The 99,130-nt window shown below is 46.4% G+C and carries 96 protein-coding genes and 1 tRNA gene (1 of these 97 only partly in view); 71 read left to right on the forward strand and 26 right to left on the reverse strand.

Annotated features, from left to right (window positions below):
* Window positions 1-218: the 3' portion of an acyl-CoA reductase gene (locus tag AAC052_RS10735; protein ID WP_339813157.1), read on the forward strand. 793 nt of this gene lie to the left of the window's left edge; 218 of the gene's 1,011 nt are visible here — the last part of the coding sequence; its start codon lies off the left edge, out of view; the stop codon is at window positions 216-218.
* 153 nt (window positions 219-371) lie between these two features.
* Complete coding sequence (acnA, locus tag AAC052_RS10740) at window positions 372-3,110, forward strand: aconitate hydratase AcnA (RefSeq protein WP_339813158.1); 2,739 nt, start codon at window positions 372-374, stop codon at window positions 3,108-3,110.
* Between the two features lie 41 nt (window positions 3,111-3,151).
* On the opposite strand, the gene AAC052_RS10745 is transcribed toward acnA, so the two are convergent.
* A complete protein-coding gene (locus AAC052_RS10745; RefSeq protein WP_317492292.1) occupies window positions 3,152-3,790 on the reverse strand; it encodes an FMN-binding negative transcriptional regulator in 639 nt (212 codons plus the stop codon).
* 35 nt (window positions 3,791-3,825) lie between these two features.
* Here AAC052_RS10745 and AAC052_RS10750 point away from each other — a divergent pair, with 35 nt between their 5' ends.
* Window positions 3,826-4,218, forward strand: coding sequence for a DUF2784 domain-containing protein (locus AAC052_RS10750; protein WP_317492293.1), 393 nt, complete (start codon window positions 3,826-3,828; stop codon window positions 4,216-4,218).
* Between the two features lie 81 nt (window positions 4,219-4,299).
* Here AAC052_RS10750 and AAC052_RS10755 read toward each other — a convergent pair whose 3' ends face one another.
* The 3 genes from AAC052_RS10755 to AAC052_RS10765 all read right to left on the reverse strand — a co-directional run bounded on the left by AAC052_RS10755 (window position 4,300) and on the right by AAC052_RS10765 (window position 7,367).
* Window positions 4,300-5,262 (reverse strand): DUF3078 domain-containing protein, encoded by a 963-nt coding sequence (locus AAC052_RS10755; protein ID WP_317492294.1) that lies wholly within the window; start codon window positions 5,260-5,262, stop codon window positions 4,300-4,302.
* 78 nt (window positions 5,263-5,340) lie between these two features.
* Window positions 5,341-7,029 (reverse strand): AMP-binding protein, encoded by a 1,689-nt coding sequence (locus AAC052_RS10760; protein WP_317492295.1) that lies wholly within the window; start codon window positions 7,027-7,029, stop codon window positions 5,341-5,343.
* 213 nt (window positions 7,030-7,242) lie between these two features.
* A tRNA-OTHER gene (locus AAC052_RS10765) sits at window positions 7,243-7,367 on the reverse strand.
* Window positions 7,368-7,521: 154 nt separating this feature from the next.
* Here AAC052_RS10765 and AAC052_RS10770 point away from each other — a divergent pair.
* The 8 genes from AAC052_RS10770 (at window position 7,522) to AAC052_RS10805 (ending at window position 14,319) form a co-directional block, all read left to right on the forward strand.
* The gene (locus AAC052_RS10770) at window positions 7,522-7,983 is read left to right on the forward strand and encodes an Lrp/AsnC ligand binding domain-containing protein (RefSeq protein ID WP_151997390.1); all 462 of its coding nucleotides are present in this window, start codon (window positions 7,522-7,524) and stop codon (window positions 7,981-7,983) included.
* Between the two features lie 179 nt (window positions 7,984-8,162).
* Window positions 8,163-9,608 carry a Fe-S cluster assembly protein SufB gene (sufB, locus tag AAC052_RS10775; protein WP_151997391.1) on the forward strand — a complete coding sequence of 482 codons (1,446 nt, stop codon included), beginning with the start codon at window positions 8,163-8,165 and terminating at the stop codon, window positions 9,606-9,608.
* 83 nt (window positions 9,609-9,691) lie between these two features.
* On the forward strand, window positions 9,692-10,453 hold the full coding sequence (gene sufC / locus AAC052_RS10780; protein ID WP_317492296.1) for a Fe-S cluster assembly ATPase SufC: 762 nt from the start codon (window positions 9,692-9,694) through the stop codon (window positions 10,451-10,453).
* 27 nt (window positions 10,454-10,480) lie between these two features.
* Complete coding sequence (gene sufD / locus AAC052_RS10785; RefSeq protein WP_339813159.1) at window positions 10,481-11,791, forward strand: Fe-S cluster assembly protein SufD; 1,311 nt, start codon at window positions 10,481-10,483, stop codon at window positions 11,789-11,791.
* 2 nt (window positions 11,792-11,793) lie between these two features.
* Window positions 11,794-13,041: a cysteine desulfurase gene (locus AAC052_RS10790; RefSeq protein ID WP_339813160.1), complete on the forward strand. Its 1,248-nt coding sequence runs from the start codon at window positions 11,794-11,796 to the stop codon at window positions 13,039-13,041.
* Between the two features lies 1 nt (window position 13,042).
* On the forward strand, window positions 13,043-13,486 hold the full coding sequence (locus AAC052_RS10795; RefSeq protein WP_317492299.1) for a SufE family protein: 444 nt from the start codon (window positions 13,043-13,045) through the stop codon (window positions 13,484-13,486).
* 18 nt (window positions 13,487-13,504) lie between these two features.
* Entirely contained in the window at window positions 13,505-13,831 is a 327-nt protein-coding gene (locus tag AAC052_RS10800) for an SUF system Fe-S cluster assembly protein (RefSeq protein WP_151997396.1), read from the forward strand.
* A gap of 71 nt (window positions 13,832-13,902) precedes the next feature.
* Window positions 13,903-14,319, forward strand: a complete 417-nt coding sequence (locus AAC052_RS10805) for a BrxA/BrxB family bacilliredoxin (RefSeq protein WP_151997397.1) — start codon at window positions 13,903-13,905, stop codon at window positions 14,317-14,319.
* Between the two features lie 56 nt (window positions 14,320-14,375).
* On the opposite strand, the gene AAC052_RS10810 is transcribed toward AAC052_RS10805, so the two are convergent.
* The 4 genes from AAC052_RS10810 to AAC052_RS10825 all read right to left on the reverse strand — a co-directional run bounded on the left by AAC052_RS10810 (window position 14,376) and on the right by AAC052_RS10825 (window position 19,452).
* Window positions 14,376-15,788: a PKD domain-containing protein gene (locus AAC052_RS10810; protein ID WP_317492300.1), complete on the reverse strand. Its 1,413-nt coding sequence runs from the start codon at window positions 15,786-15,788 to the stop codon at window positions 14,376-14,378.
* A 529-nt stretch (window positions 15,789-16,317) separates the two neighbouring features.
* Window positions 16,318-17,241 carry an SDR family oxidoreductase gene (locus AAC052_RS10815; RefSeq protein ID WP_317492301.1) on the reverse strand — a complete coding sequence of 308 codons (924 nt, stop codon included), beginning with the start codon at window positions 17,239-17,241 and terminating at the stop codon, window positions 16,318-16,320.
* Entirely contained in the window at window positions 17,242-17,898 is a 657-nt protein-coding gene (locus tag AAC052_RS10820) for a phosphoadenylyl-sulfate reductase (protein WP_317492302.1), read from the reverse strand.
* A 102-nt stretch (window positions 17,899-18,000) separates the two neighbouring features.
* The gene (locus AAC052_RS10825; RefSeq protein ID WP_339813163.1) at window positions 18,001-19,452 is read right to left on the reverse strand and encodes an NAD(P)/FAD-dependent oxidoreductase; all 1,452 of its coding nucleotides are present in this window, start codon (window positions 19,450-19,452) and stop codon (window positions 18,001-18,003) included.
* A gap of 143 nt (window positions 19,453-19,595) precedes the next feature.
* On the opposite strand from AAC052_RS10825, the gene AAC052_RS10830 reads away from it, so the two are divergent.
* The 7 genes from AAC052_RS10830 to AAC052_RS10860 all read left to right on the forward strand — a co-directional run bounded on the left by AAC052_RS10830 (window position 19,596) and on the right by AAC052_RS10860 (window position 25,252).
* Window positions 19,596-20,003 (forward strand): 6-carboxytetrahydropterin synthase, encoded by a 408-nt coding sequence (locus AAC052_RS10830; protein WP_339813165.1) that lies wholly within the window; start codon window positions 19,596-19,598, stop codon window positions 20,001-20,003.
* Window positions 19,966-20,676, forward strand: coding sequence for a GTP cyclohydrolase I FolE (folE, locus tag AAC052_RS10835; RefSeq protein WP_317492305.1), 711 nt, complete (start codon window positions 19,966-19,968; stop codon window positions 20,674-20,676). The genes AAC052_RS10830 and folE overlap by 38 nt, the downstream gene beginning before the upstream one ends.
* A gap of 42 nt (window positions 20,677-20,718) precedes the next feature.
* A complete protein-coding gene (locus AAC052_RS10840; RefSeq protein WP_339813167.1) occupies window positions 20,719-21,432 on the forward strand; it encodes an SDR family oxidoreductase in 714 nt (237 codons plus the stop codon).
* 68 nt (window positions 21,433-21,500) lie between these two features.
* Window positions 21,501-21,764 carry a hypothetical protein gene (locus AAC052_RS10845; RefSeq protein WP_317492307.1) on the forward strand — a complete coding sequence of 88 codons (264 nt, stop codon included), beginning with the start codon at window positions 21,501-21,503 and terminating at the stop codon, window positions 21,762-21,764.
* Window positions 21,765-21,774: 10 nt separating this feature from the next.
* Complete coding sequence (locus tag AAC052_RS10850) at window positions 21,775-22,230, forward strand: hypothetical protein (RefSeq protein WP_317492308.1); 456 nt, start codon at window positions 21,775-21,777, stop codon at window positions 22,228-22,230.
* A 422-nt stretch (window positions 22,231-22,652) separates the two neighbouring features.
* Window positions 22,653-22,835, forward strand: coding sequence for a hypothetical protein (locus tag AAC052_RS10855; protein WP_317492309.1), 183 nt, complete (start codon window positions 22,653-22,655; stop codon window positions 22,833-22,835).
* Window positions 22,836-23,056: 221 nt separating this feature from the next.
* A complete protein-coding gene (locus AAC052_RS10860; protein WP_317492310.1) occupies window positions 23,057-25,252 on the forward strand; it encodes a sodium-translocating pyrophosphatase in 2,196 nt (731 codons plus the stop codon).
* A gap of 75 nt (window positions 25,253-25,327) precedes the next feature.
* Here the strand turns inward: AAC052_RS10860 and AAC052_RS10865 are convergent, their stop codons facing one another.
* On the reverse strand, window positions 25,328-27,571 hold the full coding sequence (locus AAC052_RS10865; protein WP_339813170.1) for an ATP-binding protein: 2,244 nt from the start codon (window positions 27,569-27,571) through the stop codon (window positions 25,328-25,330).
* A 240-nt stretch (window positions 27,572-27,811) separates the two neighbouring features.
* Here AAC052_RS10865 and AAC052_RS10870 point away from each other — a divergent pair, with 240 nt between their 5' ends.
* From AAC052_RS10870 to AAC052_RS10950, 17 genes are all read left to right on the forward strand, one after another.
* The gene (locus AAC052_RS10870) at window positions 27,812-28,639 is read left to right on the forward strand and encodes an alpha/beta hydrolase-fold protein (protein WP_339813171.1); all 828 of its coding nucleotides are present in this window, start codon (window positions 27,812-27,814) and stop codon (window positions 28,637-28,639) included.
* Window positions 28,640-28,773: 134 nt separating this feature from the next.
* Window positions 28,774-29,850, forward strand: a complete 1,077-nt coding sequence (locus AAC052_RS10875; protein WP_339813173.1) for a CDP-glycerol glycerophosphotransferase family protein — start codon at window positions 28,774-28,776, stop codon at window positions 29,848-29,850.
* A 148-nt stretch (window positions 29,851-29,998) separates the two neighbouring features.
* Window positions 29,999-32,467 (forward strand): ligase-associated DNA damage response DEXH box helicase, encoded by a 2,469-nt coding sequence (locus AAC052_RS10880; RefSeq protein ID WP_339813175.1) that lies wholly within the window; start codon window positions 29,999-30,001, stop codon window positions 32,465-32,467.
* A gap of 56 nt (window positions 32,468-32,523) precedes the next feature.
* The gene (locus AAC052_RS10885; RefSeq protein ID WP_339813177.1) at window positions 32,524-32,943 is read left to right on the forward strand and encodes a DUF2147 domain-containing protein; all 420 of its coding nucleotides are present in this window, start codon (window positions 32,524-32,526) and stop codon (window positions 32,941-32,943) included.
* Between the two features lie 7 nt (window positions 32,944-32,950).
* Window positions 32,951-33,595 (forward strand): ligase-associated DNA damage response endonuclease PdeM, encoded by a 645-nt coding sequence (pdeM, locus tag AAC052_RS10890; protein ID WP_317492316.1) that lies wholly within the window; start codon window positions 32,951-32,953, stop codon window positions 33,593-33,595.
* A gap of 96 nt (window positions 33,596-33,691) precedes the next feature.
* Complete coding sequence (locus tag AAC052_RS10895) at window positions 33,692-34,231, forward strand: sigma-70 family RNA polymerase sigma factor (protein WP_317492317.1); 540 nt, start codon at window positions 33,692-33,694, stop codon at window positions 34,229-34,231.
* Between the two features lie 2 nt (window positions 34,232-34,233).
* On the forward strand, window positions 34,234-35,157 hold the full coding sequence (locus AAC052_RS10900) for a hypothetical protein (RefSeq protein ID WP_339813180.1): 924 nt from the start codon (window positions 34,234-34,236) through the stop codon (window positions 35,155-35,157).
* Between the two features lie 77 nt (window positions 35,158-35,234).
* The gene (locus AAC052_RS10905) at window positions 35,235-36,131 is read left to right on the forward strand and encodes a permease-like cell division protein FtsX (protein WP_339813182.1); all 897 of its coding nucleotides are present in this window, start codon (window positions 35,235-35,237) and stop codon (window positions 36,129-36,131) included.
* Between the two features lie 4 nt (window positions 36,132-36,135).
* Window positions 36,136-36,351: a DUF3098 domain-containing protein gene (locus tag AAC052_RS10910; RefSeq protein WP_317492320.1), complete on the forward strand. Its 216-nt coding sequence runs from the start codon at window positions 36,136-36,138 to the stop codon at window positions 36,349-36,351.
* Window positions 36,348-37,139 (forward strand): undecaprenyl-diphosphate phosphatase, encoded by a 792-nt coding sequence (locus AAC052_RS10915; RefSeq protein WP_317492321.1) that lies wholly within the window; start codon window positions 36,348-36,350, stop codon window positions 37,137-37,139. The genes AAC052_RS10910 and AAC052_RS10915 overlap by 4 nt, the downstream gene beginning before the upstream one ends.
* Window positions 37,136-37,837: a tRNA pseudouridine(55) synthase TruB gene (gene truB, locus AAC052_RS10920; RefSeq protein ID WP_339813184.1), complete on the forward strand. Its 702-nt coding sequence runs from the start codon at window positions 37,136-37,138 to the stop codon at window positions 37,835-37,837. The genes AAC052_RS10915 and truB overlap by 4 nt, the downstream gene beginning before the upstream one ends.
* The gene (locus tag AAC052_RS10925; RefSeq protein ID WP_339813185.1) at window positions 37,824-38,756 is read left to right on the forward strand and encodes a bifunctional riboflavin kinase/FAD synthetase; all 933 of its coding nucleotides are present in this window, start codon (window positions 37,824-37,826) and stop codon (window positions 38,754-38,756) included. Before truB ends, AAC052_RS10925 begins: the two co-directional genes overlap by 14 nt.
* 7 nt (window positions 38,757-38,763) lie before the next feature.
* Window positions 38,764-39,462 carry a CoA transferase subunit A gene (locus AAC052_RS10930; RefSeq protein WP_339813186.1) on the forward strand — a complete coding sequence of 233 codons (699 nt, stop codon included), beginning with the start codon at window positions 38,764-38,766 and terminating at the stop codon, window positions 39,460-39,462.
* 25 nt (window positions 39,463-39,487) lie between these two features.
* On the forward strand, window positions 39,488-40,150 hold the full coding sequence (locus AAC052_RS10935; protein WP_339813187.1) for a 3-oxoacid CoA-transferase subunit B: 663 nt from the start codon (window positions 39,488-39,490) through the stop codon (window positions 40,148-40,150).
* Window positions 40,151-40,161: 11 nt separating this feature from the next.
* Window positions 40,162-40,983 carry a M48 family metalloprotease gene (locus AAC052_RS10940; RefSeq protein WP_317492326.1) on the forward strand — a complete coding sequence of 274 codons (822 nt, stop codon included), beginning with the start codon at window positions 40,162-40,164 and terminating at the stop codon, window positions 40,981-40,983.
* Window positions 40,984-40,993: 10 nt separating this feature from the next.
* Window positions 40,994-41,329 carry a gliding motility protein GldC gene (gene gldC / locus AAC052_RS10945; RefSeq protein WP_317492327.1) on the forward strand — a complete coding sequence of 112 codons (336 nt, stop codon included), beginning with the start codon at window positions 40,994-40,996 and terminating at the stop codon, window positions 41,327-41,329.
* A 452-nt stretch (window positions 41,330-41,781) separates the two neighbouring features.
* On the forward strand, window positions 41,782-44,523 hold the full coding sequence (locus tag AAC052_RS10950; RefSeq protein ID WP_339813190.1) for an outer membrane beta-barrel protein: 2,742 nt from the start codon (window positions 41,782-41,784) through the stop codon (window positions 44,521-44,523).
* A gap of 26 nt (window positions 44,524-44,549) precedes the next feature.
* Here AAC052_RS10950 and AAC052_RS10955 read toward each other — a convergent pair whose 3' ends face one another.
* Together AAC052_RS10955 and AAC052_RS10960 are read right to left on the reverse strand one after the other, a co-directional pair.
* Window positions 44,550-45,263 carry a LytTR family DNA-binding domain-containing protein gene (locus AAC052_RS10955; RefSeq protein WP_317492329.1) on the reverse strand — a complete coding sequence of 238 codons (714 nt, stop codon included), beginning with the start codon at window positions 45,261-45,263 and terminating at the stop codon, window positions 44,550-44,552.
* On the reverse strand, window positions 45,241-46,341 hold the full coding sequence (locus AAC052_RS10960) for a histidine kinase (RefSeq protein ID WP_339813192.1): 1,101 nt from the start codon (window positions 46,339-46,341) through the stop codon (window positions 45,241-45,243). The genes AAC052_RS10955 and AAC052_RS10960 overlap by 23 nt, the downstream gene beginning before the upstream one ends.
* 209 nt (window positions 46,342-46,550) lie before the next feature.
* Between AAC052_RS10960 and AAC052_RS10965 the strand changes: the two genes are divergently transcribed.
* From AAC052_RS10965 to AAC052_RS10995, 7 genes are all read left to right on the forward strand, one after another.
* Entirely contained in the window at window positions 46,551-46,919 is a 369-nt protein-coding gene (locus tag AAC052_RS10965; protein ID WP_317492331.1) for a MotA/TolQ/ExbB proton channel family protein, read from the forward strand.
* Window positions 46,920-47,288: 369 nt separating this feature from the next.
* Entirely contained in the window at window positions 47,289-48,512 is a 1,224-nt protein-coding gene (locus AAC052_RS10970) for a carboxylate--amine ligase (protein ID WP_317492332.1), read from the forward strand.
* A gap of 19 nt (window positions 48,513-48,531) precedes the next feature.
* Window positions 48,532-50,520, forward strand: a complete 1,989-nt coding sequence (locus AAC052_RS10975; RefSeq protein WP_339813196.1) for a hypothetical protein — start codon at window positions 48,532-48,534, stop codon at window positions 50,518-50,520.
* A complete protein-coding gene (gene alr, locus AAC052_RS10980; protein ID WP_317492334.1) occupies window positions 50,514-51,671 on the forward strand; it encodes an alanine racemase in 1,158 nt (385 codons plus the stop codon). Before AAC052_RS10975 ends, alr begins: the two co-directional genes overlap by 7 nt.
* 80 nt (window positions 51,672-51,751) lie before the next feature.
* Window positions 51,752-52,633, forward strand: a complete 882-nt coding sequence (locus tag AAC052_RS10985) for a mechanosensitive ion channel domain-containing protein (RefSeq protein ID WP_339813199.1) — start codon at window positions 51,752-51,754, stop codon at window positions 52,631-52,633.
* Window positions 52,634-52,747: 114 nt separating this feature from the next.
* Window positions 52,748-53,071, forward strand: coding sequence for a hypothetical protein (locus AAC052_RS10990; protein ID WP_317492336.1), 324 nt, complete (start codon window positions 52,748-52,750; stop codon window positions 53,069-53,071).
* A 171-nt stretch (window positions 53,072-53,242) separates the two neighbouring features.
* Entirely contained in the window at window positions 53,243-53,869 is a 627-nt protein-coding gene (locus AAC052_RS10995; protein WP_317492337.1) for a carbonic anhydrase family protein, read from the forward strand.
* An 86-nt stretch (window positions 53,870-53,955) separates the two neighbouring features.
* On the opposite strand, the gene AAC052_RS11000 is transcribed toward AAC052_RS10995, so the two are convergent.
* Window positions 53,956-54,768 carry a polysaccharide deacetylase family protein gene (locus tag AAC052_RS11000; protein WP_339813202.1) on the reverse strand — a complete coding sequence of 271 codons (813 nt, stop codon included), beginning with the start codon at window positions 54,766-54,768 and terminating at the stop codon, window positions 53,956-53,958.
* 399 nt (window positions 54,769-55,167) lie between these two features.
* On the opposite strand from AAC052_RS11000, the gene AAC052_RS11005 reads away from it, so the two are divergent.
* Both AAC052_RS11005 and AAC052_RS11010 read left to right on the forward strand, forming a co-directional pair.
* Window positions 55,168-55,728 carry an AraC family transcriptional regulator gene (locus AAC052_RS11005; RefSeq protein WP_339813205.1) on the forward strand — a complete coding sequence of 187 codons (561 nt, stop codon included), beginning with the start codon at window positions 55,168-55,170 and terminating at the stop codon, window positions 55,726-55,728.
* Between the two features lie 180 nt (window positions 55,729-55,908).
* Complete coding sequence (locus AAC052_RS11010) at window positions 55,909-56,487, forward strand: TonB family protein (RefSeq protein WP_339813207.1); 579 nt, start codon at window positions 55,909-55,911, stop codon at window positions 56,485-56,487.
* Between the two features lie 1,006 nt (window positions 56,488-57,493).
* Here AAC052_RS11010 and AAC052_RS11015 read toward each other — a convergent pair.
* A complete protein-coding gene (locus tag AAC052_RS11015) occupies window positions 57,494-58,267 on the reverse strand; it encodes an SOS response-associated peptidase family protein (protein WP_339813210.1) in 774 nt (257 codons plus the stop codon).
* 106 nt (window positions 58,268-58,373) lie between these two features.
* Here AAC052_RS11015 and AAC052_RS11020 point away from each other — a divergent pair, with 106 nt between their 5' ends.
* The 10 genes from AAC052_RS11020 to AAC052_RS11065 all read left to right on the forward strand — a co-directional run bounded on the left by AAC052_RS11020 (window position 58,374) and on the right by AAC052_RS11065 (window position 67,011).
* Window positions 58,374-58,514 (forward strand): hypothetical protein, encoded by a 141-nt coding sequence (locus tag AAC052_RS11020; protein WP_339813212.1) that lies wholly within the window; start codon window positions 58,374-58,376, stop codon window positions 58,512-58,514.
* Window positions 58,515-59,435: 921 nt separating this feature from the next.
* A complete protein-coding gene (locus tag AAC052_RS11025; protein WP_339813215.1) occupies window positions 59,436-61,136 on the forward strand; it encodes an ice-binding family protein in 1,701 nt (566 codons plus the stop codon).
* 320 nt (window positions 61,137-61,456) lie between these two features.
* Window positions 61,457-62,530, forward strand: a complete 1,074-nt coding sequence (locus AAC052_RS11030; protein WP_339813218.1) for an ice-binding family protein — start codon at window positions 61,457-61,459, stop codon at window positions 62,528-62,530.
* A gap of 301 nt (window positions 62,531-62,831) precedes the next feature.
* Complete coding sequence (locus tag AAC052_RS11035; RefSeq protein ID WP_339813221.1) at window positions 62,832-64,193, forward strand: ice-binding family protein; 1,362 nt, start codon at window positions 62,832-62,834, stop codon at window positions 64,191-64,193.
* A 341-nt stretch (window positions 64,194-64,534) separates the two neighbouring features.
* Window positions 64,535-64,849 (forward strand): hypothetical protein, encoded by a 315-nt coding sequence (locus tag AAC052_RS11040; protein ID WP_339813224.1) that lies wholly within the window; start codon window positions 64,535-64,537, stop codon window positions 64,847-64,849.
* A gap of 37 nt (window positions 64,850-64,886) precedes the next feature.
* Window positions 64,887-65,099 (forward strand): hypothetical protein, encoded by a 213-nt coding sequence (locus AAC052_RS11045; protein ID WP_339813226.1) that lies wholly within the window; start codon window positions 64,887-64,889, stop codon window positions 65,097-65,099.
* A gap of 430 nt (window positions 65,100-65,529) precedes the next feature.
* Window positions 65,530-65,715 carry a CsbD family protein gene (locus AAC052_RS11050; protein WP_339813228.1) on the forward strand — a complete coding sequence of 62 codons (186 nt, stop codon included), beginning with the start codon at window positions 65,530-65,532 and terminating at the stop codon, window positions 65,713-65,715.
* 53 nt (window positions 65,716-65,768) lie between these two features.
* Window positions 65,769-66,218 carry a hypothetical protein gene (locus tag AAC052_RS11055; RefSeq protein WP_339813230.1) on the forward strand — a complete coding sequence of 150 codons (450 nt, stop codon included), beginning with the start codon at window positions 65,769-65,771 and terminating at the stop codon, window positions 66,216-66,218.
* 63 nt (window positions 66,219-66,281) lie between these two features.
* A complete protein-coding gene (locus tag AAC052_RS11060; protein ID WP_339813233.1) occupies window positions 66,282-66,839 on the forward strand; it encodes a hypothetical protein in 558 nt (185 codons plus the stop codon).
* Window positions 66,840-66,858: 19 nt separating this feature from the next.
* The gene (locus AAC052_RS11065; RefSeq protein ID WP_339813235.1) at window positions 66,859-67,011 is read left to right on the forward strand and encodes a lmo0937 family membrane protein; all 153 of its coding nucleotides are present in this window, start codon (window positions 66,859-66,861) and stop codon (window positions 67,009-67,011) included.
* A gap of 323 nt (window positions 67,012-67,334) precedes the next feature.
* Here AAC052_RS11065 and AAC052_RS11070 read toward each other — a convergent pair whose 3' ends face one another.
* From AAC052_RS11070 to AAC052_RS11080, 3 genes are read right to left on the reverse strand one after another with little or no spacing between them, the layout of a single operon-like run.
* Window positions 67,335-68,321: an MlaD family protein gene (locus AAC052_RS11070; protein ID WP_339813237.1), complete on the reverse strand. Its 987-nt coding sequence runs from the start codon at window positions 68,319-68,321 to the stop codon at window positions 67,335-67,337.
* 3 nt (window positions 68,322-68,324) lie between these two features.
* Entirely contained in the window at window positions 68,325-69,101 is a 777-nt protein-coding gene (locus AAC052_RS11075) for an ATP-binding cassette domain-containing protein (protein WP_339813289.1), read from the reverse strand.
* 4 nt (window positions 69,102-69,105) lie between these two features.
* Window positions 69,106-69,900, reverse strand: coding sequence for an ABC transporter permease (locus AAC052_RS11080; protein ID WP_339813240.1), 795 nt, complete (start codon window positions 69,898-69,900; stop codon window positions 69,106-69,108).
* A 291-nt stretch (window positions 69,901-70,191) separates the two neighbouring features.
* On the opposite strand from AAC052_RS11080, the gene AAC052_RS11085 reads away from it, so the two are divergent.
* The 6 genes from AAC052_RS11085 to AAC052_RS11110 all read left to right on the forward strand — a co-directional run bounded on the left by AAC052_RS11085 (window position 70,192) and on the right by AAC052_RS11110 (window position 74,566).
* The gene (locus AAC052_RS11085; RefSeq protein WP_339813242.1) at window positions 70,192-70,614 is read left to right on the forward strand and encodes a PRC-barrel domain-containing protein; all 423 of its coding nucleotides are present in this window, start codon (window positions 70,192-70,194) and stop codon (window positions 70,612-70,614) included.
* A 90-nt stretch (window positions 70,615-70,704) separates the two neighbouring features.
* The gene (locus AAC052_RS11090) at window positions 70,705-72,171 is read left to right on the forward strand and encodes a catalase (RefSeq protein WP_339813246.1); all 1,467 of its coding nucleotides are present in this window, start codon (window positions 70,705-70,707) and stop codon (window positions 72,169-72,171) included.
* A 154-nt stretch (window positions 72,172-72,325) separates the two neighbouring features.
* Entirely contained in the window at window positions 72,326-72,610 is a 285-nt protein-coding gene (locus AAC052_RS11095; RefSeq protein WP_339813248.1) for a YtxH domain-containing protein, read from the forward strand.
* Between the two features lie 95 nt (window positions 72,611-72,705).
* A complete protein-coding gene (locus tag AAC052_RS11100) occupies window positions 72,706-73,047 on the forward strand; it encodes a hypothetical protein (protein ID WP_339813250.1) in 342 nt (113 codons plus the stop codon).
* Complete coding sequence (locus AAC052_RS11105; protein ID WP_339813252.1) at window positions 73,044-73,460, forward strand: hypothetical protein; 417 nt, start codon at window positions 73,044-73,046, stop codon at window positions 73,458-73,460. Before AAC052_RS11100 ends, AAC052_RS11105 begins: the two co-directional genes overlap by 4 nt.
* 23 nt (window positions 73,461-73,483) lie before the next feature.
* Entirely contained in the window at window positions 73,484-74,566 is a 1,083-nt protein-coding gene (locus AAC052_RS11110; protein ID WP_339813253.1) for an AI-2E family transporter, read from the forward strand.
* Between the two features lie 21 nt (window positions 74,567-74,587).
* On the opposite strand, the gene AAC052_RS11115 is transcribed toward AAC052_RS11110, so the two are convergent.
* The 6 genes from AAC052_RS11115 to AAC052_RS11140 all read right to left on the reverse strand — a co-directional run bounded on the left by AAC052_RS11115 (window position 74,588) and on the right by AAC052_RS11140 (window position 82,222).
* The gene (locus tag AAC052_RS11115; protein WP_339813256.1) at window positions 74,588-75,622 is read right to left on the reverse strand and encodes an ion channel; all 1,035 of its coding nucleotides are present in this window, start codon (window positions 75,620-75,622) and stop codon (window positions 74,588-74,590) included.
* A gap of 136 nt (window positions 75,623-75,758) precedes the next feature.
* Window positions 75,759-77,279, reverse strand: a complete 1,521-nt coding sequence (locus AAC052_RS11120) for an OmpA family protein (protein WP_339813259.1) — start codon at window positions 77,277-77,279, stop codon at window positions 75,759-75,761.
* Between the two features lie 24 nt (window positions 77,280-77,303).
* Window positions 77,304-77,780, reverse strand: a complete 477-nt coding sequence (locus AAC052_RS11125) for a hypothetical protein (protein ID WP_339813260.1) — start codon at window positions 77,778-77,780, stop codon at window positions 77,304-77,306.
* Window positions 77,781-78,121: 341 nt separating this feature from the next.
* Window positions 78,122-78,556: a response regulator gene (locus AAC052_RS11130; RefSeq protein WP_339813263.1), complete on the reverse strand. Its 435-nt coding sequence runs from the start codon at window positions 78,554-78,556 to the stop codon at window positions 78,122-78,124.
* Window positions 78,546-81,617 (reverse strand): ATP-binding protein, encoded by a 3,072-nt coding sequence (locus tag AAC052_RS11135; RefSeq protein WP_339813266.1) that lies wholly within the window; start codon window positions 81,615-81,617, stop codon window positions 78,546-78,548. Before AAC052_RS11135 ends, AAC052_RS11130 begins: the two co-directional genes overlap by 11 nt.
* Complete coding sequence (locus AAC052_RS11140) at window positions 81,614-82,222, reverse strand: helix-turn-helix domain-containing protein (RefSeq protein WP_339813268.1); 609 nt, start codon at window positions 82,220-82,222, stop codon at window positions 81,614-81,616. The genes AAC052_RS11135 and AAC052_RS11140 overlap by 4 nt, the downstream gene beginning before the upstream one ends.
* Window positions 82,223-82,563: 341 nt before the next feature.
* Here AAC052_RS11140 and AAC052_RS11145 point away from each other — a divergent pair, with 341 nt between their 5' ends.
* From AAC052_RS11145 to AAC052_RS11185, 9 genes are all read left to right on the forward strand, one after another.
* A complete protein-coding gene (locus tag AAC052_RS11145; RefSeq protein ID WP_317487010.1) occupies window positions 82,564-82,758 on the forward strand; it encodes a hypothetical protein in 195 nt (64 codons plus the stop codon).
* 688 nt (window positions 82,759-83,446) lie between these two features.
* Window positions 83,447-85,801, forward strand: a complete 2,355-nt coding sequence (locus AAC052_RS11150; RefSeq protein ID WP_339813271.1) for an Ig-like domain-containing protein — start codon at window positions 83,447-83,449, stop codon at window positions 85,799-85,801.
* A 4-nt stretch (window positions 85,802-85,805) separates the two neighbouring features.
* Window positions 85,806-88,316, forward strand: coding sequence for an ice-binding family protein (locus AAC052_RS11155; RefSeq protein WP_339813272.1), 2,511 nt, complete (start codon window positions 85,806-85,808; stop codon window positions 88,314-88,316).
* A 206-nt stretch (window positions 88,317-88,522) separates the two neighbouring features.
* Window positions 88,523-88,753, forward strand: coding sequence for a general stress protein CsbD (locus AAC052_RS11160; protein ID WP_317487013.1), 231 nt, complete (start codon window positions 88,523-88,525; stop codon window positions 88,751-88,753).
* A 128-nt stretch (window positions 88,754-88,881) separates the two neighbouring features.
* Complete coding sequence (locus AAC052_RS11165) at window positions 88,882-89,232, forward strand: cupin domain-containing protein (RefSeq protein ID WP_317487014.1); 351 nt, start codon at window positions 88,882-88,884, stop codon at window positions 89,230-89,232.
* Between the two features lie 34 nt (window positions 89,233-89,266).
* Window positions 89,267-89,497 carry a hypothetical protein gene (locus tag AAC052_RS11170; protein WP_339813274.1) on the forward strand — a complete coding sequence of 77 codons (231 nt, stop codon included), beginning with the start codon at window positions 89,267-89,269 and terminating at the stop codon, window positions 89,495-89,497.
* A gap of 44 nt (window positions 89,498-89,541) precedes the next feature.
* The gene (locus AAC052_RS11175; RefSeq protein WP_339813276.1) at window positions 89,542-89,727 is read left to right on the forward strand and encodes a hypothetical protein; all 186 of its coding nucleotides are present in this window, start codon (window positions 89,542-89,544) and stop codon (window positions 89,725-89,727) included.
* Window positions 89,728-89,801: 74 nt separating this feature from the next.
* Entirely contained in the window at window positions 89,802-92,039 is a 2,238-nt protein-coding gene (locus AAC052_RS11180) for a glycosyltransferase family 4 protein (protein ID WP_339813278.1), read from the forward strand.
* Window positions 92,036-93,052, forward strand: a complete 1,017-nt coding sequence (locus AAC052_RS11185) for a glycosyltransferase family 4 protein (protein WP_339813280.1) — start codon at window positions 92,036-92,038, stop codon at window positions 93,050-93,052. Before AAC052_RS11180 ends, AAC052_RS11185 begins: the two co-directional genes overlap by 4 nt.
* 2 nt (window positions 93,053-93,054) lie before the next feature.
* On the opposite strand, the gene AAC052_RS11190 is transcribed toward AAC052_RS11185, so the two are convergent.
* The 4 genes from AAC052_RS11190 to AAC052_RS11205 all read right to left on the reverse strand — a co-directional run bounded on the left by AAC052_RS11190 (window position 93,055) and on the right by AAC052_RS11205 (window position 97,071).
* Window positions 93,055-94,518: a glycoside hydrolase family 130 protein gene (locus tag AAC052_RS11190; RefSeq protein WP_317487019.1), complete on the reverse strand. Its 1,464-nt coding sequence runs from the start codon at window positions 94,516-94,518 to the stop codon at window positions 93,055-93,057.
* A gap of 519 nt (window positions 94,519-95,037) precedes the next feature.
* Complete coding sequence (locus AAC052_RS11195; protein WP_317487020.1) at window positions 95,038-95,601, reverse strand: fibrobacter succinogenes major paralogous domain-containing protein; 564 nt, start codon at window positions 95,599-95,601, stop codon at window positions 95,038-95,040.
* Between the two features lie 73 nt (window positions 95,602-95,674).
* Window positions 95,675-96,370 carry a hypothetical protein gene (locus tag AAC052_RS11200; RefSeq protein ID WP_339813282.1) on the reverse strand — a complete coding sequence of 232 codons (696 nt, stop codon included), beginning with the start codon at window positions 96,368-96,370 and terminating at the stop codon, window positions 95,675-95,677.
* Window positions 96,371-96,516: 146 nt separating this feature from the next.
* Window positions 96,517-97,071, reverse strand: a complete 555-nt coding sequence (locus AAC052_RS11205; protein ID WP_151997441.1) for a collagen-like protein — start codon at window positions 97,069-97,071, stop codon at window positions 96,517-96,519.
* 99 nt (window positions 97,072-97,170) lie between these two features.
* Between AAC052_RS11205 and AAC052_RS11210 the strand changes: the two genes are divergently transcribed.
* On the forward strand, window positions 97,171-98,058 hold the full coding sequence (locus tag AAC052_RS11210) for an SMP-30/gluconolactonase/LRE family protein (protein WP_339813284.1): 888 nt from the start codon (window positions 97,171-97,173) through the stop codon (window positions 98,056-98,058).
* 4 nt (window positions 98,059-98,062) lie between these two features.
* On the forward strand, window positions 98,063-98,467 hold the full coding sequence (locus tag AAC052_RS11215) for a VOC family protein (RefSeq protein ID WP_339813286.1): 405 nt from the start codon (window positions 98,063-98,065) through the stop codon (window positions 98,465-98,467).
* Window positions 98,468-99,130 lie beyond the last annotated feature (663 nt).

Consider the following 99,130-nt stretch of genomic DNA (forward strand, 5'->3'; position numbering starts at 1 on the left):
CCGACCTTGTTTCGCCCGTCTCAGTGGTGTATTACGAATGCTATGAAGACGAAGCTGCCTTGTCACAAAAACTAGTGGCTAATGAGGAAAAGATTCAGGCCATCGCTTCCTGGAGAGGGCAATATCCCAGGTCGCTTCCTTTCGGAACATTGCAAAAGCCAGAACTGTGGGACTATGCCGATGGCGTTGACACGCTGAAGTTTCTTTCCGGGTTATAACGGGGACACACGAGTGAACTTTTATCCGGAACTACTACTTGTGATAAAAGGAAAGTACAATAATTTTTATAAATCGTGCCGTTGCCCAAAGTTCCGTTTCTTTTACACACTAATTCAATTAAATTTGATTTTTAAGATATAAACCACAGAAAAATGAGTAAAGATTTCTTTGGAATAGAGAAAGAGCTGAAAACACCTCTAGGCACACACAAATATTACAATTTGAGGGACTTGAGCAAGAAGGACGCAAGAGTATCGAAACTGCCCTACTCTATCCGTATTTTGCTTGAAAACGCCATCCGTAACTACGACGCTTTTGCTGTCACCGAGCAGCACCTGGAAACGCTTTTGAACTGGAAACAAACCCAGGGCAAAAAAGAAATTCCTTACACGCCGGCCAGAGTGCTGATGCAGGACTTCACTGGTGTGCCGGCCGTTGTCGACATAGCCTCTATCAGAGCAGAAGTGGCCCGCAAAGGCAAAGACATCGGGAAAACCAATCCTCTCGTACCAGCTGCCATGGTCATTGACCACTCGGTAATGGTAGAATATTTTGGCACTCAACTGTCGTACGGCAAGAATGTTGACCTCGAATATTCAAGAAATTCAGAAAGATATAAACTCCTTAAATGGAGTCAGAAAGCCTTCGATAACTTCACGGTTGTCCCTCCAGGGATGGGCATTTGCCATCAGGTGAACCTGGAGTATCTGGCAAGTGGAGTGATAGAAAGAGACGGTTATCTTTTCCCTGACACACTGGTAGGTACCGACTCCCACACACCAATGGTGAACGGTATTGGCGTACTCGGCTGGGGTGTTGGTGGCATTGAGGCAGAGGCAGCCATGCTGGGCCAGCCAATTTACATGACCCTTCCCGAAGTAATCGGCTTGAAGATCAGCGGTAAAATGAAAGAAGGCATCACTGCGACAGACCTTGTGCTGACAGTGACTCGCTTGCTTCGTGACTATGGCGTAGTAGAGAAAATCGTTGAGGTATTCGGCCCAGGTCTTGCCAACCTTACTGTTCCCGACCGGGCTACTATCTCTAATATGTCACCTGAGTTCGGCTGCACGGATACGCACTGGCCTGTAGACGACCAGACATTGGCGTACCTGACCAGAACCAACAGGCCTGCCAACCATGTGAGCATGGTGGAAGCCTATTGCAAAGAAAACATGCTTTGGAGAGATAACTCTGAGCAAATTGAATACACCGACGTAATCGAACTGGATCTCGGTAGCATCGAGCCAACTATCTCTGGCCCGAAACGTCCTCAGGACAAAATCTTCCTGAAAGAAGCCAAAGAAAAAGTAATTGGTGTATTGAAAGATTCCCACAAGCGGGAGTATGTGACACCTGATGTCAGAACCGGTGGAAACTGGGCATCTGATGGTGGCTCATTGGCTACTGCTACGCAGACTGGCACAGCATTGCGCTCTGTAACAATGAAATCAGGGTCAATGACCTATGAGCTGAGCGATGCGTCGGTGGTTGTTGCCGCAATTACCTCATGTACCAACACTTCCAACCCAAGCGTAATGATTGGGGCCGGGCTGGTTGCTCAGAAGGCGGTAGAAAAAGGTCTGGACGTTAAGCCATGGGTAAAAACCTCTCTGGCTCCCGGCTCAAGGGTTGTGACGGAATACCTGAAAAAGGCGGAGCTACTCCCCTATCTGGAAGCCCTTAAGTTCCACGTGGTTGGTTACGGTTGCACCACTTGTATTGGTAACTCAGGCGATATGCCTCCTGCTATCCAAAAGGCTGTGATCGACAATGACCTGGTAGTAGCTTCAGTGCTTTCCGGTAACAGAAACTTTGAAGCCCGCATCCACCCGAACATCAAAATGAACTTCCTGGCATCACCCATGCTGGTTGTTGCATTTGCCATTGCTGGAAGGGTTGACTTTGACATGAACAATGAACCACTGGGGCTTGACCCGAATGGTGAGCCTGTTTTCCTGAAGGACATTTGGCCGTCTCAGGCGGAGATCAATGAAATGATGGAAAAAGTGGTTACTCCTGAGGACTACAAGAAAACCTACGACACCGTATTTGATGGTGACGAGGCTTGGCAAAAACTGGATGCCCCTACAGGCAATCTTTACAAATGGGACGAGACGTCGACATATATTCAGGAAGCGCCTTTCTTCAAAAATATTTCAGCAGATGTGCCTGAGCCAACCAATATCAAAGGTGCCAAGGTGCTGCTTCAACTGGGCGACATGGTGACAACCGATCACATCTCACCTGCTGGCAAATTTCAGCCGGAGCACCCCGCTGGCCAATACCTTGTGAAGAATGGTGTTGAGAAGCCTGATTTTAACTCTTACGGCTCACGTCGTGGCAACCACGAGGTGATGATGCGAGGCACTTTTGCCAACGTAAGGATTAAGAACAAACTGGCCAGCAAAGAAGGTGGATGGACAAAATATCATCCAACCGGCGAGGAAATGTACGTGTTTGATGCCTCCATGAAATATCAGGAAGCAGGCACACCATTGGTGGTGATTGGTGGCAAGGAATATGGGTCAGGATCCTCCAGAGACTGGGCTGCAAAAGGAACGACCTTACTTGGCGTAAAAGCGGTTATCGTGGAGAGCTTTGAGCGGATTCACAGATCGAACCTCGTTGGAATGGGCGTTCTTCCTTTGGTATTTGCTAACGGGCAAACGCAAGACACCCTCGGGCTGAAAGGAGATGAGTCGTATGACATCCTTGGCCTTGAAAAGGATTTGACCCCTAACAAGGTAGTGGACGTAATAGCAACGAGACCTGACGGTTCGAAAGTAGAGTTCAAAGCAGAACTAAGGCTGGACTCTAACGTCGATATTGCCTATTGGAAAAACGGCGGTATTTTGAACTATGTACTAAGAAATTTCCTTAAGGATTAAGGATTACGAATTTCAACATTAGTTTTAGCATGAAGCCGGGCTTATAGTCCGGCTTTTTGTTTTGGTGTCGGGCGGTTTTCCTCCATCAACCTGGCCAACTCATGGTCGTGAGGATTTGTGCTTTTTTTGAGTTGCTCAATGATATTCGCATGATCCCTCTCATTCCTGTTTTGGCTCAGCTTGTAGGCAGCTTCCACGTTCTCTATTTTTATCCTGAAGCCTTTGATGCCTCGCAACTCCTTGTCCCGGTAGTCGGCAGTCATATCCTCATATTTTCGTCCTCCGGGGATATTCGATTCGTAGCTGTCCATCAGCTCCTTCACATGCGCCTCCAACTCCGGCCCGGAAAGCAGTGCGGCTGATCCGTAAATATGAACGGCCTGGTAGTTCCAGGTGGGAACATTCTGCTTTTCATACCAGGACGGCGAAATATATCCATGGCTGCCCTGAAAAATGACTAACACCTGATCTACCTCTTCCAGCACTGAACCCAGTTCATTGGCGATGGAAATGTGTCCTAGTAGAAAATAACTACCCTCTCTTTCCTCCAGCCAAAATGGTATGTGACTTGCTAGTGGTATATTTGATTGGCTTGCTACGAGAATCCCGAATGGGTTCGATTTGATGAAGTCCAAGACTTTATCAGCATCAGTCATTTGAAAATAAGGAGCTACATACATATCGCATACTTGATTAATGATGCAAACTAATACGTATGTTACAATTTCTTGACTATTTCTTAACAGGATTTCACACCGCTTTTGTGCTGTTTGTGCTGTTTGGTTGGATACCTGAAGCAACACGGAAAGCTCATTTGATAGCATTAGCCCTCACTATTGCGGCCTGGTTATTTCTCGGCATTTGGTATGGCCTCGGCTATTGCCCCCTTACCGACTGGCACTGGGACATTAAAAAAGAGCTCGGCGAAAAGCACTTACCCAACTCGTTCACTAAGTACATTTTCGATCAGGCAACCGGGTTAAATGCAAACAAACGCATTGTTGACATATTTACTGCCGCCGGACTTATGTTTGGAATCGTTATGGCCGGGGTTAAGTTTTTCCAAAAACGAAAGGTCGAACGTTTGAAACAAAAAAGGGAAGGCTAACGCCTTCCCAAAAAAATTCTTTACCCAGCTAAAAAAGTATGGAGTAAATGTAATTAATTCTTTCCTAAATGCAAAAAGCTTCTACTTTTTCAACTTGTCTCCCATCTTCACAGTTAGCCCAATCCCGAAAAGCTGTTTGAATTGCACCCTTGGCCCAGCCCCTGTTTGCACACCCGCCTCGTCGAATTGAGCAATTTTTATATCATCATCATAAATCAGCTGAGTAATAAAGCTTGTGCTTAGCCACTCGTTTACCTTCAGTATGATGATATTTTCCCAGTTCACATCGATGTTTTGAGGGTTGTTCAAGTAGTTGGAAAACATTTCCAGCCTCGATTCGACGTTAACATTGGAAACAACCTCTTTTTTGTAGTTCACTTTCAAAAAACTACCAAGTTCAGCTCTCGCCTTCTTCCCAGGGGTTAAAACAGTGACACCATCAGTATCAAAAACAGCTCCTTCTACACCAAAGGCACCTGCATTGGCCAATCTATCATCGTTTACAAAGGTGAACTTGCCAGTAACAGGTGCAAAATTGACCGAGAAACTGGGATTCACCTTAATATCAACACCAGTAGCCACCAAAGCGTAGCCTGGAGCCATAAACTTCGAAATATACTCTTCATCTCCAGGGGCGGAAAATCCCGGCGCAAATTGAGTTCTAAAATCAATCAATGAAGAGAAGTACAGCCTGCCGTCTTTTGCCTGCGACATCTTTCTACCAAACTTACTGACAATGTTTATCTTGTCGTTTGTCTTTTGAAAATCGGCATCTCCTTGTTTAATAAGACCGTAGCCCAACTCGAGGTAGTTCTCCCAGGAGTTCCTGTCCTTGGCATAATTGGCGAATGTGGTCATATAGCCGCCAAGTGATATAGAATTCTGACCACCAGCAGCCCAGTTAGTAAGGCTTACCTGGGTAAAAGAAGCGGTTCCAAGGAACCCTTTCCTCCAGTAAGTAGTGTCGGCTGGTGTTGCGTCCTGCGCAATAGTCGATCCCAGAACCGCAAAAAACAATAACATTAGAATTAGACTTTTCTTCATAACAAATTTTTAATAGCGTTTAACAGTTGATCCAAAAACATTCCAAAGCCTGATCGAAAAGTCACAAATATCTGGCTTTCAATTATAAGAATTAACCTTCGCATCATTTTCTTTCAAAATTCGCCGCAGAATCTTACCAACATTAGATTTGGGAAGTTCTTTCACAAACTCTACATGCTTCGGTACTTTGTAGCGTGTCAGGCCCTCCCTGCAAAAGCTTATGAGCTCTTCTTCAGTAAGACTTTGATCCTTTTTTACTACAAAGACTTTTACAGCCTCGTTCGATTTTGGATCGGGCACCCCAATAGCACCTACCTCAAGAACCTTCGGGTGGCTGGCTACTGTGTCTTCAACTTCATTCGGATAGACATTGAAGCCAGAAACGAGAATCATTTCTTTCTTCCGATCAACAATTTTCACAAAACCATCCTTGTCGATAATCCCTATGTCGCCGGTTTTGAACCAACCATCAACAAACACTTTCGCCGTTTCGTCGGGTCTCTCCCAATAGCCACTCATTACTTGTGGGCCCTTTGCACATATTTCTCCAGGCTGACCAACAGGCACCTCTTTTCCATCGTCGTCCAGCAGCACTATTTGCGTACTTGGAACTGGCAAGCCTATAAACCCATTTCTATGAGTGCCATCAAGTGGGTTGCAAGCAAGTACCGGCGAGGTTTCGCTCAATCCATATCCTTCTACCAGAGGGCACCCGGTCACTTCCCTCCATCTTTCAGCCACTGCCTTTTGCACGGCCATGCCACCGCCAATCGCTCCCTTAAGTTTACTAAAGTCCAGCGTTTTGAAACTCTCCTGATTAAGCAAGCCGTTGAACAGCGTATTAACGCCAGTAATAATGCTAAACGGGTTCTTTTTCATGTCGGCACAAAAAGCTTTCATGTCTCTCGGGTTTGTTATGAGCACATTTTTTGCTCCCACATGAAACATCAGCAGGCCATTCACCGCCAAGGCGAAAATATGATAAAGCGGTAGTGCGGTGATGACCACCACCTCCTCGCCTTCCACGAAAATCGGCTGAAACCACTGCGTCGTCTGCAAGGTATGCGCAACCATGTTACGATGCGACAATGTGGCTCCCTTGGACACACCTGTGGTACCTCCTGTGTATTGCAGAAACGCCACGTCTTCTCCCCTGATCTCCGGCTTATCAAATTGAAGACTGGCACCTTCCTTCATAGCTTGTTTTAAACTGATGGCTCCGGGGATACTAAAGGACGGCACCATCTTCTTTATACGCTTCACTACGAAGTTTACGATGGGCCCTTTTATACCCTTTAAGAAGTCACCCAACTCAGTAACAATGACATGCTTTATATCGGTGTTGGCTATTATTTTTTCGAGGTTAAACGCAAAATTGGCAACAATCACAATGGCCTTGGCGCCCGAGTCCTTGAATTGGTGTTCCATTTCCTTGTGTGTATACAACGGATTGGTGTTAACCACCACAAGCCCAGCCTTGATGGCTCCAAACATGACGATGGGGTACTGCAGGCAGTTTGGCATTTGGATGGCTATGCGGTCTCCTTTTTTCAGACCCAATTTTTTCTGCAGATAGGCAGCAAACTGTGTCGACTTCTCATCCACCTCCCTGTAGGTAAAGCCTTTGTCCATGTTGAGAAACGCAGTCTGATCTGCATATTTCTTCATGGCCTCTCCGAGCAGTTCAATCAATGATGTATACTCATCGGGGTTAATTTCTTTGGCAACACCAGCGGGGTAGTGTTTTAACCAGGGATAATCTTTCATAGTTCTGATATCGTTTAAGTAGAGCTGCCAATATGACTATCGCTAAGGCATATTGTTTATTCATCCGATATAAGCTATTAACGGCAAAAAATCAAATGATTAAGTCTTGTTGCGAGAGGCCTGCGGTGTGAAAGTCAATAAATGAAAATAAAAAAAACCGGTAGAACGAAATTCATACCGGTTTCCAAATAAACAACATTAACCCAAAAATGATGGCTGTAGGAGAAGGATTCGAACCTCCACGGAGCAGTTAGGTCCACACGAGCTCTATGTGGACTTTATTCCTTATCCCCACCCCCGAGACAGGAGGGCATGGCTGCCAATTTCATCACCCTACATTGTGATATGCAAGTCAATTCATCTAATTGACTGCAACAAAATTAACAAGAGTTTGATTTTATTAAAATATTTTTAATAAATTTGATAAAAAAATGTACAACACATAATTTCGAACCTCTCATAATAGTAGATTATTAAATCAGGGTAGTTAAAATGAGTAAAAATTACGAAATTGATAATGTAGACTTGAAGATTCTGAACCTATTGATGGAAGATGCCAAGATTCCATACACTGAAATTGCCAAAAAGGTGTTCGTTTCGGGGGGTACAGTTCACGTGAGAATGAAAAAACTTGAAGAAATGGGCGTCGTTCAGGGCACCACTCTCAAGTTAGACTATTCCAAACTCGGGTACGATATTACGTGCTTTATCGGTATTTACCTGCAAAAAAGCTCTCTATATGATGAGGTCGTTGAGCGCTTGAGAGAAATTCCCGAAATTGTAACCGTCAACTACACCACCGGTAACTATAGTATCTTCGTCAAGCTTCACTGCAGAGACACCAAACATCTGAGAGAAGTGCTTCATGACAAGATTCAAAAGGTGGAAGGAATTGAAAGGACGGAAACCCTGATTAGTCTCGAAGAAAGCCTGAGCCGCCATATCAGTTTTTAGTACCTATTTCAGAAACTATTTAGCCCGATAAAGGTTTTACTATGAGTGCCATAGTTTTAAAACCTTTATCGGGTTTAATTTTCATGCCCCTTTTGCGAAAAAAATGACTCCTCAAGTCTTGGGGTAGTAATTTATGTTGTACATTTGCTTTAATTATAATCAGTCTAAATAAGTAGAGGATGAGTAAGGACAACCAAATACTGGAAGAGCTCACCAAATCAGATTATAAATACGGATTTCACTCCGATATTGAAACTGAGTCGGCACCCAAAGGTCTTAATGAAGATATTGTCAGGTTTATTTCTGCAAAAAAAGAAGAGCCTGAATGGATGCTGGAATGGAGACTTTCAGCTTACCGTCACTGGTTGACTTTAAAAGAGCCAACCTGGCAAAATGTTACTTTCCCGGAAATTAATTATCAGGACATCATTTTTTATGCTGCTCCGAAGCAAAAGATATCGCCTAAGAGCCTCGACGAAGTAGACCCAGAGTTGAGGGCTACCTTTGAGAAGCTTGGTATTTCGTTTGACGAGCAGAAAAGACTTACAGGTGTGGCAGTTGATGCCGTGCTGGACAGCGTTTCGGTGGCTACCACTTTCAAAAGTAAACTTGGCGAACTGGGCATTATCTTTTGTTCTTTCTCAGAAGCGGTGAGAGAACACCCCGAACTAGTTAAAAAGTATATCGGGTCAGTAGTGCCAGTCAACGACAACTATTTCTCCGCCCTTAACTCTGCGGTGTTTTCCGATGGTTCTTTCTGCTACATACCTAAAGGTGTGCGTTGCCCAATGGAGCTTTCGACCTACTTCCGGATCAATGCCATGAACACAGGGCAGTTTGAACGGACGCTGATTGTAGCAGAAGAAGGATCCTATGTCAGCTACCTGGAGGGCTGTACTGCTCCTATGAGAGATGAGAATCAGCTTCATGCGGCCGTTGTTGAGATTTTTGCTGCCAAAGATGCTGAGGTGAAGTACTCGACCGTGCAAAACTGGTACCCAGGAAGCAAAGAAGGCAAAGGCGGCATTTACAACTTTGTTACCAAGCGTGGCCTTTGCTCTGGCGACGGTTCGAAAATATCATGGACACAGGTAGAAACCGGGTCTGCGGTGACGTGGAAATACCCTAGCTGTATCCTGAAAGGGGACAACTCCATTGGAGAGTTCTATTCAGTGGCTGTTACCAACAACTATCAGCAGGCTGACACTGGCACCAAAATGATCCATATTGGTAAAAATACCCGTTCAAGGATCGTTTCGAAGGGTATTTCTGCAGGCAAAAGCCAAAACAGCTACCGTGGACAGGTGAAGGTAATGAAACGTGCCGAAGGTGCGAGAAATTACTCTCAATGTGACTCATTGCTACTTGGCGACAAATGCGGAGCACATACGTTCCCTTATATCGACGTGGAGAATCCACTGGCAATTGTAGAGCACGAAGCTACGACGTCGAAAATCGGAGAAGACCAGATTTTCTACTGCAACCAGAGAGGAATAGCCACAGAGGATGCAGTGGCGCTTATCGTAAATGGCTTCGCAAAAGAGGTGATGAATCAACTGCCTATGGAATTTGCTGTTGAGGCTCAGAAACTTTTGGCTATATCCCTCGAAGGCAGCGTGGGCTAAGCAGAAACTCAGCAGACGAAAATTATGTTTTTATACGCCTGAAAATAAGGTCGGGCAAAAGTGAAAAAGAAAAGTAATTGACAATGTTAAAGATAAAGAACCTTAAAGCTTCGGTAGAAGGAAAGATGATCCTCAACGGAATTAACCTGGAAGTAAAGCCAGGAGAAGTTCATGCTATTATGGGTCCGAATGGTTCAGGAAAAAGTACGCTGGCTTCTGTTTTGGCCGGTCGGGAAGACTATCAAATTGAAGGTGGAGAAGTAGAATATATTGGCAAAGATCTTTTGGATCTTTCTCCAGAGGAAAGAGCCAGGGAAGGTGTTTTTCTTGCCTTCCAGTATCCCGTAGAAATACCTGGTGTAAGCACGACCAATTTTCTTAAAGCCGCTCTTAATCAAGTAAGAGAGCACCACGGCAAGCCAACACTGGACGCTGTTTCGTTTCTTAAATTGATGAAAGAAAAAATGGCACTGGTGGAGATCGACCAGGCTTTGCTTAGCAGGTCGTTGAACGAAGGCTTTTCTGGTGGAGAAAAGAAAAGAAATGAGATTTTCCAAATGGCAATGCTCGAACCGAAGTTGGCCATTCTGGACGAAACGGATAGTGGGCTTGATATTGACGCTTTGCGAATTGTGGCCAATGGCGTCAACAAACTCAAGACAAGAGACAACGCCACTATTCTGATTACACACTATCAAAGACTGCTCGACTACATAGTGCCTGATTTTGTGCATGTTCTCTACAAGGGACGCATTATCAAGTCGGGAGATAAGAGCCTGGCCTTACAACTCGAAGAAAAAGGGTACGACTGGATCAAAGAAGAAGCTGACATAGTTTCTGCTTAGTTCTTTTAACCTGAAAATTCGAAAGTAATGACAACCCCAAACGAATACATAAACACCGTCGGCAAGGCATTCGAAATGTTTGAAGCCAGCTTAAATGGCAGCAAATCAACTTTCTTGCACGAGCTAAGAAAAGAGTCTCTGGCCGCTGTTCTCAAATCGGGACTACCCGGGCCAAAGCATGAAGAGTATCGCTACACCAACTTTGGCAAGGCACTTGAAAAGAACATAGCTTACCAGGGCATTGTAGCCGAAACTGCCGCCGCCAGCTCCCCCACCCCTCTTGACAGTTTTGAGGGCTATAAGCTTTACTTCGTCAATGGTAAGCTGGATGCTTCCCGTTCAGATTTGGGAGATTTAAGCGAAAAAGTTACTGTTACCTCTCTTGCATCGGCTGTTAAAGAACAAGGCGATCTAAAAGAATACCTGGGCAGCATTGTTAAGTCGTGGCCGGATGCTTTCTCGCACCTCAACACGGCATTTGCAAAAGAAGGTATTTTTATTAGAGTAAAGAAAAACACTGTTCTGGATAAGCCGCTGTATATCATTCATTCAAATGACACATCGGCTACTGAGATGCTTGCGCACTACAGAAATCTGGCGATTGTAGAAGAGGGGGCTCAACTGAAGGTGATAGAAGCTAATTTCTCCACCGGAGCGAATACTTCATATACAAACACCGTTTTGGAGGTTTTCTGCAAAAAAAATGCTTCCGTAGAATGGAGTAAGCTCCAGCTCGAAAACGAAACTGCACTGCGGATTGACAATTCGCTGGTATATCAGGAAAGAGATTCCAAGTGTATAATCAATACCGTCACGCTAAGTGGGCAGATGGTGAGAAACAACCTTTACATTGCCCTGGATGATGAAAACACTGAGGCACACATGTACGGATTGTACCTGATAGACGGGAAAACGCATGTAGACAACCACACTTCTGTTGACCATAGAAAGCCTAATTCATTCTCCAATGAGTTGTACAAAGGCATCATGGACGATCAGTCGCACGGTGTTTTTAACGGAAAAATATTTGTTCGTCAGGATGCGCAAAAAACCAATGCCTTCCAGCAAAACAACAACATCCTGCTCAGCCCCAACGCTGTGATCAATACCAAACCGCAGCTCGAAATATGGGCAGATGATGTGAAGTGCTCACACGGTTGTACCACAGGCCAGCTGGATAACGAACAGTTGTTCTACCTCAGGGCCCGTGGAATTTCAGAAGATAAAGCCAAGGCGATGCTTCTGCACGCATTTGCAGGTGACGTGATTGCGAACATATCCGTAGAGCCTGTCAGAGAATACCTCGAGCAATTAATTACCGACAAAATAGAAAATTAGTCATGGGCAGCCCAGCTTCAACAATAGATTGGTCATTGGACATTCAATCAATACGGAAGCAATTTCCAGTGCTACACCAGGAAGTGAATGGCAAACCTTTGATCTATTTCGACAACGCTGCAACAAATCAGAAGCCTTCCTCCGTCATTAAAGCGCTGGATCACTACTATGAAACAGACAACGCCAATATCCACAGAGGTGTTCATACGTTAGCTGAAAGAGCTACAGCTGATTTCGAGGAGACCAGAAAGAAGGCTGCCGCTTTTCTCAACACTAAAGAAGTAGAAGAGGTTATTTTCACCAAAGGCACCACAGAGAGCATCAATCTTGTGGCTTCGACCTGGGGCAGAAAATTTATCGACAAGGGTGACGAAATCATCATCAGCACCCTGGAGCACCATTCCAATATTGTGCCCTGGCAAATGCTTTGTGAGGAGAAAGGTGCCATTCTGAGGGTGATTCCAATCAACCCAAAAGGAGAAGTCATCATTGATGAGTTCAAAAAACTACTATCAGCTAAAACTAAGCTCGTTTCGGTTGTATTTGCCTCGAATGCCCTGGGCACTATAAATCCGGTAGCTGAAATAATCAGCCTGGCGCATCAACATGGGGCAGTTGTTTTGTTGGATGGAGCACAGGCCTCAGCCCACCTTGAAGTGGATGTACAAAAACTCGATGTGGACTTCTTCGCACTTTCTGCGCACAAAATGTATGGCCCAACGGGCGTGGGAATTCTCTATGGCAAGCGAAGTTTGCTGGAAGCAATGCCACCCTATCAGGGCGGCGGGGAAATGATAAGCGAAGTAACCTTTGAAAAGACCACCTACAACGCCATTCCTTACAAGTTTGAAGCCGGCACGCCCAACATCGCCGATGTCGTTGCCTTTGGGGCAGCTATCGACTTTGTGAATGAGCATGGAAAGGATCGGATTGCAGCGCATGAGGAAGAACTATTGCACTACGCCACGGCAAAGCTTGAAAGCATCCCAGGAGTGAGTATAGTTGGGCAGGCAGCAGACAAAGTCAGTGTGGTGTCTTTCCTGGTCAACGGTTACCACCCGCTTGATGTGGGAATGTATTTGGACGCAAGAGGTATAGCAGTCCGCACGGGACACCATTGTACGCAACCTCTGATGAAACATTTAGGGATTGAAGGAACGGTTAGGGCCTCCTTTTCTGTTTACAATACCAAAGAGGAAATTGACCGGCTGGCGGAAGCGGTTACCCTGCTTGCCGGTAGAAAAAATTGAAATGACGGAGTCGATAAAAAGCATTCAGGAAGAAATTATCTCCGAATTTGATATACTTGGAGATGACCGTGAAAGCAAGATATTCTACATTATGGAGTTGGGCGCTACGCTTCCAGCAATGGATGAAAGCGAAAAAGTAGATCACAATATTATCAAGGGCTGTCAATCAAAAGTATGGCTAACAGCAGAACTGGTAGGCGAAGTAATAAAGTTCAGTGCAGATAGCAATACTGAAGTGACGAAGGGGCTTATCAGCTTATTGATCCGGGTACTGTCGGGCCAAAAGCCACAGGACATTATGCAAGCCGAACTCTTCTTTATAGAAAAGATAGGCATGGGACAGTTGATAGGCTCGCAAAGGTCGAACGGACTTTCGTCGATGATCAAGCAAATGAAGTTATATGCACTGGCCTTTCAGACTAAGTTGGCCGGAACAAACACATAGACAAAAACGCTGAGAACTATGGAAAATCAAAATCAGCAAGAAGCAGATTTGAAGGAAAAGGTGATTGCTGCCATCAAAACGGTGTATGACCCGGAAATTCCTGTGGACGTATATGAGTTGGGTCTGATCTACGAGATCAGTATATTTCCCGTCAACAACGTTTTTGTGTCTATGACATTGACATCCCCCAGCTGTCCTTCAGCCGAGGCCATTCCCAGTGAGGTGAAGGCCAAAATTGAAGAGGTAGAGGGAGTAAACGACGTGGAGGTTGAGCTTACGTTCGACCCGCCATTTACGCAAGATATGATGAGTGAGGCCGCCAAATTGGAACTAGGCTTCATGTAAATTAGTTTATTCATCCAGCGGCCGTTTAAGCCGTCATTCAGAAATAAATAGAACTTTAAAAAGATAAGGAAATGTATCCCGAACCACTAGTTGCCCCCATGAGGACAGACCTTACCAGTGCAGGATTCACTGAGTTAAGAACTTCCGAAGATGTTGAAAATCATCTTGAAGACCACAAAGGTACTTCGCTAATTGTTATCAACTCGGTGTGTGGATGTGCGGCTGGAGCAGCCCGTCCCGGAGTGAAGATGGCGTTAGCCAATAGCGCTAAGAAGCCGAACTTTTTAGGAACGGTGTTCGCAGGTGTAGATAAAGAGGCTACTCAGACTGCCAGGGAATATACCTTGCCTTATCCTCCTTCATCTCCGTCAATCGCACTTTTTAAAGACGGTGAATTGGTTCACTTCGTAGAAAGACACCACATTGAGGGCCGCAATGCTCAAATGATTGCAGCTCATTTGGTTGATGTTTTTGAAGAATATTGCTGAGATTTCAAGAGAAAGAATAGAAAACCACAGTAAAAGCTGGCTCAAAGGCCAGCTTTTTATTTTGTCAGTTTCACAGAAACGGTCGATGTGGTCATCAGGTACCGCACCCTGCCCTGCCAGTGAAAGGAAGCCAGTGCCCTCACTTCATAGTCATTTGGAAGTATATAAGTGTGGCTCACTTCATCACCACAAGCAAAGTAACCGTCCCCAAAGTCCCAATAGAACTCGGTATTGGCCGGATATGCTCCCGCCAAGTGAGATTTGAATCTGGAAGGTTCATTGATAACACCCGACACTTCTTCGTCGAGTTTGAGCTCCAGAAACTCATTCAGTTCATACTCGTGATCAATTTCATATATTGTTCGGCTGGTGGAGGCCTCCAAAATTGAAAGCTTTATATCATAGGTGCCATGAGTATCATAACAATGACTGACTGATCGTCCTTCTCCACTAAAAGTGTCGCCAAAGTCCCAGCGATATTTTACTTCCCCATTATTACTCTCAGACTGGTATTCCAAATCGACACAGAGATTGCACGTAAGCTTGTGCGAAAATGCGTTTTCGTTGGTGAAGATTTTCTCGGCAAAACAGATATCCTCACCAGTCAATTCGGAGTATAACTCCTCCGAGGTGGTAACAAATGAGTAAATATCCTGATTTCCCTGCTCGTTGCCAGAGACGAAGTATATCTTTTCCCCAATTGGTGGCAGGCTAAAGTGCTTGTTGTCATGCCGGTCATTAAATTGATTACCCAGGTTCTTCGGTCCCGACCATTCGTTCCAATTGTCTCCTTGTTTAACTGAATAAAAGATATCGAGGCCGCCGTAGCCCTCCTGCCCGTCAGAGGAATAGAAAAGGAACCGACCGTCTGGCGAAAACGATGGAGAGGTATCTTCTCCTGGGGTATTCAAGACCCCAAGATTGGTAGGCGCATCCCATGCCTTTTTACTTACTCTGTGGCTGATATAAATATCCCTCCCGCCTCTTGAATCGTCCATTTCTGCGGAAATTAGCATGTGCTTTCCGTCCTCAGAGACAAAAAAGTCAGCATATCCGGACTTATTCTTGAAACCTTTTATTGTAAAATTAACGGGTGTAGTCCACTTACCATTGCGAAGCTCAGAATAGGAAAGTCCCTCGCCTGAAATCTCTCCATTCTCGTAGGTATTACCCAAAATCAAATTAACGACTCCCTCTTCGACCGTAATGGAGGTGACAAAATTAGGGCCTCTGTTGTTCAAGGGCGGCGGGAGGCGCTCAACTTTTGTCCAGTTATGCGTCTTTGGATCCCAGGTTGCAGTCCAAATATCCTCGGCGTCTTTGGTACCTCCTACATTGTCGGGGTGGTTGCTTCTGCTAAAAAAAAGTCGTCCTTCACCCGGCTCCACCAGGGGACCATGCTCATCATAAATACTATTGACTCCGTATTCGTTATTCTTCTGAACCGAAGCAATATTTCTTTTGTCCACCTTCCCAAGAGGAGATCCGTCCGAAACGTGGTGTTTTGCACTTACCTTAGAGTCGGAGAAAATTATCTTATTTTGGGCCTGCCCAAAAAAAACTACAGAAGCTAGAATTACGGTAAGAAAAACTCTTTTTTTAGCGAAAAAGAAATTTACCAGCCCCAACCACTTAACTAAAGAGAACCCGAAATGGCTTTTTGAAATACAATTTTTTCGCATTTATTTCAACTATTTGGTCAGTGTTTTGAAATCAGAGATTCAAAGCCATGTTTCAATCTACGATTTACTCAAAAAAATCATTATTACCCATACAAAATTGGATTAAACCAATGAATGGGGCAAAAAATCATTGACAAAAAATCAAAACGAAAGCTTTGGCAGGTTCTGACAATTTCACATTCAAATTCCAAAAATTTATGAATGAAGCAGTCTGTCGTTAATTACCTTACAATGTGTAATGATCCACAAGCGATCAGCGATCATAATACTATTAAATCCAGTTTAGGTCGACTGCAGGAGAAGAAACCCATAGTGATTAAAAAGAGAACTTCTCCTTGAATTCAAGCAGCTCCTGCCTCAGGCTTTCCGGATGAGGCATGTTGATATAATCTGCGAGCAGTGTCTCAGGGCTCACTTTCAATTCCATAAGGCTGATGTGCTGGTTAATGAAGGTGTACTCAAGTTCGGGAAACATCTCCTTCATGGCATCCACTATGTCCAGAATGGGCAAGTTCTTATCAACAACATTGTAGATTCCGGACGGCACTTGCTTCAACAAAGTCTCCTTGATAATCTCAGCTACGTGCGTCACGTGTATAAAAGCCCTGGCTTGTTTGCCATTGCCAAAAATCTGGATTCGATTGCCGAAGTTGGCATCAAACATAAACCGGTTGATGACGGCATCGAACCTCATACTCTTATTGTAGCCGTATACATTGCCACACCGTAGTATAACCGCATCCTTATTTGTTCCCAATCGAACGACATGTTCCTCTCCCCTATGCTTCGAAATACCATAAAACGTAGACGGATCAGTGTCGGCTCTTTCGGTGGCAAGATCCTCACTGGCGCCATAAACAGCGGTGCTGCTGGTGTATATGAGTTTCTTTACATTATCCAGCTCTTCAACTGCATACACCAACTCTGCGGTTCCCCAGTGGTTTACCTGCTCGTAAAAGTGTGAGTCGGTGTTGGCAAATGGTGTGGTTACCCTGGCTGCCAAATGAATCACTGCATCCACTTCCTTCAGGTGCTTCCTAAGGGTTCTACTGTCGAGCAACTCAGCCGAGACCAGCTTTATCCTTTCGTGACCAGGGTACTTTTGGCCAAAGAAAAAATTGAAATTGCCCTTGCTCATGTTGTCATACACAATGATTTTCTCAACCTCTGGCTGTTGGCACAAATTCCCTACCACCTGGGTTCCAATATACCCGGCTCCTCCTGTAATTAATACTCGCATCTATTTACTGATTAGGTCAGTATGTAAACCACATTCTGTTTTTTTCATCCCAAACCATCTGGCTTCACGTTCCTGCATTTCAGGATCCATTTTACGGGTACATGGCTCACAGCCGATACTCATATAGCCTTTGGCGTCCATGGGATGCCTCGGCAAATTGTGCTCCCTGATGTATTGAAAAATCATCTTTGCATTCCAGTCCAGCATCGGATGGAACCGAAACGTATTATGCGGCGCAGGTTGCTCCACTTTCATAGCTGCCCTTACAGCACTTTGGTCAGCTCTTACGCCATTGATCCAAATGTCGTGCTCTTGAAGCAAAGCATCGGTTGGTTGCGTTTTATTGATGTAGCAGCAGTAGTCTGGGTCACTCGTAAATAACAGCTTGCCGTCATTACCTACCTGCATGTTTCTTGGCATACTCGATTTTACATCGAGCACTTTTATTCCGAACTCTTTAGCCACCTGATCCTTAAAAGCTATTGTATCTGGAAAAAGGTAGCCGGTATTGATAAAATAGACGGGGATCGAGTTATCTATTCTGCTCAGCATGTGCAGCATTACCAGGCTGTGCGTTTGAAAAGAAGAGGTTGTAAACAACTTCTTCCCGTCAGCCTTATACTCTTTAATTTTCGTTTCTAGCTCTTGAAAAGTCACTTCCTTATAGTTTAAAAAGTGAAACCCCCATTTCCGGTGAAAAATTCCGAAAGCGTATGAGAAAGCAAGATTAACACAAAAAATGTTTGGATAGAAGAAAATTCAGAGCCAATCCCTGGAAAGTTTTTCAGCCGCAATGATGCCACTCAACACTGTCCCCGGAATCCCCTGCCCAGGGTAAGACGTGTCACCACACAGGTAGGCTCCTTTTGGGCCAAGTCGAGCGTTGAGCATTTGCCATGGCCGGATTTTCATGTATTGCGGGTAGCCCCCCACGAACCCCCATTTTCTTCCTGTCCACTTTTCCCACGCCTTTGGCCCCGAGTTGTGTTTGTAAACGATGTCCTTTCGATCCAAAAAACCATGGTGCTCAAGGGTATCGATGATTTCCTTTTCCAAAATATCACTGGCAATTTCAGTGCCTTCGGGGTGCGGAATGTGCGTTGTGACCGACGCTACCATCAGGCCTTCCACATCCGAACGGGTTGGGTCAAGCGGGTGGCTTAAGCTTAAAAAAATGCTTTTGGATTTTATCCCACTTAACGGTGCGTGCAGGTGAATCTGGTAGTGAATGGCATCGAAGTGTTTCCTGGGCCTGAAACCTATGCTAAGCTGAAAGGCACTATTTAGCGTCTTTGATGGCATGTCCTTTACTCCATTTCGCTGAATTTGGGGAAATACTTCCCGGAGATTATTGATTGGAACAGCCCCGATTACATAATTCGACTCAAAAGTACCCTTTGAAGTGTCAATGACATATCTCTCACCGTTTGTTGCTATCTTCTCCGCCCGACACTTCAAAGCAACTACTCCTCCCTTGCCTTCAATATAGTCTACCAAGGGGTTAATAAGATTGATCATGCCTCCATCCAGATAGTAATTGCCATAGTTAGTGTAGCAAAGGGCTGTTGCTCCAAACAATACATTTACTTCCTCCATCCGATTTTGAGCGGTAATGAGCAACTGTTCATTAACGAATGCAACAAATCGCTCATTTTGGTCAAGCCCATGCTTTTGCAGAAGCTCGGCCATAGATGAGAAGCTCCATCTCGCATAGCTAAAATCAGTTATGCGTGCTCTGTAAGCCAATTTTACCAGATCAGAAAAGGATGAAGGAGGAAACTCCCTGAATCGAAGTGAGGCATCCCACACAAACCGGCTGACATCGTAACAAAACTCCCAAAATGGGCGTTGGCCTTTGCTTCCAAAAATCCGCTCGGCCTCCGTTATCCAATCTTCAATAGCTTCATAGCGGTTAATGATTGTTCCATCTGCCAACACCACCTGCATGGGCAAAGCAAGCTTTCTGGCGGGCAGGTGGATACCTGTTTTGTCCAACAGATACTTCAACGGCATCCCTTTATCCAGCCCAACCAGTGTAGTGGCACCAGTTTCAAAAACGAAACCCTTGCGCCAATAGGAACTCGTACATCCTCCTGGTAGGTAATTTTGCTCCAGCACAGCCACTGTTAGTCCTTTCTGAGCCAACAGTGCAGCACTTGTTAAACCACCCATTCCGCTTCCCACCACACATGCATCAAATCTATTCTCCATTCCCTGAAGGATTGTTTAATATATTGTCAAAAAAATTAAACAAGTTGACTCCTCATAATGTTTGCTGAGTAATTGATTCTATTAACACAAATTATTGCACTTATTTACCAAATAAACGTTTATACCATTTCAAATACTCCTGAATGAAGGTAGCAGTCTATAGAAAAGAACATTTTAATGCGGCGCACAGGCTCAACAATCCGGCTTGGAGTGACGAAAAGAACAGAAAGGTTTTTGGAAAGTGCAATAATGACAACTACCACGGGCACAATTACGATTTGGTGGTAAAACTAGTGGGAGAACCTGACCCTGAAACAGGCTACCTATTTGACATGAAAGTGTTAAGTGACCTGGTAAAGGAGCACGTAACAAAAAAATTTGACCATAAAAACCTAAATGTCGATGTGGAAGAGTTTCGCTCGTTGAATCCCACTGCTGAAAATATTGCCATCGTGATCTATGACTTGTTGAGAGCCAGAATTGACAACAAATTTGATTTAAAAATTACCCTTTATGAAACGGAAAGAAACTTTGTTGAGTACCCAGCCTAGCCAGGCATTGGACATAGATGATTTGGACGACGACCACGTTGCTACTTCCTATGAAACTCCGTTGAGAGCGGATGCTTTTGAGATGGACGACGATCTCAAAATGGAGCTTATTGCCAAGCATTTCAGGGAAATTATGCACATTCTCGGCATGGATCTTACTGACGACAGCCTGAAAGGCACTCCCAACAGAGTGGCTAAAATGTATGTCAAAGAGGTTTTCAGCGGATTAAACCCAAAAAATAAGCCTACGGCAAAGCTGTTTGACAACAAATACGAGTACAACGAGATGCTGGTAGAGCGTGACATTACCTTCTATTCTTATTGCGAGCATCATTTCGTACCTATTTATGGTAAAGCACATGTGGCTTACATATCCAGCGGAAAGGTGATCGGCTTGTCCAAAATCAACCGGATTGTTCAGTATTATGCCAAAAGACCTCAGGTACAAGAAAGAATGACCGTGCAGATTGCCAATGAGCTCAAAAAGATTTTGAAGACAGACAATGTGGGAGTTGTAGTAGATGCCGTGCACATGTGTGTTTCTTCACGTGGGGTGGGCGACACTAATAGCAGAACCGGCACAGCACATTTCAGTGGCAAGTTTTCAGATGAAAACACCAAAAAAGAATTTCTGAATTACATCAATACACCCAACAATCTCAATGGTAAATAGTTAGTGAAGTAGCAATAAGCTACACCAAAAAACTATTTACCAATGAGCAACGGGAATGCAAAAAGCTATCTGATCGTAGGCGGGTCGAAGGGCATTGGACTTGAGGTAGTGAAGAAACTGCTTGAAATGGGGCATTTCGTTCACAGTATTTCAAGGTCAGAAAGCCCTTTGAATCATGCCAATCTGGTGCACCACCTATTTGACGCCACTATAGGAGACTGGGCAGAAGTCTCGCTGCCTCAAGTACTTGATGGGTTTGTGTACTGCCCGGGCACTATTAATTTGAAGCCATTTCACCGTCTCGCTGAGGCAGATTTCAACCTTGATTTCACTGTCAATCTAATTGGCGCAGTAAAATCACTGCAAAGGGCCTACCTGCCGCTAAAAGCTGCAAATAAGTCTAGTGTCGTACTCTTTAGCACAGTGGCAGTATCGCAGGGCATGGGCTTTCATGCTTCGGTAGGAGCGGCCAAAGGAGCCGTTGAGGGGCTTGCCAAATCGCTGGCTGCAGAATGGGTGAGTCACGGAATTAGGGTGAACACTATTGCACCTTCCCTTGTGGACACTCCGCTGGCAGCTGGCCTGCTTTCGTCTGTAGAAAAACGCAGCGGTGCCGAGAAAAGAAACCCGATGGGACACATAGGCTCCGCACAAGAGCTAGCGGAAACCGTTATTTATCTTCTTACCGCCGCCGGTTGGCTCACAGGGCAAGTGTTGCACCTTGACGGCGGAATGTCGAGCATCAGACCAATTTAATCTCAATTCTTCAAAACAATTCGGTGAATCTTAAAGATATATAGTATATCACTCAATATGTAATATTCATGCCCAGCCCTCCGGAAGCATTCCTAATTTTTAAAACTGAGTTAAAAAGGCTTGAACTAGAGAAAGAAAGGCTTAGAATCCAGTATGAGCAAAGGATATCATTGCTAAACAAAGAACTTGACTATTTGAAAGAGCAGATAAACTCCCAGGAAAGCATGCTCAAATCGGCTTTCGACTATGCGTCGAAGCTTGAACAAAACATGAAGGCATTCAAAGAAGACATTATCCAGGACAAGGCACGCTTAAAAGAAAGCCGCCATTAAAGTCACGCCTATGGAAGCTACAAGAAACTTGAAAGAAGTCGACCAGGAAGCAATGGGTTTCCAACTGCGTTTCGAGAACCGCTGGGCAAGAGTTGTCTATCACCCTGACTTGAAGGTCGTGCTTTGCCAGCTACTTTCGGACTATGTACCAATAGAGCATTTTCGATCCATTTTCCAACAAATTTCTGCTCTTATCGAAAATGGAGATTTTACAAAATTCATTTTTGATAAAAGATCACTACGCACATTTCACCAGCCTTCAATGGAGTGGTATTTCCTTTATTGGAAACAGGAAATGATGCGCTATGGGTTACTTCAACATCGAAAAATACTACCGAATTTGGACTGGTTCAAGACGGCAGTTGCCATTGAACGAGGGCAGCTAGCTGGCAAAATGTCGCCTGAAGCAGTTGAAAAACTGGACATCAAGTATTGCGATAACATTCCGGAAGCCATTCGGACATGAATAATACCCGTTATTCACTGCCACAAATCTGAAGACATCCTTTCGATAGAAAGTCCTTTCAGGCGCAGCTTTATGAATTCGCTAACGGGATTCAAAAGCGTTGCCCTGATTTGAAGCAGAAGTTTGCTAAGAGTAAATGATCTGGCAGTCTTCATTAAGATGATTCATGTAGGTGCAACTCCTCCGCTGATTGGCGTACTTTTCAGACTGCATGCTGTTTCGGGACACTCCCTCGAGAACATTTTGGCTGCCAGTTCATTTTCCCTGAATCATTTCACAGAAAAGACTGTGCCACGGACACAGCAAACCATCGTAAGATATGGAGAAAGTGAATTTGAGCCACCGGACTAACGCCAGAGTTCATTGGAAGCTTTTCTTCGCCCCATGTAAAGGAAGCTGCAATAAAAATAGGTCTCGGGCTTGTGAAAGTGCATACTATCAACGCCAACAGTGCCGAACTCGTTATTGAAGCCATAAAAGAAGCGCTGGTGCCACATTTTTGTGTCGGGTCAGACGGTTCTCTCAACCCTGAAGCAGCTCAGGTTGTCAATCATGGCAAGTTAGAATTAAACCTCTCCATGGATAAAATAGCTCAGCTCACTTAAGTTAAGTCCGGAAAAACACCACAACGGATAGACGATATCTTGCCTAACTAAAAAATGTGGCTTTCCACAGGCGTATTAGTGCGGGAAATACTAAGTATCCAAAAATCATCTGATTATATTGAAATTTTTCAATTTACTCAGCTATTTTTGCGCCCCTGAAATGAGCCTTAACATATAATATGTTAAGGACTAACAACTTTTCATTGAACTAAAAACTGACCATGAACAGTATAGTGTATTTAGTCCCTGCTCTGGGGATTTTAGGATTGATCGTAATGATCATGAAATCGTCGTGGGTATCGAAACAAGATGCCGGTGATGACAATATGAAGGTATTGGCTGGTTACATCGCCGACGGAGCCATGGCTTTCCTGAAAGCAGAATGGAAAGTGCTTGGCTATTTCGTGGTAATTGCTGCTATTCTGCTGGCCTATTCAGGTACTCTTGTTCCTGATTCTCATCCAACCATCGCCATCGCCTTTGTAATAGGCGCCGTTCTTTCTGCATTTGCCGGCTGGGTAGGCATGAACATCGCCACAAAAGCAAATGTGAGAACCACGCAAGCCGCCAGAACCTCGCTGGCGCAAGCCTTGAAGGTCTCTTTTAACGGCGGTGCCGTTATGGGCCTTGGAGTGGCTGGGCTGGCTGTATTGGGCCTTGGCTCACTGTTCATTGTATTAGTTCAGATTTTCGTGCCAGAAGGCGCTGCGGCTACAGGCCTTGAAATGAAAACTGCCATTGAAGTGTTAGCTGGTTTTTCTTTAGGTGCCGAATCTATTGCCCTTTTCGCTCGTGTTGGTGGCGGCATATACACCAAAGCCGCTGACGTAGGCGCCGACCTTGTAGGTAAAGTTGAAGCTGGAATTCCCGAAGACGACGTTCGTAACCCGGCAACAATCGCCGACAACGTGGGCGACAACGTGGGTGACGTAGCCGGTATGGGCGCTGACCTTTTCGGGTCTTATGTGGCCACCATTCTTGCCACCATGGTATTAGGACAAGAAATCGATGCTTCTGCCGATGCTTTCGGTGGGTTCTCCCCTATTTTGCTGCCGATGATCATTGCTGGTATGGGCCTTGTTTTCTCTATAGTGGGAACATTTTTTGTCCGCATCAAAAGTGAAACTTCCAGTGTTCAGGCAGCTTTGAACATGGGCAACTGGTCATCTATCTTCCTGACTGGCGTCGGTTCTTTCTTTCTGGTAAAGTACATGCTGCCTGCCAGCCTTTCCATCCGGGGATATGAATTCACAAACATGGATGTGTTCTACGCCATCCTGCTTGGCCTTGTGGTTGGCGCATTGATGAGCATCGTGACGGAGTACTACACTGCCATGGGCAAGAAGCCTGTTAACTCTATTGTTCAGCAGTCTTCTACAGGTCATGCAACCAATATTATCGGTGGCCTTTCTGTTGGCATGGAGTCAACAGTTTTACCTATTCTGATTCTTGCAGCCGGTATTTACGGCTCGTTCTCATTTGCTGGTCTTTATGGAGTAGCCATTGCGGCTGCTGGTATGATGGCCACTACAGCCATGCAGCTTGCCATCGACGCCTTTGGCCCAATTGCGGATAATGCCGGAGGTATCGCTGAAATGAGTGGCCTTCCTAAAGAAGTTCGTGAACGCACCGACAACCTGGACGCAGTTGGTAACACTACCGCAGCAGCGGGAAAAGGTTTTGCTATCGCTTCGGCTGCCCTTACAGCACTTGCCCTCTTTGCAGCATTTGTTGGTGTAGCTGGAATCGACTCAATCGATATTTACAAAGCTGACGTGCTTGCAGGCTTGTTTGTGGGCGGAATGATCCCATTTATATTTTCCTCCCTTGCCATTGCTGCCGTGGGTCGTGCCGCTATGGACATGGTGAACGAAGTGCGTCGTCAGTTCAAGGAAATTCCTGGCATCATGGAGTACAAAGGAAAGCCAGAATATGACAAATGCGTGGCCATTTCAACCAAAGCTTCCATTCGTGAAATGATGCTTCCTGGTGCTATTGCACTGCTGACGCCGATCATCGTTGGTTTCAGCTTTGGCCCTGAAGTACTCGGGGGTACACTAGCCGGTATCACAGTTTCTGGCGTGTTGATGGGGATTTTCCAAAACAACGCCGGTGGTGCATGGGACAACGCCAAAAAGTCGTTCGAAAAGGGTGTTGAAATCAACGGCAAGATGGAGTACAAAGGCTCCGAGCCCCACAAAGCGTCAGTGACTGGCGATACAGTTGGTGATCCTTTCAAAGACACATCCGGACCGTCGATGAACATTCTTATCAAGCTTACATCTATCGTAGCGCTCATCATTGCGCCACATATTTCCGAAAAACCTCACACAGCGTCGATAGACCAGCAGCTCAATGAGCAAACTGCAAAAGAGATCAGTGTGAAAGTGGAGAAAGTACTTGAAAAGGTTAAGTAAAACCGAGCCTCGATAAAGCCGTACAAGAAAATTACATGACCCGTGCCTCTTTCTGGTGCGGGTCATTTTTTTGCCTTATTCTGAGTGCTCCCTTGGGAACTTCACCACAATAGTGGTACCCTTGCCAACTTGACTCTTCAGCACGATGGCGGCCCCCAGCCTGTCAGCTATTTTCTTCACAACATACAAACCAAGGCCGTCTCCCTGCGACAACTGACTGCCTTTAAAAAACATATCAAAGCACCTGTCCTGCACATTTTGGGGAATACCCACGCCATTATCTTCTACAGTAAGGTGTACATGATCTTTGGGGCCATTAGTAAAGCTTACAATGAGTACCGGCTCTACTTTTGAGGAAAATATCAAGGCGTTTTCTACGATATTTGCGAGCACGCTTTCTACCAGGTCTTCGCTGGCATTGAAGCCTAAATCAGGAGCAATACTTACGGTCACTTTTGTACTATAATCAGTCAACCTGTCTTGAAAACCACTCAAAACTTTCTCCACCAGCCTGGCACACGAGTCGCTGTCGAGATGAGTAAATGTTAATTCGGTGCTGGAAACATAGCTAATAGCAATTAGCTTCTTAAGCATGCTGTCCATTCCGCTAATGACCTTATCAATCAACCCGTAGAGCTCTCCTACTTTCTCGTCAGTATTTCTGTCCTCAACCAGCTGGACAATCCCTCTTAAAGTCGTCAAAGGGCGTCTCAAATCATGTGAGGCCCGGTAGAGAAAAGTGTCGAGCTCACGGTAAGCTTTTTGCAGGTTAAGGGTCTTCTCCTCAACCAACGTTTCCAGCTTTGAGTTAATCAGATTAATTTGAGCATTTACATTGCTCAGTTCCTTGTTGCGGGACTCGATAAACTTATTCTGCTCATCTACTTTAACTCGCTTTTCTTCCAGTTCCTTATTTTGCGACTTAATTTCATGCAACGCATTCTCCAACGAGGCGCCCATGCTATGAACCTGTGCTCCCAACTCACCCAAATTCTTATTCTTTGAAGCGTCGGAAAAATTAAGGTTAGCGTATTGCTGTAGTGACTTCAATGTTTCGTTGAGGTTATCGCCAACCTTTGCGCTCAGTAGCTCAAGCATATGATTAATGTCGGCCCTCAGCCTTCTTAATCTAGGGTTTGCCGCATGCTCCTTGAGTCTCACAGAAAAAACGCCATTGTTCACCTGTTCAATGAGAAACTGCATTTCCATAATCAGGGCCTGATCTTTTTCAAGATTAGCCTTGATCCTGTCGACCTCCCCATTTATCTCATGGGCCATGTCTCTCATTTCCCTGCTTCCTCTCTCCGATATCTTTTCATAACCAGTTCGGTCGCCATTCAAAAAAAGAAAGAAGTTGATTAGTCCGCTCTTCAGCATCATAAGAGGTGTTATCACCCATCGGGAAGTAATAGCCACTACCAAGACTACGCTTATAATAGCTCCTAAGATGCTCATTATTAGGTTTTTCCACAGCATATTCAGGTACGGAGCCATGAAATCTTCCTTGGGCACTTCAGCAACTACCAGCCAGTCAAATTCCGGTAAAACCCTCGTCATCAACAGAATAGTTTTTCCTTCCCTTTGAAACTCAGCGATTGACATTCTACCGCTGAGTATGTCGTCCGCCACTTTACCCAAGCCTGGCTCATTTTTAATATTTGATCCATTTGACTCAGAACTACTATACCCAATCCTGGTCGTGTCGTTATGAAGTTTGATGGTGCCACTGCGGTCGACAATGTAAAGCTGACCAATAGACTGAAGGCTATCATAGGCAATTACTGAACTAAACTTATCAAGCCGCATGGCCACATCAGCCAGCCCCAGCACATTACCGTTATCCCCAATAATCTTGTTGTTGACATAGAAAAGCAATTGCTTGTGCTTCACATATTTGTTAATGTCTATGTTGAATTCCCGAAAATTGTCACTAGTGAGGAATTTCTTAAAAAAAGGATCTGCAGCGTCGGTCAATTTTCTCCGAGGCCAATAATTTGAAATAATAACCGGGTTCTCAACTGGGATAATATGGAGGCTAACAATGTTCTCGCTCGATCCAATTTGGTTCAAATACCTTAGAATCTGTATCGTATCTGGTTGTTCGTTTACAAGCCAATCTTTAACAAATGGGCTGTTTGCCAGATATTTTGACACATGAATCGCCTCGCTGACATTCTCCATGAACCGCACAGCCGCATAGTCAACCAAGACAGGAAGCTCGTTTGAAATCACCCGTTCCGTTACCGTCTTTTTGTTTTGATAAAAAGTCCATACACTTAATATAGCACCTACTAACAAAATCAATAGTGATATCAGCACGGTTAGAATAACCTTAAGCCTTTGTTTCCTTAGGAAGGGAAAAAAATTGTAAGAAGGTTCTTTGAAAGAAGACATCTATACTTTACTGATCTGTATAACTTTAAATGTACATGTTTGTTATCGTCATTAGCAACTGACGCTGAAAAAGCCAATTCAACGGTGCTCACTCCACAAACTTTTTCGAACATTAAACTCGGAAAAATAAGTGACTTATAAAGGGAAGATGTTAATCTTGTAGTAATGAAGTATATAAAAAAACTTGTTTTTCCGTGTCTCGCATTGATTCTGGTGCTTTCCTCGTGCAAAGATGAGGAGGATAAAAAGAGCTACCTCACCTTTGACGTGTACAGCCCTGAGCTGGACGTAACCAAGACAATCTGGCTCTATCTTCCTGCCGACTACCAGACAACCGAAAAGGAATATCCGGTTGTTTACTTTCAAGATGCGCAATGGGTTTTTGAAAAACCAGAAGGCTACACACAAGAGATGCATGTGGATGAAAACCTGCGAGCGCTTGAGAAAGAGGGATTTGAAGGAGTGATTGTGGTGGGCATTCAAAGCAATGAGGAGACAAGAGCAGACGAATTTAGCCTCTATGCCAACTCTTCGTTGCGAGCGGGAGGGAAAGGCCAGCAATACCTGGACTTTATGGTTCATACGCTTAAGCCAAACATCGATAGCCTTTATAGAACGAAAGAAGACCGCTCCAACACCGCTATTATGGGTGCAAGCCTCGGAGGTCTTGCAGCGTTTTATGGGCTTACCCAGTATCCTGAGGTATTTGGAAAGGCAGCTCTTTTTTCGGCAGCTCTGCATTTCAACTCCGACTCTGTGTTGTCAAAGGCGAGCCACAAGCTCGTTATGGAAGACGCTCGGGTTTTTGGCGTTGTTGGAAAAAATGAGCTTAATAGCGAAGTGAATTTTCCGGCAGACAATGAGGCGCTTTTCAAAGCACTCACAAAATACATCCCATCTGAAAATGTAAACTTCACTATCCATGAAGATGGCGAACATAAAATTTGGTTTTGGGAAAGGGAATTTCCCAGTGCAGTACTTTTCCTGTTCTAACCCTTCGGATTTTGCTGGATAAACACGGCTAACAGTTTTACTTTCCGGGAAAAACGCCATCAAAACCTCCGTTCAAGGTTTCGATATTAAATAATTGTTGAAATTGCATAACATTTGATGCATTTTGGCGCCTCATGAAATTATCGGAGTATCTCCTCACATCCCCCTATTACCTTTTTTGGAAGGTTAAAAAACTATTTGACTCAAGTGACCCTGTCATAGATTTTTACATAGGAGAAATGATGGACTACTTCATTATGGAGCCGGTCATTAGAAAGTTTCCGCAATCCCGAATTGTTGCGAAAAACGCACACATAAAAAAGGAGCTTGAATCTCTCGGGGTAGCAGCCATATCCTGGCCGTCCTTTCCTGATGTCGTTATAATGGCCAGACATGCCATGCACGAATTCCCCATTGACAATGTGATCAAAATAGGCATGGCGCATGGTGTGTACCAGTTCAAAAAGTTCATCAAGGCTAAAAAGTACAACGTTTTTCAGCGTTTTTTTATGACCTCTCAGGAGCACAAGCTGATGGCAGAAAAAATTGGTGTAAAATGCGGGGTGGCTATAGGGTGCCCGAAACTGGACCAAGCTTTTAATGGAGAAATTGACGATACCTATCTTGAGGAACTAAGGAAGTCTTTGCATTTGGATCCAGCAAAACCCACCGTGATGTTCTCCGCCACCTGGGACAAGTCGGGCATGTCGGCTGTCCACCTATGGCATGAAAGGATAGAAGAGCTGAGCGATACCTACAATGTGATGGTGACCCTCCATCCGTTTATGAGTAAACGATACAGGGATAGCATACGTGGCAAAAAGAGCATCGTTTATATTGATAGCTACAATACTGTCCCCTACCTGATGCTGTCTGACGTTCTGGTTTCTGATACCAGTAGCATCATTGGTGAGTATTGTGCCTTCAACAAACCTATTGTCTCCTTCAAGGTAGATACAGGCGCCAGGTTAACAGAAGACATCAAGGAGCTGATAAGCTCCATTAGCATTTCCGTCCAATCATTTGATGAAGCAAAAATTGCCATTGAAGAATCGTTAAATAACGACACCCTTGGAGAGGCTCGGGAAGCAGCCAATAAGAAATTCTTTTATGCGCTCGATGGAAGAGCAGCCGACAGAGCGGCAGAAGAAATTCTAAAAGTGTTGCAAGAAAATAACCTGCACACCGGCACATCATTGGTGCAGGTTTAAGACCGGGCAACAGCCTGTTTACCAATCCAGCCGGTCCCAATTTAATTTACAATACTTTGCCGCTTGCTGTAAATAAACCTCACTTTTTTTAATAGATTCGTTTTGATAGCCAGCATTCATTTTCGACCTCACACACCGTAAAACTTCATTGGAAAACCTTATCAACGACGGAAAGCAGAGGTTTGTCAAAAAAGGCTGGAAGCCATTTGATTTTCAGGTTGATACCTGGCGGGCCTTTCTTCAGGAGAAATCCGGTTTACTCAATGCACCCACCGGAAGTGGCAAAACCTATGCGCTTTGGGTACCGTGCCTGCTTGAGTACATGAGAGAACATCCCGCCGACTATAAGAAACCCAGAAAGAACGGCTTGAGAGTCCTTTGGATCACGCCACTGCGTGCACTGGCGAGAGATATTCAACTAGCCATGGAAGGCATGTGCACCGACTTCGAAATTCCCTGGGAAATCGGCATCCGAACAGGCGACACCAGCACTTCAGATCGGGCAAAACAGAAAAGATCAGCGCCGGAATGCCTGGTCACCACACCCGAGAGTCTCCACCTACTTCTCAGCCAAAAAGAAGCTGTCAATTATTTCAAATCGCTTACCACCATCATCGTCGACGAGTGGCACGAGCTTCTGGGCACTAAAAGAGGGGTTCAAATTGAACTGGCCTTTTCCAGGCTTCGGGCCACCAACCCGGGCAACCTCAAAATATGGGGCGTGTCGGCCACCATTGGCAACCTCGATCAGGCCCGGGAGGTGCTGCTGGGGCCAACGCTATTCCAAGGCAGTGTCGCTATCAAAGCCAATATTCACAAAAAAATAGAAGTGATCTCTGTGCTGCCCGACGAGGCAGAGAAGTTCCCCTGGGGAGGGCACCTCGGTGTAAAAATGATGGACAAAGTGCTGCCAATCATCGAAAATAGCAAAACCACGCTACTTTTCACCAACACCCGCTCTCAAACAGAGATTTGGTACCAACAGATTTTGCACGCAGCCCCACACCTTTCCGGTGCCATGGCTATGCACCATGGCAGCATGGACAACAATGTGAGGAAATGGGTTGAAGAGGCTTTGCATGCAGGCAAGCTGCAATTGGTAGTCTGCACCAGCAGCCTTGACCTTGGCGTCGACTTCAGACCGGTAGATACCGTCATTCAGGTCGGAGGGCCCAAGGGTGTCGCCCGCTTCATGCAGAGAGCGGGCAGAAGTGGTCACCAGCCTGGCGCTACAAGTAAGATTTACTTTGTGCCTACCCATTCATTAGAGTTGATCGAAGGTGCCGCCCTTCGCTCAGCCATTGACAAAGACTACTATGAAAGCAGAAAACCGCTGGAAAAGTGCATGGATGTGCTGGTACAATACCTGGTAACACTTGCCGTGGGTGAGGGCTTTATACCCGACATCATTCTTAACGAAGTAAAGCAAACCTATTGCTTTAGCACCCTCAGCCAGGAAGAGTGGCAATGGGCATTGCAATTTATTACCACTGGTGGCAGCAGCCTCGGTGAATACGATGAGTTTTCGAAGGTCGAAATAATTGATGGGGTTTATCGGGTAACCGACAGGCGAAAGTCTACCATGCACAGGTTGTCCATCGGCACCATCGTTGGCGACCCATCCCTCAGGGTCAAATACCTGACGGGTGGCAATATTGGCACTGTGGAAGAAAGCTTTGCTTCGAAGCTCACAAGAGGTGATGTATTCTGGTTTGCTGGCCGCAATCTTGAATTCATCATGATCAAAGACATGACGGTGCTTGTAAGAAAAGCGAAGAAAAAACGTGGGCTGATACCCCGTTGGGGCGGTGGGAGAATGCCCCTCTCCTCTCAACTGTCCATCCTCATCCGCCAAAAATTGGAGCAAGCGGCCCTTGGCGACTTCAGCGATATAGAACTGGAAACTATCCGGCCTATCATCGAACTGCAGCAACGGTGGTCGATAGTGCCTGACGCCGGCAAGCTCCTCATCGAGAAAGTCGAAAGCCGTTTCGGGCACCACCTTTTCATTTATCCTTTCGAAGGTAGGTTTGTACACGAGGTGCTCGGAGGTCTTGTCGCCTACAGAATTGGTAAACTTGCCCCGATCTCTTTTTCCATTGCCATGAACGACTACGGTTTCGAATTGCTGACTGACGAACCAATTCCCATCGAGGAGGCACTGGAACTGGATCTCTTTTCCACCACCAATCTACTGGAAGACATTCACCACAGCATCAATGAGTCGGAAATGGCCCGCCGACGGTTTCGTGACATCGCCTCCATCGCTGGTCTTGTTTTTCATGGCTTCCCCGGAAAAACCATCTCCAATAAACACTTGCAGGCCAACTCGCAGATCATCTACAAGGTTTTTGAGGACTACGACAAGGAAAACCTACTTCTCAAGCAGGCGATGGATGAAGTGATCACCCTTCAAATGGAGCAAAGCAGACTGCTGGAGGCCGTAGACAGAATCAACTCCCAGCAAATCACCCTGATGTACCCTCCCCGGCCAAGCCCCTTTGCCTTTCCTATCATGGTAGAGTCGCTAAGGGAAAGGCTCACTACTGAAAGTATTGAGGACAGGGTGATAAAACTACAGCAACAGCTGGAGAAATTTGCCGACAGCCAGGGCTAGCAGATTGCTTATTTTTGTTCTACTTCCCTATATTTAAGCAAACATCATCACTCATTATGCGAATCCTTTTCTTTATTGCCCTTTTGCTTTGTTCCTGCCTCTCTCAGGCGCAGTCAATAACGGGCCAGTGGGTAACCATTGACGACAACACAGGCAAAAAGCGATCAATAGTGGAAATATATGAGAGCGAGGGAAAGTATTTCGGTAAAATCATTAAGCTTTTCAGGGAACCCGGTGAAGAACAAGACCCTCTGTGTGACGAATGTGAAGACTACCGAAAAGGCAAAAAAATAATAGGAATGAATATCATCACCGATATGAAAAAAGATGGAAGTGAGTTGGACGGTGGTGAGATAATGGATCCTGAAAATGGGAACATCTACAAATGTAAAATATGGAGAGAGGGCAATGAACTAAAAGTCAGAGGCTATCTCTACTTTCTCTACAGAACCCAAACGTGGCTGCCACAGGAATAAACAATACGTGAAGGATTCATTGGAGTTCACCCTGCTTGAACAATCGCTGGTACTGTCTATTCATAAATCCATCTTTTGGAAAGAGCAGGAGTGCCTGATTGTCTCCGATCTGCATCTCGGCAAGGCGGGGCACTTCCGAAAAGCAGGCATCCCCATCTCATCCAAAGTTCACGTTGAGGATCTCGACAGGCTTGATCTCCTGCTGAACACGTATCAACCAAAGCGACTGGTCATGCTGGGAGATCTTTTTCACAGCGACAAAAACAATGAGTGGGAAGCATTCACCATTTGGCGAAATCAATATGAAGCGCTGGAGGTTACCCTTACAATGGGCAATCATGACATTATTGCAACCAGCAACTACAGGAAAATCAATGTTGATGCTGTAGATGAACTTACTTTGGGCCCCTTTTTCATGAGTCACCACCCGACTGAAAACAGCTTCGGGTACAACCTTGCCGGTCACCTCCACCCCGGCATAAGCCTGCAGGGAAAGGCAAGACAGGGTGTGCGCATCCCTTGTTTTTATTTTGGCCAGAAAGGGGCTCTGTTGCCAGCATTCGGTAATTTTACAGGGTACGTTGCCATTTCCCCTGGCAAACAAGACAAAGTTTTTGCTGTAACTCCCACTTCCATCATCACCATTCAATGAAAAGCATTAATTTACATTTTATAACTTTACAATTTCTTAATATAAACCTGGGGGGTTACTTGACCAGCTATTTCAGTATTAAAGCAAAAGCCGCCAATGAAAGATGACGAGATTCTTGCAAAAATAAGCAAGGGTGACGAGACGGCTCTGGACTACTTGTACAGGAAGTATTACAGGATGATGACGAAGATCGTCTTGTCCAACAATGGTACAGAGGAAGAGGCGAAGGATGTATTTCAGGAGGCTTTGATCGTTTTTTGGCAAAAGGCTGTGAGTGGAAATCTTGTGATGACCTCCAAAATCAGTACTTTTTTGTACAGCATCTGTCTCAATCAATGGAGAAAAGAGCTGGACAGGAAAAGTCGGCTTTCAAGTGAAGAGAAAGATGGAGAGGAATTTCAAGAGCATGACGCAGAAGAAAAGGCACGTATTATCCAGGAATGCATTGGCGATCTTGGGGATATTTGCAAAAAGCTGCTAACTTATTATTATTTCGACGGTATGTCGATGAATGATATAGCAGAGAAACTTCAGTTTGCGAACACAGACACAGCAAAGACCAAAAAGTACAAATGCATGAAACGACTTGATCTGTTGATCAGAAGTAGGTATAAAGAAGAAGACTTTCTCGACTAAGAATGAGTAACACGGACTTTAAAGAACTTATTGAGCAGTACCTGACAGGAACCATCTCCGATGGCAACAAAGCTGTCCTGGAATCAAAACTTGCCTCAGATGTCTCGCTTAGAGCTGAAATGAAAACTCAGAGCGACATGGTTTCCGGTTTGAAAGAATTCCGTAAGGCCGAACTAAAGACCAGGCTGGACAATGTTCCGTTAGAAGTTGGCGTGTTGGGCACCCTTGGCCAATCCGCAGTGGTAAAAGTGGCGGCAACTGTAGGCACGGCCATCCTGCTGGTGGGGGGCATGTACTACTTTAGTGAAGAGGCTGTGAACCCTGCTCCTGAGATTGGGCAAATGAACCCAATCACTTCTGTCGAGCAAGATAAACCCGCCCCTGACATTGCACTCAAAGAGCTTCCTTCCGTTGAAACGCCGACCAAGCCCGTTGAACATAAGCAGCAGCTTGCATCCGTTACTTCAAGCTCCAGTGCAACAGCGGCTGAAGATATAGCGGATGTTGCGTTACCTGTCACCGAAGAAATTACTCCTACATTTAAAAAACCAACAGTTGCTGAGTTTGAAACTGATGAGGAGTTTGAGGTAGAAGCAGTTGGCAAAGAAGATGCTCTGGCTGAAAGTGACCCTATTGAAATTAACAAGCCAATAGATATTGAGGTCAAATCTGAGGCTGGCAACAGCAACAAGCTGCAATATCAATTCTACGAAGAAAGGCTGTACCTGTATGGCAACTTCGAGGAAATTCCTTACGAAATATTGGAGATCAATAGCAAGGACGGTAAACGGATTTACCTCTTCCATCAGGACGTTTACTACAAGCTAAGCTACCCAACCAAGAAGATTAGTACACTTGAAAAAGTTACCAACGAAGATCTTCTCAGCGAGTTGAAGATTTTCAGAGACAACAAGGCGCTTAATTAAAGCGCCTTTTTATTTCCCTTCCTGCCCTATAAGTAGCTGCAAATTACTATTTTTGGCTTTTCCCCGGTAAAGCTCAAATGGCTACATACGAGAAGAAAGTCAGAAAAAAGAAAAAACTAGGCAGCTACCCTTTCGTAAGCGTGGTATTCAGCATATCTGTTGCCTTGTTTGTCCTGGGCCTGTTCGGTGTCTTTTTCCTGCTAACAAACAACCTTACCCGCTTCATTCAGGACAATATTGAGGTGCAGGTTTACCTGAACAAAAACGTCACTGAATCAGAAAAAATACAGCTACAGAAAACGCTCGCCGATAAAGACTATGTAGCTAAAAAAGAAGGGAGCCAGGTAGTTTTAATCTCCAAAGAAGAAGCCGCCAAAGAATTTATTAAAGAAACCGGCGAAGATTTCACCCAATTCATTGGAGACAACCCACTCAGAGACTTGATTATCCTCAAGATAACTCCTGATTACCAGTCCACTGAAAAGCTCACCCAGATAAAAAGTGAATTGGAAAGCATAAGGGGAGTATTTGAGGTCGTTTATCTCGACAACCTCGTTGAAAGCATCAACAAAAACCTGACAAAGATCGGCCTGGTGCTCATTGGCTTCTCGGCTATCCTATTGCTGGTCGTTGTCATTCTGATTAACAATACTATTAAGCTGGCACTTTTCTCGCAGCGCTTCCTCATCAGAAGCATGCAACTGGTGGGTGCTACTGCCGGCTTTATTCAAAAGCCGTTTCTTATGAGAGCCACGTTCTATGGCTTGCTATCTGCAATTATTGCCAGTGCTGGGCTTTTTGTGCTTTTGAAATATGCCAATTCAAAAATCGAAAATCTGGCAGATTTGCAACGAACCGACGAGCTACTTATCCTTTTCGGCAGCCTGCTGCTGGTAGGCATGCTGGTAGGTTTCGGCAGCACTTACAGAGCTATCAACAAATATCTGAAAATGTCTTTGGACGAATTATATTGAAGAAATGAGCAACAAAGAAAAATTTCCATTCCAGAAGATAAACTACATCATCATGATTGCCGGGGTGTTAGTACTGTGCCTTGGATTTATCATCATGACACTCGATACTGAGCCTTATGGTTTCGGATTTGCCGGGTTAACGCTGGGCCCCCTTACCGTGCTCGCTGGCTTCATCATCGAATTTTTTGCGATTTTTTATCAGCCCAAAGAGAGTAAATGAACATATGGGAAGCCATTGTCCTTGGCCTAGTTCAGGGACTGACCGAGTTTTTACCGGTTAGCAGCAGCGGCCATATTGAAATCGGAACGGCCATCTTCGGCATTCAGTCTGAAGACAACCTCCTGTTCTCCATTGTAGTGCACGCAGCGACAGCATTGAGCACGGTTGTCATTTACAGAAAGGACATTCTGCAACTCATCGTAGAGTTATTTAAGTTTCAATGGAACGACTCCACCAAATTCGTTTTTCAAATAGCCTTATCCATCATTCCGGTAGGTATTGTGGGTGTTTTTTTTGAAGATCAGGTCGAATCTTTCTTTGGCGGACGAATCATGCTGGTGGGGTCTATGCTGATAGTAACAGCCGCCCTACTGGCATTCACCCACTTTAAAAAGAGCAATGAGGGAGAGCTAACTTTTCCCAAGGCATTCGTTATAGGTATCGCTCAGGCCATTGCTATCCTTCCTGGCATTTCAAGATCTGGCGCTACTATTTCCACCGGACTGCTGCTGGGTATCAAAAAAGATGTTGTAACCAGGTTCAGCTTCCTTATGGTGTTGGTACCAATCCTAGGGGCTGCTTTTCTTAAACTGCTTGATTTCTTGAAGACGCCAGAAATTGCCAGTCAGGTAAGTGCCACTGCCTTATCACTGGGTTTCCTGGCTGCATTTGTTTCAGGCATGGCCGCCTGCCAGTGGATGATTAGCATAGTAAGGAAGGGCAAACTGATCTACTTCGCTGTTTACTGCCTTATTGTAGGCCTCATTGCCATATTTGTTAGCTTGTGAAAGGAAAGAAGCGCTACGACTTTGAGGCTGGAGAGACCATCGGCATAGATAAGCCCAAAGAATGGACCTCTTTTGATGTGGTGAAGAAAGTCCGTAACACAATAAGGATAAAGAAAGTGGGCCATGCAGGAACGCTTGATCCTTTGGCGACAGGCCTGCTGATCATCTGCACGGGCAAAGCGACCAAAACCATCAATCAGATCCAGGAACAAAGAAAGAAGTACACCTGCACGCTGGTGCTGGGCAAAACCACCCCAAGCGTCGATTTGGAAACCGCTTTTGACAGTGAAACCGACACCCAACATCTGTCGGCAGACCAGATAGCAGAAGTCCTTTACAGTTTTCAAGGCGCTATTCAACAGGTACCGCCGGTCTATTCCGCCATCAAGGTGGATGGAAAAAGGGCTTACGAAAGTGCCCGAAAAAATGAAACACTTGAACTGAAAGCACGTGAAGTAACTATTTACTCGCTGCAGGTATTGAATATGAACCTTCCCGAAGTGGAGTTTGTAGTGGAATGCTCAAAGGGCACCTATATCCGAAGTCTTGTGAGAGACATAGGTGAAAAACTTGGTGTCGGCGCCTACATGTCGGCCCTTCGCAGGAACTCTATCGGTGATTATCAGGTTGAAGATGCCTTTACTATAGAAGAGTTCACCAGTATTTTTACATCAAAGCCAGGAAATGAAAGTAGTTGAGGGAATTGCAAGGCTTGATCATGATGGCTACATGGTTGTTACCGCCGGCACTTTCGATGGCGTACATGTAGGACATAAGGCAATTTTGCAACAGGTATGCGAACAAGCGAGAGTCCACAATGGAAAATCTGTTGTTATCACCTTTTGGCCTCATCCAAAATTCGTATTAGGAGACGCATCCACACTCAAACTTCTTTCGACCTGGAAAGAAAAAGAGGAGTTATTCAGGAAATCAGGCATTGATTTTCTTGTGAAGATTCCATTTACTAAGGAATTCTCGGAACTGAGCGGCGATGCCTTTATCAGACAAGTGCTGGTAGATGCGCTCGGTACCAAAAAACTCATCATTGGCTACGACCACAAGTTTGGAAAAAACCGTGAAGGAAGCTTCGAGTACCTGCAGGAAAATGCTTCTCAATACGGCTTTGAAGTCGAAGAAATACCCCGTCAGGACATTGACCATATTGGCATAAGCTCGACCAAGGTTCGCAAGGCGCTCATGGAAGGCAATATTGAACATGCCAACGAGTTTCTTGGTTATCACTATATGCTGGAAGGCGAAGTGGTGAAGGGCGACAAGATTGGGACAGGTTTGGGCTTCCCCACTGCCAATTTACACATTGAAGAAAGTTTCAAACTGATCCCCGCCGATGGCATTTATGCGGTGACGGTTGATTTCAAAGGAAAGAGCTTTGGTGGGATGCTCTACATAGGCAACAGACCCACACTACAGGCGTCACCCAAAACTATTGAGGTAAATATTTTTAACTTTGACCAGTCAATCTACGGTGAAAGAATCCGGGTGAACTTTGTGGCGCTTTTGAGAAAAGACCAACGGTTCGACAGCCTGGAAACGCTCAAACAGCAATTGATCATCGACAAAGAGCAGGCAATTAGCGTATTGAAACAGCTTAAATAATGCATTTATGATTAGCAAAGTTGTGAAAAATGCCGAAGAAGCAGTGGCCGACATCCACGATGGATCGGTATTGATGCTTGGGGGCTTCGGACTCTGCGGCATCCCCGAAAATTGTATATCTGCCTTACTTTCAAGCGGCGCAAAGAACCTGACATGTATTTCAAACAATGCGGGCGTAGATGACTTTGGCATTGGCCTGCTGCTGAAAACCAGACAAGTAAAAAAAATGATTTCCTCTTATGTGGGAGAAAATGCAGAGTTTGAGCGGCAGCTGCTGAGCGGTGAGCTGGAGGTAGACCTGGTTCCTCAGGGTACGCTGGCCGAAAGAATAAGAGCAGGCGGCGCTGGCATCCCAGCCTTCTTCACCCCTGCCGGTTACGGCACCGAAGTGGCCGAGGGAAAAGAAGTAAGGGAATTCGATGGAAAAAAATATTTGTTAGAAGCCTGGTTGAAAGCAGACTTTTCGCTGGTAAAAGCCTGGAAGGGAGACACCGCCGGGAACCTGGTTTTTAAAGGAACAGCAAGGAATTTCAACCCTATGATGGCCACAGCTGGCCGAATTACCATTGCTGAAGTAGAAGAGCTGGTGCCTGCCGGCACACTCAACCCCAACGACATTCATACACCGGGTGTTTTCGTTCAGCGAATTTTCCAGGGAGTGAACTACGAAAAGCGCATCGAGCAAAGAACAGTTCGCCAGGCATAATTGCAGCTATTTAAATATTCAACCAATGGGATTAGACAAAATAGCCATCGCCAAAAGAATAGCCCAGGAGGTAAAGGACGGCATGTACATCAACCTGGGCATAGGCATACCTACTCTGGTGGCCAACTACCTGCCTGACGGCATCGACGTGGTGCTGCAATCGGAAAATGGCCTGCTGGGCATAGGCCCCTTCCCTACCGAAGATGAAGTAGATGCTGACCTGATCAATGCCGGTAAGCAAACGGTGTCGATGATACCTGGCTCCTCGCTTTTCAGCTCGGCCGACAGCTTTGCCATGATCCGTGGGGGGCATATACATTTGACTATTTTGGGCGCCATGGAGGTGTCGGAAAATGGCGATATCGCCAATTGGAAAATCCCTGGCAAGATGGTGAAAGGCATGGGTGGAGCGATGGACCTGGTAGCTTCTGCAGACAACATCATAGTGGCCATGCAGCACAAAAGCAAAGACGGCCAATCGAAGTTATTAAAAGAGTGTACACTACCTTTGACGGGCATTCGGTGCGTGAAGAAAATAGTGAGCGACCTCGCCGTGCTCGAAGTGCTATCGGAAGGCGGGTTCAAGCTGCTCGAAAGAGCTCCCGGCGTAAGTGTGGAAGAAATAAAAGCTTCCACAGCTGGCAAGCTTATTGTGGAAGGTGAGATTCCTGAAATGAGGATTAATTAAACATAACATAAATGAAAATTCTTAAAAGCTTTTGGATTGCAGGTCTTCTTTTAGCCGTCGTTTCCTGTAAAAAAGATGATGACGATGGTGGTGGGTTGCCTGTCTTTTTCTCTTTGCAAAATGATATTGATCTGGGTAAGCAGGTGAGTGATGAGATTGCTGCCAATCCTACGGAATATCCGGTTCTGGACGAAACAGAGTATGCCGAAGCGTATGCCTACCTTCAGGGAATAACGGACGAAATCCTGAACAGCGGCAAGATTGAGTACAGAGATGAATTTGCATGGAAAATTCATATTATCCATGATGACGAAGTGCTCAATGCATTTGCAACGCCTGGTGGTTATATTTATGTATACACAGGTTTGATCAAATACCTTGACCAGGAAGACGACTTAGCTGGCGTAATGGGTCATGAGCTTGCGCACGCTGACAGAAGGCACAGTATGCAGCAAATGCAGAAGGCATATGGTCTTCAGCTCGTGCTCAACGTTATCCTTGGGCAAAACCCTTCAAAGCTGGCAGAAATTGCTGGCGCTGTTGCCGGAAATGCAACCACCCTGGCATTTAGCCGTGACAACGAATCGGAGGCTGACGAGTATTCTGTCATTTACCTGGCTGAAGGCAAATATGCCTGCAATGGCGCTTACAGCTTTTTCCAAAAGCTGCTCGACAGCAATCAGGCAGGAAAAACACCGAAATTCCTAAGCACACACCCGGATCCAGCATCAAGGGTGGAAGATATTAACGCCAAGGCAACTGAGCTGGGCTGCGACACCACTCCTCTTGCGCCAGCCTCTTACGAGGACTTTAAGAATAGTTTACCTGAATAATAAAGCATTAATGAACAAGTCAGAAATACGTTTTACAGTTGAAATGGACGAAAACAGGGTCCCGGAAAAGATAGTCTGGGATGCCGACGAAAAGGCGGGTGAAGAGCTCAGCGAAACCAATGCAATTGCGTTGGCCTTGTGGGATGCTGATCAAAAAAACACGCTCCGTATCGACTTGTGGACAAAAGATATGGAAGTGCCTGATATGAAACGTTTCTACATAGACTGCATCGGCGGCATGGCGCAGAGCGTGCTCAATGCCACCGGAGACGAGTTTATGTCGCAAGAAATGAATGCACTATGTGACAAACTGGTCACCTACCTGCAAAAAGAAGGGGAGCAATAAGCTCTCCTTCTTTTTTGCGAATAAACCTTACCCGATCCAGCGTTTCGCCCTTTCTTCCCTCCCATTTGATGCCTATGACCTACCCATCAGACCAACTTTGCAATGGTGGATATTGCCTGGCAACTCCATTCAATGCGGCACCCGTCAACAGAATAATGGCCCCCTGTGTTTGGCCCGGCAGCATTTCGTGACAATTTTTAACAACTCCGTACCATTCAACCGGTGAAATAGCATTTTAAAAAATTACAATTTCACTATTCTAATATGGGGTCTACTTTTATCGGATAGTTAATAGCACTGTCAGGCACATGAATTTGCCAGTTGGACAATAGATACATCATATACTCAAAAGTGTACTAGCAAATAGCTTTGAAACAACAGTTTGGAACGACAGTTATCAAAGTTTTGATGCACTTATTTCCTGTTTCTGTACTGTTAGCAATACTAATTAGATGTTAAGAACTCTTACCATTACGTTCCTATTATTTTCGCTTCTCAGAGTCCATGGGCAAGCTGTCACCATTTCGGGAACTGTGAAGGGAGCCAACGATTACTTAGGTCTCCCCGGTGCTACCGTACTGGGTGAAAAACTAAGCTCTCCTCCTGCCTCTTTGGGTGTGGTCACTGATCTTGAGGGAAAATTCAAGCTTGAGAAGGTGGAGCCGGGCAGCTACCGTTTTCAGTTTCAATATATCGGATATCAGACGGTGACAAAAAATGTAACTGTCGGCATAAAGGACATTTCCTTTGGAGACATTCTACTGGAAGAAGAGACCAAGACGCTTGAAGAAGTAAAAGTTACTGCCCAGGCTATGATGAGTGAGCAGAAAGGAGATACCTCTGTTTTCAACGCACTGGCTTTCAAAACAGTACCCGATGCCAGTGCCGAAGACCTGGTGCAAAAGATGCCGGGCATTGCGATGGTGGATGGCGTAATACAAGCCCAGGGCGAAAACGTTCAGCGAATTCTTATCGACGGAAAGCCTTTTTTCGGCGGCGATGTGCAGGCTGCTTTGCAGAGCCTACCCGCTACTGTGATTGAAAGCATTCAGGTGTTTGACAAAAAGAGCGACCAGAGCGAGCTAACCGGGTTTGACGACGGTGAAAGAATAAAGACGATTAATATCATCACAAAGCCCAATCGCAGAAGAGGGCAGTTTGGAAAAACTTCGGTAGGAGCTGGAACTGATCAACGTTATATGGCAGGCGCTAACCTCAATATGTTCAATGGCGACCGTCGGGTTACTATATCAGGCCTTAGCAACAACATCAATATTCTCAACTACTCGGCAAGCCCCAATGCAAGTGCCGACAGCAGAACCCAGGATGGCATCATCAACAACAACGCCATTGCAGTAAACTTTGCTGACACCTGGGCAAAGTCGCTGGAGGTAAGTGGCAGCTACTTGTACAACCACAGGCAGGATGAAACCACCCAAACCAGGTTCAGAGAATATGTGCTCCCGTCCGACTCAGGGCAGGTTTACTCCGAAAGCAGCTACAACAATGCCACTAACGCCGAACACAGGGTGTTTATGAAAGTCGACTACAAGATCAACGACAACAACAGGATCATTTGGCGGCCATCAGCTTCCTTCGGCAATAACATCCGCAATTCCAACTTCCTCGGTCGCACAACCTCGGATTTTGGCCCGGTGAACCAAACCGAAAACAGCTCGTCGTTCGATCTCTTTGATTTGGACTACTTCAATAACCTGATGTACAACCATCAATTTGAAAAAAAGGGGCGTGCATTCACGATCAACCTCCGAAACGGCTTTCACGTCAATACCGACGACAGGTACAGGCTGGCCGAAAATATCTTCTATCAATCGGCTGACAGCAGTCAATTGCTCAAGCAAAATATTGAGTGGAACCGAAAAGGACACGACTGGAGGGTCAACGCTTCCTATACTGAGCCCGTGGGTGCCAACGGACGAATTGAACTGGAGCATACAATGGGCGACAGAATCAATGACTCTGACAGAAGACTGTACGACTTTTCGGAGCAGTTCGATGACTACACCCTACTCGATGAGGCGTTGAGCAACACCTTCGACAACAGCTACTTTACACAGGAAACAGAGCTGGGTTACCAATACACACTAAAAAAACTTACTGCGCAGGTAGAGGTGGAATATCAGGACGCCAAACTGAAAAATGACCAGCAGTTTCCAAGGGAATACACACTCAATCGGCGCTTTAATAGCGTGTTACCGTCGTCCCGGTTTCGCTACAAGTTTACCGACAATACCAATATCGAACTAGATTACCGCACCTGGACCAGAGAGCCACAAATAGGACAGCTGCAGGACGTAATTGACAACTCAAATCCGCTTCAGCTTCGCACGGGAAATGTGGATCTTAACCAAACATATACCAATAGAATCAGAACCCGTATAAGGTCAAATAACCCCGAAACAAATAGGTCAATGTTTGTTTATGCCCACACCGAGCTCACCAGCAACTACATTGGAACGAGCACCTTTATTGCCGAAGAACAGACAACAGTTGGCGAGGGAGTGATACTTGAAAAAGGCTCTCAGCTAATAAGCCCGGTTAACCTGGGTGGATACAAGGAATTCAGGTCATACCTGAGTTATGGCCAACCCTTCTCGTTGATCAAATCAAATGTCAATTTCAACGGTGGTGTTAACTACACAAGCAGACCTGGCCTCATCAACGACGAGCTCAACCTGGCCAACTCATGGAACTACAGGCTTGGTGTTTCTCTAAGCAGCAACATCAGTGAGAATATTGATTTCAGAGTAGCCACGTGGTCGAGATACAACGTGGTGGAAAACAGCCTGCGGCCTGCACTAAACAACAACTTCTTTAATCAGACTACCCGGATCAACTACAACATGATCTTTGGAAACGGCTTCACATTCAGAACAGACGTAAGGCATCAAATCAATGCCGGGCTTTCTGCGGGTTTCGACAATAGTTTCACTCTTTGGAACATGAGTGTGGGTAAGAAGTTGTTCAAAAACAAGCTTGGCGAAGTGAGTATGAATGTGTACGACATCCTGAAACAGAACAATAATATCCGGAGAAACATATCTGAAATTTACATTGAGGACACCCAGTCGAATGTGCTTAACCGGTATGTGATGCTCTCTTTTACCTACAATTTCAGGCATTTCTCAGTGGGAGCCAGCCAGGAAGACTTCGAGGAGATCAAAACCAACTAGGCAAAATAACGGAGAACCGAAAGAGGCTAAAGGCTTTGGAACCTTAAAAGCACTTCTTCCTTGTAGCTCCGACTGATGGGGATTTCTTTGCCTGCAACATTAACATGCTCATTGGTGAACGACTTTATCTGTGCACTGTTGATCACGAAAGAGCGGTGCGTTCTGATAAAACTGCCAGGCAGGCTTTCCTCAATATGACTGATTCTTTCTTTGGTGATGATGGTCTCGTCAGCGGTGAAAATCTTGATATAGTCGCTATAGCTTTCAATATAAAGAATGTCGTCTAACACAATTTTCACAGTTTTTCTATCTGATTTTACCAATATTGAGGCTGGCACTTGAGTGGCTGCCGTGTGTACTTTTGTGTTGACTTCCATCAACTGATAAAACTTATCTATTGCCTTCATGAACCGCTCCAGAGAAACGGGCTTGAGCAGATAATCCACCACATCCAGGTCAAACCCGTCAATGGCATATTCCCGGTAGGCGGTCACCAAAATGACCTTCGGTCGGTGCTGAAGGGCCTTCAGGAAATCGAGGCCTGTGAGCTTAGGCATTTGAATATCGAGAAAAATGAGGTCGATGGAATGGCTGCGCAAAAGCTGAAATGCCTCCGTGGCCGTGCGGCACTCAGCCACGATTTCGAAGCCACCCATTTGCAGCAAGTAGCCTCTGATCACCCGAATGGCAATCGGCTCATCGTCGACAATAATACATTTACGAGTCGCTTCCGGCATCATCTTTTGGTTTTAAGTCTAACTCCAGGTTTACTATAAAGTGCCGCTCATCATTTTCAATCCTGAGCTTGTGCCTGCCTGGGTACAGCAACTCCAAACGTTTCCTCACATTTGACAGCCCCACCCCGCCAAGCTGCCCCGCCTCCTTTTCAGCTTTCGAGAATGAATTGGTCACTGTGAGGTAGAGCCGCTCGCCTTTAGTTTGGATTGAAATGGATAGAAAAAGCTGCTGATCATCCTGCATAAAACCATGCTTGAATGCGTTTTCTACGAACGGAAATAGAAGAAAAGGTGCGATACTACAATCATTCCCGTTTGCCTGAATATCCAGCTCAAGCCGAAGCCTTTCTTCAAACCGGAGCTCCTCAAGCGCAATGTAATCTCTTATTAATTTGATCTCGTCGGCCAGCGGTACCAATGACTTATTGCTTCTGTACAAAAGAAAGTCGAGCAGTTCAGAAAGCCGCAAGATACTATCAGGGAGCACGTCGGACTTCTCCAGCGCCAAACCGTAGAGATTGTTGAGGGTGTTGAACAGAAAATGGGGATGTATTTGACCCTTGAGCAGTTGCAGCTCTGCTTCTTTGAGTTTAAGGGCTGCTTCGAGACTGGCACTTTTCAGTTCGGCCCTCTCCCGCTCGGCTTTCATCCAAAGTCGCAGCAGCTTAAGAGCAACTCCCAGCAGCACGATGGAATAAAGGCCCACGGGCTGAAATATGAAATCGCCTGCTACAGGCCCTAGTTTCTCATAGTTGTATTCGGCGATGGAGATATAAGTGAGGGCAATAACCCACATCTGGAAATACATCGACACAATAAGTGTATACACGAAATACAATATGAACTTACCATAGTTCCTCGTCAGAAGGTACTTAGGCACAAGGCTGTAATTAATGAAATAAGTGGTGCCCATTGCCACCGGCAACATGAGGCACGCAAAGCGCAGAGAGAAGCCATAGTCGCTACTTATCCTGGCAAAAAAAACCATGAGGAAAGCAAGGGACAACCACCAGAAGACCACGTGGGCCAGCACCCTCCCTCCTTTTGAATAGACCAACTTGTTGAGATAATCGCTTATCATTGCTGCAAAATGCCGATAAATTCTAAATCATACAGTGAAAGTCGACGAAATGCCATTTTCAGCAGGTATTCTACCAAAAATGTAGAATCCCTCCGAAAATTGGTTTTCCACCGATGTTGACAGCAACTCCGTCTACTTTGTCCATTTTGCCTGGCTAAAAGCCGTATGATTGCCCTGGATGTTTTTTAAACCCTTAAATCTTTACAACTATGTTTGAATTATTTTGGATGGGCGGAATAGAATTCATGTCAATTCTTACGCTAATGTTTCTTGCTGCATTGATCTTCAGCGGGCTTTCTGCCTCAGATATCTTCTCCAAAGGGTTGAAAGGTGACGAAGTCAAAAGAAGACTGGACTATGTAAAGTTCTTTGGACTGCTGGCCCTGGTCACTGGAGTGCTTGGTCAACTCATTGGAATGTTCATGGCCTTCCAGGCAATTGAGCAAATTGGGGAGGTGTCGCAAGCGATGCTAGCTGGTGGGCTGAAGGTGTCAAGCATCACCAGCATCTACGGCATGCTCATTTTCGTTGTCACCAGGCTTATCTGGTTTGGCCTGCACTACAAAGCCAATAAATAGCAGCGGGTTCCATTTTCCCCTGCAATGCAAGCGGGCTACCCATCGTCCAAGCAACTCCACTATTATGTAGGGCAGTTCCGCACGGCAGCATAAAAGTTTGTTTAATAGTTGTTTGGAAAAAGAGGCTTCACTTATGGGGTCTCTTTTTGTAATAATATAACTATTTCAATGATTCATTGACTTATTTAAATGAATCGACATTTTTTTGAACGATCGCTGCCCATATCACCTTGTCTTTAGAGATGCATCGAAGTATCGCAGGACGTGTATGCCTAAATCTGATGGCCGACCGGCTACTCTCCACTAACGGGTTCCCTCTGTCCTCTTCGCATCTTCAATAGATTTCTCACCTTTAAAACCAATATAGATATGGCAAAATGTTTCGCATTAATGGGCTGGAGTTTGCCCGTGATAGAAAGCATGCAAAAACTTGGTAAGCCTTATGTAGTCGTTTCGTTTCCAGACTTCGCACCTTATGCAGCCGAACATAATATTCCCTTTGTTCCCTACCAGCTAGATGAATGGAGCGACACCTCCAATTCCCTGGACCTGGTTGAAAAGCTAAAGCCTTATAACGCTGACGTGGCTGTGCCCCTTTACGAGGAAACGGTGGAATGGGCCGGAGCGCTCAATTCAATTTACAGAAACGACCCACGGGTACTTAACCGGGCTTTTCTTTTTCGAAACAAGGCGATCATGAAGCGGAAAGCCCTCATTGGAGGACTGCGGGTCGGGCTGTTTGAAGAGGTGTATAGCAAAGACGGTGTAAAAGCCTTTATGAAACGCCTGAATGAAGCCAATCTGCAACTGCAAGGTGAAGAGGATAGCTGGGTGCATATCAAGCCCTTTGCTTCGGCCGGCACTGTTGGTCATCGCCTGCTGAAATCGATGGCTCAAATAGACGAAGAATGCGAGGATAGTGATTTCCCATGTCTTGCTGAGAGTCATCTGCCAGGCAGGGAGTTTTCCTGTGAGGCATTTATCCATAAAGGCAAAATCAGGTTCCTCAATATCACCGAATACGTGAAACTGGGGTATTCTAATTTCATTCCCGAAGGCAACTATCTGGAAACAAAGCGTGAATTGATCCACAAGCAGGTGCAGAAAATGGTCGATATTTTCGGTATTGAATTTGGCATGGTGCACCCCGAATGGTTCCTTACTGAAAACGACGAACTGAATTTTGGAGAAACTGCCTGCAGAATTCCCGGCGGGCACATCCTTGAGCTTTGCTCTAAATCATACGAGTTCGATGCGCTTGCTGCGTTTGTCGTGTCTCACGACCCCAATGCAACCGAGGAAGAGCTGGATGCAATTTTCCCTCCGAAGGGCTTCAAACCGAAATATTACCATGGCAACGTGATGATCTATCCTCACAAGCGTCAGTTCTCGAAACTTGAAATACCTGAAGAGCTTAACAACGACCCGTACTTCATTGAGCACAGCCTCGTGCCGCCTTACGAGGGGCAGAAAATCAGTGGAGACCGTGGAGGATTTGGTAATCACTTTGGCACCATCAACTTCAAGGGAGAAGACCCCGACCGGATGACGGAGCTTTTAAAACACTATCAGAAAGTCGATTTTTATGTATAAGCGAAGGTAAACCACCCATATGGAAATAGCATCCGATAGGATATTTGAAAATTTTGAGAAGAGTTTAGAAGAGTTTAAAGAGTCAATTGAGTTAACCAAGCAGGAGAAAGCTACCAAACTGGCAAGCCAGGTAGATATACTCAGCCAATCAAGGAACGGGCTGGTCTACCTGCTTCAGAAAATTGGTGAGCTCGATCGGGCAGGCATTTTTAACAATACAGTTTGGAGTGAGCCTGACAAGCTCATTCCCCAGCTGGTGAAAGGCACTTTGAAAGTAGGTCACCCCACCTCCAGCTTCGAAATTCTGTCTGAGCTGCGGCTGTTAGCCTTTGCAACCGGCATTGAAAAAAGCGACAAAATATCGCAGAAAGACGCTCAAAGCTTTCTGGAAGAGGTGATGGTGCACAACCTTGAGTTTGCTCATCAGGATGTTTCAGAGGAAACCCGCCTTGCAATGCCGGTGAGAGAATTAAAAAAGGCGTTCAATCTCTTTGGCTTCATCGTCTCAGAAATCGACCTGCAGGGTGTGTATGAAAAGCTCGCCGAGGAAATTCGGCTCATTTGTGCTCAACGGCCTATTATGACCCGCAAAGCCAGAGAGCTGATCCGGTTGGTCAATGAGCGTTTTGATACCTCGGGAGACTCCGAAACGGATCGGTCGGTTCGGCTGTACATCAACGCTATTTATGCTCCTTCAGAAGGCGCAAGAAACAATGCCAGCCTCAAGGATTACGAGCATTTCCTTTCGGAAAGCAGCGTGGCTACCTTGGAAAGAGAAGCCAGATCCATGGGCGACCATATGAACGCCACTGGCCTGGTGAGTGGCTACCACTCTCTGCTACTCAAAAAGCTCGTTGCTGACTATGAAGACCTGGTTCCTGTTTGCCTCCACCTCAATGACCGGGGCGTAGCGGAATGGGAAAAATTTCATGGATTGATTTCCACGCTGATCAATGAAACGGTCAGCCCCGACAATTGCCAGTGCATTTATGGACTGGCCCGAATGTTGGGAAAAAGCTTGTTTTCCCGCCGGCCTGTCAGGGTGGGTCTCGAGAACCTCCGCAAAGTTAAGATCCACAGTATGGTGGAGAAGCGGATTAGCAAGTCACTGATCAACAAAGATGCTGATGTAACCGTATTGCAGTACCTGATCGGTGGCACCATCAAAGTGCTGGGGCAGCACCTTGGTGTTGGCCAGGGCAACAACCCCACCTGCCAGTCGGCCAGGGGTATCAGCATGTGGAGCCAACATGCCCCGGCCATGCTCATCGATATGATCATTACGGTGGCCACGCAGAACGATCTGGTTATGCGTTTTGAAAATCAGGACCTGACCTCCAACCAGCTGGGAAAAGGGCTGCTCGACAACCTGGATCACAACCTTGATGTGGTGTCGGTAGTACTCGTGCCTCATTTGGATAAAATCTACAATGAGATGATGAAACGTTCGTCATTTCGGGGAGAGGATCCTCACAAATGGGTAAACCCTGCCATGTACGGCCAGTGGGTGCACGTGGGCTTTGCTTCGTGCTACGACTACCCGAGCAATTCAATCGTTGACTTTGAAGGGTTCGTCAGGATCTTTTACGCCGCCTTCCACCCCGACTACAATGGTCAGCACCAAATGGTGTACCCCAATCCCGTCGGCATTTTCCTTACCACCAACAAAGGAGTGATGGTAGGCCTTCATGCCATCTCGCTGCTTCGGGTAGATAAAAACAAAAAAGGCGAAATGAGAGCCTACTTCCTTAACCCCAACAATGAGGGTCGGCAGGATTGGGGCCAGGGAATTAAACCCACGGTGTTTGGAAATGGCGAGAAGGCCGGGGAATCATCGTTGCCATTTTATCAGTTCGTTGCCAGGGTGTATGCCTTCCACTACAGCGCCCTGGACGTAAAAAGCTGGTTGAGCAAGGTGCCGGAAGAGGAAATTGCCAAGGTAGAGCCCCTGGCTAAGGAAAGCTGGGGAAAATCATATGTCTGGAATCAACAAACCAAATTATGGTAAGACACTCGTCGAGAATTGAGCTGAGCCAATCTTCTCTGGTGAAAAATATCAATTTCATCAGAAAAAAGATTGGGCCTGACGTAAGGATTTCATCTGTGGTGAAAGCCAACGCCTATGGCCATGGCATCGCACAATTTGTGAAGATGGCTGAAAAGGCAGGCGTTGATCACTTTGCTACTGCATCAGCTTTTGAAGCCGAAGAAGTGTTGGCTGCCAAGTCGGAAAAGGGTGGCATCATGATCATGGGCATATTGTACGACCAGGACATCGAGTGGGCCATTGAAAACGATATTGAATTTTTTGTTTTCAATTACGCCCGGCTACCTCTGGCAATGGAAGTAGCGAAAGGACTTGGGAAGCGTGCAATGGTACACATTGAAGTAGAAACTGGTGCCAATCGCACGGGCATGAATGCTAAGGAGTTTCCAAAAACGCTCACTTTCCTCAAGAAAAACGCAGCCCATGTCGAGTTCAAAGGGCTATGTACGCATTTCGGCGGTGCCGAAAGCTTCGCTAACCAATTCAAGATCACCTCTCAGCACAAGCGTTACAAGGACTTCCTTCGGGAGTGCAAACAAAAGGGCATCATGCCCGAGTACCGGCACATCGCCTGCTCAGCCGCTGCATTGGCGATGCCCGACACTGTATATGACATGGTGAGGATTGGCGTGGCTCAGTATGGTTTTTGGCCGAGCCCGGATATCTACTACACCCACTTGCAGGAAACAGGCAAGCCGTCCGATGGGGCTCTGAAAAGGATTTTCAATTGGAAGACGGATGTAATGGACGTGCGTGACATAGACCCTGGTGAGTTTATTGGCTATGGTACCTCCTATCAGGCCACGCAGAAAATGAAGGTGGCTGTGATGCCGTTGGGCTACTCTAACGGCTACCCCAGGGCGCTGTCTAACCGGGGGCATGTGCTCATTCACGGCAAAAAAGCCCCGATAGTAGGGCTAATCAACATGAACCTGTTTATGGTAGATGTATCCCATATACCTGGCGTAGAAGTGGGCGACGAGGTGGTGCTCGTAGGTCGGCAGAAAAACAACACCATCAATATCAGCTCTTTCACAAACGTGACTCAATTGATCAACAACGAAATGCTCAGCCGATTGCCGGCGGCCATCCCCAGGAAAATTGTCAAATAGCCTGTTGCACTAATTTGATTCCATAGTTTAAATAACTGTCGTTGTTCCATAGATTTGCATCGCCATTAAAACACTATTCCATGGCCAAGCGATTTGTGGATTTTAAGAAACTAAGAAACTTCCGTCTTCTTCGCAGGATTTTCTTCCTGCTTATTTTTCTCGGCATCGAAGAAGGGCTGAAATGGGCCGACAACCTGGGTTATATTACGATTCCAACCTACCTCGATAAGTCTTTTGAAGTCGTGCTGTGGACCCTCGGCTCACTTATTGTCGTTACCATTGTTTTACGCCTTACCGAAAATCGGGTCTTCCGGTTCAACGACGATGAAGTTGACCTGGAGCAGCGGATTCTCTTTACCAAAATTTACTCCAACACTCTTTATCTGCTCGTAGCGGCCGTCGTATTCTGGAAAATGGGATTGGAGATTGAAAACATCACCATTTTCCTGGGCCTTATCACCACGGGCGTAGCCTTTGCCGTTCGGGACGTCATTAACTCCTATTTTGCGTGGTTTATTATTCTCACCAAACATCCCTTTCGCATAGGTGACTATGTGAAAATTGGAGATGAGGCAGGCACTGTAGAACGCATCGGCACTTTCTTCGTGACTTTACAAAACCCAGGCGCCACAGATTTTATCAAAGTGCCAAACAATACCCTGCTCAGCAAAGCCATCATCAACATGGGCAAAAACCGGGTAATGCACACGGTAAAATTCCCCGTCAAAATCATTCCTCCGGATATTCAGGCCAGGATGGATAAGTTGGATGAATTGGCAAAATCGATAGTGAGCGAGAAAGTATCCCCAAAGACTCAAATTCAGGCTGATGGCGGTACGATCTGCCTTTACATTGTTCTAACGCTGCCAGTAGGCCAGGTAACCAGGCGCACTGAATTCATTGTGAAGGCCAATGAAGTGCTGTCAGACATCATTGCTGAACCAAGAGCGCTTCTTTCATAAAAAACATACCTGTTAAAATTTGATTAGCATTAAAAGCAAGGCCATATTGGTAGGGTTCATTTTCAAATTATCACTATTTTTGACCATATTCAGCAATGCCAAGTGGCGGCTTAAATGAAATTTCTATTTAAAATACTATCTATTGCTTTGCTAAGCCTTCTCATAGCGACCGAGGCCCAGGTTGTCTTGTTGGTTTTGGCTAACGACAGTACTCCATTGGAAGACATCGAATTAACCGAGTTGGGTGAAACCGAAAGCGGTGGCGAAGAAAAGAACGACAACAGCGGTGAGGAAGTAGAAAAATTCTTTTCAGCGCATCAGCTGGTTTTCAACAACGCCCCGGTCAGTGTTCATGACCGCTATTTTGTATACAAGAGGTCATCGCAAAAGAACCTACATTTTGAGGTAATTTCCCCGCCTCCACAAGCCTTTTGTTAATGCACTCTTCGGTCTGTGCTTCTTTCCCGTTCAGCACCTGTAAGCATACTAAATATGCTTATATTAACAAACTGGAAAGAAGAAGGAACGCAAACGTTCAGATCATAGGGCTTCTGCGGCTACACTGCACGCCATCACAACAATTCCATTCATTTTAACTAACAAGAAACTGTGAAAGCACATACTAAAGAAACTCAAGCCACAATGACTCCTGCAAAGGCGCTGGAGTTTCTCAAGCAAGGAAACGAACGTTTCCAAAACAACCTTAAAGCCAACCGCAACCTGTTGGAGCAAGTCAACGATACGAGCGAGGGGCAGTGGCCTTTTGCCGTTATTCTTAGCTGCATAGACTCCAGGGTTTCAGCAGAGTTGGTGTTCGACCAGGGGTTGGGTGACATTTTCAGCGTGCGTATCGCTGGCAACTTCGTCAACGAAGACATACTGGGCAGCATGGAGTTTGCCTGCAAAATAGCCGGGTCTAAGCTCGTGGTTGTGTTGGGCCATAGCAAATGCGGCGCCATCAAAGGAGTATGCGACAATGTGACCATGGGCAACCTGACAGCCCTCATGAGCAAACTCAAGCCTGCGGTGGAGGCTGTGAAGGAGCCGAGCGAAAACAGGAATTCTGGCAACGCTGACTTCGTAGACAACGTCGCTCAAATGAATGTGAGAATGACGATAGGCAATATCAAAAGCAGAAGTACTATTCTCAACGACATGTTTAGCAAAGGAGAAATTGGGATCGTTGGCGGCATGTATGATGTTGAAACCGGTGTAGTCCGGTTTTTTGAAGATTAATTACACGATGTAATTAAAAAGGGAACCTGATCAGCCCGGGTCTGTATTTTCAGCAGCTGGGCTGGTTAGGTATTTTTTTGCAGATACTATCGCTTGCTGGAGACATAGTCGGCTACCGTGCCCACTGGTGCCAGCCAAATGCCGTTAGCTGGGTCAGCAGCGTATTTCATCAGCTCTTCCAGCATTGCGAGTCGGGTGGTTTGGTCACCTCCCTCGCCCATTTCATGGCCCGCCAGCACCAGCCATTGTCCCGACTTTTTTGCTTGTTCGATCAGCAGCAATATCTTATCAAAGTCTTTGCCGTCGCTCTCCACGCCTGTGAGCTGCGCAAAGTCAACGTAGGAAGGGTCATTGGCCGCTTCATCCATCCAGCCTCTGCTGTTGTCAAACAGCTTTGCTGTAATCGGCACATAGCTTTGGGTGCCCTCCCCCCTGCCCACAAAAGTTTGCCCACAAGGGTAAGCGAACACCTTGCAGTCGACGCCCAGCATCTCTTTGATTTGCTTGTTTGCCTCCACGAGTTCCTCTTCCATTTTGCCGAGCGTGTACTCTTCCAATGCTTTTGAGCGAGACCACACAAAATTGCCCGAACACGGATGATTAAGAGAATGATTGCCGATTTCATGCCCTGAGGCCACCGCCTTTTTCCAGCCGCTGAGCTGGCTTTTCACCGCTGCTGGCACCAGGTAGAAGGTGGCTTTCACGCCATACTTGTCGAGCAGGGCAGTGCCACCGTTCACCTGGCTGGCTCTGGCATCGTCGAAGCTGAGGCTGATGGCGGCTTGCTTGGCCTCGGGCCAGGGGAAGGGCTTTGTCGGCTGCTGACAAAATGTTTCAGGCGAGATCAGTGCAAATAGAAAAATCAGCAGATTAGTGGCTTGAATAGTGTTTCTTTTCATGGAAGGCGATTTACAGGGTGTCTTATTTATACCAAGTTATTCAATTACATCTGTTTCCCATGCCGCTGAGCACCAAAACTGCCAACAGACCTCCGAAAACGGCTCCCCCTGAACATTTTTTCAACCAATCCCCCTACCACGGTTTGCCTGCACTTAGTCACTCTAATGGCCCCTGGGGCTGATTAAAATATTCAAAGTATAAAAATGCTTATCTTTGATCTTAGAAGTCGTCAAAGCAACCATTGGCCATCGGTTGAAAAAAAGTACATGCCTCACAAAAGCAAAGTGAACTTCCTTCGGGCCGCATAGTCAAAACAAGCACTCAATGCACTTCAATGGATAAACCTAATTAAAGTAATACCCTCTTATTCCAGTACTTTCAAATTCCAGCTATATTCAATGAAATTGTACATTAAATTCATGGTCAGCCTCCGGTGCAAACTGCAGGTGAAGGAAGAGTTGGAGAAACTCGGCCTGCATTATGTGGTACTCGACCTCGGCATGGTGGATGTGCTGGAAGACATCACCGAGGAGCAGCGGGAAAAACTGAAACTGAACCTATTAAAATCGGGGCTGGAGCTGCTGGATGATAAAAAAAGCATTCTGATAGATAGGATAAAGAATGTGATCATCGAAATGATCCACTATACAGATGAACTCCCCAAAGTGAATTACTCCGACTATATCAGTGAGAAGCTTGACTACGACTACACCTACCTTTCCAATATTTTTTCCGAAGTAAAAGGCATCACTATCCAGCAGTTCATCATTATGCACAAGATTGAGCGGGTAAAGGAGCTGCTGCTTTACGATGAGCTCAACCTCACTGAGATCTCCTACAAGCTGCACTATAGCAGCGTGGCGCACCTCTCGAATCAGTTTAAGAAGGTAACAGGCCTCTCCCCCACCTTCTTCCGCCAATTGAAACAAAAGCGGAAGGGAAACCTGGAAAACCTGTGATAAATGTAATACTTACCGCTAAGTCTATAACACTTCACACCCCTGCTCTTCTCAGTTTTGCACTGTTGCTGCGAATGTAAACCAAACAGCCGCAATAGGGAGCAAATAGCCCTGGCCTGCAAGATGCCCGACAGGCAAAAGCTCCAATGCTCATCCAAGAAATTAATAACCAGAAGTACCATGAAAAAAAACATCAAAGTTTTCGCATTGATCGCTGTGCTCTTTTTAGCGCAATCGTGCGGAACCAAAACTGACAAAAGTAGCGAGGAAACGAAAGTAGAAGTAACTCCTACCGAAACAGTTAATCTGTCTTCCATTGAGCAAAGAAGGGCCTTTATCAAAAAGGATTCTGCCATGATTGCAGAAAAAAGAATGAAAGCGTGGGATGAAATGTATGAGAAAACGCCCACTTACACCAACCCCACAGGTACCGTTATCTATCGCAAGGCAGAAGTGAATCCGGTTTTCGTTGGAGGCGACAAGGCCATGAGAAAATACCTGAGGGACAACATTGTGTATCCTGAGCAGGCAGAGAAGGATGAGCTGGAGGGAGCGGTATTTGTCGACTTTGTTGTGGGTGTTGACGGCTCAGTAAGCAATATCGAAGTAACCGACGCCACCAGTGCCGATGTGGACCAGGCCTTCAGAAAAGAAGCCGTCAGGGTAGTTGGGGCTATGCCCAACTGGACACCAGGCCGCCAAAACGACAAACCAGTGAACGTGAGATACAGTATTCCTATCACTTTTCAAATCATTTAGGCTGATTACTAGGTGCATTCAAAAAAGGAGCGGTTTTCATCGCTCTTTTTTTATGTCCTTTTTTCGCTGCAGCGTCGCTTGCGACCAAAACCGGGATAAACGCCTGGGCGTGCCCCCCGCCAGCGATGTTCAGTTTGAAACTAACAGAAGTGGTTTGGCGGGGGTCGGGCTATCCGCTGCAAGTCCTCACTCTCGTACCTCGGGCTCCGGGCTTTCCGCTGCTATCCCTCACGCAACGTCCGCTTACCCTTCCGCCTGCCGTTGAAGGTCCATGGAATTCACCGCAGAGCGAACAACAAGCCCAGAAAGTGAGTCCCGTAGGGACGAAACAGCGGTAACCCCGCAACCCATACCAATGCCCTGTCAGTACCGTCGGTACGGCATATAAAATCCAGGCAGGTAAAAAGGCTTACAGAATATACAGCAGAGGAATCCTCCTACGCCAAAGGCTTCGGCGGACAAAGGAGGAACGCAGAGCAACAGTCCCGTAGGGACGAAACAGCGGTAACCCCGCAACCCATACCAATGCCCTGCCAGTGCCGTAGGTACGGCATATAAAATCCAGGAAGTTAGGAAGACTTTAACTATACCTAAGGAACATCCCAATCTTCGGCTCCCCATCCAAGTAAAGTAGCAAATCATCCACCGTTGAAAAGTCCTTTGTAAATGAGCTGTTTGTAGTGAACGCCAATATTTGCAAATAGAACCTCTGCCCATCATTCTTACAGGAGTGCGGAGTGCTCTTGCGCTTTTGAACGTGGGGAACGTATCCGACTGAAACCCTAATTTCAATCGGAAGTGTCTTCAAGAATTTACCAAGGGAAGAAAGCTTTGTCCAATACCAATCTTTGAGCCCGGGACCGCATACCGCAACCTGCGCCATTATTACTTCTGATGAAGGAATTGGTTCAAATTGCCTCGTTTGAGACTTAGAAGATATACTAGGATTTTCCATTCAACAATCTATGCTAGCGGCAGCTAAGTGCCAGTAGAGGCACGAAGAAAATTACCCAGGGTAAATCTCCGAAATCGGCATTATCAGCGACTCGTCATCTTCTGGAATAGGAAGCTTCTTTTTTGCGATCACGGTATCCACCTCAAAAGTTTCGAAGCCAGAGGAGTCAAAGGGCCCGAAGAAGGAAATTATTTGGTCTTCTGTGAGTTGAGGATCGAGCCAATCGTAAACCAATTTTGGGGGTATTACAAGGGGGCTTCTTGGATGGAGGACAGGCTTCATTATCGGAGCTGCTGCTGTTGTAATCAAAGAAAATCCAGGATAGTGTTCCCCTGTTTCCTTGTCGGTTATCCAGTCATAGATGGCACCCAGGAAGAAGGCCGGGTATTCAACTTCAGCAGTTTTTTTGCGGATGATAAACTTCTTTTTTGGCTTACCACCAAGTGGTTGTTCGACAAAGAAATTCGCTGGAACAACGCAACGTCGTTTAATAATTTGCTCACGGGCAAAAGGGTTAGTGAAGATTTCCCAGGGGCCGTCATAATTGGGGTCTTCGCTCTGGTTGTGAAATCCACCTTCGCTCCTAACATTAAACCGCCAGCTCAATTTCCCTTTGTACTCATGGTAATAGCCGAATTGGGCCTGAATCATTTCACCAGGATCCTCCTGAAGGATAGCCCAGCATCTCGACCCTGTAGGGTTGTGATAAGTTTTGGTAACGGGTGTTGAATCAAGAATTTCTTGAAGATGTTTCATGTCTTCCCTGGCATCCGCCCAATCGTCACGAGTCATCCTTTCTGAAAAGTATCCCAACTGTCCACACATGATTGATAAGTTTTAAGTTGCGCCAATAGCCATTAAAAATATCAATTTCCGGCGAAAAGCCATTGACTTTATCAAAACACAAGGCTTCGACTATATTTTCAGCGACATGAACCGCCTGGAAGAAGGCGCCCGAAACCACAAAGCTGGCCTTGACCTACTGGCCTACCTGAAAAAGCCAGGGCGATATTGTGAAAGCGACGGACAAGCAGAAAGCGCTGCTGGCGAACGATTCGAAGGAGCTGTTTGATGAGACTTTCTTCTATTTGATTTTCCTTACTCATTCATCTGCTTTCAATAAATCTTTAGGATCAACTTCAAGGATTTTTGCCATCTCAAAGAACACCTACGATTCTGGTAGCTGTCTGATTTGTGCTGAGCCGTCCACCCAGTTATAGCACGTCCCCGGTTTCCCGACCAACCAAGTTAGAATTTAAATTTTTTCTATTCAGGTTTCAATGCAAAAAGCATGTAAATATTCCAGTGTGAGGACATCTTTTAAGCTACGCTGAGTGACGACTGTGATAGAAGTGATGGAGGCAGTGGCAGATCGGCAGGCTACCCTTGAAGCCCATTAAAGAGGTCGCTCTGTCCTGAAGCACAGAGCGACCTCTTTAATCAGGATGTCCTGCGTGAGGGATAGCAGCGGAAAGCCCGGAGGGTGAAGCACGAGGCACGAAGTGCTCACCTGAGGACTTGCAGCGGATAGCCCGACCCCGCCAACCGGGCCGGTTACTTTCAAACGGCATGTGGCTGGCGGGGGACGCCCCAATACAAAATATTCCACATGCATGGCTTGTCAGCTATCCCCCGGGGCTTTGGCTATGTCCCTGGCGTGTTACTAGTCCACAGCCGAAAAGAGGTTATTCACTGCAGGAGCGATTAAAGAGGTTACTCTCTGCAGGAGCGCAGAGAGTAACCTCTTTAATGGTTCAGGCAAGTTGAACGACATGTCGGTTACTAACAGTCGGTCTTCTCTCCTATGCCCGGTGGTGCAGTCAAAACCAGTGATATATGTAACTCTTTGCTGGCAGCGTGTAATACATCTGCCCAACGCCTTCCCTACTTTTGTATCATCAAAGCCCCGCCTGCTAACCAGGCGCACACCTTTGCGGCTAATGAGTAAATACTCCCCGGCCCCCTAGTAGCGGACATTTAAAAAAACACACGTATGATATTGAAAAAAGCATTTGCTGCCTTTGCTATGGCAACAGTAGTTCTGATGGCAGGTTGTAACAAAGACAAAGACAACGATCCAACGCCAATAATTCCACAAGCGCTTTCTTCTGCTCCGGCTGATGATGCCATGGACGTGGAAACCAATTCGACGGTGATGGTTTCGTTTAATAAAAATATGGACCCTGCTACCATTAACGGCACTACGTTCATGTTAATGAAAGGCACGGAGGCAGTGGCCGGCACGGTGACATACGCAGACTCGACTGCTACCTTTACACCTACCAATGACCTTACAGCCAGCACTTTGTTTACTGCCACTGTTAACACAGGTGCCATGGACACCGACGGCTTGCCGCTTGAGAGTGATTACACTTTCAGCTTTACCACCGGACTGGCACCTGATACGACTGCCCCTGTGGTAACGCTCACCAATCCTCTCAACAATGTGGTGGATGTATCTCTCAACCAGGTCGTTTCGGTTACATTCAGCGAAGCGATGGATGCTTCAACCATCAATACTACTTCACTTACGCTGGCAAGTGGCACCACCATAGTTACGGGTGCTGTGAGCTATACCGGCATGGTAGCTACATTCACTCCTGCAGCCAGTTTGATGGCTGGTGTAGTGTACACAGCCACTGTGACTACGGACGCAACTGATGTGAGAGGCAACGCACTGGCATCGGCCAAAGTATGGTCGTTTACTACCGACGTGCTTCCCACGGCTTCTGCTACCTCACCCCTCAACAACGCTACCAATGTTGCACGCAACAAAGTGTTGTCGGTCACTTTTAGTGAAGCGATGGATGGATCAACTTTCAACAGCTCAACTTTTACACTCAAACAAGGTAGCATACTGGTAACTGGCGCAGTAGCCTACAGCGGCACCACTGCCACATTTACCCCCGCTGCGCTCTTAACAGCAGGCACTGTGTATACGGCTACTGTAACCTCTAGTGTGAAAGACCTTGGCGGAAATGCTTTGGCAGCTGCCCAGGAGTGGTCATTTACTACCGGAACTGTTGCCGGCTTGTCGGTAGTGAATTTGGGCATGGCTGGCAACTATGCCATACTTGCCAAAACAGCCATCAACAACATCCCTAACTCGGCGATTACGGGTGACTTAGGCCTGAGCCCTGCGGCTACTTCTTTCATCACCGGTTTTGCCCTGACCAACGCCACAGGTTACGCTACCTCTCCCCAGGTAACAGGCAAGGTGTATGCAGCCGACATGGCTTCGCCTACATCGACCAACCTGACGACAGCGGTAGAAAATATGATCACTGCCTACAACGATGCGGCGGGCAGGCCTACGCCTGACTTCTCAGAGCTGGGCACGGGCAATATTGGTGGAAAAACCCTGGCGGCCGGTTTGTACAAATGGACTAGCACTGTGACCATCCCAACTGACCTGGTCATTTCGGGTACTGCCGATGACGTTTGGATCTTCCAGATCAGCGGTGACCTGACCATGAGCTCAGCCGTAAATATTACTTTGACTGGTGGAGCACAGGCCAAGAACATTTTCTGGCAGGTGGCAGGTGAAGTCGTGATAGGCACTACCTCTCACTTTGAGGGCACCATCTTATCTATGACTGGCATCACCTTGCAAACTGGCGCTTCAATGAATGGCATAGCGCTGGCACAAACTGCGGTAATTCTCGATCAGAATACCGTGGTGAAGCCACAATAATTTCTTTAAACGGCGACGGCAATCGCTGGATGTACTGCAAAGAAGGGCATGGCGTTATCACCCTGCCCTTTTTTGTTTTTTCGCTCCCCGCATTCATGCCAGTCATGCCAGCCATTACGCAGCTAATTAAAGCCCTGGCCCGTGTTCCTTGTATATGTGAAATATGTAAGACTCCTCAGGCAAAGTGTAATAAAAAGCCCCGGCAATTGACCCACCTTTGCATCATCGAAGGTTCGCCTGCATGTCAGATGCGACCTTTGCGGCTTTTGGGTAAATGCTCCGAAGCCCCGCCAACAGCGGAAAGTTAAAAAAACACATGTATGATTTTGAAGAAAACATTTGCCTCAGTAGCCCTGGCAGCGGCAGTTTTGTTTGTAGGCTGTAATAAGGACGACGACAACGTAGATCCGGGTATCCCTACAGTAGTATCGGTTTCTCCCGCCAATGATGACACAGACATTGAGCGTAATGCAGTAATTGAATTTGAATTCAGCGAAGAAATGGATCCTGCCACAGTGAACACGACCACCTTTCAACTGAAGCAGGGAAGCACAGATGTGCCGGGAGCAGTATCCTACGAGGGCACTACGGCCAAGTTTACTCCTACAAATAGTTTAGCGGCGGGAACAGTTTACACGGCTATCATTAGCAAGGACGTGAAGGACCTCGCAGGTCATGCCATTGCCGAAGCGAAAGAATGGTCATTTACCACTGGCGGTAGCACTGCTACCATTGCGCCGGTAGATCTGGGTACTTCAGCCAACTATGTGGTGCTGGCGAAGACTGCGATTAACAATAGCCCCACTTCAGCCATTACTGGTGACCTGGGCATAAGCCCTGCGGCCGAATCGTACATCACAGGACTGGCGTTGACAGATGATACCGGATTTGCCACTTCGGCTCAGGTAACAGGAAGGGTGTTTGCCGCCGACATGGTGTCGCCTACGTCAAGTAACCTGACCACTGCTATTGACAACATGAACACCGCTTACAACGATGCGGCCGGGCGTCCTTCTCCCGACTTCTTTGAGCTAAGCACAGGAAACATCGGAGGAAAAACATTGTCTCCAGGGGTATACAAGTGGACAAGCACAGTAACTGTGCCCGCAAGTATCACTATTAACGGCGGTGCCAACGATATCTGGATCTTCCAGATTGCGGAGAATTTAACTGTGAGCTCAGCTGTGAATGTGACATTGAGTGGTGGCGCACAAGCCAAAAACATATTCTGGCAGGTGGCTGGCGAAGTAACCATTGGAACAACCGCCCATTTTGAGGGCGTGATTCTATCCAAAACTGGTATCACCCTGGGCACCGGAGCTTCACTGAAAGGACGGGCACTGGCACAAACGGCAGTCATTCTTGATGCCAATGTGGTGGTCCAGCCTCAATAAGATAATATAGTTAGGTTGAGTTTTTTAAATGGAAAGGGCGGGGTGTTTTCACTCCTGCCCTTTTCCGTTTTAAGGCATTTGTAGTCGCTTTCCGAGCCTTACATTTCTCTGGAAATCTCTTGTAAACTATTTAAAATCAGTGATTTATATAAGATCCACATGAAAGACTGTAAGGCTTTGCTGCTCGAAATACCGCTGCTTTGTAGTGGGGCATTGCTCACCTGAAATGCTGTTCGCAGGCAGGTCAGCATTTCTTATCGCCCCGGTTCAACCAGCGAAACAGTGCTTAAAACAAATAATTATGAAAACAAAAAGTCTATTGGCAGCCTTTGCTCTTGTATCGGCTGTTTTTGTTGTCGGTTGCCAGCAGGAAGACCCACTTCCAGCCAATGCCGGGGAATTCTTCCTTGAGACAGGAAGTCACAAGCAATCCGTGTCTTCGTTGAGTTCGGTTCCTATGGGAAGTGCAGCTGATTTTGCTGTGCTGGCAGGCACCACCGTTACTAACGATGGGGAATCAGTGATCACAGGAAATCTTGGGGTGAGCCCGGGTACCGCCATTACGGGCTTCCTGCAGGCTCCTTTGAATAACATCATGGGTCCCGGAACAGTAACTGCCGGTCTTGGAACGGTAAGTGGAATTATCTACGCTGCCGGGCCTGTGGCAGCACAAGCGCACAATGATGCAGTAATCGCCTACAATTACCTGACAGCCCAGGCACCAGGTACTGTTTATTCAGGCGTTACGCAGCTCGATGGCATCACCTTTACTCCCGGTGTTTACAATTTCGCTCCTTCGGCCAACCTGCAGGTAAACGGCACCATGTACCTCGATTTTCAGGGCAACAGCAATGCGGAATTTGTCTTTCAAACGGGCACTACCCTGGTGACGATGGCCGGATCAAATATTATCGCCATCAACAACGAAAATGCTGATTGCAATGGCTCCAATGTGTTTTGGGCTGTGGGCTCATCAGCTACGGTTGATGGAGAACAGTTTATCGGAACGGTGATAGCTAATACCACCATCACGATGACCTACGGTTCAACAGTATCAGGCAGCATGCTGGCTTTGAACGGAGCCGTAACGATGATCACCAACAACATTAGCGCTTGTAATGGCGCCGGTGGTACCACCGATCCTCCAAAAGTGTGCAGAGATTTTGTCACCGGTGGTGGCTGGATACTGGGAGAAAGTGGAAGCAAGGGCCATCACAACGGACGCAAGGGTCAAAACAATGAGAAAGCCACCTTCGGCGTATCTGGTGGTCTTCTAAACGGCAAATATTGGGGTAATCTTTCTTTCGACGACCATACCAATGGTGGTGTGAAAGTGAAAAGCACCAGTGTAACATCTTATATCGCCATTGACGCAGTAACCCGTCAGATTGAGGGAATTGCCAAACTTGATGGTGCTGGCACAGTGTCTTACAAGGTGATTCTTGTGGACAATGGTGAGCCGGGCCGCAACGACAGCTTTAGCCTTGAACTATCTAATGGCTACACAATCTCTGGAACCCTTACGGGAGGAAACATTAAGCTCCATCGCAAATGTGATGACGGACGTGGACGTGGTGGCAGAGGTCACGACCGTGAGGACTATGACGACAAGGACGAAAAAGAGGGTCATAAGAACTGTGGTTCCGGTTCGAAACGTGGTTGATCAAGAACGCATAGGTCAACGCCGTTGAAAACCGACGCAGTACCCATAAGATTCTATAATGCGATTAGGTTAAGTACTATTCTTCAAAAAAGGCAATATTGTTATTGCCTTTTTTTTGTGTCTGTCTATTCCCAAAAATAAGATTTACTGACGGCCAATTGGGGACAATCTGCTTCCTCCCGCAGCTTTAGCCACTGTGCGGGCTCGTCAAAGAGTCAAAAGTGTGATTTATGTAAAGATCTTCCCTTGTGATGTAACTATTCGCCGGATGCCAATGCCGAACTTTATTGAAAGAAATGCAACCTTAAGGTCTTAATAATGAGGCCGTAAAAACAACTAAGATGAAAAAAATAAGATTGACCCTGACCACATTATTGCTATTGTTCATCCTTTTTCCGGGAAGTGTATCGGCATCAAATGCAATTGCACCAGCACCAGTACCCACAGAGGCTGAAACCGCCGAAGCCAATGCGCTGCTCGCCAGACTAAGCGAAATTGATGCGCTTGACAAGGCCGGTATGACCTCTTCGGAAAAGAAAGAGCTGAGAAAAGAAGTGAAAGCTACCAAGTCGAGACTTAGAGACATAGGCGGAGGAGTTTACGTTTCGGTTGGAGCGCTTATTATCATCCTTTTGCTGCTAATTATTCTGTTATAAACGCCTGCTTCAGTTTATATCTCAAAAAAGAGTCACTATGAAAAAAGTAGGTTTAGTATTACTGGCGGTAGGTGTGTTGATTACCATTTTCAACGGGGTCAACTTCGTTACTAAAGAGAAAGTGGTAGACATTGGCAGCCTGGAAATTAGTGCCGACAAGAACCATTCTGTCAATTGGTCTCCCTACGTGGGGGTGGTGCTTATCGTGTTGGGTGGAGGTGCGTATTTGTTGGCTGGCAAAAAGAGCTGACCTCGGCAGAGGGATATCCCCGGCCCAAAGAGGATTAATTTGCCTTAGCACAGTTCATTAGTTACCGATTTGAAATCGTTTTACCTGGTTAGTTGATTTTACTCCAAAAGCCTGTTAGTTACCAGAGGAATGGCCTTCCCGAAGGAGCCCCTGGATTGCACAAATACTCACCCGGCTTGTATGAGCAAGGTCTTTCAAGACACATAATTCCCGAAAGCTTTTCAGCTTTCGGGAAGCTCGTATGCCTGCTCTCAATGCCCAACCCATTTCCATAACAGGCCGAATGAATGGCCACTCAAAGAATCGCTCCCTACTTGGCTAAGGCTCCAAACCGGTAAGTGTGAAATCTATAACACTTGCCTCACATAGTGTAACACTCAGTGGAAGCCGATAGCGCACTTTTGTACAGCAATAGCTAAACAAACTAGTCATGAACAAAACAACAATAACTGGCAACTGGAATGAAACCAAAGGCAAGCTGAAGCAGCAATTCGCCGTCCTCACCGATCAGGATCTACTGCTGGTGGAAGGCAAGCAAGACGAGCTGTTAGGCCGCTTGCAAGTGAAGCTGGGCAAATCAAAGGAAGAGCTTCAAAAGCTGATTGCCGGATTGTAAAAATACACATCACGAAGCGGTCGACGCTTTTTAATATTCCAAAAACATCCATCATGAAAAAATCACTTGTACTATTTACAGCAGCTGCCTTGCTGTTCGCTGCGGGCTTAACAAGCTGCCACTCACCTGCTTCTAAAGCGGAGAAAGTTGAAAGTGCCAAACAAGACGTTATCGAAGCCAAAAAAGACCTGGACAAGGCTACCAAAGAATACCTGGCCGACGTAGAAAAATACAGGGCAGAAACGGCGGCAAAGGTAGCCGCCAACGGCAAGATTATTGCCGAATTCAACGACAGAATTACCAGGGAGAAAAAAGAGGTTAGGGCTGAATACGAAAAGAAGATCGACGCACTGGAACAGAAAAACAGCGACATGAAAAAGGCCATGGACGACTATAAAGTAGAAGGCAAAGAGAAATGGGAGTCATTCAAAACTGAGTTCAGCAGAGATATGGACGAGTTGGGCAAGGCTTTCAGGGATTTAACAGTGAAAAATGTCAAATAGCAAAGACGCCACCCCCATCCATTTCGGACTACTGATGACACACTCAACCAATATGTACACATCATGAAAAAACTAATTGTGCTGGCGATTTTGCTTGGCTTCATGCAACTCGAAAGCAAGGCTCAGGAGAGCTTTGGAAACACCCTGAATCTTGGCCTGGGTGTGGGCGGCTATTCCGGCTACTATGGCTACATTGGCCAGTCGCTGCCGGTGCTTAGTCTCAACTACGAATTTGACGTGGCGCCGAACTTTACTCTTGCTCCCTTCGTCAGCTTTTACACCTATTCGAACAGGTACTATTGGGGCAATAACAACACACCATCACGCTACTACAAATACAGAGAAACAGTGATTCCTCTGGGCGTAAAAGGCACCTATTATTTCGATGAGCTTCTGAATGCCGCTCCCGCCTGGGACTTCTACGCTGGAGGGTCCCTGGGCTTTGCTATCGTTAAGTCCCGCTGGGACGACGGCTATCAGGGAGATACAAACATTTACAAAGGAGGACGCTCTTTGTTCCTCGATGTCCATCTGGGCCTCGAATATCATATCAACAAAAAGGTTGGAGTCTTTCTTGATCTTTCAAGCGGTGTTTCCACCCTCGGTCTGGCCATTCACTAAACAATAAATCAAATAAGTCATGGGAAACCTTCTTTACATCATCGCAGTCATCTTATTAATTGCCTGGGCCGTCGGATACATTGGCTATAGCACAGGCGGCATCATTCACATCCTGCTAGTGATCGCAGTTATAGCTGTCATTTTCAGGGTTATACAGGGCCGGGGTATATAATCTAACCTGCCAGGCTCTGCTGCCTGTTACGATGACCTTCAAATAAAAATGCTATCTGAAATCAGGTAGCATTTTTTGTGCAGTAATAAAAAAATGGTTCAATGAGTCTGACTTCAGTCCAAGACTTTGGATCGACAACCCTCCAGGGGTTTGTCCGTTCCAGAGCAGAAAGCTTGCAGGTCTCCAACAAAAGTTAGCCAAAAGCGAACCCCTTGGAGGGTTTCAATGTAAAACTTTCCTAACCGGGCTTGCCCTTATCCCGCCCTAACGGGAAGGCCTGCACCATTTGTTTCTTTATATATGTGCTAGTAAATTTTTCTGTCTCAGGAGCCCTGCCCCTCTGCCATTGCTTTCTTCTCAGCCTTCTCCCTCTTTTTGAAAAAACCTCTCAGCAGAAAGTTGTGTTGGGCAGCTTCCAGGTCTTCATCCAGTTTGAAAGAGCTGCTTTCCAGGTTTTTTATCGTCTCTTTCAAATTCGCACCGGCAGCCTCGTCGTGAAGCAATACCCCCACCGGGCTTTTCGGGTTGCTGCTGGCCTCCTTCAGGTTGGCCATGAACACTACGGCAGTGTCGGTCACCTGCTTCAGCCCTGCTACCGACGACCTGAGTGAATTAATAATAACTGTGTCGGTCGTTAGCTCATGTGCCAGTGTACCTTCTTTGTTCAGGTTGGCACCAAACTTATTCATTGTGTTGGTCAGCTTTTGCGCATTGGTGGCCGCCTGCTTCAGCGCCAGCACTGTGGCGTTTAGGTTGTCGTAGAGAACGGTTTCACCGAGCAGCTTTCCAATGCTTCCCTGCCCATCGGCCAGGGCCTTGCTTATGGTCTTGAAGTCGGTGGTAATGGCCAACACGTTTTTGTTGTTCTCCTGCAGCATGTTGATCATGTCTTCAGAGGAAAAGGTCTTTTCTACCTGCAGGGTATCTCCTTCCTGCACCTCCCCCACCCGCTGCGAGCCTCCATAAATCACCAGTATTTTGTTGCCGATGAGGCCATCTGTGCTGATCTTTATCATGGCGTCTTTGCGGATGTACTCCTGGGCTTTCAGTTCGAGGTTCACGACCACTTTCACCTGCGACTTTCCGAAAAAATGCAGGTTGCTTACAGTGCCTACTTTCACGCCCGAAAACCATACGTTGTTGCCGTTTTGAAGGCCGTTGACATCGTCGAAAAAGGTAACGATTTTCATTTTCTTCTTAAAGGTACCGTGCAGGTTGCCCACCATCAGAATGCCGGTGATGAGAAAAGCGAGCCCGAGGAAAACAAAAAGCCCTACTATTACTGCACGTTTGTTGGATGTGTCGCTCATGATTTACCTGATAAAATTGTAATTGTAAAAACTCCTGATCTGCTCATCATCCGAGTCAAATACCTCTTCGAATTTGCCAACTTTGGAAAACTTCCCATCGAGCAACATGGCCACCCTGTGTGAGGTGTTTTTGGCACAGGTAAGATCATGGGTAATGATAATGGCACTTGTATTGTAGCGGGTTTGCACTTCATTGATCAGCTCGTTGATCTCCGTGCTGGTTACAGGATCCAGACCGGAAGTCGGCTCGTCGTAAAGCATGATTTCCGGCTTCAATATCAGCGTGCGGGCGATGCCAATCCGTTTGCGCTGACCACCCGAGAGGCCTGAGGGCATTTGGTTATGCTTGTCGGCCAGGCTAACTGCTTCCAGGGCTTCCATCACAGCGTCATCCACCTGCTTTTTTGTTAGCTTTCTAAAATTCATTGTTAAAGGGAAAGCCAGGTTCTGATACACATTCATGCTATCGTACAAGGCACTATTTTGAAACGAAAACCCTATCCGCAACCTTAGGGCGTCGAGCTCCCTGGCCGGCAAATCGGCCACTTCCTCTCCAAGCACCTTCACAAAACCGTTATCGGGTTTGAGCAAACCTACCAATATCTTAATCAGGACAGACTTTCCGGATCCAGACTTCCCCAGCACAGCCATGTTTTCGCCTTTCATAACTGTTAAATCAATTCCTTTTAACACATCCAAATCACCAAATGACTTGGACAGCCCGTGGATGGTAATCACTGGTTCGCTGGCTTGTACATGTTCTGGTTTTGCGGCGTCCATCATTTCAATAGTTTCTTATCCAGTTTGACACCTGCACTACCACCACCTCTTCAATAAACACCAGGAACATGGCCAGCACCACGGCCTGGTTGGCTGCCTTGCCCACACCACGGGTGCCCTGCGAAGCGTGGAAGCCTTTATAACAGCCTACTATGCCCACCGTGAACCCAAAAATGAGGGACTTGACCACTGACGCAAATATGTCGAGGAAGGAGATGGTGGAGAAGGCACTTTTGAAGTAGCTGATAAAGCCAGTGGCCTCTTCAGCATGCACATTCACGTAAGAGCCCAGCAAGCCCACGGTGATGCAATAAAAGGACAAAACAGGAATGGTAATGAGGGTGGCGCACACCCGGGTGACTACAAGGAACTTGAATGGGTTGATGGCCGACACTTCCATGGCGTCTATTTGCTCGGTTACTTTCATTGAACCGAGCTCAGCACCTATGCTTGACCCCACCTTACCGGCACAAATCAGGGCAGTTACCAACGGACCGAGTGCTCTTACAATGGCAATGCCCATTAGCGAAGGAAGCCAGGAAGCTGCTCCAAAGTCTTCCAGCGATGGTCGTGACTGCTTGGTGAACACAACGCCTATAATAAACCCGGTGAGGGTGATAAGGGGTAGCGACTTTAGCCCGATTTCGAAGCACTGATGGATCACTTCCCTGAAGTAAAACGGTGGTTTTAACAGTTCTCGCCAAAAACGCCCTATAAACTTGACAGCACTGGCAACACCTGTGAAATAGTCGTCTATCCCTTGGGAGAATATGTATTTTTTGGGGCTTCGATCTGACATGTAATGAACCGGCCAAGTGGTAGTGATTGTGAGAAAAACAGGCCACAATTCTGGCTCAAAAGTAAGCCTGGCAATGCCTTTGGATTGTTACAACAAAAAAGAAAAGAATTACATATTTCACAGAAAGCTCGGAAGGCATCCTTGTCAAGAACAGTGATATATGCAAGGTTAGCCCACAGTTGTGTAACACTTCCTCCAGTCATTCTCTTCAGCTTTGTAAAAAGAAGGCCCGGCCTGCTCCAACCTTTTATATGTTGAAGTCTCCTTCCTAAGAGAAAAAAAACAAATGCTATGAAAAGCTTCAAAGAAGACAACACAACCAATAAAAATCATTCAGGTGCACATGCCAACCTCCCGTTGAAGTTTCTGACTGCAACATCCATCATTGGCGACAGGGTGTTCAACAAGGGCAACGAAGACATGGGAGAAATCAAAGACGTGATGATCGACCTTACCACTGGCCAAATCGAATACTTCGTGATCGAGTTGGGTGGTTTCCTCGGCATAGGCGAAAAGTACTTTGCTATACCATTTGCCTTCCTTGCAGTCGACCCAAAAAAGCAAGCATTTGTCATCAATCAGGAAGCAGACACTCTCAAAAATGCACCTGGTTTTGACAAGGAGCATTGGCCGGAAACCAATTCACACGACTTTGATGGCTACCAGAGTTACTGGGGCAGTTTCATGGGGGTAAACGTTGGTTACACACCTTAAGCAAGAGCAGGCCAGCGCCTGGCCTCCATAGGTTATTTTAAGCAAAAAGGCTAAAGCCATCAGATCAAAGCTATCGAAAAGAACTGTCCAATGGAGAGCAAAAGAAAGCAAGTCAGCAGTAAGTATGAGGAAACGAAAGGCCCCGTAGTGACTGTGGCTACCGATAGCGAGATGCAGCCAGCGGGTGACCTCCAGGGGGCAAAACAACTTTCCGGCACCAGTGTAACTGCCTTCAGCAAGGAGAACTTATTGACACAAGCCGGTGCCTATGGCACCTTTACGGTAACCAGCGATATCACTCAATATACCAGCGCTAAAATGTTTGCCCACATAGGCAGGCAAACAAAGTTGCTGACCCGGTTCTCGGATGAAGAAAATGAGGAAGACCACCTGGTTTCAAAAAAAATTCGTGGCGACTTCTCGGTAAAATTTTACACTGAAGAGGGTGACTGGATTATGACAGGGAGAAATACGCCAGTGTTCTTTATCAAAAACCCTTTAAAGTTCTCTCAATTTATTCAGACACAGCAGGTTGATATAGAAACCGACTGCAAGAGCCCCACCCTCATTTGGGACTACTGGAGTCAGAACCCTGAGAGCCTCCTTCAGGTGATGATACTGATGAGCGACCAGGGCATCCCCTACTCCTACCGGAACATGCATGGTTTTGGTTTAGAACCCTTCGCATTCATCAATAGAGCCAGGCAGCAGTTTTGGGTAAAGTTTCACTTCAAAACGATGCAGGAAATAACTGATTTTCGAGGCCAATTGGCTAGCGAAATGAATGGCGTTGACCCGGAACATGCACAGAAAGACCTTGAAGAGGCTATCAGGAAAAAGAACTTCCCTAAATGGACTGTGGCTGTTCAGGTAATGACAGCAAAACAGGCCGACAGTTTCCAATGGGACCCCTTTGACCCGGCTAAGATTTGGAGTCACAGCGACTTTCCGCTTATTGATATCGGTGTGATAGAATTAAACGAAATTCCCGAAATGAGCCTGAGTACAGAAGAACAGGAAAAGCTTATCCATGCTAAAATTAATACGGGTGTTTCCAACCCTGGTGATCAGGCACCGGTTGAACATGTCAAACCCCCGATACAGCAGGCACCTGTTACGGCGGCTGTCATTCCAGTTGAAAAGCAGCCCTACCTGCTCTCAAATCAACCTCAAAGTGGCTCGGTCGATTCCAATAAAAAAGGAAGCGAAACTCCTGAAAACAACCGACAGGAAGGATTTGACTACATAGATGCCAACAATGTAGCCCCGGTAATAAGTGGGGATCCTCGGCAATCAAATTCAATAGAACACTACGAGAATGATGGGGATTATTTTTCGCAGTCTGGCGTGTTGTATCGCAAAGTGATGAAAGAAATGCAGAGAGAGTGCCTTGTGAAAAACATTGTGGCTTCTATGAGTGGCATCACCGGCGAGCGGAGGAATAAAATTATTCATTTGCAGCTATGTCATTTCTTCCGTGTCGACAGTCAGCTTGGGAAAAGAGTCGCCCACGGCCTTGAATTTATCATTGACGAGAGGGAAATGGCCCACGCATAAAGTCACCGTAGGGTGCTCTACTCTCAGGCAATCAAACAAACGCAGCAGTCAAATGTGTGAAACATGTAACTCTACAGTGAGATTGTGCAATACATCAGCATCGTAACTTTGTCACCTTTGCTATCATAAAATTTACTCTTTAAAGCGAAAAATCATGAATTCAGGAAAAGTTTTAGTAGGCATACTAGCCAGCATTGCCGCCGGTGCTGCTATCGGGATATTATTCGCTCCGGAAAAGGGCTCGTTAACCAGAAAGAAGATTTCCGACAAGAAGGATGAGTTTTCCAGCGAGCTGGAAGAGAAATTTAACTTACTGGTAACTGGCGTAACTGAAAAATACGATAAGGTAAGTAACGAAGTGAAGGCACTTGCCAAGGCCGGAACCGAAAAGACTGAACAGCTTTTAAAAGATGTCGCTGCCAACGGCGTCAAGCTGTAGACACTTTTGATAACCCATCAGGGAAAAATTTCAGTGGCCATTGGCTAAATAGCAGTGGCCCATTTTTCTCCCCTTCAACATAGACTCACCAGGCAATGGAAACCGTCAGTAACTCCTTCGAATCGTTGTTCCAAAAACTTGAGGCATATGGTAACACCACCATTCAGCTCTCAAAGCTAAAGTCTCTTGAAATGTCTACGGTATTGGCCTCTTCGCTGATTTCCCGGCTAGCCGTAATCCTCGTGCTTTCCACTTCCACACTTGTTCTAAGCATAGGAGTGGCGTTGTGGCTGGGTGAGCTTTTGGGGAGAACTTACTATGGCTTTTTTGTTGTGGCAGGTTTTTACCTTTTGGCTGGCATCATCTTTCACCTCTATCTTCATCAGTGGATCAAAAGGCCAGTCAGCACCCTGATTATTAAACAAGCACTTCAATGACTAATCCAGCTCCAACAATAGATTCTCCGGAAACCCTCAGAGCCGCTATCATCCAATTGCAAGACAATCAGCTAAGTCAACGCAACGAACTAAAAACGGAATTCAAACTGATTTACGATAGCATAACGCCGTTTAACATGATTAAAGGTGCCCTAAAGGGGGTTGCTCAATCAACAGGCATCAGCTCGCTCTTTTCAAATCATTCCAGCGACCACCCCTCGGCTTCTCCAGTCGACGAATCTCCTCACCACCCAATAAGACGCCTCATCGGTTCACTCGTATTGCTAGGCGTCTCGGGTAGGCTTGCAAAAAACAGTCTCCTGCTGAAATCGCTCGGCCGTGGGCTTGCCCATCTGCTCCGAAGCCGGCAAGCCAAAAAGCTGAAGGCTCTTCCCGAGCACATTAAAGGTTAAACAAAACAATACCAACCTCTCCAATGGATCTCAATGTAAAGCTGCCTTCCTACGTAAAAGTGGCCATGTTGCTTATAGGGCTTTACCTGGTGGTGAACATACTATCCATTATCCGTCCTATCATTCTGCCAGTCATTTATGCCGTGCTCATATCGGTATTAGTAGCCCCGGCTGTCCATTTTTTGGTCAGAAAGAAGGTCAACAGGACTTTTTCGGTGACTGTTGTTTTTCTGGTTACCATTTTGCTTGTTGGCGGGCTGCTCTTTTGGATTTCACTACAGCTTAACAAGTTTGGTGAATCGTGGCCGCAGCTGACTAACAAGTTTCAGCAGCTCACCCACGACTCAGTGAAGTGGACCTCAGGTTATTTCTCCATCAGCACCCGGGATATAAATGCCTGGATTTCGGATGGCAAGAGCGATCTTATTGACAATAGCGGAGCAGCTATCGGCACCACCATTGTCACCATGGGAGGTATCCTTGCAGTAGTGCTCCTCACGCCTGTTTACACCTTTATGATATTGAATTATGAACCTCATCTGGTGGAATTCATTCACCGGCTCTTCGGTATCATTCACAACAAAAACGTAAGCGAAATACTTATGGAAGTGAAATCCATCATTCGTAGATACCTGGTGGGGCTTTCTGCTGAATTCATAATCATCGTGGTGTTAAATGCCTTGGGGTTGTTTATCCTTGGCATAGATTATCCGATATTACTTGGCATCATCGGCGCATTGCTTAACATTATACCTTACATAGGTGGGCTCATTGGTGTCGCCATATTTATGCTTGTCGCATTTGCCACCAAGTCACCTATTTATGTGGTGTACGTCGTAGGACTTTACGCTTTGATCCAGTTTATCGACAACAATTACATTATTCCTAAAATAATTGGCGGGCAAGTGAAACTCAACCCCCTTATCTGTATCATTGCCGTTATTGTGGGGGCAGCTTTGTGGGGCATTCCAGGCATGTTTCTTTCTATTCCGTTTGCAGCCATTCTGAAACTGACCTTCGACAGGATAGACTCGCTTCGGCCCTGGGGATTTTTGATGGGTGATACCACGCCACTACCGCCCGATGCAGTGGCAAAAAAAGAATGAGCTCCGCAGAAAGGTATTTTTCTATTTGATCACGCTCATTTCATGATCGTAGCTTCCTGCCTGAAGATCGCCCCACTCCCAGCCATCGTCTTTGATAAGCGACAGTAATAACCTACGCCTGGTTGTCAGTTTCTCATACTCTAAATCAATAGGTGCGCTATGGCTCACCTTAATTCCGTTTTTTTCCAAGGCAGAAAGTGAGTTTAATGGTGGTGTTTCTTCACCGGGCACTACAAAGGTGGCAGGTAGCGTTACAAGATAACTTGAAATGGCTTTTCGCAGGCCATTGAGCACACAGCGAGATGGCCGCAGTTCTGCTGGTACACTAAAAAAAAGGGCAGTAAGTACCTCATCCAGGTTGGTGATATTGAGCACAAAAGCTTCCTTCTTGTCGGAAGAATGAAAATAGTGCAGCACCGAATAGGCCTTGTGATTTTGACCGTGTAAAATTATAGATTCGGTTAAACTCACAAAGGGTTGTTCTAACTCTTTAAAGTCTTTTCCATTCCAATGATTTAACAGAATCTCTTCTACAGAGCAGCCAAGGGTTGTGATGTAAACGCTTATTTTCCTTTTCACTATTTCAGCCGAAACCACCGGAATGAAATAAGTAATGGCGATGGAGATTTGAATCAGGCCAACAAACGAAAGTACTGCAGTAACTAAATCCCAAAAAGGTGAAACAGGCTCCATGTCACCAAGCCCCAAATTCGACAGCGTATACCCGGTGTAAAATATTTTGTTGACGATTGTGGTAGACGAATTTGTTTCAACATTCATCAGTGAGTCGGGCTGACTAATGAACAAAAGGCTAGCCGAAAGCCAAATCATTAACAACCAATTGATAAGAATTGCCATCAATATGATTGCACCACCAAGTTCAAGATATTTTCCACCAGCCACTCTTTTGTTAATGGCCAGCATTACTCTCCAAATGGCCTTAGATAAGCGCTTGGTGATAAACCCTGCCCCACGTACGGACAACGACGTTACGGTTAAATCAGTAGCGGCAATTAAGAGCAGAACAATGCCCAGAATAAATAAAAAATAGTTCATAGCGTTGATATTGGTCTGGTAAAATAGAAAACCATGGGCACTGGCAATGCTCATGTTGGACTTTCACCTAAAAAATAAAAATAACCTGAGCACGACATGGGAACTGTCGCACTCAGGTCGTCTTGATTTGTTTCTATCAGTTACCGGATGTATTCAATCCTACAAGCGTGTCCATCATTGTGGGCTTGATTACAATATCAATTCTCCTGTTGACTCTTCTGCCGGCAGCGGTTTCGTTGTTGGCTACAGGCTTGCTCTCTCCGAAACCCTTGGTGCTGAACCTTGACTTGTCGATGGTGGTATTAGCACTCATATAACTAAGCACAGCATCTGCCCTGGCTTGTGACAGCTCCAGGTTCAAGTCATCGCCTCCTTGTGAGTCGGTATGGCCTTCGATAACAATGGTAGCATTATCAAAGGTATTGACAGCCTGCTGCAATTTAGTAAGCAAGGCGTAATCTTCCTGCTTGATCTCAGATTTGCTGATGTCAAAATTCACACCAATCATCCGGATAATCACGTCGTCTTGCTGACGAAAAACCTGGGCCTCGTCGGTGGCAAAAATGTGCTGAATCTTATCAAATTTGGCGTCAATTTCAGCCGCCCTGTCTATTCTTGCCTGCAAGGCTTGTTGCCTTTTCTGTGCCACCAGCGCTTCATCAGACAACTGACCTTTCATGATCTCCTGGATCTTACGTTGCTCAGACAGCAAGGCTGTGAGGTTTTCGTTGTGCAGTTGATAGTTATACAATTTGGCTTCCAGTGTAGCGATGAGATTGTCGTCACCTTTGATGGACGATATGATTTCAGCCACAGGGCCATCCACACCATTGTCGAACCTGATATTAAGGTCGAGTGCTTCGCCTATTTTAGTGATGGGCTCGTACATCATCAGCAAATAGTCTTCAGCTTCAAAATCTTTATCATCCAATATCTCCTCCTGCTTGGCAATGTGCATGGCTAACAGCGCCTTGTACTCAGCTTCTTTTGCCAAATACCTGGCACCATCGGTGTCATATCTGTTTTCGGCCAATTCCTTTTCTGCTTTGGCGATCAGTGCTTTGGCTTCTTCAAATGTCTTCGGAGCTACCTTGTACACTTTGTTCTTGTCAGCTTGCTCAACAAGTTTTTTGGCATTGCTCAGGTAGTTGGCTTTGATCGACTCCAGCTCAGCCTTTCGGTAAAGCGCTGTGGCAGTCTTCGCTTGTTCTTTGGCGTCGTTCGAGTCACCTTTTTCGAGTTCCCCGGCAGCATCTTTCATTTCTTCCTCTGCCTCTTTCCAGTTGTTCTTGCTAAACTGACCAGCTTCAGCATTCATAGCATCGTTTCTGGCAGACAGTGCCTGCGAAAACAGTACTGACCCCACTTTGGTATTTTCTATGGCTTGCGAAAATTTAGCGTTGGCTTCGGCGATATCTTCTTTGATATCGGAAATCTCTCCATCATTTTTATAGCTCTTTTGTGCGTCATTGTAGGCCTCCATGCCAGCTGCAAATGATTTTGGAGACAATACATCAGCCTGGGCGTTTCTGGCTGCCTGCAAGGTTCTGTTTACATCGTCAAAGAGCGACGACGCTAATTCTTGTCCGTAAGTTGCCACATGCATCGTTAGCATGGCCAACACGATTCCGGCTGTCTTTACTGTTTTCTGTTTCATAATAATGGTTTTAACCTATATGCATCAATTATTTTCTATGCTTTCGCTCAGCTTATCCAGTTCTCTTTCAATGGTGGTGATAGAGGTAAGGATGTCGTCATAAGACGCACTCCAATCCTGTTCCTGGTTTTTGACAGCCTCAATTTTTCTATCCAGAGAACTCTTCTCTTTTTGGAAAGCAATAATGGCAGCCTGTATGCTGGCGGCGGCTTCTTTGTTTGTTGACTTCTTCGAAGTGGCAACCAGTTCTGAGATTCGTTTTTCCACCTGAATGCTCCTTTTGGTCAGGAGGTCTATGGCTTCTTCCATGTGATCCTTATAGTATTCCTTCTTACTGATCATGGCATCTTCGGTAGCTTCTGCAGCCGCTTCAACGGCCTTATTTGCTTTGCCGATATCCTTTTCCACGTCAGCTTTGGTTGTGGGCGAGTCACAGCTTTGAACCAATAAAAGCGTGACCAAAAAAGAGATGATGCGTAATGAATTGAGGTATCGTTTCATATGCTTAGTTTTAAAAAAGAAGGGACTACACATGATGTGCGTATACAGCGCATCGGAGTCGATTTAGTGGGGAGGCGAATACACGCCGATGGTTTCGTAAAATTCTGCTTTTTCAGCCTGATTGGTATTACACAATTAGATGGCAGAGTTGCATATTTCACATGTTGCCGTGAAGCGGTTGGCCTGCGAAGCAGACAGCAATAAACCGGGGGGATGGAGGCCTGTCATGTGGTTGCTAACCTCAGGGAGTTCGGCAAGGCTAGCAACCGAAATAAAAACTACCAGCTGAAAATGAGCAAAAAAAATGACCCTTGCTGAGTTAAACTAAAAAAAATGGGCGGCTACATCCTTTCCATGTACCAGCTCAATTGTTTTTCTACTTTTTTGAGTTGCATGATGCCGGTGATGATCTTCTGCATGCGTATAAAGGCTGTTTCGCTTTTTACTACGTAGTCAAATGCCTTGTGGTGCATACAGTTTATCGCCACTTCAATTTTATCTTGCGAGGACAGCATAAGTACAGGAATATCGGCGTTTGATGTCCTAATTTTGTCCAGGGTCTTCACTCCGTTCATAGCATCCTTATCAATTCCATCCAGGTGATAATCCAAAACAATTACATCAGGTGCATTTGCCAGGTTTTCAAGACAGCGTTCGCCCGTCGCATAGGTTTCCACTATGAAACTGCCCGTGTTCATGAACTCTATTTCCAGTGACTTCAGGAACACAGCATCGTCGTCCACGAGAAAGACCTTTATCCTCTTTTCAGTTTTCATGCATTGATGTCTTCATCTTATTATACTCCTGCTTTAATTCTGCACATGCCTGTGTGCACACATTCCCCAGCTGCAAAACAAGGGCTGAGATTTCCTCTGGCTGCTGCTGAGTACTGGCGAACTCTTGCAATACTCTTGCCTTCTTTTCGAAATCCATGTGAATGCCCATGATCGAAAATGAGGGGATCATTTTATGCACAGCCGAATACAGAGTAGTCCAGTCTTTCTCAGCAAAGCTCTTCTTCATCGTGCTGATCAGTGGTGGAGTTTGCTCCAGGTAAAGTGATATCATTTCCATCATCAATTTTGGGTCAGACTTGGTCCGCTTATTCAAAAAAGTGAGGTCAATACAGCTGACGACCTTTCCGGGTAAAACCTCCACCAAAACGTCCTCTTTTGCTGTCATTTGTGAAGGCTTCTTTGCCAGCGACACAATTTTGCTGTACAACAACCTTTCGTCGACAGGCTTCGAGATATAGTCATTCATTCCGACGGCTTCACATTTTTCCAAGTCCACTGTGGTAACATCTGCGGTCAGGGCAATGATGGGAATTTGTAAATTCATTGTGTTACGAATGTATTCTGTTGCTTCAAAGCCATTCATTTCAGGCATTTGCAAGTCCATCAGAATAATATCGTACGATTTAACTTCCAGCTTTTCAATCGCAATTCGCCCATTGTCAGCAATGTCCCTTTCGAAGCCAAAATCGTCCAGCAATGTCTTCATCAGCAACTGATTAAGTGCAATGTCTTCCACTACCAGCACTTTGATGTCCTTAATTTCTTTGTCCGGCTCTGCAAATATCACGTCGAGCACAGCTTCCTGGTTTGTTTTACCAAAACTCAGGATAAAACTAAATGTAGTCCCCTCTCCCACTTTGCTTTTCACCTGGATACTGCCTCCCTGGGGCTCCACCAGTTGTTTCACAATGGCCAGTCCAAGCCCCGTGCCCCCATACAACCTGGAGGTGCCGCTGGAGGCCTGTTGAAAATTGTCAAATATCCGTTCCAGTTTGTCCTCGGTTATGCCAATCCCAGTATCGGAAATGGCGAATTCTATATTCACCTTTTCTTCCTCTTCGCTGGCCAACATTCGAACGCTCACGGTAATTTTTCCTTTGGAAGTAAACTTGACCGCATTGCTCACCAGGTTTAAAATGATCTGGTGCAGACGAACCGGATCTCCAATCAGCACTTCCGGAATGTTCTCGTCATATTCTTTGATGAGCAACAGGTTCTTTTCCTGAATTTTTGTTTCAAACAGGTGCAGCATCGCCGACAACGAAGAAGCCAATTTGAATGGGATTTCCTCAAAAATCATCTTTCCAGCATCTACTTTGGCCAAATCAAGGATGTCGTTGATGAGCACAATTAAAGAGTCGCCACTAATCTTAATAGCCGTTAAATATTCCCTTTGCTTCGCCGACAAGTTCGTTTTCAATACCACTTTTGTAAACCCAATAATGGCGTTCATTGGTGTACGGATTTCATGACTCATGTTGGACAGAAACTGCTGTTTTGCCTTTACTGCACTTTCGGCGATTTCGGCGGCACTTTCGGCTTTCTCTTTGGCCTCCTCAGCTACGGCAGTGGCAAGCTCCGCAGCTACCTTCGCTTCTATTAATTCCTTTTCAATCCTCTTTTGCTCAGTAATGTCCCGGGCTACTACCACGGCCCCTAGCACATCACCCTTTTCATTTTTATACACCGAACCATTGAACAATACAGCTGTTAGTCCATGATCGATGATGGTCAGCGGATAGTCTGCCACAAACCCTTCGGTGAACACCTCTTCATAAATTTCACGGGCTTTGACCGGGTCAGTGAAATAGACGCCAAAGTCTGAGCCGACAAGCTTTTCTCGTGTTGATGCTGTAATGCTCGCAAACGCCTCATTCATGTCGGTGATTTTGCCTGCCGTGCTGATAGTAACCAATGGGTCACGACTTGCTTCTATCAGGCTGCGGGCATAGTTGGCCAACCTCAATTCTGCAGCCCGCTTTTCCTTCTCATCGTTCTGGAAGGCAAGCTCCTTGTTGGCAATGTCTAACTCAGCCGCCCGCTTTTGCCTCTCATCGTTTTGGTAAGCAAGTTCGTTATTAGCAACAGTGAATTCTGCCGCCCTTTTCTCCTTCAGCTCATTTTGAACGACAAGCTCTTCGTTGGCGATAAGAAGCTCCGACGCACGCTTTTCCTTCTCATTGTTTTGGAATGCCAGCTCCTCGTTGGCGATCCCTAGCTCAGCAGCACGCTTTTCTTTCTCCTCATTTTGAAAGGCCAGCTCTTCGTTGGCAATCCATAGCTCGGCCGCACGTTTTTCCTTCTCATCATTTTGAAAGGCCAATTCCTTATTGGCAATTCCTAACTCAGCAGCCCTTTTCTCCTTCTCATTGTTTAGGAAGACGAGCTCTTCGTTGGCAACAACAAGCTCGGACGCCCGCTTTTCCTTCTCATTATTTTGGAACGCAAGCTCTTCATTGGCAACCCCCAACTCTGCTGCTCGTTTTTCCTTTTCATCGTTTTGAAAAACCAACTCTATATTGGCAACACTCAGCTCAGCGGCTCGTTTTTCCTTCTCTTTATTTTGGAAAACAAGCTCTTCGTTGGCAATGACCAGCTCTGCAGCCCTCTTCTCCTTTTCTTCGTTTTGAAATGCCAGCTCCTTGTTGGCCTTTCTTAGTTCTATGGCCCATTTTTGTTCAGTCACATCACGGGCTGCAGCAAATACTCCCAGCACATTGCCTCTGCTGTCTTTGTACACGGAAGCATTGTAAAGCACGTCGGTTAACATCCCATCTTTGTGCTTGATGGTCAGGGGGTAGCCAGAGACAAAGCCCCTCTCAAAAACTTGCAAATACCCCTCCTGCGCCTTTTGAGGTGAGGTAAAATAGGTGGAAAAATCGGTGCCAATAAGCTCTTCCCGGCGAAGCCCGGTTACTTTTATCAGAGCCTCATTCAGGTCGGTGATTTTGCCCTCGGCGCTAATGGTAACAAACGGATCCAGGCTGGCTTCCAGCAAACTCCTTGCATACTGCGATTTCTGAGATCTCGTCTTGGTCATCGCTGATTTATTTCTCCTTGTGTCAAAGTTCCCTTGTCTGAATTGCCAATTGTCTCAATGGGGCTCCGCCGTTTGCTTTTCAATTGCTTAAAATGAGATGGCGAAAGGCCGGTGACTTTTTTGAACTGGTTCGACAAATGCGCCACGCTGCTGTAGCCCATTTTCCAGGCAATTTCTGTAATGTTCAGCTCGTCGTAAATGATGAGTTCCTTGATGCGCTCCACCTTGTGAATGATGATGAATTGCTGAATAGTGATGCCCTTCACCTCCGAAAATATGTTGGACAAGTAAGTGTAGTCGTAATCAAGTTTCTCGCTGATGTAGTCGGAGTAGTTCATTTTCGGCAGCTCACCAGAAGCATGGATCATTTCGGTGATGATGTTTTTGATCTTTTCAATCAGAATGGCCTTCTTATCTTCCATCAGCTCCAATCCAATGCCAAGCAACCCGGCTTTGAGCTCGTCCTGCTGGTCGCCCGTCAACTCCTCCATGATGTCTACCTCCCCCAAATCAACTACAATAAAATGCAATCCCATCTCTCTCAAAACTTCTTTCACTGCCATTTTGCAGCGGGTGCTCACCATGTACTTGATGTAGAGTTTCAAATGATCACATTTTTTTAAGCGGATAACAGGCAAGTTGGGGGCTTTTCGGTTCACAAAACTTACACATCAAAGGAGGAATGTTACATAAATCACTGATTGGCTGTCGGCAACGCCCTGCAGGTGTCTCCGCAGCTGCATAAGCCCTTAGAGGATGGCCTGCGATCCAGCTACTTTGGGAAGTGTGAAATGTGTAATAGGACGCCAAATATATATAACACCTGGCTGGTCTTAGCGTCGCATCTTTGTGGGGAATTATTATTGAGGCATCGCTTGGTTAGGCCATTTGCCCCGGAAGCGAATCCACGCTTTTCAATATGCTTCAGCAGTTAAACACATAAATCATGAATCTAAAAAGAATATTTGGCGGACTACTGACTGTATTAGGAATAGGCAGTCTTATCTATGCTGCTGTGTTATTCGTCAACAACATGGGTGGCGCAAATAGCGTGAAAATCCTTTTGACCTGGGGAGGGCTTGGCCTGTTGTTTTTCGTGTCGGGCATTAGCCTTGTACGTACTACGAAAGACGAATCGTAGTAAGGGCGCAAAATAGTAATTCGTCGAGGTAACCAGAGCCTTTTTGATCGGTGGTGCCGTGGGCCCGTAGGGTGTGCGTCAGGCTAAAAGTCTTTGAGCAAATTCGTGGCTTATCCCCCCTCCCCGTACCAATGGCCGAAACACTTGCCGAATATTTCCCAAGAAGGATAGCTGATGCAATTATCCTCCATCACTGGCGGCTCTTTCAGTGTCTTCAAACATCATCTACCAAATTTACCAAGCAAAAGTGTCAGAATAAAGAAGCTTCTCAACTGGGGTTATTCCCGTTTTATATTGGTGCACGACAAATCTAAAATTTTATTAGAAAAATTATATTTTTCTAATTACCACTCTATTTCACTACTTCCTCCCAATCTGTTTTAAAAGACGCCTTAAACAGCAAAAAGCGACAAATAACCAGTGAAATATGTAACTCAAAAATACTGAAGTGTAATTTTATTGGTTCAAAAAATTGGAATTTTGCATAAACCTAATGGCAAACCCGCCTGCCCAACACAGGGAGGACGTCGCTTAAAATGAGCTCAATTTTAAGCTCATTGTGGCCTCGCAAGAAGCCATAAACCTCAATTCAAAATTACTTATGTCATCGTAAAACACCCCCTTAACCTGGTGGGTGACAAAGAGTAATAATCGCTCAAAATTCAATTACCAGCTAAACATTAATATAATGAAAAAAACAAAAAACAAGCTATGGACATCTGCCCTGACAGCATTATTTTTTGCCGTCCTGATAGTAGGGTGTAAAGATGAAAATGAGGGCATTGTAGGACTCTGCCCTGTGATTGTATCCACGGATCCCGTGGGGGGCGCCGTGAATGTGCCACTTGATCAGGTCATTTCAGCGACCTTCAACGAGGCAATGAATGGTTCTTCTATCACTCAAGCCACATTTAGCCTTGGAGGAGCCTCTCCTGCCGGCCGAGGTTTGGCTGAAATTGAAGGCACGGTGTCGTATGATGCTGCTACTTTTACAGTAAGCTTTGTGCCAGCAGAAAATCTCCGCCCGGGCATTGAGTACACAGCCACAGTGGCACCTACGGCGAAGGATCAAAATGGTAATTTCCTGCAAGCACCCTATGTGTGGACCTTCACCACAAACGCCTCGCCGACTGTGGTGTCAACAGACCCCATCAACCTGAGCACCAATATTCTGCTCAACAAAGTAGTAACGGCCACATTCAGTGAAGCAATGGATCCATTGATGATCAATGGTGCCTCGTTCACACTCATGAATGGAACAACGCAGGTTGCCGGGGTCATCACCTACGATGGTTTGACGGCCTCCTTTACACCGTCTGTCGATCTTTTACCTGACACAGACTATTCGGCCACTATTACGACCGGCGCCATGAATCTCACCGGAGAGGCAGTTGCGGCTGATTTTGTATGGACTTTTAATACTGGCATGCTGCCCGCTGTAACGACTACGGCACCAATCAATCTGGCCACAGGTGTACTGCTGAATCAGGTAATTGAGGCCGACTTTAGTGAAGCCATGGATCCCCTGACCATCACCCCGACTTCATTTACCGTAAAGCAAGGCACAACATCAGTTCCTGGTACTGTTGCCTATTCAGGCACTAAAGCTACTTTCACGCCAACAAACCCTCTTTCGGCTGGCACTACTTACACCGCCACTGTTACCAACACAGCAGCCAATCCTGTAGGCATTCCGCTGGCAGGCAATTATGTGTGGAATTTTGACACCGGAGTACTTCCCACTGTAGTTTCTACAGACCCGTTGAACCTGGCTACCGGTGTGCCTACCAATAAGGTCATCAGTGCTACCTTCAGCGAAGCCATGAACCCTGCTACAATTACCTCTTCGTCATTTACTTTGATGCAGGGTACCAATGCAATAGCAGGTACTGTTAGCTACTCAGGCACCACGGCTACCTTCACGCCAATAAGCCCGCTTGTGGCAGCAACGACGTATACCGCCAATGTAACGACAGGCGCAACCAGCCAGGCTGGTTTTGCGATGGGCGCTGATTTTGGATGGAGCTTTGATGTAGGAGTGATTCCAACTGTTCTTTCTACTGACCCGCTGAATCTTGCTACAGGTATTCCTCTTAACAAGGTCATCAATGCTACTTTCAGTGAATCAATGGATCCTCTGACGATCACCAGCGCTTCATTTACCCTTATGCAAGGTACAAATAGCGTGGCAGGTGCAGTTAGCTACACAGGAACAACAGCGAGCTTCACACCAACAAGCAATCTGCTGTCGGGTAAATCTTATACTGCCACTATTACAACCGCAGCAAAGAGCGTGGGCGGCATTGCCATTGCCAGTAATCACGTATGGAGCTTTAGCACGGTGGCCCCCTTAGGCCCTCCAGTTGTAAACCTCAATTCATTACTTGAATACGGTATCATAGCCGGAGTGGGTGTTACCAACAACGCTGGTGCCAGCGAGATTCATGACATGAATGTCGGTATCTATCCCGGAGCACGTTCTTCTATTACAGGCTTCTTCGATGTGGATGGTGGACCAGGTCTTATCTTTAATGGTGCCTTCCATGCCTCCGATGATGTGGCTCCTGCGGGAATCAACGCTGCACTTAACCAAGCTCAGTCAGAGCTGGTGCAAGCCTACGACGACGCTAAAAACGCAACAACCCCTGCCCCTTCCGTAGCACCGGCTGACCTTGGCGGGCAAACACTTGCTCCAGGTATCTGGACATCTGCCACCACCATGCTCTTGCAGAATGGTGACCTTACGCTTGACGCCCAGGGAGACGAGAATGCCGTCTGGATCTTCCAGGTTGGATCGGCCTTCACCTCTGTAGGTGGTGCCGGCGGCAACGTGATCCTGGCGGGTGGAGCAAAGGCCAAAAATGTGTTTTGGCAAGTAAGTAGCTCAGCGACCATTGGCGACAATACAATATTTAAAGGAAATATACTCGCCTTTTCATCCATCACGATGAATGCCGGTTCGGTGGCAGAAGGCAGGATGCTTGCCAGAAACGGTTCGGTACAGCTGATCAGCGCCAACACCATTACCAGACCTCCAAATTAATACCATGAAGACCGCATCTAAACCAATGCAGTCAGCTAAGCTTCTGTTCGCCGGAGGGTTTTCCCCTCCGGCAGCAGCAGCCATGGCTCAGGCCATATCTGGTGAAATGGGAGGACTAACACTCATGCCGGGTACTTACACAGCTGATAGCTTTATTATTCAAGCCGGGAATCTGACACTTGATGCCCGTGGAGACGCCGAGGCAGTTTGGATATTTGAGGCTTCTCACCGGATTACGACTTTAGGCAGCCACGGAGGCAATGTGGTACTTAGAGGAGAAGCGCAAGCTAAAAATATCTTTTGGAAAACTGATGGAACTATCAGCATAGGTAGTGGCACTTCTTTCAGTGGAAAGCTACAGCCATTAACGCCAATGACTATCATGTCAAAGGCCAATCACAAAAGCAGTATGCCGGCCAGTTACAAGCTGGCTATAGACATCATTAAAAACTTTTATCACAAAATGAAAACGATAACTAATTACAAAAAGGTATTGCAACCCTCGCATGCCTTATATAGCCTGACGATACTTTCCCTTATTTTCAGTGCTTTGATTTTGACGGGGATACAGGCACCTCTCCAGGCGCAGGACGCTTCACCTACGGAGTACACCAGGCCTAGCTGGCACTTTGGTGTAGCAGCGGGCGGGAACTTCAATTTCTACAGAGGCACTACTCAGCAGCTAAACGACGACCTGACCGTTCCTACTGCCTTCAGGCATGGAAAAGGCCTTGGCTTGTACGTGGCTCCTTCTATCGAGTTCTACAAACCTGATACTCGATTCGGGGTCATTCTGCAAGGGGGATACGACAGCCGCAAAGGCTCGTGGGATCAGGTACTTACCAGTTGCAACTGTCCGGCCGACTTATCGACCAACCTGGGCTATATTTCCATTGAACCAAGCCTGAGATTTGCGCCGTTCAAATCAGATTTCTACCTGTACGCTGGCCCCCGTTTTGCCTTCAACAGAACAAGCGCATTTACCTACGAACTGGGTATCAATCCTGCTTTTCCTGAGCAGGCTGCTACACCACCTGTGAAGGGTGACTTCAGCAACATCGAAAAAACTGTGATTTCCATGCAGGTAGGTGCCGGGTACGATATTCAACTTTCGTCTGTCAATCATAAAACGCAATTCGTTCTTTCTCCGTTTGCCAGTTTTCAACCTCAATTTGGCCAGGATCCCAGGTCTACCGAAACCTGGCACAACACCACCGTTAGGTTGGGAGCTGCGCTTAAGTTTGGCAAAGGCAAGGAAATAATCAAAGACGTGCCTCCAGTACCAGAGGAGATGGCAGCGATAGGACTACCAGAAGTTCAGTTCACGGTGGTTTCACCCGCCAATATTCCTATTGAGCGCCGGGTGAGAGAAACCTTTCCTTTGCGCAATTACGTATTTTTTGACTTAGGGTCAACTGAAATACCTGACAGGTACGTAACCATCAATAAAACCCAAGTAAAGGATTTCAAGGAAGATCAGCTTGAAGTATTTACACCGAAGCACCTGACAGGTCGCTCCGATCGTGGAATGGTAGTCTATTATAACATCCTTAATATCTTTGGCGACAGAATGGGCAAAAACCCACAGGCTACCATTAACCTGGTAGGCTCTTCAAGAAAAAGCCCTGAAGACGGCCGGGAAATGGCAACGACTATTAAAACATATCTTGTTGACGTTTTTGGCATCAATGCGGCTAGAATCTCAGTAGATGGAAGAAGCAAATCCAAAATACCCTCGCAGCAGCCAGGCGGAACTGAGGAACTTGTACTCCTTCAACAAGAAGACCGCAGGGTGTCTATAGAAAGCAGCTCTCCTGCGCTGCTTATGGAGTTCCAGAGTGGGCCGGAAGCGGCCCTTAAGCCAGTTGAATTCGTGGCGGTACAGGTAGCTCCGATTGATAGCTACGTATCATTCAGGGTCGATGGTGCCGACGAAGCTTTTGAGTCGTGGTCGCTGGACATCAAAGATGAGCAGGGAAAAGTACAGTCTTTCGGTCCTTTTACCAGAGAGCTTGTCAATCTTCCCGGCAAATCCATTTTAGGTACTACCCCCAAAGGCAAGTACGAAGTAACCATGATAGGGCAGACACCAGATGGCAAAACAGTGAAAAAAGAGGCTACTGTCAATATGGTGCTTTGGACACCGGAAGTCGATGAAATGGGTATGAGATACAGTGTCATTTATGAATTCAACAATTCCACTGCCATTGCCATGTATGAAAAATACCTCACTGAGATCGTTGTGCCAAAGATTCCTCACGGAGGAACTGTGATTATCCACGGCCACACCGACGTAGTCGGAGACGCAGCGAACAACGAGAAACTGTCGCTGGCCAGGGCCAATGATGTGAAAACCATCCTTACCAAGGCCCTGTCCAAAGCTGGAAGAACTGACGTGACTTTCAAAGTACTGGGTTTTGGGGAGGAAGAGAGAATGATGCCTTTTGGAAACAAATGGCCTGAAGAAAGGTTTTATAACAGAACGGTTCTTATTGACATTATTTCTGCCAAGTAAAAGCGCTTGCCTCTTATAAGCAACATCTTGGGGCTGACTGATGAAAATCGGTCGGCCCTTTGTTTTCGGCTCCACCCAAACTCGCTTTCCGTCGTGTGCAATAGTTAAGGCTATAACCTGTGATATATGTAACACTCTCTTATAAAGATGTAAAGTTTCCGGGGAGCAATAGCGGCACATTTGTGGGGGAAATAACCGATATTTTTATGAATACAGCGGAAGCAAACACAGTGGGCACATTTAGAATAACGGGCAACTGGTTCCATCAGTCGAAAGTGCTCAAACAGAAATTTGGCCTGCTCACAGATGAGGACCTTAAGTTCGAGGTAGGTGGAGAACAGGATTTGCTCACCAGGATTTGCGAACGGATCAATAAAAGCCGTGAGGAAGTGATCAATATTATCAGGAAAGGCCTACCGCTTGAAAGCACAGAATAGCCCTTTGAAGTGAAAAACGCATTATTTAATAGATACTGCGAACACACCTGAAGGGTAACGAAAGGGCAGTAATGGTGTTGTACCAGAAACTGTCCTTTTTACTCATTGGAAATACCTAAACAATCAAAATGGATACTCCGGAATACCCTAAAGCAAAAGTTTTCATTATCGTAGAAATCATAGAGTATGTTCCAAACTCAGTGGTGATAAAGACGATTATTAAGAAAACCACTGGCAATGTAAGTGCGGTGTCGTTCGACTCAGGAGAAATGCTAACGGAGAAGACTTCGCCATTTGACACCTTCATTCAGGTGATTGACGGGAAAGCTGAAGTGGTGATTGACGACGTATCCAATCTACTCGACACAGGCCAATCGATTATTATCCCTGCCCACTGTCGCAATGCCATAAAAGCAAATGTCCGCTTCAAGATGATTTCAACCATGATAAAAAGTGGTTATGAAGACCTGCCAGTATAAGTTCTTAAAGGGAAAATTTAAAAATTGATCAGCCATGGAAGGGAAATTTAAAGTAGGTGAAATGGTAGCTGAACGTATACGCCCGGCACAAAAATTGGTGGTTAAAAGGCAGGCTTACAATGTTTACTACTGCAAAATGACTGAAGATCTGTCGAGGAAGGAATTGGTCTTCCACGAGCGGGAACTACAGGCTTACGAAGGATTGGCTTCAAAACTGCCAGTAATGACTGTCTCTTCAAAGGCAGTAGAGGAGGACATGAAGTAGCGATGCCCTATTTGCATCATAAAGAATCTTTTTAACGCCCAATCATGATAGAAAATAAGTTTGCCGAAGGAACAACTGTATATACCCTTGCACACCCCAGTGAAGAACTGGTGATCAGGCGGTACATCAAGAAAATTTATTATTGTACCTCTCCTGCTCACCCCGAGCAAAAAGATCTGGCACTCTTCGAAAGGGAGATTACGGATGTGGCTGACCCCGCAGCAGGCTAAGCTGGGCTTTGCCTGCCTCCCTGCTCAGGGCCTGCCCTGTTGTCAAATACCTTATCTTCATTTAAATACCCAACATGAAAATAGCTTACATAGGTACCTATCCGCCCCGTGAATGCGGCATTGGCACATTCACCTGGGATCTTGTGGATGCTATGTCCAGCTCGCCAGACAGCGCCAGCTTTGTTGATGAGGCATTTTTAGTGGCTTTAAACGACCACGATCTACTCTACGCTTACCCAAAGGAGGTGAAGCTGACAATCCGCCAGGAGCAGCAGGCAGACTACATTGAGGCAGCTAATTTTATCAACTTGAGTGGAGCCGACCTCTGCGTGCTTCAGCATGAATTTGGGATTTTCGGAGGGCAAAGTGGGGTATATATTCTTCCGCTTCTCCACCGGCTAAAAATGCCGGTGATTGTGACGCTTCATACCATTTTGAAAGCACCCTCCTACAACGAAAAAGCGATACTAAAGGAAATCTGTAACATGGCCAGTAGGGTGGTTGTCATGAGCCATAAGGCCATCGAGTTTCTTACCAGTATTTATAATGTGTCGAAAGAAAAGATTGTTTTCATTGAACATGGCGTGCCCGATATTCATTTTGACCATGCGTTAGCCAAGAAAGAGTTCAAGCTGGAAAGCAAAAAAGTATTGCTGACTTTTGGCTTTCTGGGTCGCAACAAAGGCATAGAGACTGTTATCAAAGCGCTTCCATCGGTGATAAAGGAACATCCTGAAGTGCTCTACATTGTGCTTGGCAAAACACATCCAAATATCCTGCGTCACTCGGGCGAGGAGTATCGCAATTCCCTTCATTTACTGGTAAAAAGCCTGAAATTATCAGACCATGTATTCTTTCTGAACGAGTTCATGGATCCGGATCAGCTCTTCAAATACCTGGCTGCGTGTGATATTTACATTACCCCCTATCTGAATGAAACTCAGATCACGAGCGGTACCTTGTCGTTTGCCATGGGTGTAGGCTGCTCGGTGGTTTCAACGCCGTATTGGTATGCCAGTGAGTTACTTGCCGACGGACGTGGGCGTCTGTTTGATTTCAATGACTCAGATCAACTTTCTTCCATCCTCAATGAACTACTCGGCCAGCCAGATGTATTGAAAGAGCTCCAACAGAAGGCCTACGAATATGGCAAGAACATAAGCTGGCCAAAAACAGCAGAAAAATACATTGCGCTGGCCGAAAGCATTCTTGGCGAGCCTTGTCAGTCCATTGACAAAAAAGAAACGATTATTGATTTGATGCTCCTTCCACCCTTTTCGCTCGCCCACATCAAGCGATTAACGGATGACACAGGCATTATCCAGCACGCAAAGTTTGGGATTCCGAATCTGAAGGAGGGATATTGCCTCGACGACAACGCCCGGGCTCTGTTGATGGCACTTATGGCCTACAAACAAAAAAAGGATGTCGCTGCGCTCGAGTTCATGCCCATTTACCTAAGCTACATCCATTACCTGCAAAATGAAGACGGCACATTCAAAAACTTCCTAAGCTTCAATCGCAATTTCATGGATGAAGTGGGGTCTGAAGACTCCTTCGGCAGGACCATATGGGCACTGGGCTACCTGCTGGGCAATGCGCCCAACGACGCCTATTATCAAACCGGCAGGCTGGTGTTTTTTGAAGCAGCGCCCAACTTTGAAAACCTAAAATCCATCCGCAGCATTGCTAATACCATGATAGGCATTTGCTACTACCTGAAGAGCAATCCATCCGACGATGACATGACTGAGCGGCTACGCAACCTGGCTTATGTGCTGGTCGCACATTATGAAGGGAACTGCACGGCAGATTGGCACTGGTTTGAAGCACTGTTGGCCTACGATAACGGCATTTTGCCACTTTCGCTTCTTCATTCGGCTGAAATACTGAACGACGAAAAAATAAAAAAAGTAGCCCTGGACAGCATGGCCTTCCTGACGAGCCACACCATGAAAGACGGCTATTTGTCCATTATCGGAAACAGCGAATGGTATCAAAAAGATGGACCACGTTCGGTATACGGCCAGCAACCAATTGATGCCCTGGCCATGGTACTCATGTTTCATCAGGCGTTTCACCTGACCAGAGACAAGAAATACCTCAATGAATTGTACACAGCATTTATGTGGTTCCTGGGTGAAAATGATCTGCGCATGAGCCTGTATGATTTCGAAACCAAAGGCTGCTGCGATGGCTTCGAAAACTATGGCGTCAACAGGAATCAGGGCGCAGAAAGCTCTTTGGCCTACCTGATCTCCCACCTGACAGTACTTCAGGCGCACGAGGAGTTTTACAAATCAGATGGATGAAAGTTGCTATCCTTTCGCCCATTGCCTGGAGGACGCCCCCAAGAAAATACGGCCCCTGGGAGCAAGTGGCCTCCAACATTGCTGAGGGTCTGGTAAGGAAAGGGGTTGACGTAACGCTGTTTGCTACCAGCGATTCCTTCACCAGCGGCCAATTGCAATCGGTGTGCGAACATCCTTACGCAGAGGACCAAAACACAGATCCCAAAGTATGGGAATGCCTGCACATCAGTCACCTGATGGAACAAGCGGCCGATTTCGATATCATCCATAACCATTTCGACTTTCTGCCCCTCACCTATTCCAGGCTCATCGACACACCGATGATCACCACTATCCACGGGTTTTCTTCGCCAAAAATAGTCCCGGTTTACAAAAAGTATAATGCCTCCACCGCCTACATTTCCATCTCCAACGCCGACCGCCACCCTGAGCTCGATTACCTCGGCACGATCTACCACGGACTAAATCCGGAAGATTTCACCTTCAAAAAAGACAAGAAGCACTACCTGCTTTACTTCGGTCGCATTCATCCGGACAAAGGAGCGCATGCCGCCATCGAAATCGCCCACCGGGCTGGAGTGCCGCTGATCATGGCCGGGCTTATTCAAGACCAGCAGTACTATGAAACGGCTATCAAACCATCGGTTGAGAGCGGTCAGGTGCGCTACCTGGGCAACGTGGGCCCGGTTGAACGAAGCAAACTATTGAGCGAGGCCATGGCCTTATTACACCCCATCTTTTTCGATGAGCCGTTTGGCTTGAGTGTGGTGGAAGCCATGATGTGCGGCACGCCCGCCATCGCCTACGACAGAGGCAGCATGCCCGAGTTGATTGTCAATGGGGTAACCGGTTTTTTGGTCAGGGATGTAACGGAGGCTGTCGGGTCGGTGGCACTGCTGGCACAGCTCAACCCCTTGCGATGCAGGGAGCACGCAAAAACTCACTTCAGCATGGTGACAATGGTGGAGTCCTATATTCGGGCTTATGAAATGGTGTTACACGCTCGCTCCTAATCCTATCTCTTCTTCAGCGCATAAAAAAGCTCTTCCATACCCACCACGCCATATGTTGACGCATAGTCAGACACCGCATAGGGCAGAATCAAGCTGGCGTTGTGGATCATAGCGCCACAAGAGTAGACCACATTGGGCACGTAGCCCTCCCTTTCCTGTTCAAGAGGAGAAAGTAACGGTTCCTCCAGCCTGCCAATCTCTTTTGAAGGATCATCCAGATCAAACAAAGAGGCTCCAATGCAATACCGCCGCATAGGGCCAACGCCGTGCGAAATTACCAGCCAGCCCTCTTCGGTCCATATGGGAGAACCACAATTACCTATTTGGGTGAACTCCCAGGGAAAACGAGGCTCCTGAATAATGACAGGATTGTTCCAGACAGTGTTTCTGTCGGAGTACATCAAGTAGTTGTTTACGCCATCCACTCTTGCCAGCATGGCGTATTTGCCTTTTATTTTCTTAGGAAACAGGGCAAGGTTCTTGTTCAGAGCACCATTGCCGTGCAAGGGCATTACCCTAAATCTATAAAAGTCATCGGTTGAGAGGAGCTTTGGAAGAATAGTATGCCCATTGAACGCAGTGTAGGTAGCATAAACTTTTTCGCTCATGTCGTCGTCTGTAAACCGAACAAACCGGGCATCCTCTATGCCATTGCTTTCCGACTCCGACACCGGAAATAAGACTCTTTCCGAAATATCAGAATCACGTTTGAACTCCACATCATAAAACGAATCTGCCAGCCACGTCATCTCTTCAAGAGCCATCCTTCTATCGGCGCTAATGGTGCCATCACTGAGCACCTTGTCGACTGCTCGTTTCAATGAATAGTATTCAAATTTATCAGCCAAAGCCTCCATAAGGTTGGTAGAATATTTCTCGAGGATACTCATTTCCTGTAGTTTCTTGACAAAACGGCTTTTGTCGTACAGCTTCTTATGGGTGATCTCCGGTGTGTCCATATGGCTACCAGTGGTCATTACCTTCATGTCATTGTTCGCATCAAGGATCGCTCGCCTGAAAACAATAGATGAAATATGCCCCTCTCCCGTAGCCCTGAAAGACAAAATCACCCGTTGCTCACCATTCTCAAGAGAAAACTGGTCGAGGTCGCTGATCAGGGAGGGGTTGAAAAAAGCAGCGGATTCGATGGAGTACTCCGACGTGCAATAAGAACCGATGAGCATCTTACGTTCCTCAGAAAGCTGCACATAGTCGATTTCCATAGCCTCAATTACTTTTCGGATATTGTCGCAATGCTTGAAAAAAATCCTCGAGATATTACGGTGCCGGCTCGCAAATTCACGCAAGGTTTGCTCCAGGGCAATGCCCACCTGCTTTTCGTCCAGGGTCATTACCCTGCCGACTAGTTTTTGGGTACGTCCGTCACCGTTAACAAAAAACCTTGCCACAACTTTGCTTGAGTCGGGCATGAATTTTACATTTTTCCTTACAACAGAAACTCGCATGATGATAAACGTTTGGTAAAACTCAAAATTGATGAACACCGAAGGTGCAGAGGGGGAGCGAGCTGGAATGGTACCCGATTCTCGTGCAGATGAATCTACCGGAAGGTACCACTAAAAGCGGGATAAATAGAGGCTCGGTTACATTTCATTTGGCATCAAAATATCCCTTTCAAAAACTCGCCAGTTTTGCCAACCAATCAAAATCATTCTTCGGATTGCCATGCGTGAGGGATAGCAGCGGAAAGCCCGGACCCGCCCCGGGTGGAACCAGTGGGCGGTGAGGACTTGGAGCGGATAGCCCGACCCCCGCCAAAACAGGTCGGTTACTTTCAAGCGGAACATGGCTGGCGGGGGGCACGCCCAAAAAAAGAAAGTGTAAATAGCAATAAAAACAAATGTCAACCAGAAAGGTGTACCCTGGAAAAATTAAAGAGGTTACTTTCTGCGGAAGCGCAGAGAGTAACCTCTTTAATGCAAGTCGCCGGTTATTTGGCTTCGAAAGGCTATAAAAAAGACCAACTACGCCTTCAGGCAACGAACAGAAAGGCCATCTTTCTTTTCGTAGTAGCTTCTGTTCACGTGGGCGTTGTCGTATTCCATGATGTAGCTCCAGGCGAGCTTTTTGCTTTCTTCGGCGGGTGTCCACCAGTAGCCTATGCTGCCCCTGTCCATAAAGGAGCAGTCGTCGTCGCACAGGCCGCCGGGTTTGGCGTTGAACCCCGCCTCATTGGTGGCACCGTCGTTGGGTGCCTTCCACAGCTCAGTTGACTTGAGAATGGCGCCGGCCGTTAAATGTCCCCCCACGGTTTGCAGGAGCAGTTTCCAGTCGTTGTCGCCGGCGATTCGGAAGCCCTCCGGGGCTAGTCCCCTGGGGTCGACCAGGGCATACCAGTTGTAGAGCTTGCCATACAGCTTGCCCATTTCAGGGTCATTGTTGTAGTAACACCAGGCCCCGGTGGTGAGGCGATCCCATTCGTCGGTATCGGTTACCTCGGGGATGGGGTCACCGTTGCGATATGTGTCTACGTCCAGGTTGTCGGCCATCCATATCTGGTTACCGATTTTCACCAATTTGAATTCCATGGTTCGGGCAATTAGTATGTCGATAAAAAATTTGTTAGGCTATAATAGCTGTATGCCAAACAAAAAACAATAGCTATTTGATGGTATCAAGCACCAAAGCGTCAGTATCCATACTACCGTCGGCTAAAAAAAGATCAATTTCTTTCAGACATCTGGGGTATTTCTCTAGTAGCAACTGCTCCGACAATTGCATATACGTGCCCAACGTTCGCTGAAAGCTGTGGAAATCATTCTTCCTGCCATTTCCAATATTTCTCAGGTCACTGATTAACAGGTTGTCTATGCCGGCTACCTTTTCCTGAAGATCATAAGATTCGTTAATTACGTACAAGAGATTAAAATCGATTGATGACAATATGGAAGAATTGAGGCTCGTTTTCCACGCCACTTCAGGCAAGCCAAGCAATTCGATTTCTATATCAAGCCTACCTTTCGCTAGCAGTAAGTCCGGGAATTGCGCCTGAAGGGAATCAAATTGACTACTGGAGCCTAAGAATGTCATATTATCATCCACCAATGGAAGGTAAGCATTCAAAAAGTCGAGTTGACGTGCGTTAACTTGAACTAGCGTATCCATGGCAGACTGATTTCTTGCTACTTCACTTCGAATATTTTTCAAAGCCACCTCTGCTATTTGCTGCTCCCGCCTGTTACCCGCCCAGTTGTTAAGCCAAAAGGCTATCAGCACACCCAAAACCACTCCTGCAAATCCAAGGACGTGGTTCAACCATTCAATTTTGCCAGATGTGCTCTTTTTCTTTTTTGCCATAAAACGAAAGTCTCGCTTTAAATTTATCAACCCTGTGGGAGGAAAACAACCCGGGGGCACATTGCTATTGGCTGACGGAAAAAAACGAAAAACCCGGCCAGCGGCCGGGTCTTTTTAATACCGGAATTCATTATCCATACACCTGCTTATTCCGGCCGTTCGGATATAACGTAGCCAGTGGGTATTTCCTTGTCTGGCAGGTTAAATGTTTCTTTTACAGCATTATAGTCGCTATAGTCCATCCGGCCTGTGAACTGCCCAGGCACAACTACTACCCTGGCCAGCCAGTTGTCGAGAAACGGCGAGCCGAGATTGTCGAGGTTGAAATCAGAATCGAGGAATACCCTGGCGTCGAACTTGGTGAAGTCGAAGTTGTACTGCAGAAAGCCGAAGTCGGTGATCATAGACTGAGGCAGCAGGCGCCACACTTCGGTGCCGTCATCGAGCGTATCCCACAACAGGTAAACCAATACCACGTCTGAATCGAGTGCAGTAAATCCATCGGGATACTCGAGAAGGACGCCATAATCGGGCGATTCAAAGTCGAACACGAATTCAAACACATACGCTTCCTCGCCATCTTTTCCGTCGACACCATCATAACCATCGAACCCCTGTGGGCCGGGAGGGCCCTCCGGACCTACGCAGGATTGACCGATAAGGAGCATAGCAACAAAGGCGGAGTAAATGAGCTTTTTCATATCTTTAGATTTTTTGGTTCATACTGGCAATAAGCCAAAGATTGTTCCAAAAAATATTTTTGAACGACTTTCCTTTTACCTTTGAGGCAAAACCAGATCATGAAAAAGACCCTAATCTACTTAAACAGCCTGTTTTTCATTCTTTTTTCCTGTAGCGAAAAAAAATCGGAAGAACTCTTTAAAAGCACCGACTTCACTGCCGAAAATCTTTTCACCAACAACATTGAGGGGCCTGCCTTTGATGCCGAAGGCAACCTGTATGTTGTCAACTTTGGAGAAGACGGCACTATTGGCAAGGTAGATAGCGAAGGCAATGCATCGCTCTTTTTGACCCTGCCCGAGGGCAGCACGGCCAACAGCATCAAATTTGGCGAAGACGGCACCATGTACCTGGCCGACTACACGGGCCACAATGTGCTGGCGGTTGACATGGCCACCAAGGCCGTAAGCGTGTTTGCCCACAACGACACCTTCAACCAGCCTAACGACCTCTGCATTGATAGCAAAGGAAGACTTTACGCTTCCGACCCCAACTGGGGAGACAAAACCGGGCAGATCTGGAGAATTGATACCGATGGCAGCATCGTTTTGCTCGACAGTGCCATGGGCACCACCAATGGCATAGCGCTGAGTCCCGATGAAAAGACGCTGTATGTAAATGAAAGCGTGCAGTTGAAAATATGGGCGTTTGATGTGGATGCCAATGGCGACATCTCGAATAAAAGACTATTCGCTTCCTTTGACGACTTCGGCTTTGATGGCATGAAGTGCGACAAAGAAGGAAATCTGTACGTAGCCAGGTATGGCAAAGGAGTCATCGCCGTATTGAGTCCAGCTGGCGAATTGATAAGGGAAGTGGCGCTTACAGGCAAAAAGTGCAGCAACCTGGTTTTTGGCGGTGCCGATGGCAAAACCGTTTTCGTGACCCTACAGGACAGAAAAGGAATGGAGAAGTTCCAGAACGACATTCCAGGCAAGGGTTACTAAACAAATGACACAGCTGCTGAAACACATTGCCCTGGTGGTGGCCGACTACGACGAGGCCATTGAGTTTTACACAAAAAAACTCCATTTCACCCTTGTGGAAGACACTCGCCTGAGCGAAACCAAAAGGTGGGTGCTGGTGGCACCGCCAGGCGGAGCTGATGGTTGTCTGCTGTTGCTGGCCAAGGCCGCCAGCGAGGAACAGCAAACCAGGGTTGGTAACCAAACTGGCGGCCGGGTGTTCTTATTCCTGCACACGGATAGCTTCCAAAAAGACTATCAAAACCTGCTTGACCAGGGCATCAAAATCGTTCGTGAGCCTTCGCAAGAGGCATACGGCACAGTGGCAGTTTTTGCTGATTTGTATGGTAATTTGTGGGATTTGATTGAGACAGGCTCCTCCGGTGGCTGACGGCTCCACCGCACCGGGCCTGCTGGCCGTACCGACGCCTGGCCAATCTGGGGGCACTTTCCTGTAGGATGTGGCTTCACCAGCATCCTTTGGGTATTACGCCCTTTCAGGGCTTGGAGGTAGGCAAGCCCTGAAGGAGTCTAATATCGATGGGTTGGGTGTAGCCCGGCGCAAAACAAAAAGCAGGATATGGCTGCACCCAATCCTGTTTTTATCTCGCCCTTTCAGGGCTTAGAGAGGTGCGAGCCGTGAAGGGGCCCGGACGGAATGGTATATTCATGCGTTGGATGACGCCATGTGCACTAATCCGGCGGCTGACGGCTCCACCGCACCGGGCCTGCTGGCCGTACCGACGCCTGGCCAATCTGGGGGCACTTTCCTGTAGGATGTGGCTTCACCAGCATCCTTTGGGTATTACGCCCTTTCAGGGCTTGGAGGTAGGCAAGCCCTGAAAGGGCCCGGACGGAGTGAAATATCTATGCGTTGGGTGTAGCCCGGCGCAAAACAAAAAGCAGGATATGGCTACACCCATATCCTGTTTTTATCTCGCCCTTTAAGGGCTTAGAGAGGTGCGAGCCGTGAAGGGGCCCGGACGGAGTGAAATATCTATGGGTTGGGTGTAGCCCGGCGCAAAACAAAAAGCAGGATATGGCTGCACCCAAT

This window comes from uncultured Imperialibacter sp. (assembly GCF_963974565.1).
Lineage (GTDB): Bacteria > Bacteroidota > Bacteroidia > Cytophagales > Cyclobacteriaceae > Imperialibacter > Imperialibacter roseus.

What these genes read in the sequence shown, in the direction of transcription:
- acnA (WP_339813158.1), top strand. Translation starts at nt 372, where the DNA reads ATGAGTAAAGATTTCTTTGGAATAGAGAAAGAGCTGAAAACACCTCTA.
- AAC052_RS10745 (WP_317492292.1), bottom strand. Translation starts at nt 3,790, where the DNA reads ATGTATGTAGCTCCTTATTTTCAAATGACTGATGCTGATAAAGTCTTG.
- AAC052_RS10750 (WP_317492293.1), top strand. Translation starts at nt 3,826, where the DNA reads ATGTTACAATTTCTTGACTATTTCTTAACAGGATTTCACACCGCTTTT.
- AAC052_RS10755 (WP_317492294.1), bottom strand. Translation starts at nt 5,262, where the DNA reads ATGAAGAAAAGTCTAATTCTAATGTTATTGTTTTTTGCGGTTCTGGGA.
- AAC052_RS10760 (WP_317492295.1), bottom strand. Translation starts at nt 7,029, where the DNA reads ATGAAAGATTATCCCTGGTTAAAACACTACCCCGCTGGTGTTGCCAAA.
- AAC052_RS10770 (WP_151997390.1), top strand. Translation starts at nt 7,522, where the DNA reads ATGAGTAAAAATTACGAAATTGATAATGTAGACTTGAAGATTCTGAAC.
- sufB (WP_151997391.1), top strand. Translation starts at nt 8,163, where the DNA reads ATGAGTAAGGACAACCAAATACTGGAAGAGCTCACCAAATCAGATTAT.
- sufC (WP_317492296.1), top strand. Translation starts at nt 9,692, where the DNA reads ATGTTAAAGATAAAGAACCTTAAAGCTTCGGTAGAAGGAAAGATGATC.
- sufD (WP_339813159.1), top strand. Translation starts at nt 10,481, where the DNA reads ATGACAACCCCAAACGAATACATAAACACCGTCGGCAAGGCATTCGAA.
- AAC052_RS10790 (WP_339813160.1), top strand. Translation starts at nt 11,794, where the DNA reads ATGGGCAGCCCAGCTTCAACAATAGATTGGTCATTGGACATTCAATCA.
- AAC052_RS10795 (WP_317492299.1), top strand. Translation starts at nt 13,043, where the DNA reads ATGACGGAGTCGATAAAAAGCATTCAGGAAGAAATTATCTCCGAATTT.
- AAC052_RS10800 (WP_151997396.1), top strand. Translation starts at nt 13,505, where the DNA reads ATGGAAAATCAAAATCAGCAAGAAGCAGATTTGAAGGAAAAGGTGATT.
- AAC052_RS10805 (WP_151997397.1), top strand. Translation starts at nt 13,903, where the DNA reads ATGTATCCCGAACCACTAGTTGCCCCCATGAGGACAGACCTTACCAGT.
- AAC052_RS10815 (WP_317492301.1), bottom strand. Translation starts at nt 17,241, where the DNA reads ATGCGAGTATTAATTACAGGAGGAGCCGGGTATATTGGAACCCAGGTG.
- AAC052_RS10825 (WP_339813163.1), bottom strand. Translation starts at nt 19,452, where the DNA reads ATGGAGAATAGATTTGATGCATGTGTGGTGGGAAGCGGAATGGGTGGT.
- AAC052_RS10830 (WP_339813165.1), top strand. Translation starts at nt 19,596, where the DNA reads ATGAAGGTAGCAGTCTATAGAAAAGAACATTTTAATGCGGCGCACAGG.
- folE (WP_317492305.1), top strand. Translation starts at nt 19,966, where the DNA reads ATGAAACGGAAAGAAACTTTGTTGAGTACCCAGCCTAGCCAGGCATTG.
- AAC052_RS10840 (WP_339813167.1), top strand. Translation starts at nt 20,719, where the DNA reads ATGAGCAACGGGAATGCAAAAAGCTATCTGATCGTAGGCGGGTCGAAG.
- AAC052_RS10845 (WP_317492307.1), top strand. Translation starts at nt 21,501, where the DNA reads ATGCCCAGCCCTCCGGAAGCATTCCTAATTTTTAAAACTGAGTTAAAA.
- AAC052_RS10850 (WP_317492308.1), top strand. Translation starts at nt 21,775, where the DNA reads ATGGAAGCTACAAGAAACTTGAAAGAAGTCGACCAGGAAGCAATGGGT.
- AAC052_RS10860 (WP_317492310.1), top strand. Translation starts at nt 23,057, where the DNA reads ATGAACAGTATAGTGTATTTAGTCCCTGCTCTGGGGATTTTAGGATTG.
- AAC052_RS10870 (WP_339813171.1), top strand. Translation starts at nt 27,812, where the DNA reads ATGAAGTATATAAAAAAACTTGTTTTTCCGTGTCTCGCATTGATTCTG.
- AAC052_RS10875 (WP_339813173.1), top strand. Translation starts at nt 28,774, where the DNA reads ATGAAATTATCGGAGTATCTCCTCACATCCCCCTATTACCTTTTTTGG.
- AAC052_RS10885 (WP_339813177.1), top strand. Translation starts at nt 32,524, where the DNA reads ATGCGAATCCTTTTCTTTATTGCCCTTTTGCTTTGTTCCTGCCTCTCT.
- AAC052_RS10895 (WP_317492317.1), top strand. Translation starts at nt 33,692, where the DNA reads ATGAAAGATGACGAGATTCTTGCAAAAATAAGCAAGGGTGACGAGACG.
- AAC052_RS10900 (WP_339813180.1), top strand. Translation starts at nt 34,234, where the DNA reads ATGAGTAACACGGACTTTAAAGAACTTATTGAGCAGTACCTGACAGGA.
- AAC052_RS10905 (WP_339813182.1), top strand. Translation starts at nt 35,235, where the DNA reads ATGGCTACATACGAGAAGAAAGTCAGAAAAAAGAAAAAACTAGGCAGC.
- AAC052_RS10910 (WP_317492320.1), top strand. Translation starts at nt 36,136, where the DNA reads ATGAGCAACAAAGAAAAATTTCCATTCCAGAAGATAAACTACATCATC.
- AAC052_RS10915 (WP_317492321.1), top strand. Translation starts at nt 36,348, where the DNA reads ATGAACATATGGGAAGCCATTGTCCTTGGCCTAGTTCAGGGACTGACC.
- AAC052_RS10925 (WP_339813185.1), top strand. Translation starts at nt 37,824, where the DNA reads ATGAAAGTAGTTGAGGGAATTGCAAGGCTTGATCATGATGGCTACATG.
- AAC052_RS10930 (WP_339813186.1), top strand. Translation starts at nt 38,764, where the DNA reads ATGATTAGCAAAGTTGTGAAAAATGCCGAAGAAGCAGTGGCCGACATC.
- AAC052_RS10935 (WP_339813187.1), top strand. Translation starts at nt 39,488, where the DNA reads ATGGGATTAGACAAAATAGCCATCGCCAAAAGAATAGCCCAGGAGGTA.
- AAC052_RS10940 (WP_317492326.1), top strand. Translation starts at nt 40,162, where the DNA reads ATGAAAATTCTTAAAAGCTTTTGGATTGCAGGTCTTCTTTTAGCCGTC.
- gldC (WP_317492327.1), top strand. Translation starts at nt 40,994, where the DNA reads ATGAACAAGTCAGAAATACGTTTTACAGTTGAAATGGACGAAAACAGG.
- AAC052_RS10950 (WP_339813190.1), top strand. Translation starts at nt 41,782, where the DNA reads ATGTTAAGAACTCTTACCATTACGTTCCTATTATTTTCGCTTCTCAGA.
- AAC052_RS10955 (WP_317492329.1), bottom strand. Translation starts at nt 45,263, where the DNA reads ATGATGCCGGAAGCGACTCGTAAATGTATTATTGTCGACGATGAGCCG.
- AAC052_RS10960 (WP_339813192.1), bottom strand. Translation starts at nt 46,341, where the DNA reads ATGATAAGCGATTATCTCAACAAGTTGGTCTATTCAAAAGGAGGGAGG.
- AAC052_RS10965 (WP_317492331.1), top strand. Translation starts at nt 46,551, where the DNA reads ATGTTTGAATTATTTTGGATGGGCGGAATAGAATTCATGTCAATTCTT.
- AAC052_RS10970 (WP_317492332.1), top strand. Translation starts at nt 47,289, where the DNA reads ATGGCAAAATGTTTCGCATTAATGGGCTGGAGTTTGCCCGTGATAGAA.
- AAC052_RS10975 (WP_339813196.1), top strand. Translation starts at nt 48,532, where the DNA reads ATGGAAATAGCATCCGATAGGATATTTGAAAATTTTGAGAAGAGTTTA.
- alr (WP_317492334.1), top strand. Translation starts at nt 50,514, where the DNA reads ATGGTAAGACACTCGTCGAGAATTGAGCTGAGCCAATCTTCTCTGGTG.
- AAC052_RS10985 (WP_339813199.1), top strand. Translation starts at nt 51,752, where the DNA reads ATGGCCAAGCGATTTGTGGATTTTAAGAAACTAAGAAACTTCCGTCTT.
- AAC052_RS10990 (WP_317492336.1), top strand. Translation starts at nt 52,748, where the DNA reads ATGAAATTTCTATTTAAAATACTATCTATTGCTTTGCTAAGCCTTCTC.
- AAC052_RS11000 (WP_339813202.1), bottom strand. Translation starts at nt 54,768, where the DNA reads ATGAAAAGAAACACTATTCAAGCCACTAATCTGCTGATTTTTCTATTT.
- AAC052_RS11005 (WP_339813205.1), top strand. Translation starts at nt 55,168, where the DNA reads ATGAAATTGTACATTAAATTCATGGTCAGCCTCCGGTGCAAACTGCAG.
- AAC052_RS11010 (WP_339813207.1), top strand. Translation starts at nt 55,909, where the DNA reads ATGAAAAAAAACATCAAAGTTTTCGCATTGATCGCTGTGCTCTTTTTA.
- AAC052_RS11015 (WP_339813210.1), bottom strand. Translation starts at nt 58,267, where the DNA reads ATGTGTGGACAGTTGGGATACTTTTCAGAAAGGATGACTCGTGACGAT.
- AAC052_RS11020 (WP_339813212.1), top strand. Translation starts at nt 58,374, where the DNA reads ATGAACCGCCTGGAAGAAGGCGCCCGAAACCACAAAGCTGGCCTTGAC.
- AAC052_RS11025 (WP_339813215.1), top strand. Translation starts at nt 59,436, where the DNA reads ATGATATTGAAAAAAGCATTTGCTGCCTTTGCTATGGCAACAGTAGTT.
- AAC052_RS11030 (WP_339813218.1), top strand. Translation starts at nt 61,457, where the DNA reads ATGATTTTGAAGAAAACATTTGCCTCAGTAGCCCTGGCAGCGGCAGTT.
- AAC052_RS11035 (WP_339813221.1), top strand. Translation starts at nt 62,832, where the DNA reads ATGAAAACAAAAAGTCTATTGGCAGCCTTTGCTCTTGTATCGGCTGTT.
- AAC052_RS11040 (WP_339813224.1), top strand. Translation starts at nt 64,535, where the DNA reads ATGAAAAAAATAAGATTGACCCTGACCACATTATTGCTATTGTTCATC.
- AAC052_RS11045 (WP_339813226.1), top strand. Translation starts at nt 64,887, where the DNA reads ATGAAAAAAGTAGGTTTAGTATTACTGGCGGTAGGTGTGTTGATTACC.
- AAC052_RS11050 (WP_339813228.1), top strand. Translation starts at nt 65,530, where the DNA reads ATGAACAAAACAACAATAACTGGCAACTGGAATGAAACCAAAGGCAAG.
- AAC052_RS11055 (WP_339813230.1), top strand. Translation starts at nt 65,769, where the DNA reads ATGAAAAAATCACTTGTACTATTTACAGCAGCTGCCTTGCTGTTCGCT.
- AAC052_RS11060 (WP_339813233.1), top strand. Translation starts at nt 66,282, where the DNA reads ATGAAAAAACTAATTGTGCTGGCGATTTTGCTTGGCTTCATGCAACTC.
- AAC052_RS11065 (WP_339813235.1), top strand. Translation starts at nt 66,859, where the DNA reads ATGGGAAACCTTCTTTACATCATCGCAGTCATCTTATTAATTGCCTGG.
- AAC052_RS11070 (WP_339813237.1), bottom strand. Translation starts at nt 68,321, where the DNA reads ATGAGCGACACATCCAACAAACGTGCAGTAATAGTAGGGCTTTTTGTT.
- AAC052_RS11075 (WP_339813289.1), bottom strand. Translation starts at nt 69,101, where the DNA reads ATGGACGCCGCAAAACCAGAACATGTACAAGCCAGCGAACCAGTGATT.
- AAC052_RS11080 (WP_339813240.1), bottom strand. Translation starts at nt 69,900, where the DNA reads ATGTCAGATCGAAGCCCCAAAAAATACATATTCTCCCAAGGGATAGAC.
- AAC052_RS11085 (WP_339813242.1), top strand. Translation starts at nt 70,192, where the DNA reads ATGAAAAGCTTCAAAGAAGACAACACAACCAATAAAAATCATTCAGGT.
- AAC052_RS11090 (WP_339813246.1), top strand. Translation starts at nt 70,705, where the DNA reads ATGGAGAGCAAAAGAAAGCAAGTCAGCAGTAAGTATGAGGAAACGAAA.
- AAC052_RS11095 (WP_339813248.1), top strand. Translation starts at nt 72,326, where the DNA reads ATGAATTCAGGAAAAGTTTTAGTAGGCATACTAGCCAGCATTGCCGCC.
- AAC052_RS11100 (WP_339813250.1), top strand. Translation starts at nt 72,706, where the DNA reads ATGGAAACCGTCAGTAACTCCTTCGAATCGTTGTTCCAAAAACTTGAG.
- AAC052_RS11105 (WP_339813252.1), top strand. Translation starts at nt 73,044, where the DNA reads ATGACTAATCCAGCTCCAACAATAGATTCTCCGGAAACCCTCAGAGCC.
- AAC052_RS11110 (WP_339813253.1), top strand. Translation starts at nt 73,484, where the DNA reads ATGGATCTCAATGTAAAGCTGCCTTCCTACGTAAAAGTGGCCATGTTG.
- AAC052_RS11115 (WP_339813256.1), bottom strand. Translation starts at nt 75,622, where the DNA reads ATGAACTATTTTTTATTTATTCTGGGCATTGTTCTGCTCTTAATTGCC.
- AAC052_RS11120 (WP_339813259.1), bottom strand. Translation starts at nt 77,279, where the DNA reads ATGAAACAGAAAACAGTAAAGACAGCCGGAATCGTGTTGGCCATGCTA.
- AAC052_RS11125 (WP_339813260.1), bottom strand. Translation starts at nt 77,780, where the DNA reads ATGAAACGATACCTCAATTCATTACGCATCATCTCTTTTTTGGTCACG.
- AAC052_RS11130 (WP_339813263.1), bottom strand. Translation starts at nt 78,556, where the DNA reads ATGAAAACTGAAAAGAGGATAAAGGTCTTTCTCGTGGACGACGATGCT.
- AAC052_RS11135 (WP_339813266.1), bottom strand. Translation starts at nt 81,617, where the DNA reads ATGACCAAGACGAGATCTCAGAAATCGCAGTATGCAAGGAGTTTGCTG.
- AAC052_RS11145 (WP_317487010.1), top strand. Translation starts at nt 82,564, where the DNA reads ATGAATCTAAAAAGAATATTTGGCGGACTACTGACTGTATTAGGAATA.
- AAC052_RS11150 (WP_339813271.1), top strand. Translation starts at nt 83,447, where the DNA reads ATGAAAAAAACAAAAAACAAGCTATGGACATCTGCCCTGACAGCATTA.
- AAC052_RS11155 (WP_339813272.1), top strand. Translation starts at nt 85,806, where the DNA reads ATGAAGACCGCATCTAAACCAATGCAGTCAGCTAAGCTTCTGTTCGCC.
- AAC052_RS11160 (WP_317487013.1), top strand. Translation starts at nt 88,523, where the DNA reads ATGAATACAGCGGAAGCAAACACAGTGGGCACATTTAGAATAACGGGC.
- AAC052_RS11165 (WP_317487014.1), top strand. Translation starts at nt 88,882, where the DNA reads ATGGATACTCCGGAATACCCTAAAGCAAAAGTTTTCATTATCGTAGAA.
- AAC052_RS11170 (WP_339813274.1), top strand. Translation starts at nt 89,267, where the DNA reads ATGGAAGGGAAATTTAAAGTAGGTGAAATGGTAGCTGAACGTATACGC.
- AAC052_RS11175 (WP_339813276.1), top strand. Translation starts at nt 89,542, where the DNA reads ATGATAGAAAATAAGTTTGCCGAAGGAACAACTGTATATACCCTTGCA.
- AAC052_RS11180 (WP_339813278.1), top strand. Translation starts at nt 89,802, where the DNA reads ATGAAAATAGCTTACATAGGTACCTATCCGCCCCGTGAATGCGGCATT.
- AAC052_RS11185 (WP_339813280.1), top strand. Translation starts at nt 92,036, where the DNA reads ATGAAAGTTGCTATCCTTTCGCCCATTGCCTGGAGGACGCCCCCAAGA.
- AAC052_RS11190 (WP_317487019.1), bottom strand. Translation starts at nt 94,518, where the DNA reads ATGCGAGTTTCTGTTGTAAGGAAAAATGTAAAATTCATGCCCGACTCA.
- AAC052_RS11195 (WP_317487020.1), bottom strand. Translation starts at nt 95,601, where the DNA reads ATGGAATTCAAATTGGTGAAAATCGGTAACCAGATATGGATGGCCGAC.
- AAC052_RS11200 (WP_339813282.1), bottom strand. Translation starts at nt 96,370, where the DNA reads ATGGCAAAAAAGAAAAAGAGCACATCTGGCAAAATTGAATGGTTGAAC.
- AAC052_RS11205 (WP_151997441.1), bottom strand. Translation starts at nt 97,071, where the DNA reads ATGAAAAAGCTCATTTACTCCGCCTTTGTTGCTATGCTCCTTATCGGT.
- AAC052_RS11210 (WP_339813284.1), top strand. Translation starts at nt 97,171, where the DNA reads ATGAAAAAGACCCTAATCTACTTAAACAGCCTGTTTTTCATTCTTTTT.
- AAC052_RS11215 (WP_339813286.1), top strand. Translation starts at nt 98,063, where the DNA reads ATGACACAGCTGCTGAAACACATTGCCCTGGTGGTGGCCGACTACGAC.